The sequence below is a fragment of the Bradyrhizobium sp. CB2312 genome, from assembly GCF_029714425.1.
Taxonomy (GTDB): Bacteria; Pseudomonadota; Alphaproteobacteria; order Rhizobiales; family Xanthobacteraceae; genus Bradyrhizobium.
The window spans coordinates 7413117-7524732 of sequence record NZ_CP121668.1; the positions used below are offsets into that span (position 1 = coordinate 7413117).

The window sequence follows — 111616 nt, forward strand, 5'->3', positions numbered from 1 at the left end:
AGATCGCGCTCGGACTGACGATCCTCGCCATTGTCGGAATGCTCGGCATGATGCATCCCGCCGTCCATCTGGTCTCGACCTAACCATTTCTATAGAACATGTCGGGTTTTGGCCCATCAGCGAAGTTGCGCCTCATCTGGCGGAGGCCCGCTGCTTGCGGCTAAACCAACCTTTACGGGATCAAAGTCGCCGCCGAGCCAGAATTTTTTTGTTCGTTCTGCAGCCGGCATCAGCATCTCGTACAGGTTGGGCACCGAGCCGTTGTGCATGAAGGGCGGCGTCTCCCACACGCCATCACGGGGCGCTTTGCTCTTGATCGGGTCGAATTGTTGGTCGCCCAGTTCGTTCAAGCCGAAGCACACTCCGCGCGAGCGATGGTGATCCGGGCGCGGGTCGCATCGATGGCGCGCCGCGGACATCCGTGCTGGCAGATCAGGTCACTGGCCTAGTTCGCTTGCCATATCGCCAGCGACCCGGCGCCAGATGCATGGTGAGCTTGGGCTGGCGGATCCTTCGGCCTCAACTCAGCCCGCCAGCGAGTTGGGGCCCCTTTTTGCGACGACGGTGCTTCGTTCATCGTGGTTCAACTCGCGAAGAAGCAAAGATCCATCGGGATTGGGGAACGGTGCAATGTGCGTTGTCATTTCAGGCGCCAACGATCTTTCTCTCTGGCACGTGCCGCAGGACCAAGTAGGGAGCTCTATGGCTCCACGCCGCGGCGCTTCAATTCAGTCTTTAACGCGTCAAAGAGGATCTCGGTTGGCACCATTGCAAGGCTCGTCCAGAAGATGATCGCGGCGCGTGAGGCGATTAGGTAATAGGTCATGCGGAGGCTCCTCCTAATGCGAGATGCGGGTTAGTCGAGAGATTGGAACGTGACACCGAGCAGTCAGCAGAACGTTGCTTCCTCTTGATGCTGCTTAGAATGCCAGAGGCAGCTTTGACTATCTTGTCCATTGCTGATCCATTTAGACGGGTTAGTTCAGATTGGTCGAGAGCAGTAGTCGTGGCCGGTAACTTTGAGTTATTCGCGCGGGTTGTGACTGGACTGACTTGCGCCAGCAGCCGCTTCCAGAGGCGCGTCAGGCGTCAGCGATCAATGAGGCGATGTCCTCGAGCGGCCGCCGGCTGAAGTCCTTCGCGAACTCGCCCATGATCTTGCCTCTCAGGTCGCGGTGGAAGTGCTTGCGCATCTCCCCCAGGGTCCTGGGGTCGGAGATGACGACTAGGTGTTTTATGGTCCCGTCCAGGCTGAGCTTGTTAAGGTACGCGGCCGTAGCTGCCGCGAAGTCGTCCTCGTCAAGCCGCCTGCCATCGGGGTTGGCGGAGCCGGCGTGATGGCGCGCACCCGAGCCTGAGCGGGCGGGTGCAGGCGGAGCCGCAATGGCCGCAGAACTGGCACTGACCTAGCTGCAGTTTATCATCGCTCCGTTTGCCTTCAAATTCGTTGGGCTCGACGCCTGGTACTACTGGGTCCTCGCCGCCGCCGTCCTGCTCACGACGTCAGTCCTTAACGCGCCGGATAAGCCCGTCGCGGCGCGTTCGCGATTGGACACGCGCACGGCGGGTTGAACGGCTGTGCCGGCGTCGAGCTCGTCGGCTTCGAGCTCGCGCCGCGCAGCGCTCGACCCAACCTGAGGATTAGGTCGTGAGCAGCACGTCCCTGATCGTGACCGACCGCAGCCTGGCGCTCACCGAGCCTAAGGCTGTTGGCGCACAGGGCAGCACGAAGGTGCTCGCCGCGTCGAGCCTGGGTAGCGGCCTCGTGTTCGTCAGCAGCGCCGTCGTCACCGTCGCGCTCGCGGCGATTGGCCGAGACATGCGCCTGTCGCCACTCGACTTGCAGTGGGTGTTGAACGCCGAGCTCCTGCCGCTCGCAGCCTTGACCTTGGTCGCCGGCGCCCTGGGTGACCGGTTCGGACAGAAGCGGATCTTCCTCGCCGGGATCGCTCTCTATGGCCTGGGCGCTACCGCGATCGGGTTCGCGCCGAGTTTCGCCCCACTCATCGTCGGCCGCTTCCTGCAAGGCTTGGGCGAAGCCTTGATTTTGCCCAACGGCCTGTCCGTGCTTGGGCAGGCCTTTCCCGCCGACAAAAAAGCACGTGCGGTCGGCATCTGGTCCGCCGCCGCGGCTGTCGCCAGCGGCATCGCGCCCGCAATCGCCGGCGCGATCCTCGATCACGGCTCCTGGCGGACGACCTTTTTGATGCTCCTGCCCGTCGTCGCCGGCGCGCTGGCTATCGGTACCGCGTGGATACCCAAGGACTCCCCGACCAGCCACGCCCGGATCGACATCGGTGGCGCGGTCTTTTCGACAGTCGGGCTCGGCGGGCTGGGCGCGGGGCTGACCAGCCTGACCAACGGTTCCGGTGTGAATTTTTGGGTGCTCGTCACCCTAATCGTCGGTCTGGGCGGCTTAGCCTGCCTCATCGTGACCGAACGGCGATTAGGCGACAACGCCATGCTGCCCCCGTCCCTCTTCGCCTCGCGGTCGGTCATCGGCGCAAACCTGTTCACCGCGCTCCTCTACGGAGCGTTCACGGTCGTGCTAACCTTGATCCCGTTCGTGATGATCCGGGGCGCGCACCTGCCGACGCTGGTGGCGGGCCTGGCCTTCATTCCCCTGCAAGTGCTGATCACGGTCATCTCACCGCTTGCCGGCATGCTCTGCCGCGGATTCGGCCGGCGCTTGCCATTGTTCGCCGGCGGCGCCGTCGTCGCCTTGGGATGCGCCATGGCGCTCCGTGTCAGTTCAAACGCGACCTATTGGGCGGATATCTTCCCCCCCATCCTGTTGCTGGCGCTGGGCATGAGCCTGACGATCGCGCCGTTGACGACCCTCGTCCTCACCTCCGTCGAGTCCGATCGCGCCGGAACCGCATCTGGCGTCAACAGCGCAGTTTCGCGCGCCGGGTCCCTCTTCGCCATCGCCCTGCTCGGCGGCGTCCTGCAGCAAGGCGGTCCTCGGCTGTTCTCAGGATTCCACATGGCGATGGCTGTCGCCGCGGTCGCGTGCGTTCTTGCCACGCTCGCGGTGTTCATTATCGAGCCGGGGCGCCACGTCGACTTCATCCCGCGAGACTGACCCGTTCGGTGTTCGTAATCAGCAGGCCGGCAAGGCCGGGATGAGAAAAAATGAAGAACGAAGACCAACCTATAGGCAGAAGGAGAAAGCCCATGAAGATCCGAATCATCATCGCCGCCACCTGCACCGCCCTCGCTTTCTCGATGGCCGGCCCCACCAACGCCCATGATAGCGAAGCGCAAACCGTCACGAAGAACTTCGAGGCGGCTATTCCCAATGTCCCTGGCAAGTCGCTGATCGCCGTGGAAGTCGATTACGCGCCCGGCGCGGCCTCCCTGCCCCACACCCACGCGAAGTCGGCTTTCATCTACGCCTATGTGATTTCGGGCGCGATCGAGTCGAAGGTGAATGACGGCGAGACGCGAATCTATCGGGCAGGCGAGAGCTGGTCCGAACCGCCGGGCGCTATCCATTCAACCAGCCGCAACGCGAGCAACACCGAGTCAGCAAAGCTGCTCGCTGTCTTCGTCCTCGATACCTACGACGGCCCTCTGACCACGCCCATCAAATGAACCTTTAGGCGCATTGAGATGAACAAGGGCCGTCTTCGCATGCGGCTGGCCTGCGACCTTCCCATCAGTCGCAGGACCCTCGTGCGCAGGGCCTAAGCCTTGGTGTGCTCTTCTCAGCCAAAGGTCAGGGGAGGATCAACCTCTGTGCAATGGCTTGGCCCATCTCTCGGAGCCTACGCTTGGGCCTAACGGCCGATGTGTTTAGCTGCGAGAGAAATAGGAGAGGTTCATCGATGATAACAATGGGTGCAACCGCATTTTCATGTTTTGCTCGTAGGATGACTGAGTTTGCTTCCGACTTCGCCAGTGTCATTCACAACCTGATTATGGACGTGCGCGACAGCTACCGACCCGAGCTGCACTACATGCGTGGCCCCGGCCCGAAATGGCGCGCCAAACATCAGTCCCGGCTAAGATTCGATTCTGGATCTGTACCGACCAACCCGGCGGCACCAGGTGTCGCCGCTGTACCCAAGCCGTTGTGACGCGGCTCATTCCACCCGATAGCTAGCCCAGGAAAGAGATTCATGCTCGCTCGCCGAGCGACTACCCGAGCTTGGACGTTGCTCAGCGTCGCCACCTGTTGCATCGCATTGCTCGGCCTTGTGGCCATTCCGGGCCGCTCGGCGTACGCCGGCGCCGCCCTCGAGGAACGCCAATTGCCCATGAAGTTCAGCTGGGTTGCTTGCCAGCCGAATTGCCGAGGCTGGATCAGCGCAGTCGGCATCGTCACCGCCGAGACCCCAGGCGATTTCGATGCATTCGCACGCGATTATCGGCTCAAGGGCGAAACCGTCGTGCTGGATTCCGGCGGCGGCTCGGTCAACGACGCGATTGCGCTCGGACGGCGGTTCCGGGCGCTCGAAATGTTCACGACCGTCGGAGTAAGCGTGCTTACCCCCAGCGCACGTGACGAGCGCGCCCACGTGTCGCCGGAGGCCTACTGCGAATCAATGTGCGTTTTTCTGCTGCTGTCGGGCAAGTCGCGTTCCGTGCCTGAACAAGCGCATGTCCGCGTGCATCAGATCTGGATGGGCGACCGCGCCGACAATGCTCGAGCCGCGAGCTACAGCGCATATGATCTCATGACCGTTGAGCGCGATATCGGACGTCTCGCCAAATATACCTTCGACATGGGAGGCGCGGGTGATTTGTTGTCACTGTCGCTCAACGTTCCGCCGTGGGAAGATTTACATGAACTCTCTCGGGAGGAATTGCGAGCGACTAATCTTATCACTACCGACAAAGTTGCTCGGCTGGGCAGCACCAACGCAGCGGTGGTCGAGCTGGCGCCCAAATCGCTACAGAGAATCTTCGTGAGCACGGCGGCGGCCTCTGCTGGGCAAGAGTAGCGAGTAGCCTCCAGAAATGTTGAGGGCTATCGCAAAGGGCACCACCTTTCCTGACATCCGCCGCCTCCGCAACGACCGAATGTCCGTCCTCATCGATGATCTCGACCAGCATCATTCGAATTGACGCGACCGCATTCGAAGAGCTTGCGGTCAATGACGATGACGCGCCGTTTGAGGCTCCCACGATTCGGAGGCGCAAGCTATGCAGTCAATTTCGACAATCGGTCTGGATATCGCGAATTCCGATATACTACGCGATCCGGCCAAGGTAGCGAGATCTTATGTCCCAAATCGATTGGCTTAGCCATCTCCTGCAACTGATCACCGTCACCGGCCAGCTCGAGGTCCGCTGCGCGTACGGTGCGCCGTGGCGTCTTACCTGGGGCCGGGCAGCGGCGAACGAGATCCCTTACCACGTCATAGTGAAGGGCCGGGCCATTTTAGAGAATCCGGAGACGAGAACGGCGCGGGAGCTGGTGAGCGGGGATATCGTGCTACTTCCTCATGGTGCGGCGCATGTGCTGCACGACGGGAGTGGGCAGACGCCAATCCGTACACACGAAAGCGTAGGCTCCGCCGGATGGATGTTGAGCGAGAACGACGGGCAGGGCGAGCAACTGGATCTGATGTGTGGGCGATTTTTCATTGCGCCACCCCATGATCGGCTGATCCGCAACTACATGCCCGCCGAACTGGTCGCGCGGGCCATGAACAGCAATGGAGAAGACGAAACCGGTCCCGCATCCAGCCAACTGGCCAGCTTGGTGAGGCTGATGCGAATGGAGTCCGCCGGTGACAGAGCGGGAGGACGCGCTATTCTCGACGCACTTTCTTCAGCCCTGTTCACCCTGGTATTGCGCTCGGCGAGCGAAGCCGAGAAAGCACCCGAAGGCCTCTTGGCCCTCGCCGGTCATCCGCGACTGGCTCCAGCCATTGCGGCGATGTTTGCCGATCCAGCGCGGTCCTGGAAACTGCCTGATCTGGCGGAGATGTGCGGCATGTCGCGCGCTACGTTCATGAGGCACTTTCAAGACAGGCTAGGTTGCTCCGCCCTCGACCTGTTGACCGATCTCCGCATGAGCCTGGCCGCCAACGAGTTGAAAAAACCTGCCATCAGCACCGAGGCTGTGGCCGAGACAGTTGGGTATCAATCCGTTTCGGCATTCCGGCGTGTATTTGCCGAGAGAATGGGGATGACACCGGGGGAGTGGCGCCGAGTGGCGCACAAGGATGAATAGACCTGCGACTTGGGTCGGACGCGCGCCAGTTTGATCCTTTCGCGCATCGAATCGAGCTGATTCAGTCTCGAAGTTTCCACGACCAACCGTAAATTGGGCTCCGTCATCACTTGATGAAGGAGCCACCTAATGAACTGCACCACCACAGTCGCCGCCGATCCCGCAACCAGCGCAACCACTGAGATCTTCCCGCAGGCCAAGACGAGCGGAAATACTCCCGCATCCCGACCTTCCCATTCGCTCGCCCAGCCGATGCCGACGAACGTCGTCATTGAAACCATTCTGAGCCGCAGTGCCGCCAAGTACTACGACCCTACCGCCATTCTGCGCGACGATCAGATCCGCGAGTTGGTGCGGATCGGCACGTCCGCGCCGACATCCTTCCACCTGCAGAACTGGCGGTTCATCGCCGTCCGTACGCCCGAGGCCAAGGCTCGGCTCCATCCGATTGCCTGGAAGCAGCCCGCGATCCTCGACGCTGCCGTTACCTTTATCATCATCGGGCAACTGGCCGATGCCAGCACCGTTCCCGATCGTCTGGCGCCTGTCGTGGAAGCCGGAATCATGCCGGCGCACCTAGTGCCGGATTGGGAAATCCCTGCGCGCGGACTGTATGACGATCAGCCCCAGCGGCAGCGCGATGAGGCGGTACGCTCCGCGACCTTCGGCGCCGCGGCGATCATCTATGCGGCTCGCTCTTTGGATTTGGGTTCGACGCCGATGATCGGCTTCGACGCCGAAGCCGTGCACCGCGAGTTCGGTCTGGCCGAAGACGAAGTGCCGGTCATGCTGCTGACCGTCGGGCCGGAGCGAGCAGGCAACTGGCCGCAGAAGCCCCGCATGCCGGTGGCTGACGTGCTCGACTTCGCATAGTTCCAAATCAACTCGAGAACCTATGGAGACTACGATGGCAAGGACTGTTGCCCTGAAGCAAGAACAGGTGCCGGTTGAATCGAAATCGACCCTTGATGCGTTCACCAAGAACATCGGGTTCACCCCAAATATGATGGCGGCCTTCGCGCAGAGCCCAATCGCATTCAACTCCTGGGCCACTCTGCTCGGCTCCCTGAGCAAAGCGCTCGACGTGAAGACACGCGACAGTATCGGACTCGCGGTCTCCGAGGTGAATGGTTGCAACTATTGCCTGACGGTTCACAGCTTCACAGCCGAACGCATGGCGAAGCTATCGGCCGATGACATCATTCTTGCCCGAAAGGGCCATGCCAACGACCCGAAGCGGGACGCCGCCGTCCAGTTCGCACGCAAAGTCATCGGGACGCGCGGGCACGTCAGCGATGCCGATCTGAAAGCGGTCCGCGAGGTCGGCTACACCGATGCGAACATCATCGAGATCGTAGCATTGGTGGCCATGTACTCGCTGACGAACTTCTTCAACAACGTTTTCGATCACGAGAAGGACTTTCCGGCCGTCGCCCCGGCCGGCTCGATCTGAACTTGGTCGCGTCGCAATCTCACGAAGCAATTGGAATCGATCGCATGAACATCCTCCATATTGATTGCAGTCCGCGTCAGGATTCGCATAGCCGCCAGCTTTCGGCGGCGATCGTCGAAGAGCTTCTCGAGGTTGCGCCCGGGGCGAGCATCACTCGGCGTGATTTGGGGACTGAACCCTTGCCTCACGCCGTGGCGGATTACGCGGTCACGCTGTCTTCGCTGGCCACGTTGGCGGCTCCGCTGAAGGGTGCTCTGGACGTTTCCGAAGCGCTTATTCAGGAAGTCGAGGCGGCCGATGTGATCGTCATGGGAACGCCGATGCACAACTTCACCATTCCCTCGGTCCTCAAGGCCTGGATCGATCAAATTCTGCGCGTCGGTCGCACGATGAAGTCGACGCCGTCCGGAAAGGTGGGAATGCTCCGGGATCGTCCGGTTTTCATCGGCGTCGCTTCCGGTGCCGTCTTTTCTGGCGAGCGAGCCAATCAGCCGGATTTCCTCACGCCGTACCTGACGCTGGCGCTGAACTCCATTGGGCTGAAAACCCTGCAATTCCTCCCGGTACAGGCCACTGCGTTTCTTGACGGGGACAAGGCCACCTCAGCGAGGGACAACGCTCTTGCCGCCATCGACCTTACGCTCATGGGAGAGCTTCGAGGCGTCCTCGAGCGGCCTGCAGTGCTCTCGTGATGCCCTCCTGCTCTGGGGACGGTCGCACCAGCAGCATTCAAGAGCGCGCCTCTTGGTACGCTCGCATCATAACCCGCCGGCCTCCGCCGGACTATGAACACGAGGTCTTTCGATGATTTTACCTGCCGGTACGCTTCCCCAGGTCGGCGACAGGATCACCGACAAATCAGCACCGCCCGATGACAGCGCCGTACGCAAATGGCTCGGACCAGATGCGTTCGCGCATTGGGCTGAGCTGCGGAACTGGATCGACGAATTCTACCCTGGAATTTTCGCGCCGGACTGGCTCTACGGTGGCAAGAACCGCGGTTGGTCTCTGCGCTACAAGAAAACCAAGGCGTTCTGCACCTTGGCGCCGGAATACCGAAGGTTTTCGGCTGTGGTGGTGATGGGTGGCGCGGAACGAGAGAAGTTTGAGGAGCGGCGCTATGTCTGGCGGCCGCAATTGGTCAAGCTCTACGATGAAGCCAAAACATACATCGACGGGAAATGGCTGACGGTTGCTATCTCATCGGCAGATGATCTGCATGATGTGACGAAGCTTCTGACTATGAAGCGCCCGCCAGATGTATCGTCGGCATCACACAGCAATTCAACATCACGGTCGTCGCGGAAGGCGTCGAACCGATAGCTAACTGCGTGAAAGATCTAAAAGACTTGATCAGCTTCTTCTTGCCGTCAATCGATGTCCCGACCGAGGTAACATCTGCAACGAAGACGGCGGAACGGTCGATCTTGTCGAAGATGGTACGGGCGAGATCGGGGCTGCCCGAGACACCTTGCCGATCATGGTCCAGGTGAATGCCTTCGCACGTCTCGGCGGCCGTGGGCTCCTCAACATCGCGCGCCTGCTTTAGCTCCTCAATGACGAGCTTTAGCGCGTCGCGCACGAAGTGGCGGCCAATCCTACCCGGCGTATCGGACTGCCAAGACCAGAAGATTTTCATTTGGCAGCTCTCTTAGCCCATTTGGAGCTGAAATTTGGGCTGAATTTACACACTCTCTGACACACTCACCTGCAGCGCTGAGTTTCATGGCGTAATATCAGATAGTTACCTTAGCCATACGGGACACAGGGCGCTCTCATTAATCGCCTAGTCGGACGAGGGCTATGGCGCGGGGGATAGCACGCCAACACAATTGTAAGCACGCCGCGCTGTCTTTTTCTACGATTTGCCTGCTGGGGCCGTTTCAAGCGTGGCTGGTGATTGGCATCATCGGCCGTCGCCAGACGAGCAAAATGCTCGATCCGATTCCTATAGCTCCCGTTGACCCTTTGCGATGGTACGTTCTGCCATAATTCCAGCAGGTTCTTGGCCGCGTCGTATGCCAGCCGCAATCGCAGCCGGGTATTGCGGCGAACAACTGTAGAGGCCTTTCTCAAACGAGTCGGTAAGGAGTATCCTCGACCACGTGTGAAAGAAGGGAGGCGTCAGCTGTGGTTGAGAGACGATCTGGACCGAGCTATCGCCCCGGACATAGTGCCGGGCGACCTCGCCGAGGATTTGTGACGTTGGAGCGGCCGCTTCCACGCTTTGTGGAGGTGCGTCGGCTTGCCCGCGGTTCGGTCGCATTCTATTTCCGGACCGCAAACTCGGCTGCGAGATGGCAAATGAGCCACTTGGGACGAGCTACGAAACTGCATGCGGCGACGACGGAAAAGGCGGACGCGCCGCCACACTCAATGCCTTGTTCGATGAATGGAACAACTAGCGCAGAGGCCAGCCGGGTGAGCAGGGAAAGATCGCGCGCTATGGCACGATCGATTGGCTGTTCCGACAATACAAGACGGAGAAGGCGTATACTGAGAAGGTCTCAGCTCGGTCGCGCCCCGACTACGAACGGATCATGCAAATGATCTGCGACACCGTCGGTAAGAGCGGACGGCGGATCGGCGAACGGCAGATCATGGAAGTTACGCCACGAGCCGCCGATAAGATCTACGACAAAATCATCAACGGCCCGAACGGCATCAGACTGCGGCAGGGAGAAAAGGTGGTTGGGCTCTGCCGAAAGGTATGGCGGATCATGCGTCGGCTACACCCGGAGCTGTTCGATAAGAAGCACCCGAACCCATGGGACGATTTCACCCTCAAGAGCCGCACCAAGACCAAGAAGCACGCGGTCACTCGAGAAGAGGTCTATAAATTTGCATGGGGCTGCATCAAAGAAGGGCGGCCTGAACCAGCGGCCGTCGCGGTGATCTGCTTTGAATGGCTACAACGACCGGAGAACGTGGTGGCCAGGTTTTTGACTTGGCCCGACTATCGCAGCAAGAACTGGCCACACGCCGTGCGCATCGAGCACCACAAGAACAAGGCGTTGGTCTGGCATCCGCTCGAAGAGACTCTCGACGGAGAGACCATCAAGTTTTACGCCGAAGCGGAGGACGTCTTGAGCCATCTGCCCAAGCTCGGCGTCCCGATGATCATGCGTCGGATCCAAAAGGGTGAACGCAAGGGCGATGCCAAGGTGTGGTCCTACCCTGGCATGGAAAAAGTGGTGCAGCAGATGCGCAAGAAGATCGACGGCGTGTCAAAGCTGTTCACGCTTGATGCCTGTCGACACGGCGGCATGACCGAACTCGAGGAAGCCGAACTGACGGACGGCCAGGGTCGTGCACTCTCGGGCCACAAGACCGCACAGGCCTATCGCGGCTATGCTAAGGAAACGATGATGCGAGCGTTGGCTGCGACCCGTAAGCGGCATGCACATCTCTCGGCGCAGAAGGAGCTCGATCAGCAGAATGCTGATGGAGCAGCATCACCGCGAGACGAAATGCAGACCTCCCCAACTTCGAAGACTAGCGTCCGATCCCAAGGATAGACTTGGCGCTTCGTTGAACGCTGCAAAAGGCGGCGGGCTTCTGCAACTGTCGATCCCGCACGCGACGTCAACGGCAGCGGTCGGAAGCTTGCAACGCGTAGACAGCGTTCATCCGCTCAATTCGTATTTTGATAAGTTGAGCGGCGTTCAACCCCCGACGACTTCGCATCGGTCGTCGACCAAAAACGAAACCAGCACAGAATTTCCAAATGCGAGGCAAACGGAATTTCCAAATGCGCTGGAAATTCTGCTTTGAGCAGGACCGTTTTCATAACAAGATCAGCGCGTTGGCTTTGGCTGGGGCGGGAGGGATCGAACCTCCGAATGGCGGAATCAAAATCCGCTGCCTTACCGCTTGGCTACGCCCCAACTGGCGACCGGAACTGGTGGAAGCGCGGGCTACCGCAGATTCCCTTCGGTCGCAGCCGGTCTATAGGGAGCGGCGCGGCATTTCAACCGCCTGGAGGGGCAAAATACCACCGGGCCGGGGGCGGCCGCGCCCCACTCTATTATAGGACCGGGCGGCGCCCGTTCCGCCCCCGCCTGCCGCCCATTGAGACCTCCGCCGTTTCATGGGAATACGGCGCCAATGATGTCCACGGGGAGTGAGCCATGACCTACCGCGCGCCGATTTCCGACATGCTGCTGTCGCTCAACCATGGCGCCGGCCTGAAGGCTGCCGTGGAAGCCGGCCATTACGGCGATTTCGACGCCGACATCGCCGCGGCCGTGCTGGAGGAAGCCGGCAAGTTCGCAACCGACGTGCTGGCGCCGCTCAACAAGGTCGGCGACGAGCACGGCATCAAGCTCGATGACGGCAAGGTCACGACCGCGCCGGGCTGGCCGGACGCCTACAAGCGCTGGACCGATGGCGGCTGGAACGCGGTCTCGGGCCCGGAAGGTTTCGGCGGCCAGGGCCTGCCGCTCGCGATCAACGCGGCCTGCACCGAGATCTGGAGCGCCTCCAACGTCGCCTTCGGCCTCTGCCCGCTGCTGACGGCCTCCGCGATCGAGGCGCTGGAAGCGCATGGCAGCGACGAGCTGAAGACAATCTATCTCGAGAAGCTCGTCACCGGCGAATGGACCGGCACGATGCAGCTCACCGAGCCGCAGGCCGGCTCCGATGTCGGCGCGCTGCGCACCCGCGCGGAGAAGCAGGCCGACGGCACCTATCGCATCAAGGGGACGAAGATCTTCATCACCTATGGTGAGCACGACATGACCGACAACATCGTGCATTTCGTGCTGGCGCGCCTGCCCGATGCGCCCGCCGGCACCAAGGGGATCTCGCTGTTCCTGGTGCCGAAGTTCATGGTCAATTCCGACGGCTCGCTGGGGCAGCGCAACGACATCTTCGCCTCTGGCGTCGAGCACAAGCTCGGCATGCATGCCTCGCCGACCTGCACCATGACCATGGGCGATCATGGCGGCGCCATCGGCTTTTTGATCGGCGAAGAGAACCAAGGCATGCGCTGCATGTTCACGATGATGAACCAGGCCCGCCTCGGCGTTGGCCTCGAGGGCGTCGGCGTTGCCGACCGCGCCTATCAGCAGGCCCTCGCCTATGCCCAGGAGCGCAAGCAGGGCCGCGCCGTCGGCAAGAAGGGCGACGGCTCGGACCCGATCTTCGTGCATCCCGACGTCAAGCGCATGCTGATGCGGATGCGGGCGCAGACGGCGGCCGCGCGCACCATCTGCTATGCCACCGCCGTGGCACTGGACGTCTCCATCCGCGCCAGGGATCCCAAGGTTCGTGCCGATGCTGCCGCGCGCGCGGCGCTGCTGACGCCGATGGCAAAGGGCTATTCCACCGACATCGGCAACGAGGTCGCCTATCTCGGCGTGCAGGTGCATGGCGGCATGGGCTTCATCGAGGAAACTGGCGCTGCGCAGCACTATCGCGATGCGCGCATCACCGCGATCTACGAGGGCACCAACGGCATCCAGGCGATCGATCTCGTGACGCGCAAGCTCGCGGCCAATGGCGGCGCTGCGGTGTGGGCGCTGCTCGACGAACTCGCAGCGACCGTCAAGCAGGTGGAGACGTCCAACGATCCCGCTTTCGGCACCACGGGCGTAAAATTGCGCGAGGCGCTGGAGGCCTTGACGCGCACCAGCAAATGGCTGCTCGAGCGCGTGACCTCCGCGCCGAACGAGGCGCTCGCCGGCGCAACCCCGTATCTGCAGCAGTTCGGCGCGACGCTCGGCGGCTGTATGCTGGCCTCCGAAGCGCTCGCCGCGAAGGCCGACGGCCTTGGCGATGCGCCACGCTACGTCTCGCTCGCACGCTTCTTCGCCGAGAACATCGCCGTGCAGGCCGGCGCGCTCGAGCGCACCGTGACGGAGAGCGCGGACTCGGTCGCGGCGGCGGATGCGGTGTTGTTGTAGGCGACGTTCCGCTTTGACTGCGATGTAATGGGAGGCATCTCCACTCCCCGCTGTCATTCCCCGCCACCGGGTCTCGCCTTCGGCGAGCCCGATGACAGGCTCCGGCGGGGAATCCAGTACGCCGTGGCTTCTCGGTCAATCACCGATGTCTCGGAGTACTGGATCGCCCGATCAAGTCGGGCGACGACATCGCGTGTGTGCTAAGCGCCTACCACAAGCGAAGCTTTCCCGGATCGCGCTTCGCTCCATCCGGGCTACGAAGCCACGACCTTCACGCGTCTCCCCGGCCGCCACAGCACGATGCCCGCGGCCACCAGATCCAGCATCACGCACATCGAAAACGCCGTCGTGTAATTGCCGGTAAAACTGTGCACGAGGCCGACGATGCCGGGGCCGAAGGCGCTGACGATACCGCTGATCGAGGTGCCCAATCCCATCGCCGCCGCGAAGGCGGTGGAGCCGATCTCGCGCTGGATGATCAGCGGTGGGAACGTGATCATGTTGCCGATCGAGAAGCCATAGACGGCGCAGCACAGCAGCAGCACCGTCGGGCTGGTGGTCTGCAGGAGCACGAACAGCGCCGCCGCCTGGCTCGTCATCGACGCCGCGCAAGCGAGCCGGGGATCGAGCCGGTCCACGAACAGGCCGAGCGATAGGCGGCCGACCACCGCCATCGCCGCCATGATGGTGACCGCAAGGCCGGCGGCGTGACGGCCGATCAGCGGCTCGAGGAACGCCACCTGGTGGATGATGAATCCCATCTGCGCCAGCAGCGCGATGGCGATCGGCAGCACCATGGTCCAGAACGCCGCGTTGGCGAGCAGGGTCCTGCGTGAATGCGCCGGCGCGGCCACACCGCCCGCGGCCGCACGCCCACCGGGGGCCGGCGACATCCCTGCGGGCCAGCCGATGAAGCCCACGACCACCGGCAGCACCAGCCCCACCATCACGATCGTCGCCGCGAGCATCGCCGAGCGGAAGCCGATGCTGCTCGTCAGCGACAGCAGCAGTGGCACGAGGATGATGCCGCCGCAAGTTGCGCCGTTGAACGCGAGGCTGAGCGCGAGCCCGCGGCGCCGCTCGAACCAGGCGTTCAGCACCGTCGCGATCACCACGGTGCCCATGCCGGCCCAGCCGACCGCCATCAGCGCATAGGCGAGATAGAGCTGCCACGGCGTCTGCATCAGCGCCAGCAGCGCGGTTGAAGCGCCGAGCGCCGACAGGCCGCACAGGATCAGCGCGCGCAGCCCGATGCGGGCGAGCAGATCGTCGGTGAAGATGACGAGGACGGAGGTCAGCAGGAACGAGAAGGTGCTGGCGGCGGAGACCAGCGTGCCCGGCCAGCCATGAGCGCGCTGCAGCTCGGCAAGATAGACGCCCTGGCCGTAAAGGCCGAAGCCGAACGTGAAGAAGGCCATCAGGAAGCAGGCCAGCACCACGCGCCAGCCGCGATAACGCAGCGAGGATTCGTCAACTCCCGTTGCGGCAATCATCGGTCGAGCGATCGGCCAAGATGAACGACATGCGCAACCCTCCCCCACAACCAACGGTTTTTCAAATGAAACATTGTAGCCAATTGTTGCAATGCGCAACGGCTCGTGAGACACCATGCGGCGAGCGCCATACGCCCGCCTCACGGGGTCGTTCCCGAAAAGGTCGAGCTGCCGCATTGGCACGCCTGCAAGATCATGTAGGCTGAGGCTTGAGAGACTCGCCAGCAGCGGCGCGGCGGGTGCAGGGGGTTGTTATGGCGAATGGCAATATCATCGTCACCGAAGAGCGCGGAACCCGCGTGATCACCCTGCGCCGCCCCGGCAAGAAGAACGCGATCACGCAGGACATGTACCGCGAGATGAGCCGCGCGATCGACACCGCGCAGAACAATCCCGACATCCGCTGCATGATCATCACCGGCGGCTCGGGCGTGTTCACCGCGGGCGACGACATCGACGACTTCCTGAAAGCCGACGCGGCGCGCCCGGAGACGCTGTCGAACGGCGCAAAATTTCTCTATTCGCTCGCGCTCAACGTCAAGCCGATCATCGCGGCGGTCGACGGCGCCTCGATCGGCATGGGCACCGTGATGCTGTTCCATTGCGATTACGTGCTGGCCTCCACTGCAGCGACCTTTTCGGCGCCCTACATCAATCTCGGGCTTGTGCCGGTCGGCGCAGCCAGCCTGTTGATGCCGAACACGATGGGCTACCAGCGCGCCTTCGCCATGCTGATCATGGGCCGGACCTTCACCGCCGAGCAGGCCGAAGCCGCAGGCTTCGTCAACACCGTGGTCTCGCCGGGACATACCGAGGTCGAGGCCCGCAAGGTGGCGCGCGAGATCTGCAGGCTGCCGGCCGAGGCGGTCGCGACCTCGCGCAAATTGCTGCGCGCGGCCCCGGAAGCGCTCACCCGCCGCATCGACCAGGAAGCCCATCTGTTCGGCGAGCGGCTCAAGTCGGACGAAGCCGTCGCCGCGTTCAACGCGTTCGCGAACAGGAAGAAGCGCTGAGGAGCTTGTCCCCTCTCCCCTTGTGGGAGAGGGTGGATCGCCGCGGAGCGGCGAGACGGGTGAGGGGTTGTCTCCGCAGGCTCCTCTCTCAACGTAATTCGCGGAGACAACCCCTCATCCGACGCTTCGCGCCACCTTCTCCCACAAGGGGAGAAGGAAGAAAGCAGAGCGCGTTCACGACAATGCTTCGTGAAATCTTCGCGCGGACCGACTAGTCTGGTTCCATGCGATACCGATCCATCCTTGCCGCGCTCGCGCTCATCTCCGCCCTGCCCTCCGCGGCCCAAACCACAGCGCCGGTCGAGCTGCGCATTCTCGCGATCAACGATTTTCACGGCAATCTGCGGCCGCCGCCGGGCGGCATCCGCATCGGCGATCCCGAGGACAAGAGCAAGAAGGTCATGGTCGCCGCCGGCGGGGCCGAGTACATGGCAACGCTGGTCAAGCAGCTGCGCGAGGGACACAAGAACACGATCTTCGTCGCTGCCGGCGATCTGATCGGCGCGAGCCCGTTCCTGTCGGCGATGTTTCACGACGAGCCCACGGTCGAGGCGCTGTCGATGATGGGGCTCGCGATCACCTCCGTCGGCAATCACGAGTTCGACGAGGGCAAGACCGAGCTCTTGCGGATGCAGAACGGCGGCTGCCATCCGCTCGACGGTTGCCAGGGGCCGCATCCGTTCACCGGCGCCAAATTCCACTATCTCGCGGCCTCCACCGTGGAGACCGCGACCGGCAAGAGCGTGCTGCCGCCTTACGAGATCCGGGAATTCGACGGCATTCCCGTCGCCTTCATCGGCCTCACCTTGAGAGAGACCGCGGGCATCGTCTCGCCGTCAGGCATTGCCGGGCTCGAATTCCGCGACGAGGCCGAGACGGTGAACGCGCTGGTGCCGCAGCTGAAGGCGCGCGGCGTCGAGGCGATCGTGGTGCTGATCCACCAGGGCGGCGAGCCCTCGGGCGACTACAATGAATGCCCGGCGATCACGGGCCCGATCGTCGACATCGTCAGGAAATTCGACCGCGCCGTCGACATCGTCGTCAGCGGCCACACCCACCGCGCCTATGTCTGCGACATCGACGGACGGCTCGTCACCAGCGGCGACAAATACGGCACGCTGGTCACCGCGATCGATCTCAAGCTCGATCCTGTTACCCGCGACATCGTCGGCGCGAAAGCCGAGAACGTCATCGTCGCCAACGCCTCGCTGGCGAAAGACCCCGAGCAGACCGCGCTGATCGAGTCCTACGACAAGCTCGCAGCGCCGATCGCCAATCGCCCGGCCGGCTCGGTCACGCAGACGCTGTCGCGCGTGCCGAACGAGGCCGGCGAGAGCGCGCTCGGCGACGTCATCGCCGATGCGCAGCTCGCCGCAACCAAGGACACCAAGGACGGCAGCGCAGTCATCGCGCTCACCAATCCCGGCGGCATCCGCACCGATATCGTGCCAAAGGAGAACGGCGCGATCACCTTCGGCGACGTGTTCTCCAGCCAGCCGTTCCGCAACCGTCTCGTCACCATGACGCTGACCGGGAGCCAGCTCAAGGACATGCTCGAGCAGCAATGGCTCGATCCGAAGCGGCCGCGGATCCTCCAGGTCTCGAACGGGTTCAGTTACGCCTGGGACGCATCGAAGCCGTTCGGCGAGCGCGTCAGCCTCGACAAGATGACACTCAACGGCACGCCCATCGAAGCCGGCAGCGGTTACCGCGTCACCCTCAACGATTACCTCGCCGTCGGCGGCGACGGTTTCACCGTCGCCAAGCAAGGCACCTCGCCGCAATATGGCGGCTATGACGCGGACGCGCTGTTCGCCTTCTTCCGGGCGCACGGGCCGATTGGGCCGTTGCCACCGACCCGCATCCTGCGGGTGAATTGATCCGGATCAAACGGACTGGCCCGCCGTTTGCCATTCTGCAGGGAACACCTAGTCATCTGGAACGCAAGTTCGTCACATTAGTTGATAGCTCGAATCTCTACAGAGGAGAGAGCTTGTGGCGAATGCAGGTGAGCGAGGCCGGCCGATCGCGCCGTTGGTGCTTAGTCCGCCGGAGCGGGCGTACTTGGAGAGACAAGTTCGTCGTCATCGCGTTGCCCGATCGCTATCTGAGCGCTGCCGCGCGATCCTGCGGTGTGCGGATGGCTTGCCAAGCAAGTCTGTGGCTGTCGAACTCGGCCTCCACGAACACACCGTCGGCAAGTGGCGCCGCCGATTTTTGAAGGATCGCTGTGATGGCCTGCTTGACGAGGCCCGCCCGGGCCGCCCTCGAACCATCAACGACGATCAGGTTGCTGAGGTAATTGAGCGGACATTGCGTACAACGCCACCCGACGCGACGCACTGGTCGATCCGCTCAATGGCTGCGGAAACTGGCTTTTCCCACACCACGATCCGCCGAATGTGGACGGCGTTCGGCCTGCAGCCGCACCGCAGCCAGACATTCAAGCTGTCGAGCGACCCGCTGTTCGTCGACAAGGTCCGCGATATCGTCGGCCTTTACCTTTCCCCACCGAACCGAGCCCTTGTCCTCAGTGTCGATGAGAAAAGCCAGATCCAGGCCCTGGATCGCGAGCAGCCGGTCCTGCCGATGATGCCGGGCGTACCGGAACGGCGCACGCACAGCTATGTGCGGCATGGTACGACCTCGCTGTTTGCCGCGCTCGATGTCGCCTCTGGATTCGTCATCGGCAAATGCTACAAGCGCCACCGGGCAGTCGAGTTCTTGAAGTTCCTCAAAGAGATCGACGCTCAAGTCCCTGAAGGGATCGATGTCCATATCGTCATGGACAACTACGCCACTCACAAAACACCCAAGATCAAAGCGTGGCTCGCCCGTCGGCCGCATTATCATGTCCACTTCACGCCGACTTCCGCGTCATGGATCAATCAGGTCGAACGCTGGTTCGCTGAGCTCACCCGAAAGCAGATCCAGCGAGGTGTTCACACCTCCGTCAGGCAGCTCGAGGCCGACATCCGTACCTTCATCGACCTGCACAACAAAAATCCCAAGCCCTTCAAATGGACCAAGTCCGCAGACCAGATTTTGGCTTCCGTCAAACGCTTCTGCCACAAAGCCCAGCAGACTTTATGTGGCGAACTTTAGATTCACGTGACTAGATTGGGATTTGCATTGCGTTTTGGCGCCGGATGCGTCAACGACGTCGAGAGCCCGTATTCTGTGAGGCCGACCTGATGAGCACGCTTCTCCTCTCCCACAAGGCCTGCCTCGACCACGTCACGCCGCCGGGACATCCTGAACGGCCCGACCGCCTGCGCGCGGTGGAGGAAGCGCTGTCGCATGAGCGCTTCCAGTTCCTGGTGCGCGACCAGGCGCCGGAGGGCGATCTCGATCTCGTGACGCTGTGCCACAACGAGCATTACGTCACCGAGCTGCGCCACATCGCGCCGACCAGCGGCCAGGTCTATATCGACGGCGACACCTCGATGTCACCCGGCACGTGGGAAGCGGTGATGCGCGGCGTCGGCGGCGCGGTGGCGGCGACCGAAGCGGTGATGAACGGCGAGCACCGCAACGCCTTCGTCGCGGTGCGCCCGCCCGGCCATCACGCCGAGATCGGCAAGCCGATGGGCTTCTGCTTCTTCGACAATGTCGCGATCGCCGCGCGCCATGCGCAGCGCAAATATGGCATCAAGCGCGCGGCGATCGTCGATTTCGACGTGCATCACGGCAACGGCACGCAGGACATCTTCTGGTCGGACCCGACCGTGATGTACTGCTCGACGCACCAGATGCCGCTGTTCCCGGGCACCGGCGCGAAGGGCGAACGCGGCGATCACGACACCATCGTCAATGCACCGCTCGCTTCCGAGGACGGCGGCCCTGAATTCCGCTCCGCGTTCGAGAGTCTGATCCTGCCGCGGCTGGAAAAGTTCAGCCCCGAGCTGCTGATCATCTCCGCCGGCTTCGATGCGCATTACCGCGATCCGCTGGCGTCCCTGAATTTGCGCGCCGAGGACTACACCTGGGTCACGCGCAAGCTGATGGACCTTGCCGACAAGTCCGCAGGCGGGCGCGTTGTCTCCGTGCTCGAAGGCGGCTATGACCTGCAAGGATTGAAAGAATCTGTTACGGCGCATGTCGGCGCCCTCATGGGCGCCTGACGACAATCGCCACATTGAGCCCGCAAAACCTGCCTTCACTCCAAGGAAAGCGAATAGGGCAATCGGAAACGGATATGGCCGAAAACACCCAAGTCGACGTCTCCAGGCTCACCTTCGAGCGCGCGATCGAGGAACTCGAAACGATCGTCAAGCGGCTCGAGGACGGCAAGGTGCCGCTCGAGGAATCCGTGACGATCTACGAGCGTGGCGAAGCCTTGAAGCGTCGCTGCGAGGACCTGCTGCGCCAGGCCGAGGCCCGCGTCGACAAGATCACCACCGATGCCAGCGGCCAGGCCACAGGCACCGCGCCGCTCGACGTGCAGTAAGGCCGACACGCCCAATTCCATTCTGCCCGGCGCCGCCTGCATGAAGGGCTTCATGCGGGAGTTCCGTCCGTATTTTCCGTGGCGGGGTAGTTCCGCGGGCGTTCCGGCTGCGGAACCGGTCAAATCCAACGCCTCCGCAGGCCGGAACCAGGCCACAAGCGGGCAAAAAGTACATATTTTCACCGAAAAGCGCTGCCAACGAAGCAGTTGGGGAGGAACCGCCGGTCCCTGCCCAAGGTTAACCAATCTGGCCCGCCGGTTGCAGCTGCATGGCCGTAATCGGCGGGGCGGGTTGGCTTTGGCCCAAGCTTTGGTGTAAAGCTGCGCGGAGTGTGGCTTTTTGCAAGCCTTGCGTGGGCACTGATTACCGACGACAAGCGCTTCAAACTGCTGGTGAATTGGCTGGGACGGACGAAGCCGATCTAAGTGACAGGGATCACAGAGACTGAACCGGAGCGCACCTAAGCTCACCTAAGCTTGAAGACGGGGCCGTGCCCCAGGCAGGTGGCTCCGACGGTTTTAGGATTCGCGCTGCGCCGATATTGTGCAAACCCATCGCGCACCGGAACGACCTTCCGGCGCTGACAAATTGGAAATCGCCGTGAACGCATACAGTAAGACGCCGCTTCTCGACACCATCCGGACCCCGGACGACCTGCGCAAGCTCAAGATCGAGCAGGTTCGCCAGGTCGCCGACGAGCTGCGGCAGGAGACCATCGATGCCGTCTCGGTGACCGGCGGTCACTTCGGCGCGGGCCTCGGCGTGGTCGAGCTCACCACCGCGATCCACTACGTCTTCGACACGCCGCGCGACCGGCTGATCTGGGACGTCGGCCATCAGGCCTATCCGCACAAGATCCTCACCGGCCGCCGCGACCGCATCCGCACGCTGCGCACCGGCGGCGGCCTCTCCGGCTTCACCAAGCGCAGCGAGAGCGATTACGATCCGTTCGGCGCCGCGCATTCCTCGACCTCGATCTCGGCCGGTCTCGGCATGGCCGTCGCGCGCGACCTCTCCGGCGGCAAGAACAACGTTATCGCAGTGATCGGTGACGGTGCGATGTCGGCGGGCATGGCTTATGAGGCCATGAACAACGCCGGCGCCATGAACTCGCGCCTGATCGTCATCCTCAACGACAACGACATGTCGATCGCGCCGCCGGTCGGCGCCATGAGCGCCTATCTGTCGCGCCTCTACTCCGGCAAGACCTATCGCACGCTGCGCGACGCGGCCAAGCAGATCAACAAGCGCCTGCCCAAGATCATCGCCAACCGCGCCAACCGCGTCGAGGAATATTCCCGCGGCTTCATGATGGACGGCGGCACGCTGTTCGAGGAGCTCGGCTTCTATTACGTCGGCCCGATCGACGGCCATAACCTCGACCATCTGCTGCCCGTGCTGAAGAACGTGCGCGACATGGAGGAAGGCCCGATCCTGGTCCACGTCGTGACGCAGAAGGGCAAGGGCTACGGCCCGGCGGAAGCCTCCGCCGACAAGTACCACGCCGTCGTCAAGTTCGACGTCGCGACGGGCACGCAAGCCAAGGCCAAGCCGAACGCGCCGGCCTACCAGAACGTGTTCGGCCAGAGCCTCGTCAAGGAAGCCCAGAAAGACGACAAGATCGTCGCCATCACCGCGGCGATGCCGTCCGGCACCGGTGTCGACATCTTCAACAAGGCGTTCCCGGACCGCACCTTCGACGTCGGCATCGCCGAGCAGCACGCGGTGACCTTTGCCGCCGGTCTTGCCAGCGAAGGCTACAAGCCGTTCTGTGCGATCTACTCGACCTTCCTGCAGCGCGGCTACGACCAGATCGTGCATGACGTGGCGATCCAGAACCTGCCCGTGCGCTTCGCCATCGACCGCGCCGGCCTCGTCGGCGCTGACGGTGCGACCCATGCCGGGTCGTTCGACAACGCCTATCTCGGCTGTCTGCCCAACATGGTGATCATGGCGGCGGCGGACGAGGCCGAGCTGGTGCACATGGTGGCGACGCAGGTCGCGATCGACGACCGTCCGAGCTCGCTGCGCTATCCGCGCGGCGAAGGCCGCGGCATCGAGATGCCCGACGTCGGCGTTCCGCTCGAGGTCGGCAAGGGCCGCATGATCCGCCAGGGCAGCAAGATCGCCCTGCTCTCCTTCGGCACCCGCCTCGCCGAATGCGAGAAGGCCGCCGACGAGCTCGCCGCCCTCGGCCTCTCCACCTCGATCGCGGACGCGCGCTTCATGAAGCCGCTCGACACCGAGCTGGTGCTCAAGCTCGCCCGCGACCACGAGATCCTGATCACGATCGAGGAAGGCTCGGTCGGCGGCTTCGGCTCGCATGTCGCGCAGTTCCTGACCGACCAGGGCGTGCTCGACAGCGGAATGGTCAAGTTCCGCTCGATGGTGCTGCCTGACGTGTTCCAGGACCACGACACGCCGGCGGCGATGTACGGCCGCGCCGGTCTCGACGCCAAGGGCATCGTCGCCAAGGTGTTCGAGGCGCTCGGCAAGGACGTGAAGACCGAGACGGTCAAGCTGGCCTAAGCCATCGCGACAGACGCTGGACCCACCTCTCCCATCGGGAGAGGTCGGATTGCGCAAGTAATCCGGGTGAGGCGTTCAGGTCCCACGTGAGAGCGTAACCCCTCACCCGGCGCTTCGCGCCGACCTCTCCCGATGGGAGAGGTGTGGCACCGCGCTTCGCATCGGCAGACCTCACCCATGAAAATCTATCTGGCAGGCCCCGACGTGTTCCTGCCGGATGCGGTTGGGATCGGCCGGCGCAAGGTCGAGATCTGCGCGGCGCACGGGCTCACCGGCCTCTATCCGCTCGACAATGCCGTCGACCTCGACGCACCCGACGCCGCGCGGCAGATTTTCTGCGGCAACGAGGCGATGATGGACGAGGCCGACGCCATCATTGCCAATCTCATCCCGTTCCGCGGCGCCGGCGCCGATCCCGGCACCGTCTACGAGCTCGGCTACATGGCCGGCCGCCGCAAGTTCTGTCTCGCCTATTCCAACGATCCCGCCACCTATGCCGACCGTCTCGGCCGCCTCGCGCACGTCACCTCCGAGGACGGGCGGCTGGTCGATGCGCAGGGGCTGACGGTCGAGGACTTCGGCCTCGTCGACAACCTCATGATGATCCATGCGCTGGAGCTGCACGGCTGCCCCTTGGTAACGCCGGTGCAGATGCCTAACGACGTCTGGCACGACCTCGCCGCGTTCGAGACTTGCGTCCGGATGGCGGCCGCGCAATTGATCGCTACATAAGCGCTCAGTCGCTTCCGGAGAGAACGATGTCCCCTGCCCGCAAGCGTGCGGATGTTCTGCTGGTCGAGCGCGGCCTGTTCGAGAGCCGGGCGCGGGCGCGCGCGGCGATCGAGGCCGGCCTCGTCACGGCCGACGACAAGCAGGTTTCAAAACCGTCGGAGACGATCGCCGAGGATGCCGTGATCCAGGCCGAACCCGCGCACCCCTACGTCTCGCGCGGCGGCGTCAAGCTCGCCGGCGCGCTGGAGCGCTACCCGATCGAGATCGAGGACCATGTCTGCCTCGACGTCGGCGCTTCCACCGGTGGTTTTACAGAAGTGCTGCTGGCGAACGGCGCGGGCCTCGTCTTTGCCGTCGATGTCGGCACCAGCCAGCTGCATCCCTCGCTGCGCGGTCATCCCAAGATCGTGTCGATGGAGGAAACGGACATTCGCAGCTACGACGGCAAGCGCCTGCCGGCGCGGCCCGATGTCGTCGTCATCGACGTCAGCTTCATCTCGCTGAAAACCGTGCTGCCGGTGGCGCTGTCGCTGGCGGCAGCGCCGATGAGCCTGCTCGCGCTGATCAAGCCGCAATTCGAGGCGGAGCGGAAGCACAACAAGAAAGGCATCATCCGCGACACCGCCGTGCATCAGGAGATCTGCGACGACATCGCCGCCTTCGCCGCTTCGCTCGGCTGCACCGACATCGAAATCTTCCCCTCGCCGATTACGGGCGGCGACGGCAACATCGAATTCTTCCTGGGCGCGCGCCGTGGTTGAACGCTTGAGGATCGATCACGTCGGCCATCGCGGCGACGGCGTCTGCCTCGACGCCGGCGAAGCGATCTATGTGCCTTACACGCTTGGCGGCGAGACCGTCGAGGTCGATCACGTCGCGGGCAACCATCCTGATCGCCGCAAGCTTCTGGCGGTCGATGTCGCCAGCCCCGAGCGCATCGAACCGTTCTGCCCGCATTTCGGCATCTGCGGCGGCTGCGCGATCCAGCACTGGGCAGCCGAGCCGTACCGCGCCTGGAAGCGCAGCATCGTGGTCGAGACGCTGGCGCAGGCCGGCATCGATTGCGAGGTGGCGCCGCTGGTCGATGCCCACGGCGCCGGCCGCCGTCGCGTCACGCTGCATGGAAGATTTGGCACACATGACGTGCTCAAGGTCGGCTTCTCGGCGGCGAGCTCGCACGACGTCATCCCGATCCATCGCTGCCCGATCCTCGATCCCGGCCTCGAAGGTGCACTCGACGCCGCCTGGGCGCTGGCTGAGCCGTTGACATCGAAAATGCCGGTGACGAAACCGCTCGACATCCAGGTCACCGCGACCGTCAACGGCCTCGATGTCGACGTGCGCGGCTCCGGCCCGCTGCCGACACCGATCGTCACCGCGCTGTCGCGCGTCGCCGAGCAGCACCGCCTGGCGCGGCTGACGCGGCATGGCGAGCTGGTGCTGCAACGTCTGCTACCGATCGTGAAGATGGGTCGCGCTGACGTGACGTTGCCGCCCGGCTCGTTCTTGCAGGCGACGGTTGCGGGCGAAGAGACGCTGGCCGCGCTCGTCGCCGAGCGCGTCGGCAAGGCCAAGGAGGTTCTCGACCTCTTCTGCGGCGTCGGCCCGTTCGCGCTTAGGCTTGCTGAGAAGGCGCGCCTCACCGCCTATGACAACGATGCCGGCGCGATCGCCGCACTCGCGAAAGCCGCGCGCACGCCCGGCCTGAAGCCGATCAGGTGCGAGCCGCGCGATTTGTTCCGCCGCCCGCTGGTGCCGCAGGAGCTGCGCGATTTCGACGCGGTCGTGTTCGATCCGCCGCGCCAGGGCGCGCAGGCGCAGGCGCTGAAGCTTGCCGCGAGCAAGGTGCCTGTGGTGATTGCAGTGTCCTGCAACAGCGCGACCTTCGCCCGCGATGCGCGGCTCTTGATCGATGGTGGTTACAAGATCGAGAACGTGGTGCCGGTGGACCAGTTCCGCCATACGCCGCATGTGGAGCTGGTGGCGCGATTTACGCGGTAGTCTTTTTGTTTGAGCATGACCTTTCGGGAAACCGCTGCACACTTTCCCGGGTCATGCTCTAGCGCCGCAACCCGCTCAACGCCGGCGACTCGCCGGGCAGCATGTTCGATCGGATATCGCTGTCCATGCGGCCCGAATCCTGCTGGACGACACCGGCGCCGAACGACAGGCTGAGATTGGAGGTCGGCTTGAACTCGACCCCCGCGAACGCGCTATAGCCGGGAGAGGCACCAGAGGTGAGCGGCGCAAGCGAGCTGCCGATGCCGTCGCCATATTTCAGCGAGTTGAAACCGGCAAAGAACGTGACCGGCATGCCGCCCGCAGTCTTGGTGTTGTAACCGAACTGCGTGCTGTCATAGGACAGCGCGCTGAAATTGCCGGCCGGGACGGACTGGCTGAGGCCGCTCAAACCAAGATTGCCGCGCGCGCCGCCGACAAAGAAACCGGGACGAAAATCATAGCCGCCATTGGCATCGGCCGCATTGAAGCTCGGAAAATTGCCGTAAGCGTCGGCGCTCTGGACAGCGCTGCCGCCGAAGCCGAAAGGCCCGCCCGGAATCCAATATTGCAGCGGGGCCGCCTGCGCATGGGCCGGCGCATCGCCGAGGCAGAGCACCGCGAACAGAGTTGCAAGAGCGCAGGACCGAGTGAAGCTGGACATTCAGGTGACCGTCAGAAACCTCGCAGATTATATGCCCATGATCGTGCAAATGCCAGCGACGCAATGCCTGGGCTCACGCGATCCGGTTCCGGCCATCACCTTTTCCTGACGCCATGAACCTCCCCTCCGACGCGCGGACCCATTTACAGGGCATGCAGCGCGCTCCCGACAGTGGATGTGCGCGGACCCTCGAAATGTCCGCCATCGCATGGAGGCTATCATGGACGTCGATACCGACAGGTTGAATGCCTTTATGGGCAAGATGATCACCGAGGTCGGGGCGGCGATGAACGCATCGCTGGTCCTGCTGGGCGACAAGCTCGGCCTTTACCGCACCCTCGCCGCCAAGGGACCGATGAACTCCGCCGAGCTGGCGAGCGCCACCGGAACGACTGAGCGTTATGTCCGCGAATGGCTCTCGAGCCAGGCGGCGTCCGGCTACGTCGAATTTGACTCAGCATCCGGAAAATTCTCGATGCTGCCAGAGCAGGCGATGGCGCTTGCCGACCCGGACAGCCCGGTGTTCCTCGGCGCCGTCGGCAACGTCATTGCCGCAGCGTTTCTCGACGAGCCGAAGATCACGGACGCGTTCAAGACCGGCAAGGGTGTCGGCTGGAATCGGCGCAGCGAGTGCCTGTTCTGCGGCACCGCCCGCTTCTTCCGCACCGGTTACATGCATCATCTGGTGCAGGAGTGGCTGCCGGCGCTGGACGGCGTCGTGGACAAGCTCAAGCGCGGTGCCAAGGTCGCCGACGTCGGCTGCGGTCACGGCGTCTCGACGCGGCTGATGGCGGAGGCCTTCCCCAATTCGCGCTTCTACGGCTTCGACTATCACGAGGGCTCGATCGAGGCGGCGCGAAAGGCTGCAGCCGAAGCAAAGCTCGGCGATCGCGTCAGCTTCGCGGTGCACTCGGCCAAGTCCTATCCGGCCGAGGGCTACGATCTCGTCTGCTTCTTCGATTGCCTGCACGACATGGGCGATCCGGTCGGCGCCATCCGCCACGTGCGCGAAAGCATGGCCAAGGACGGCACCTGCATGCTGGTCGAGCCGTTCGCGGGCGACCGCCTCGAGGACAACCTCAACCCGGTCGGGCGCGTCTATTACGCGGCGTCGACCATGATCTGCACGCCGGCCTCGCTCGATCAGGAGGTGGGCCTGGCGCTCGGCGCCCAAGCCGGCGAGGCGAGGCTGCGCAAGGTCGCGGGCGAAGGCGGCCTGTCGCGCTTCCGCCGCGCCGCCGAGACCCCGTTCAACCTGATCCTGGAGGCACGGATCTGAACGCGCGCAAGCGCCGCGGCCGACGATGTCAGGCCGCGTCGCCCACGCCCATTCCGAACGTGATCTGGTTGCCGTCGGCATCGACGACGTCGAAATCTCGCATGCCGTAATCGCGGTCCTCCGGCCGGTTGAGCAGCCTGGCACCGCGCCGCGAGACTTCGGCATAAATCTCGTCGACGTCGCGGACGAAAACGCAGAGACCGCCATGTCCGGGCAGCCGTTTCGTTGCGGCCGCCGCGAGCAGATGCAGGCCGACCTCGTCCCGGCAGAGGCAGGCATAGGACGGAGGCTGGCCATATTCGAAGGTGACCTCGAAGCCGAGCACGTCGCGGTAATAGGCAAGGCTCGCGGCGATGTCGGAGACGACGAAAACGGTGGCTGAGCCCGCCATCATCACGGGTTCGTCGGTCATCGGTCCCTCTCCATCGCAAGCAATCTCCAGCGCGCAGTGTAGCATGCGCGCCCGAGGTCTTGCATGGGCCAGGCTGCAACGTAAGCTGGCGATCGAACAAGGCGGCATGAGTCCGCCAACATGGGAGGATGACCATGAAATATTCCGGCCTGGCGCTGGTTGTGCTGCTTGCCGTGACGATCTCCCGCGCGGGCCACGCGGCCGAGCCGACGCGCTTCACACCGCTCAAGCCGGACGAACTCACGCCGCCGCAGAAGGAATGGGCCGATGCGATCGCGGTGCCGCCGCGCAACGCCAAGTTCACCAACCCGCCCTATCGCGCCTATATCCGCAACCCCGAGCTGGCGCCAAAGCTCTCGGCGATGTCTGACTATCTGCGCTGGAATTCGTCGCTGCCGGCGCGCCTCAGCGAATTCGCGATCCTGATCACGGCACGGCAATGGACGGCGCAGTACGAATGGTTCGCGCATTATCCGCTGGCGATGAAAGCCGGCCTCGATCCGCAGGTCGCCAAGGACGTCGCGAACGGCGTGCGGCCGCAGACGATGAAGGATGATGAAGCCGCGCTCTATGATCTCGCGATGGCGCTCTACCGCGACAAGAAGGTGTCCGATGAGGTCTATCGCGCCGCCCAGCAGAAATTCGGCGAGCGCGGCATCATGGATATCATCGGCCTGATCGGCTATTACGACCTGGTCTCGATGACGCTGATCACGATGCAGGCGGAAGCGCCGAACGACAGCGTCCCGCCCTTGCCGCCGCTGGCTGCGAAGTAGCATCAGCAAAATTGCCCTCCATGCCGCACGATCCCCTGCTCACGCGCCTGACATCCGCTCTCGCCGAAGTGCCGGGCATCGCGGCCATCGTGCTCGGCGGCTCGCGTGCGCGGGGCAGTGCACATCCGGGGTCGGACTACGACATCGGGCTCTACTTCACGGCGGCGAGCCCGCTGGACACGGAACGGCTCCTGGCGGCGGCGAAGACGATCGCTGACGACCCGGCCACTACGTCGGTGACGCCGATCGGAGAATGGGGACCGTGGATCGTCGGCGGCGCCTGGCTGTCGGTCGAAGGAAACAAGGTCGATCTGCTCTACCGCAACATCGATGCGGTCGAGGCCGTGATGGCATCCTGCCAAGCAGGCGTCGTCACCATGGATTACCAGCCCGGCCATCCACATGGCTTCTGCTCGGCGATCTGGATGGGCGAGATCGCCTGTTGCCAGCCGCTGCACGATCCAGAGGCCCTGATCGCCCGGCTGAAGTCTGCCGCGCTGCCCTACCCGCAGCCGTTGCGGTGCGCTCTGATCCGGCGCTTCCAGTGGGAAGTGCTGTTCGCCATCGAGAACGCAGAGCTGGCCATCGCGCGCGACGAATGGACCCATGTCGCCGGATGCGCCTACCAGTCGCTGGCTTGCGTCGCACAGGTTCTGTTTGCGTTGAACGATCGCTATCTCATCAACGAAAAAGGCGCACTGGGGGAAGCCGCACGCCTGCCGCTGACGATTTCGCATCTGAACGAGCAGACGAAAGAGGTCTGGCGATTGATCGGCGATGGTGCCTTTGCGTCCGCCTGCGATGTCTTGCGTGAAATCGACCGGCAATTGAAAGCGCTGACGCAGTCCGCGACAACGAGCCGTAGCGGCTAGGCCGTCTTGTCCACCGAGGACGAACCGTTCGTCGGCGGGTACTTCGTCACCGGCACCATGAAGGACTTGGTGCCGACCTGGTAGATGATCTTGCCGTTCTTGCCGTCGTCGGTCGCGATCTGCGACTGGCCGAACGTGATCACGTTCTTGTAGACGTAGCCGGTGCCCTGGCGGGTGATGCCGTCGGTGGTGACGCTGACCGTGGCTTCCTTGCCGTTGATGGCAAGGACGCGAAAGCTTGCGCTCTTGCCATTGTCGGCCGAATAGCCGCCCCAGGTTCCCATGAGGTTGCTGTCGGAGCCGGGAGGCGCCTGCTTTGCGAGAGTGGCGGTCGCCTGGCCGCCGCCGGCGGAGAACACCAGCGCGAGATTCTTGCCATCCTTGGTGCCGACAGTGACGTTGCCGTAGGTGATGGTCGCACCATTGACCTGGCCGAAACCGCGCTCGGTATGCCCATTATGGGTATACTCGATCTGGGCCCGGGCTCCCCGGATGTTCACAACCTTGAAGCCGACTTGCTGGTTGTTGCCCGCCCAATTCCCTTTCCAGTCACCGACCAGGTTGCTCTGGTGATACATCCGCTCGTTGGCGGGCGAGATCTGGTTGGTGCTAGACGAGATGACGGCCATTGGATTGCTCGGCGGACGATCCTGACAAGGACGCTTTCGTTCGCATGTCGGCACACAGTATCAGGACATGATCCTGAAACAGCTGGAAACAATTGGATTAGGACCACGCGCTGGTTAACGAGCCGTTAAATTCAACCGCTGCGCGAGTGAGGCAAACGGTCCCATTCGACAGGTCGCGCGGCTCAGCGGCCCCAGCGGTCCGACCAGATCTTCTCGCCGATCATGCAATTGACCCGCGGCTCCTTGTCCTTGTCGGCAACGGGCACCACGGGTCGCTCCGGCGTGCGGCCCGCCACCTCCATCAGGAGTTTCGTGCGGATCGCTTCCTTGAACTTCTCGCGATCCTTGATCGAGATCACGAAGGCGCCAGGACCGCCGATGACGCAGTCTTCGTAATAGTAGTCGAGATTGTCGATATCCATGGTCGAGTAGGACGGCTCCTTGACCATGATCGGCAGGCCGTTGATGACGATGCCCTTCTCGAGCGCGGCGTCGCGCGCCACCGTCACGGGGCCGCCATTGTTGTTGGGCCCGTCGCCCGAGATGTCGATCACGCGGCGCAGGCCGCGATAGGGATCCTCCTCGAACAGCGGCATCGCGAAATTGATCGCGCCGGAGATCGACGTGCGCGAGGCGCGCCGGATCGGCGTCTTCATGATTTCGGCCGCGACCGGATCGGCAGTCTCCGGTCCGTCGATCAGCCGCCAGGGGATGATGACCTTCTGGTCGCTGGAGGCCGCCCATTCGAAATAGGTCACCGCGATCCGGCCGTTCGGACCGAGCTTCAGCGCCTGGAGGAATTCCTTCGACTGGATCGCCTGCGCATAACCTTCGCGCTGCACCGCGAGTTCGTCCATGTCCATGGAGTAGGAGACGTCGACCGCGAGGATCAGCTCGACGTCGACGGTCTGCGCATCCTTGTCGGCTGCAAGGCGTTGCGGCTGATGTCTGGACGGCTCAAATTTGGGTCCTGGTGCCGCGATTCCCGCGACCTCCCCTCCGGCCAACATGCCGGCCACCAGCACAGCCCCGATCGAGAACAGCAAGCGCATCGCAGTCTCCCGTCGTATGACGCGATGGTGACATGCAATCGCCTTGCCGCAAAGCGCGAAGATCGCTTCCGCTTCACATTCGAGTTAGGAATTTCGCGCTTTACGCAAAGCCGCCGCGGTGTTGCCGCGCTTGCGTCATCGGAACGCGTGCGACCACGGGCTCCGTCATTCCGGGGCGGCTCGAAGAGCCGAACCCGGAATCTCGAGATTCTCTGGCGCGCAAGGGCGCGCCAGAGTTCTCGCTTCGCGAGGCCCGGAATGACGGCGTTAGTGGAGCTACTCCCCCGCCCACTTGTCCGGCGCGATTTCCATGCTAGGCTGGACGCACAGATGGGGATGGAGTCCCCCGACAACCGCCCGGCGGCTCAGATTGTACCTGGACCGTAATGGGCTGATGACTCCTGCTTGAGGTGGGGCAATCATTGAGCCTCCGCCTTTGGCGGGAGCATGGACAGACCCGCCGATGGCGGGTTTTTTGTTGCCTGAAGCCCGACGAAGGAGAAGGCGTGACGACGACACCGAATGCTGCGCGCAGCGCGTTGCCCAGGGGGATCTGGGTGCTCGGCTTCGTCTCGATGCTGATGGACGTCTCCTCCGAGATGATCCACGCACTGCTGCCGGTCTATCTCGTCACCGTGCTCGGCGCCTCCACGCTCACCGTCGGCTTCATCGAGGGCGTCGCGGAGGCGACCGCCTCGATCACCAAGATCTTTTCGGGCGCACTGTCCGACTGGCTCGGCCGCCGCAAGCTGCTCGCCGCCCTCGGCTATGGGCTGGCCGCGATGACGAAGCCGCTCTTCCCGCTCGCCCCCAGCGTCGGATGGCTGGTCGCAGCGCGCTTCATCGACCGGGTCGGCAAGGGCATTCGCGGTGCACCGCGGGATGCGCTGATCGCCGACATAGCGCCTGCAGGCCTGCGCGGCGCGAGCTTCGGCCTGCGGCAGTCGCTCGACACCATCGGCGCCTTCGTCGGGCCGCTCGCGGCGATCGGCTTGATGTGGTGGACGGCGGATAATTTCACCCTCGTGTTCTGGATGGCCGTGCTGCCGGCCTTCCTGTCCTTCGCCCTGATCGCGCTCGCGGTCCACGAGCCGGAGCCGGACCCGAGCCGGGAGCCCGCGACCAATCCGCTGAATCTGACGGCGATGCGGCAGCTCGGATCGGTGTACTGGCGCGTCGTCGCGGTCGGCGTCGTCTTCACGCTGGCCCGCTTCAGCGAGGCCTTCCTGATCCTCCGCGCGCAGAACATTGGGCTCAATGCGATGTGGGTGCCGGCGGTGCTGGTGCTGATGAACATCACCTACGCGCTGTCGGCCTATCCGGCCGGCGTGCTCTCCGACCGGATCAACCGGACCGCCCTGCTCGCGCTCGGCCTCCTCTTTCTTGCCGGCGCCGACCTCGCGCTCGCCTTGCTGCCGAGTCTTGGGGGCCTCGCGCTCGGCGTCGTGCTGTGGGGGCTGCACATGGGATTGACGCAAGGCCTGCTCTCGGCCCAGGTCGCCGACGCTGCGCCTCCGAGCCTGCGCGGCACCGCCTTCGGCTATTTCAACCTGTTCACGGGGATTGCCTTGCTCGCCGCAAGCGTGATCGCCGGCGCGCTGTGGGATGCCTATGGTCCTGCGGGCACGTTCCTCGCCGGGCTCGGCTTCGCGCTGGTGGCGCTCGTGGGGCTGCTCACTGTGGGCAACGGCCTCGTCGCGGAGGACAAGTGATGCTGAGCGGAGTGATCGCGATCGTGATCGGCAGCGTGCTCGGCGGCTGCGCACGCTATTTCGTCTCCGGCGCGATCGCCCGGCGGATGGGCGAGACGTTTCCGTGGGGCACCATGACCATCAACGTCACCGGCGCCTTCCTGATCGGCATCTTCGGCGCGCTGGCAACGCATCCCGGCTCGGTGTTCGCCGCGCCCAATCCCTGGCTATTCGCGGTGACCGGCTTCCTCGGCTGCTACACCACGGTGTCCTCGTTCAGCCTGCAAACGCTGACGCTCGCCCGCAACGGCGAGCCGATGCACGCGCTCGGCAATGTCGTGTTCTCGGTCGGGCTCTGCCTCGCCGCCGTCAGTTGCGGCTTCCTGCTCGCGGACAGTTTTGGAGGCTAACGGCAGATGAAGTCCCCCTCCTCCGCCGAGCGCTGGCGCACCGCGACGCTCTATGCCTGGGTGGCCGCCGGCAGCATCATTGGCGGGCTGACGCGCTACCTGGTCGGGCTCGCGCTCGACACCGGGCCCGGCTTCCCCATCGCGACGCTGTTCATCAACGCCACGGGCTCGCTGATCATCGGCTTCTACGCGGCGCTGACCGGCCCCGACGGCCGCGTGCTGGCGCGGCCCGAGCACCGGCAATTCGTGATGACCGGGTTCTGCGGCGGCTACACCACCTTCTCCACTTTCAGCCTGGAAACCTTCCGCCTGTTCCACGGCGGCATGAAATATACGGCGCTGGCCTATATCGCCGCGTCGGTCGTCTGCTGGCTGGTGTCGGTTTGGCTCGGCCATATGCTGGCGAGCCGCTATAATCGCCTGAAAAGGAGCTGACTATGCAGATTCCCAATCAGGCGGTTTCGCTCCGGATCTTCATCGGCGAGAGCGACCATTATGACGGCAAGCCGCTTTATGAAGCGATCGTGACGACGGCGCGCGAGCGGCACCTCGCCGGCGCGACCGTGCTGCGTGGCCCCATGGGGTTCGGCAAATCGAGCCGACTGCACACTTCCAAAATCCTGCGGCTGTCCGAGGACCTGCCGCTCCTGATCGAGATCGTCGACAGCGAGGACAACATCAACGCATTCCTGCCCATCCTGGATGGCATGATGTCGAGCGGCCTGATCACCTTGGAGAAGGTGCAGGTCCTGCAATATGGTGCGAAGGCCGCGAGCTGATCGCTCCGGCAGGAACCCGAGCCCGCCCTGTCCGGGGAGGCGGAATGAACGACACCGTCACGACGCCGAAAACCAAAACCAAGACCAAGACCAAGGTCGAGCGGCCGCGGCTGCACAAGGTCATCCTGATCAACGACGACTACACGCCGCGCGAATTCGTGACCATGGTCCTGAAGGCCGAATTCCGCATGACCGAGGATCAGGCCTACAAGGTGATGATCACCGCGCACAAGCTCGGCGCCTGCGTGGTCGCCGTGTTCACCAAGGACGTCGCCGAGACCAAGGCGACGCGCGCCACCGACGCCGGCCGCGCCAAGGGCTATCCGCTGCTGTTCACCACGGAGCCGGAGGAATAGGCCATCCGCGCTTTCCGACTTTGCATTCCCGCCAGAGATCGCCGACAATGCCGCAAAACCGGCGCAGGCCGGTCAATAAGCAGGGCGGGAAACGACGGAAGTGGGCATATCAAGAAGAAGCTTCGTGACAAGAGGCCGACTGGTTCTGACGCTGACGGCGATCACCGTCCTCGCTAGCAGTATGGCGCAAGCGGCCGAACGGGTCCGCATCGGGCTGCTGAAACTCTCCTCGGCCGCCCCGTTGTTCCTCGCCAAGGAGCGCGGCTATTTCGAGCAAGAAGGGATCGAGGCCGATCTAAAGTTCTTCGACGCTGCCGTGCCGATCGCGGTGGCCAGCGTCTCCGGCGATATCGACATCGGTTTCACCGGCTTCACGGCCGCTTTCTACAACCTCGCGGGCAAGGGCGGACTGAAGGTGATTGCCGGCACGGCGCGCGAGGCACCCGGCTTCCAGAATACCGCTTACGTCGCCTCCAAGCGCGCGTATGATTCGGGCCTGAAGGCGCTGAAGGATTTGCCGGGCCATTCCGTCGGCATCACGCAAATCGGCTCGACTTTCCATTATTCGCTCGGCCTGATCTCCGACAAGCTGAAATTCGACGTGACCTCCGTCCGGGTCGTTCCGCTCCAATCGTTGCCGAATGTCGCCGCTGCCATCAAGGGCGGCCAGCTCGACGCGGCGCTTACCGCCACGACCACGATCAGCCCGGTGGTCGCCTCTGGCGACGCGATCATTCTCGGCTTCGTCGGCGACGAGACGCCCTGGATGCTCGGCTGCGTCGTGGCTTCGAACGCGACGATCGAGAAGAACCGCAAGCTGGTCGAGAAGGTGCTGGCCGCCTATCGCCGCGGCGCCGACGACTATGCGCGCGTGCTGTTGAAACGCGATGCGGACGGCAAGTTCGTCCGCAGCGAGGAAGGCGACGCGATGCTTGCGATCATCTCCAAATACACAGAGCAGAAGGTCGAGCAGCTCCGCATCGGGCTCTCGGTCGTCGATCCCGCGCTCGACAGCGCCGACATCGCCCGTCAGATCGCCTGGTTCAAGCGCCAGAAGATGATCGAACCCGACATCGATGCCGAGAAGATCATCGACAAATCCTTCGTCCCGGACCGGCCGACGACGCCGAGATGACTGACGACAACGACAACAAGAACACGGAGCGAGCCATGAGCACGAGCGAAGTCACCGCGGGCACCAAAATTGTCCGGCGTGCCGCAAACCAGAAGCCGTCGCGCGTCGTCGCCGACATCTGCGTGGTCGGTTCGGGTGCAGCCGGCATGTCGGCGGCAATCGAGGGCGCGCGCGCCGGACGCAAGGTGGTGCTGGTCGATAGCCTGCCAGCGCTCGGCGGCCAGGCGGTCAACTCCATCATCGGCACCTTCTGCGGCCTGTTCTCGAACGGCAGCGACGGCTACCAGTTCACCCACGGTATCGCCGACGATCTGCTGGGCGACCTCGGTGCGCAGGAGAACGCGCTGTTCTACCGCCGTGGGCCGCACACCACCGTCGTCTATTACGACGAGGTCGCACTCGGACGCTGGGTCGAGAAGGCGATGCTTGCGGCCGGCGTCACCGTGATCGTCGGCGCCGTCATGCGCAACGTCCGCGTCGCCGGCCGGCGCGTGACCGGGATCGATCTCTCCACCCGCTACGGCGACGTCGAGGTCGAGGCAAACGGCTTCGTCGACGCCTCCGGCGACGCCGCGCTGGTGTGGCAGGCGGGTTTTGCCTGCCGCGAGCCGGACGACGGCCCGATCTACGGCACGCAAATGCTGATCGTGGAGAATATCGACGAGAGCAAGGTGCCGAGCCGAGAGGAATTGCCGGCGCGCATGCGAGAGAAGGCCGGCGACTACGGCCTGTTGCGGCGCGAGGGCCTGTCCTTCGTCATTCCCGGGCGCGGCGTTGCCGCCATGAACATGACCCATGTCGAAACGCCGCTGGAGCCACTGGAGGCGAGCCGCAAGGGCATCGAGGGCAAGGACCAGGCCGACCGCGCCTTCGCTTTCCTCAGGAACGAATTCCCCGCCTGCTTCGGCAAAGCGCGCATCCGCGCCTATGGCTTTCCGGGGATCCGCCAGACGCGCTGGATCGTCGGCCGCCAGCAATTGTCGGTCGATGACGTCCGCGCCGGCACCAAATTCGAAGACGCGATCGGCCGTACGGCGTGGCCGATCGAACTGCACGACCACGGCTCCGGCCATCACTGGCACGTCTTCGACAAGGACCACGTCCACTATGTGCCGTTCGGCAGCCTGGCGCCGCAGGAGGCCGACAACATCGTCGCGGCCGGCCGCTGCATCGATGCCGACAAGGCCGCACTCTCCAGCGTTCGGGTGATGGGACCCTGCATGGCGATGGGCGCCGCCGCAGCGCACGCGCTCGACCTCGCCGGCAGCGGCAGCGTGCATCAGATCGACATCGACGCACTGAAGTGGCGCGTGCGCGACAATCTGGAGCGGACGGACTGAGGCGCGCGGCAGCCGAGAGCGGCGGCCGCAGTGCTCTGCTCAGCCGATCCGCGCGATCGTCGGCCTGAACGCGCTCACGCCATCACCACCGGCGTCTCCTCGCCAAGCCCGTAGACGCGCTGGGCTTTCGAAAATCCCGCGATCGGAAAATCGCCGAGCGCGCGCCAGTCGTGGCGGCAGACATTGGCAAAGCCTTCCGAGGCGACGACGGTGCGGCCGAGCCGGCCGGCGATCTTCTCCAGCCGCGCGGCGAGATTGACGGCGGGGCCGATGCAGGTGAAGTCGAGGCGGTTGCCGCCGCCGATATTGCCGTAGAGGATGTTGCCGACGTGAAGCGCGACGCCGAAGCGGAAGCGCTCGACGACGCCGCCGACCGGAAAGGCGAGCGCCTCGACGCTGGCGCGGGATTCGCGCGCGGCCTCCAGCACGCGGCCGCAGACATGCTGGGCATCGCCGACATATTCGTCGATCGGGAATACCGCGAGCAGGCCGTCGCCCATGAATTTCAGCACCTCGCCGCCATGGCCGCGGATTGCGGTGACCTGGCAGTCGAAATACTGGTTGAGGATCTCGACCACGGTCTCGGCCGGCAACCGGTCCGACAGCGCGGTGAAGCCGCGCAGATCGGACAGCCAGATCGCGGCCTGCATGGTGTCGTTGTGGCCGCGGCGGATCTGGCCGCCGAGGATTCGCGCGCCGGCGCGGTTGCCGACATAGGTGTCGAGCAGCATCTCGGCGGTGCGGCGCAGGCTGATGATCTCGGCGACGCGCGCAAGCGGCGTCACGATGGAGCGGATGGCCGCGACGTGGTCGTCGCTGAAGCCGCCGGGATGTCGTGTCACCCAGCTCGTCGCATGCACCGAGCCGTCGAGGAACGGTAGCGGCACCGCGATATAGTCGGTCGCCCCTTCGGCCCGCATGTCGTCGAGAAACGGAAACCGCTTGCTGTCCGGATCGTCCATCCGTCCGCGGACCTGCAGGCCCTGCTCGAACACGATCCGGAGCGGGCTCTTGGCGAATTCGGGCGTCTCCAGGATCTCGAAATCGACGGTGCCGATCTCGACCTCCTCGCCCTGCCGCCAGATGAAGTTGCGGCCGAAGATCTCCGGATGCAGCGTGCGGATGAAGACGCCGAACCGCCACAATGGCAGCCCGGCCTCGACCAGATGTTCGCAGACGTCGGCGATCATCTCGGCCGGGGTCCTGGACGACCGCGCGCCGTCGATCAGCCAGTTGGTGATGCGCTGGAGCTCGGAGGTTTCCATGCGCGCATTTGCGGACGAAGTTGTGCTGACGTCAAGCTGCGCGGTGGGCTGGTACCGCGAGATGAGAGTTCCAAGCACCGTGCCTTCACCTCTCGCCGGCGGGGAGAGGTGAAGAACTAGCGCCCCACCTGCCCGCGATCGCGCAAAAAGTGGTCGGCCAGCACGCAGGCCATCATGGCCTCGCCGACGGGGACGGCGCGGATGCCGACGCAGGGATCGTGGCGGCCCTTCGTAAAAATCTCGGTGTCGGCGCCCTTGCGGTCGACGGTGAGGCGCGGCTGCAGGATCGACGAGGTCGGCTTCACCGCAAAACGCACCACCACCGGCTGTCCCGTCGAGATGCCGCCCAGAATGCCGCCGGCATGATTGGAGAGGAAGCGCGTGCCGTCATTGCCGGTGCGCATCTCGTCGGCATTCTCCTCGCCAGTGAGCTCGGCGGCGCCAAAGCCGGCGCCGATCTCGACGCCCTTCACGGCGTTGATGGTCATCATCGCGCCCGCGAGATCGGAATCGAGTTTTGCGTAGATCGGCGCACCTAAGCCCGCCGGCACGCCCTCGGCGACGATCTCCAGCACCGCGCCGATCGAGGAGCCGCTCTTGCGGATGCCGTCGAGATAGGTCTCGAAGAAGGCGGCCTTGTCCTTGTCCGGACAGAAGAACGGATTTTTGGCGATCTCGTCCCAGTCCCATTTCGCGCGGTCGATCTTGTGCGGGCCGATCTGCACCAGCGCGCCGCGCACCTTCACGTCGGGCAGCACTTTTCGCGCGATGGCGCCGGCAGCGACCCGCATCGCGGTCTCGCGCGCCGAGGAGCGGCCGCCGCCGCGATAGTCGCGCAGGCCGTACTTGGCCTCATAGGTGAAGTCGGCATGACCCGGGCGAAACTTGTCCTTGATCTCCGAATAGTCCTTCGAGCGCTGGTCGGTGTTCTCGATCAGCAGGCCGATCGGCGTGCCGGTCGTCACCTGCACGCCGGTCTCCGGATGCGCCATTACGCCGGACAGGATTTTGACCTGGTCCGGCTCCTGGCGCTGGGTGGTGAAGCGCGACTGGCCGGGCCGGCGGCGGTCAAGATCCTTTTGGATATCGGCTTCGGTCAGCGGGATCATCGGCGGGCAGCCGTCGACCACGCAGCCGATCGCCACCCCATGGCTCTCGCCAAAGGTGGTGACGCGGAACATGTGGCCGAAGGTGTTGAAGGACATACCGAACTGCTGCCTAACGTTGGATGACAACGCTTTTGCTGAACGTGACGTAACGCGATCTGGATGGGGGGTCAAATGGTCGCCAAGCTCGTCATGGCCGGGCTTGTCCCGGCCATCCACGTTCTTGGTCACGGCAAGCAAGAAAACACGTGGATGCCCGGGACAAGCCCGGGCATGACGGCGGGGGGCGGGGCGGCGAGCCGGGCTTAACTAAACTTTTCCAGCCGGCCGTCGCGGAACACGTAGACGGCGCCCTGCTCGATATAGAGCTCAGCGGCGCTGGCGGGGGTCTCGAGCCCCAAGGCCACCATCAGGGCCCGGCAGGTGCCGCCATGGGCGACCGCGACAGTGTCGGTCCGGAGCTCGTCGTACCAGGCGCGAACGCGGACCTGCACGTCGGCATAGGTCTCCCCGCCCGCGGGGCCGACGGTCCATTTGTCGGCAAGGCGCCTCGCATAGATGTCTGGATCCTTCGCCTCGCTCTCGGCCAGCGTCAGCCCCTCCCAGCTGCCGTAGCCGATCTCGCGCAGACGGTCATCGAGCGCATAGTCGGCAGGCGGCAATTCGAGCTTGCCGCGCGCGAGCTCCATGGTCTGGCGCGCGCGGCCGAGCGGGCTGGATACATAGGGCAGCGCGGCCTTGTCACGGCCGTCACGCCTGAACAGATCGGCCAGCACGCTGCCGGCCTGCACGGCCTGAGCGCGGCCGCGCGCGTTCAGCGGAACGTCCTTGGTGCCCTGAAGCCTGCCGAGCGCATTCCACTCGGTCTCGCCGTGGCGAAGGTAGTAGATCGTAGGCACGGGCATTCCAGCTGAAAATCAGTCCTTGCCACCGAGCGAAATGTCCGGCGCGTCCGGCCGCTTCATGCCGAGCACGTGATAGCCGGAATCGACGTGATGCACCTCGCCGGTGACGCCGCGCGAGAGATCGGAGAGGAAATACAGCGCGCTGCCGCCGACGTCCTCGGTCGACACGTTGCGCCGCATCGGCGCGTTGTACTCGTTCCATTTCAGGATATAGCGGAAGTCGCCGATGCCGGACGCGGCGAGCGTCTTGATCGGCCCTGCCGAGATCGCGTTGACGCGGATGTTCTTCTCGCCGAGATCGGCAGCGAGATAGCGCACGCTGGCTTCCAGCGCCGCCTTGGCGACGCCCATCACGTTGTAATGCGGCATCCACTTCTCGGCGCCGTAATAAGAGAGCGTGATCAGCGAGCCGCCGTCCGTCATCAGCTTCTCGGCGCGCTGCGCCACCGCCGTGAACGAATAGCAGGAGATCAGCATCGACTTCGAAAAATTCTCCTGCGTGGTGTCGACATAGCGGCCGTCGAGCTGCTCGCCATAGGCGATCGCGTGCACCAGGAAGTCGATCTTGCCCCACTTCTCCTTCAGCACCGCGAACGCCGCGTCGATGGTCGCAGCGTCGGTGACATCGCAATGGCCGAGCACGAGGCCGCCGATCTCGGCGGCGAGCGGCTCGACGCGCTTCTTCAGCGCATCGCCCTGATAGGTGAAGGCGAGCTCGGCGCCGGCGGCGTGGCATGCCTTGGCAATGCCCCAGGCGATCGAGCGGTTGTTGGCGACGCCGAGGATCACTCCGCGCTTGCCTTGCATCAGACCTGAATTCTGCGCCATTTCTTCACGTCCCATCGAGCGGGTTGAGGTTTGGAGGTACACCAGCCCTCCCCTGCGGTACAGCCCTAATACGCGGCGTTAACGCTGTTTCGAGCGCCGGAATAGCCGTTCCATTCGGGTGTTATGATGATCGAGGCGTTCGCGCCTGATGTGAGGGACGTCAAGACGGCAATGAGTGCGTTTCGCCAGAGTGTGGAGGCCATGATTCCGGCGCTGCGCCGCTACGCCCGCGCGTTGACGCGCGATGCGGATGCGGCCGACGATCTTGTGCAGGACACCTTGGTGCGGGCGCTGCGTTCGGAGCGCCTGTTCCTCGGAGGCGACGTCAGGAGCTGGCTCTACACGATCCTGACCAACCTCAACAAGAACCGGCGGCGCTCGCTGGCAAGGCGGCCGCAATTCATGCAACTGACGGAGAACAACCCGGATGCCAGCGGGACCGAAGCCGAAGGGCGCGACATCGAGAAGGCGCTGGCGACGCTGGTCGAGGAGCAACGCTCGGTGCTGCTGCTGGTGATGCTGGAAGGCATGAGCTACCGCGAAGTCGCCGACATCCAGGGCGTGCCGATCGGCACCGTGATGTCGCGCCTCGCACGTGCCCGCGCCCACGTCAAAGCCTCACTGGAGGGCGAGCGCCCGGCGCTCAGGCGGGTGAAATGATGGCAGAGTTGATGCATCGCGTTTTGTCCCGCCTGCCGATGAGGCGAGCAAAGTTGAGTCACGAAGAACATTTTGGGCCGCAGAGCCAGAGACGAACGATATGAACGACCGCAATATCCCAGTGACCGAGGACGAACTGCACGCCTATGTCGACGGCGAACTGCCGGCCGAGCGCCGCGCCGATGTCGAGGCCTGGCTCGCCGCCCACCCTGAAGATGCCGAGCGCGTGCAATCCTGGCGCGCCATGGCCGAGATGCTGCACGCCCGCTACGACGCCGTCGCCCTGGAGTCGGTGCCGGCGCGGCTGGAGCTCGAGCGCCTGGAGCGCCGCCCCCGGCAATGGCTCTATGGCGCCGCAGCGGCTGTGCTGGTGGCTTTCGTCGCCGGCGGCTCCGCCGGCTGGCTCGCGCACGGCGCCGCCAACGCCCCCTCGACCTTCCAAAGCCTCACCGCGGACGCGCTCGACGCCCACCGCCTCTATGTCGTCGAGGTCCGGCATCCGGTCGAGGTCGGGGGCAACGAGCGCGACCACCTCCAGGCCTGGCTGACCAGGCGCTGCGGCTGGACGGTGTTCGCGCCGAACCTGGAGGCGAGCGGGCTGAAGCTCGTCGGCGGCCGGCTCCTGCCGGGGCCGAACGGGCCGGCCTCGTTCCTGATGTATGAGGGCGCCTCGGGCGAACGCTACACGATCTACAGCGCCAAGACCGAAAATGGTGCAACGCAGATGCGCTACGCCAGGACGGACAAGGACGGGGCGCTGTTCTGGGCCGAGCGCGGCGTCGGCTACGTCGTCAGCGGCGTCGGCGGCGACCGCGACAGGCTGAACAAGGTGGCGCAAGCCGTTTACGACCAGGCAGAGAAAAACGGCGGCTGAACAACTGCACGAGCGCGGTGCCTAGATTCCGTCATCGAAAATTTCGAATCAAGACATGTGTGCGTCTCATTATCGCACCGGGTGATCACGCGATTATGAGTGGCGTTCGATCCGCCGATCGACGCGGGCGGCCTCGATTGGGGTTTTTGGTACCGCGCTGGTCCCCCTCTCGAGGCCGCACCTTTTTATCGGCTGCCCCGCCGGACAGCCGACACGTCTTAGACGTCAGCGTCGAAGCGCGGCCCGCGCTTCAGGCGTGTGTTGAGCATCATCCTTGTGGGGAAGAGAATGCTCCGATCGTCGACGCGGTCTCGGACAGCGCCCTAGTTCTTGGGCATGATTTTTTCGGAAAACCGCTACGCACTTTTCCGAATCATGCCTTAGCCGAGCCCGCTACGCGGATTGTACGGATGTTGGTCCCGCCACTTCTCCATCAATGCTTCAAGCTCGGCGTCGTTCCCGTCTGGTAGCATAATCCTGATGGTGACAAAGAGGTCGCCGGTTCCGCCGGCCTTCGGCAGGCCTTTGCCCTTGAGGCGGAAGGTCCGGCCGCTGGAGGTGTTTTTCGGGACCGACAGCTCAACGGCATTGCCGAGGGTGGGCACGCGGACCTTGCCGCCGAGCACCGCCTCATAGAGCGTGACCGGCAGATCGATCCGCAGGTCCGCGCCCTCGACCTTGAAGTAGGGATGCGGCGCGATGTTGATGGTGAGCAGGAGGTCGCCGGGCGGATGGCCCTGCGCGCTCTCGCCCTGCCCACGGAGCCGGATCTGCTGGCCCTCGGTGACGCCGGCCGGAATCTTGACGTTGAGCTCCTTGCCATTCGGCAGCCGGACCCGCTTCTCGCCGCCCTTGACCGCCTCTTCCAGCGAGACGGACATGGCGACATTGACGTCGAGATCGAGCCCGATCCCGCCGGTGTCGAACTCGAACTGGGCACCGCCGCCTGCGCCGGGCCGCGCGCCCCGCACCCCGCCGCCGAACATGCTGTTGAGAATGTCCTCGAACGCGCCGCCGCCCGGACCGCCACCCGCACCACCACCGCTGCGGAACGTGTAGCTTTCAAAGCCGCCGGGGCCGGCGCGGCCGCGCGGACCGCCGCCGCCGGGAAAGCCCTGGAAGCGCGGCTTGCCGTCGGCGTCGATCTCGCCACGGTCGAACTGCTTGCGCTTGTCCTCGTCGCCGAGGATCTCGTTGGCCGAGTTGATCTCGGCGAAGCGCTCGGCGGCCTTGGGATCGCCTTTGTTGCTGTCGGGATGGTGCTTCTTGGCAAGCTTGCGATAGGCGCTCTTGATCGCGGCAGCATTGGCGCCCCGCGGCACCCCCAAGACCTCATAGGGGTCGCGCATCCGTCACGTCTCCTTCAAGAATTCGAATTTGTTCAAAGGGCTCCCCACCCCAGCTGTGATCCATGTGGGGGCGGAGTGGCATTTTTGCAACTAGTCGGGTGAAGCGGACCGCTTCGATTCGAGCACGATCTTATCGGAAAACCGGTTCACACTCTTTGCGAACCGTCCTTCCGGGTCAGGATCCTGCTCAGCTCCGCCATGGCTTTAGCGTATGAATCTCCCAACGGCCATGGCTGCTTTGGCAGCCGGCGCCCTGGAGCCAGCTTTCGGTGCTGCCGTTGACGTAGCTCGCCAGGAAATCGCGGCACTTGCGGCCGCCCTCGGCGGCATAGGACTGCGCGATCGGCGTCACCGAGCCGCGCGCCCCGGTCTCCGGGTTCTCCCAGTGCTGGCTCGAATCCTTGTCGCCCTTGCTGAGGACATCGGAGGCGGCGTTGCGCGCGAAAGCGAGATCGGTCTCGGTCGGCGGGGCATCCTTCCGCGCGATCGAACCGGTGAGGTCGCTATCGTCGGCCTTGGCATAGGCAGTCTTGTCATTGCGGGAAAAGCTGCAGCCGCCCGCGCCGAGCCCGATCAGAATGATCGTCAAGACAAGGCCCGACGGACGGATCGCCGATAGGCCAACGCGTCCCCATGCCCTATATAGGGTGGGAGCGGACAACAGCGCGTTTTGGGCCGCGGGACGCAACTCGGACTCCGGACATGACCGACACGACCTCGATGAAACACCAGACACCCTTAACATCCGGTGATTTCACCGCCGCCGACGAGCCCTTTGCGCTGTTCGAGGCTTGGCTCAACGAGGCGATCAAGAGCGAGCCGAACGATCCGAACGCGATGGCGCTCGCAACCGTCGATCCCGACGGGCTGCCTGATGTGCGCATGGTGCTGATGAAGGGCTTCGACACCGAGGGTTTTGTCTTCTACAGCCACATCGCAAGCCAGAAGGGCCGCGAACTCGCCGCAAATCCTAAGGCCGCTTTACTTTTTCACTGGAAGTCGCTGCGCCGCCAGGTCCGCATCCGCGGCAACGTGACGCCGGTGACCGACGCCGAAGCCGACGCCTATTTCGCGACACGGCCGAAGCAGGCGCAGATCGGCGCCTGGGCCAGCAAGCAGTCCGAGGCGCTGGAGAGCCGCTTCGCCTTCGAGCAGGCGATCGCGAAAGTCGCGGCCCGATACGTCATCGGCGAAGTCCCCCGGCCGCCAGGCTGGAGCGGCTGGCGCATCACGCCGGTGCGCATCGAGTTCTGGCACGACCGCCCATTCCGCCTGCACGACCGCATCGAATTTCGCCGTGACGCGGCCGGCCAGCCGTGGTCCAAGACGCGGATGTACCCCTGAGCTCGGGCCGACCTGAAAGATGTCCATGCCGCATTCGTCGAACGCGCCGCGCCGCACGCTGCTCCTGACCGGAGCGAGCCGCGGCATCGGCCACGCCACCGTGATCCGCTTCTCGTCGGCGGGCTGGCGCGTCATCACCTGCTCGCGGCATCCCTTCCCCGAGGACTGCCCGTGGGACGCCGGCCCCGAGGATCACATCCAGGTCGACCTCGGCAACCCTGAAGACACAGCGCGCGCCATCACCGAGATCCGAAACCGTCTCGAGGGCGGCACGCTGCACGCGCTGGTCAACAACGCCGCGATCTCGCCGAAGGGCCCCGGCGGCGGACGGCTCGGCTCGGTCGACACCGATCTCGACACCTGGACCCACGTCTTCCACGTCAATTTCTTCGCGCCGATCATGATGGCGCGCGGGCTGATCGCGGAGTTGAAGGCGGCCAAGGGCTCGGTGGTGAACGTCACCTCGATCGCGGGCTCGCGCGTGCATCCCTTCGCGGGCGCCGCCTACGCCACCTCGAAGGCCGCGCTCGCCGCGCTGACGCGCGAGATGGCCTCCGATTTCGGCCGCGTCGGCGTGCGCGTCAACGCCATCGCGCCGGGCGAGATCGACACCTCGATCCTGTCGCCGGGCACCGAGAAGATCGTCGACCAGCAGATCCCGATGCACCGTCTCGGCACGCCCGACGAGGTCGCCAAGATCATCTACGTGCTGTGCACGGACACCTCGTCCTACGTCAACGGCGCCGAGATCCACATCAACGGCGGCCAGCACGTCTAGGCCGAAGATGTAAGGTGAAGGATGGGCCGGTTCGCGAGCACGGCCTCGCTCTACGAGCATTTGCGGCCGCCCTACCCGCGCGAGTTCTTTCGCGCCGTCGCGCACAAGCTCGGCGTCACCGAGCAGAGCAGCCTGATCGACCTCGGCACCGGACCCGGCCTCCTGGCGCTCGGCTTTGCGCCCTATGTCGGCCGGCTCGTCGGCGTCGACCCCGAGCCTGCCATGCTCGATGCGGCGCGCCGCGCGGCTGCGAGCGCGGGTCACACGGTTGCGCTGATCGAGGGCAAGGCCGAGACGCTTGCTGACGACATCGCCAGCTTCGACGTCGTGACGATCGGCCGCGCGCTGCACTGGATGGATCGCGAGGCAACGCTTGCGCGGCTCGACCGGCTGGTCGCGCCCGACGGTGCGATTGCGATCTGCGCCTCGTTCCCGGCCGCCGACGGCCGCAACCCATGGCTCGACGGTTACAACGAGATCCGCCGCCGCTGGTCGCCGGCCAAGCTCTGGGAAGAGGCCGGCCGTGGCTCGCGGACCCATCGCGACCTGCCTGCGTTCTTTCGCGGCAGTGCGTTTCGGCCGGCCGAGCTCGTCGCGGTCGAGACCAGCCACAACGTGAGCGTGGAGGACCTGACACACCGCACCCTCACCTACTCGTCGTCCTCGCCGGACGCCTTGGGCGACAATGTCGAAGCGATGCTACGCGATATCGGACAATTCCTGGCATCGTTCAGCCGCGACGGCGTGATCGCCGAGAGTCTTGTCTCGACGGCAGAAATTGTGAAGCGCTAGGTGATTTGCCGAAAGACGGAAGCAGGCGATCCAGACAACGCCGCCGCAAGACCTGGATCGCCCTTGCCTTCCGTTCCTCAATCGAGTCGAATCCGACGTGACCTCTCGCGCGGCCGCGGAGCCGCCGTGCTGAACGCAGTCGAGCAGTCGTCGTCGTTCTCGCCGTCGAGCAGCGGAGCACCACAGTGCCGGCACATGCGTGCCGACATCGACGACGCCTTGCCGCTCGCCACGGCCTGACGATAGTTCGCCAGATCGATGACGTTGCGGGGCGACGTTATGTGTTTTTCAACCATGGCTGTTCCTCGCGGCTACGCACTGCTTATCGCAGACAAGTTTCGCGCAAACGTTCAGCCCACCGCTCAAATTTTACCGGAGGAATTGGGGCGGCGCGCAGACATCACCGCGCAGCCGCAATCCCGCTCTATTCTGCGACACGATACACCGTCTCTCGGCGAACGGCGTAAGGTATCGGTAGGTATCTTTGCCTGACGATCCTGTATCGCTACGAACGTCAGGCTGACGTTTCCAGCATGATCTCAGCGCAAGCGAGTTCCGGCTTTACAGCCACTTCTTCAACTTGAAGATCCAGTACGGAACAATCGCGGCGATCAGCATCATCACCAGCGCCATCGGATAGCCATGGACCCATTCGAGCTCCGGCATCACCTTGAAGTTCATGCCGTAGATCGAGGCGATCAGCGTCGGCGGCATCAGGACAACGGCCATGACCGAAAACAGCTTGATGATGTTGTTCTGCTCGAGATTGACGACGCCGAGCATGGCGTCGAGCACGAAGGTGATCTTGTTGGAGAGATAGGAGGCGTGGTCGGTCAGTGACGCCACGTCGCGCTGCATGGTCTTGAGCTGCTCGCGCATGTCCTTGGACCATTTCACGCCCTCAACCACCGCAGAGAGGAAGGTAACGACGCGGCCGATCGAGACCAGGCTCTCGCGAACCTTCGAGGTCAGGTCGCCCTTGCGGCCGATCGAGATCAGGATCTGGGAATATTGCTTGGCGTGGCCGTGGCGCTCGCTCTCCGGCTCGAAGATGTCGTGCGAGACCTGGTCGATGTCGGAACCGCAGCGCTCAAGGATGTCGGCGCAGCGGTCGATCACGGCGTCCAGCAGCTCCATCAGCACCATCTCGCCGGTGATGGAAGGGGTACAGGAGCGGGCGAGCTTGGCCTCGACCAGGGCGAAGGGCTTCGGCAGGTCGTAACGCACCGTCACCAGGCGGTGATCGCCGAGGATGAAGGTCACCGCCGTGGTCCGGGGCATGTCGGTATCGGAGTGGCACATCAGCGTCGCCGTCATGTAGCGCGCGCTGTTCTCTATATAGAGACGGCTGGAGATCTCGATCTCCTGCATGTCTTCCCGGGTCGGGATGGCGATGCCCAGGAGCCGCTCCACGGCCTTGTCCTCGGCCGCGGTCGGGCTGACCAGGTCGACCCACACCGCATTCTCCGGCACGGCCGCCAGATCCTCGACCACGGCCCTTTTGAGGGTGCCCTCGGAGGGAACGAAAACAGAAAACATGCACCAACTCCAGCAGGGGCCTGCGACAGAATGGCAGCCCTTAGCGCGATTCTGACAAGTTCATGATGACAAGCACATTAATGGAGCGTTTGCATTTGTGGCGGCGCCGTGACCCAACCGTGGCACGGAATCGACAGTTCGGCATTCCTCGCCCAAAAACCAACCCAAGACCGCAAAAATTGCGGCAAAAAAGCCACAGCTTGGGTCTTGCAGCGCGGGAAAAGGTCCGAAACGCTGGAATTGTGGCAGATTTCAACCATAATGGGCCCAACGGAGTCGTGGTTTGAGCTTGGCTCAAGCCCCGGGAAAGCTTGTTGTTGTCGATTGGAACCAAATCATGTCGTCGCTGAAAGTTACGTTGGGTATTTTGGCCGCGGGCCTGATGCTGTCGGGCTGCATGCAGGCCACACATTTTGAGGCGACCGATACCAAGGCCTTCAAGCCGAAGGACAAGGAACTTCTCGCCAAGGTCCGGTACGAGAACACCCCCGTCGCCGAGCCGTTCCGCCGCGCCATCGTCGATTACCACCGCAAGGAATCGCCGGGCTCGATCGTGGTCGATTCCGACAACCATTATCTCTACTGGGTCATGGATGGCGGCAAGGCGATCCGCTACGGCATCACCGTCGGCGAAGAGGCCATGGCCTGGTCGGGCATCGCCAAGGTCGGCAGCATGACCGAGTGGCCGGCCTGGCATCCGACCCCGGGTGAGATTTCGCGCCTGGGCGTTCCGACCTATGTCGCTCCGGGTCCGGACAATCCGATGGGCTCCCGCGCGATGTATCTCTACTCGGGCGGCAAGGACACGCTGTTCCGCATCCACGGCACCAACCAGCCGGAATATATCGGCGCCTCGATCTCGTCGGGCTGCATCCGCCTGACCAACGAGGACGCGATCGACCTCTACAACCGCGTCAAGGTCGGCACCATCGTCGTGGTGCTCGAGCCGAAGCACGGCGACTCGCCGTACAACTCGCGCCTCGCGCTCGGCAGCAGCCAGACCGGTCAGGCCGGCAGCTACTGATCCTGGCTGTGTGAAAAGTCACGAGTCGGCTAGGATTCTTCCGTTTCCTGATGGGGGATACGGATGGGACGCTTCGTTGAAGGCGCGGACAGATCCCAGCTGACGCTCTTGCCGGAATGTCTGGAGGATTGGGTAGGCGAGGACAACGCGGTCCACGTGATCGATGTGTTCGTCGAGGCGCTCGACCTGCATGGAATGGGGTTTGAGCGTGTGATCGCCAAGGAGACGGGCCGGCCCTCCTATCATCCGGCAGTCCTTCTGAAGCTTTACATCTACGGTTATCTCAATCGGCTGCAATCCAGTCGCCGCCTGGAACGTGAGACGTGCCGCAATGTCGAGGTAATGTGGCTGATTGGGCGCCTGGCTCCCGATCACAAGACGATCGCCGATTTCCGGAAGGATAACGGCGCGGCGATCCGGAAGGTTTGCGCGAAGTTCGTTGCACTATGCCGGCAAATGGGCCTGTTGCAGACCGCAAGCGTCGCAATCGACGGCAGCAAGTTCAAGGCGGTGAACAACCGCGACCGCAACTTCACGCATGCCAAGATGGCAAGGCGGATGGCGCAGATCGAGGAAAGCGTCGGTCGATATCTGCGTCAACTCGATAGCGCCGATCGGCAGGAGCCATCGGAAGCGATCAGCATCAAGACGACGAGGATCAAGGAAAAGATCGCTCGGCTGAAGCAGGAGATGAGCCGCCTGGAAGTGCTTGATGCGCAGATGCGCAACACGCCGGATCAACAGATATCGCTGACCGATCCGGATGCCCGTTCGATGGCCACCAGCGGACGCGGATCGGGTGTCGTCGGCTACAACGTCCAGGTCGCGGTGGACACCGAACACCATCTGATTGTGACGCACGAGGTCATAAACGTCGGCAACGACCGTGGGCAGCTTGCTCGGATGTCGAAGCAGGCCAAAGAAGTGCTCGCAGTGGACAAACTCGATGCGGTCGCCGATCGTGGCTACTTCGACGGAGAGGAGATATTGGCCTGCGAAGAGGCTGGCGTTGCAGTCACCTTGCCCAAGCCCATGACGTCGAACGCCAAGGCGGAGGGCCGGTTCGGCAAACAGGACTTCGCCTACCTGCCTGATGAGGATGTCTACCGCTGCCCATCGGGCCAGCTGCTGCCCTATCACTTCACCAACATCGAGCATGGAATGACGCTGCGCCGTTACTGGTCGACGGCGGCATGCCAAGGCTGCGCGATCAAGAGCCAATGTACGCCGTCCAAGGAGCGCCGGATCACGCGCTGGGAGCATGAGCATGTGGTCGAGGAGGTCCAGCGACGGCTCGATTCCAATCCTGACGCCATGCGGACGCGACGTGAGACAGTCGAGCATCCCTTCGGCACGATCAAAGCCCGTATGGGTGCGACCCACTTCCTGATGAAGCGCCTACGGAATGTCGCCGCTGAGATGGCGCTGCATGTTCTCGCCTATAACCTCACACGGGTGATGAACATCGTCGGCAAACCGCGCCTGATTGCAGCCATCCGCGCCGCCTGAAGGCCGGAAAGCGCGTCCAAAACCGCAATACCCCGTCGCGATACCCACTTTGGCCGGTCATTGGACGATCCGATGCGCCAGCACCGGCCGCCTGCAATGATTGGCGACCACGCCGCGTCCGACCTATCCGTTTGCACACAACCAAGATCGCTTCCTGATCTGACGAATCCAAAAGCGCCGGTTTCACCAGCGCTTTTTTGTTGCCGGCTTGTGCCGCCGAGCTTTGTCGCCATCGGCCGCCGGCTTGTCCGCCGGCGCCGGAGATTTCTCCGCCGCCTCGTCATCAGCCGCACCCTTATCCTCCGGCTTGGCCGCGACCTCGCGCGGCGGCGCGTCCTCGGGCCGTTCCGCCGGCAGAAGCGGAGCGACCTGCGGCATGGGATCCCAGACGTTCCACTGGCAGATCCGGTAGTCGTTGCGCCGCTGCGCCAGATCGAGATGGATGTGGTCCTCGTGGTACCAGTCCGAACCCGGACCGAGCACTGTGGAGAACCGCGAACAGACCGAATGCAGCACGCGCTCGCGCACGTCGCGCGACATGGTGCGGTCGGTGAGGCCGATCGACTGCCCGCTGGCGAGCTTGATGGCGCGGACGTCGAGCGCATTGGCCTTGCCGTGCTCGGACAGCATTGCGCCGACCACGCGGTTACGACCGCGGCACTCAAAACTGTCGAAATTGTCGAGATCGCTGATGGTCGAGCCGAGGCTCGCCGCCAGCGGCACCATGTCCTTGCGTACCCAGTCGGCGATCGCGGAGGCCATGGTGCAGCGGAGGATCGCCGCCGGCTTGACCGAAACCTTGCGCTTGTCCGGCAGCACGATGGCCTCGAGCCGCACCAGATCCTCGCCGCCGCAGGCGCCGGGACCGCGGATGTCGGGAATGGAGGGCGCGATAGCGATCTCCTCGGTCAGCGCCAGCCGGCACGCCGAGAGCTGCTTCTCGGGCGGCGCGGCCTCGGCGGGCTTGTTGGCGCCGGGCTTGTCGGGAGAAGCCTTGTCCGGGGAAGGCCTGCCATCGGGCTCCGGCGCGGCCTCGTCCGTCGCCTTGGGGGCTTCGTCAGGGCGAGGTTTGGGTAGCGGTATCTTCACCGAATGAACCGCCGCGCGCGGCCGTGGTGTACCAAGACCAAAGATATCGAGCGGCGCAGCATATTTGCGCGCCTCTGCCCGCTCAGTCAGCACGAGCGACAATCCGACTACAGCGGTAACCATTGCCGCGCGGGCGGACATATAGCCGCGACAAGACCATTTGCGGCGAAAGTCCGGCAGGCTAAAACTCATGACAATTCTTTGGCCCAACGCTGAGAGCTATAATCCGCCCAGCGAATTCTCGGAGGAACTTCGGAATGCTCGGTTTGATGCAAGATTGGCCCCTGCTTTGCCACCGGATCATCGAACACGCCGCCAGGATTCATGGCAAGCAGGAGGTGGTTACCCGATCGGTCGAGGGACCGATCCATCGCACCAACTATGGCGAAATCCACAAGCGCGCGCTGAAGGTCTCGCAGATGCTGGAGCGCGACGGCATCAAGCTCGGCGACCGCGTCGCAACGATCGCCTGGAACACCTGGCGCCATCTCGAAGTCTGGTACGGCATCATGGGGATCGGCGCCATCTGCCATACCGTCAATCCCCGTCTTTTCCCCGAGCAGATTGCCTGGATCATCAACCATGCGCAGGACCGCATCGTGATGACCGACATCACCTTCGTTCCAATCCTGGAGAAGATCGCCGACAAGCTCCCGAGCGTCGAGCGCTACATCGTGCTCACCGACAAGGCGCACATGCCGCAGACCACGCTGAAGAACGCGATGGCCTACGAGGACTGGATCGCGCAGGCCGACGGCAAATTCAAATGGAAGGACTTTGACGAGAACACGGCCGCGGCGATGTGCTACACCTCTGGCACCACGGGCGACCCGAAGGGCGTGCTGTACTCGCACCGCTCGAACGTGCTGCACGCGCTGATGGCCAACAATGTTGACGCGCTCGGCACCAGCGCCTCCGAGACGATGCTGCCGGTGGTGCCGCTGTTCCACGCCAACAGCTGGGGGATCGCCTTCTCCGCGCCCTCGCAGGGCACCAAGCTGGTGATGCCCGGCGCCAAGCTCGACGGCGCCTCGGTCTACGAGCTGCTCTCCACCGAGAAGGTCACGCACACCGCCGGCGTCCCCACGGTGTGGCTGATGCTGCTCCAGCACATGGCCGCCAACAATCTGAAGCTGCCGGAACTGAAGATGGTGATCTGCGGCGGCTCGGCGATGCCGCGCTCGATGATCAAGGCCTTCCTCGACATGGGCTCGAACGTCCGCCACGCCTGGGGCATGACCGAGATGAGCCCGATCGGCAGCGTCGCGGCGCTGAAGCCACCGTTCCAGAACGCGACCGGCGATGCCAAGCTCGACGTGCTCCAGATGCAGGGCTATGCCCCCTTCGCCGTGCAGATGAAGATCACCGACGATGCCGGCAAGGAGCTGCCCTGGGACGGCAAGACCTTCGGCCGCCTCAAGGTCTCCGGGCCCGCCGTCGCCAAGGCCTATTACCGGGTCGACGCCAACATCCTCGACGAGGAAGGCTTCTTCGACACCGGCGACGTCTCGACCATCGACGAGGCCGGCTACATGCGGATCACCGACCGCTCCAAGGACGTGATCAAGTCCGGCGGCGAGTGGATCTCCTCGATCGACCTGGAAAACCTCGCAATCGGCCATCCGGCCGTGGCGGAGGCCGCGGTGATCGGCGTGTTCCACCCGAAATGGGACGAGCGGCCGCTCCTGATCGTGCAGCTCAAGCAGGGCCAGCAGGCTACGCGCGAGGACATCCTGAAATACATGGACGGCAAGATCGCCAAATGGTGGATGCCCGATGACGTCGCCTTCGTCGACGGCATCCCGCATACGGCGACGGGCAAGATCCTGAAGACGGCGCTCCGCGACCAGTTCAAGGACTACCGCTTCCCGAATGCGGCGGCGTGAGCGGACCGGAATAGCTTGCCCCAAGACCTTCTTGCCCCAAGACCTGGTCGGTCCTGCGGTTGCGAATTCGCTTCATCTCCCCCGCTTGCGGGGGAGCTCGGTTTCATCACGAACGCAAATCGATCCAATCTCGTGAGGGCCTCTGGCCCTCCGGGAAGTATCAAGGTCGGGCAGAGTGATCATGATCTGATGCGACCTTCGGCAGATCATGCTCTAAAGCGCGATGAGATTAGGATTGACGTCATCGCGCTTTAGGTTGTTGTTTGAGCATGATCTTTTCGGAAAACCGCTGCGCACTTTTCCGGATCATGCTCTAACGCTTTGCCTCCGCCTGGCCGGTGCCCTTCTGCCATTTCAGGAATTGTTGATAGAGCGCTTCGTCCTGTTCCGGCGTTCGCGCGCCCTGCTGGCCGGTTTCGCGGGTCTGTGCGGCAAGGAATTGGTCGAATCTCGCGCGTGTGTCGGAGGCTGGACCGGAATGCTGGTCGAGCCACTCCTGCGCCGGCGGGAAGCGATTCCATCCCTTCAGTGGCGCGCTCAACACCACCTCCTTCCACTTCGGATGGAAGGGCGACCGCTGCAGGTCTTTCAGACGGTCGAAAAAGACCTGAACGAAATGCTCCACCTTACCGTATCGCTCGGTCTTTGCGGGCCAGTTGTAAGCCGCAAGGATGGCGGGCACAGCGATCGTGTCAACGCGGCCGCCAGGTGGGATCAGTGAAGGATAGTCCTCCGCCTTGAGGACGGATGGAAGATAGTCGCTCTGCAAGGGCCCGCTATATGGGATCGGCACGAAATGCAGGTCTTCTCCCTTCACCTGGCTCACGGCCTTGGAGGGACTTCCCTGCACCGCGATCACCGCGTCGAGTTCGCCGTTCTTCAGTTTTTCATAGGCGATGCGCTGCTCGATATAGGCGTAGACCGGCTTGACGCCGAGCCTCTCGAAGATCGTGATTGCGGTGACGAAAGTGCCTCCGTTCGGCAAGTCGACGGCAACACGCCGGCCGTTCAGATCGGCAAGGCTGCGGATCGACGACCGCGCGACGACGTGCATCTCCTCATTGTAGAGCTTCGTGATATAGACGAACTGGTTGCGGATGTTGCCGGTGTAGCCCTTCCTTTCCAGGTAATCGAGCGTGTCGGCGCGCACGATGCCTAGATCGACCCCCTTGAGGAAAAGGATGTCCGCGATGCTCTGGACAGAGCCCCTCCCGATGATCGGCAGCACCCGCATCCGGTCGCCGTCATCCAGCGCGGAGGCAAGATCGGCGCCGAACTGGACATAGGTTCCGCCGATTGTGCCTGACATCAGCGTCACGGTGTTGGCGTTGAGCCGCTCGCGCGTGCTCTTGCTGGTGCTGGAATAGCTGAAAATCGCCTTCAGGCCCTCGCTTACTGCGGCCGGGTCGATCTCGCCTCCCCTGTCTTGGGAAAAGGCCGGCGTCGCCAGCAGCACCGCGACCCCGGCCGCGCAGCCGAATGCCAGATCGGTCAAACGTCGGATGATCATGTCGTGAAACTCCGAATGGTCGAGATTGACAGGCGCGCGCGACGCACGCGGCCGGGATCAGCGGGCGGGCGTGAGCGTATCAAGCTGTCGCTGCGCCTCGGGGTCGCCCCATTCTTTTGCCCTCTGGTACCAGTTGCGGGCCTGCGCGAGGTCCGCGAGCGGTCCGCTGGCGCCCAACTGCTTGAGCACGTTCGGATCGTAGGTCCTGGCCACCAGCAGCGCGGCGCGCGCGTCTCCTGCTTCGGCCGCACGCAGCAGCAGGAGCCTCGCCGCCGAGACGTCGCCGCTGGTGAGCAAATCCTGTCCACGTTTGACGAGGCCAGAAATTTCCCTCGGATCCAGGCTACGCACGGCGTCCGTCTGCGGCGGTGGGGTGGCCACCAAGGAGCGCGCGGGCGGTACGGCCGTGACGGCTGTCGACGGCTGCGGAGCGTCTCTGGCGGCGGGTTTCCAGGAAAGTCGGCTCGAGCCAACCACGAGCACGGCGCCGTTGCTGTCGCGCAATTCTGCCATCGCGACCATCTGGCCGACGAAACCGTCTGGCGGAATGACCGACACGGCGGAAACTTCCGACGCCGGCACGCGCCACTCGTTGGCGACGCGCTTGCCAGACGTCAACCGTGCGTCGGCTGGCAGTCCGTTGATGGCAACGATAGCGCCGGAAGGGGGAGCACCCACGCGCATCCCGAGCGGCAAGGGGGCGTTGGCAAGCCCGCTGCTGTCCTCCACCGCAAGGGTCGCGACCTGCTTGCGTTGCGGTGCCGGACCGATCGCGGCTTTCACTGATTGCCAAAGCGACGAGATCGATGTGGCGTCGTTCGATTGAACTCCAGGCCTTTGCGATGCCGGAATGACGATGACGAGAATCAGCGCGATGCCTCCCGCAACTGCTGCCGCGATCGCGAACCTGACCACTACGCTGAGCAGCGCGCTCCTTCCCGAGTTACGAAGGGCGGCCGGCACCTCCATGGGCTCCATCGCCTCGTGCATGGCTTGGGCGACGGCTTTGGAGAACACATCCGAATGGTCACGACGTCGCGGGTTGCCGGGCGATTGCAGGGGCGGGCCACCGGCAGTCGACTCCGTGGATCGTCTTGGCGCCGCCGTCGGCTGCACCGTCCGCTCGCGCAAGTCGCGCGGCGCGTAGTACATCGGATCTTGCGGATCGATATCGCCTTCGTGCCGTCCACCACTAATACTGAACACTCGCCCTGATGGGGCGGCCCACCAGCCGCGCTGGTCGGCACCGGCTACGCTGTTTGCGATCCTTGCAGCTCATGAGGCGCAACCGCGCACATCCGGTCAGCCTTTGCGGCACGACCGGGAGCTGAGGTCACTCTTGCAACGTGTCCGGCTGACGCCCGCCGTTGTTCCTTGCCGTTGTTCTTTTTTTGACCTTTCGCCGGACGGTCCCTCGCCTCGGCGGTTCCGACAACCTGCAGTAGAGCCTTGGGGCGAAACTGCGACCAAGTCAATCTACAACTAAAGATCATTTAGATTGAATGGTTAATCAATGAAGTTGCAAAATCCCATCTGTTCTCTGTGCCGTATCGTCCGCAAACCTTGAAATTGCCGGGCCGCCGTGGTCTCAAGCAGCCAGTTTTCAATCGGCCCCCCTGGCGGCGGGCCAAGCCCCAACCCGGCAGTTTTCATCAATGGCCCGCAGGTTTTCCGCTCCCTATCAGTCGGAGCCCGTGTCCAGCCTCGCGAGCTGGGCGCGCAATCTGGCTGTGTTCGCGGTGGTGGCGGTGCTGGTGTCGATCCTCATCGTCCGCTTCGGCTTCCTGGAGCCGAAGCCGGCGCTCGTCACCTTCTTGGGGGGCCTTGCGATCGCCGGGCTCTCCATCCTGTTCGGTCTCGCCGGCTTTGCCGCGATCTGGCAGAACGGCTCGCGCGGCATGGCGCGCATCCTGCTCGCCTTCCTGATCGACGGCGCGATCCTCGCCTACCCCGCCTATCTCGGCCTGCAATACCGCAAGCTGCCAGCGATCCACGACATCACCACCGACCCGATCGACCCGCCGCGCTTCGAGGCGCTGGCGCCCCTGCGCGCCGTCGAAGGCGCCAACACCGCGGTTTATGCCGGTCTCTACTCGGCCGAACAGCAGCGCCAGTTCTATCCCGATATCGAGCCGATCGAGCTCGAGATCCCCGTCGACCGCGCCTATGCGATCGCGCGCCAGCTCGTCCTCAAGCGCAAATGGCTCGTCATCGACGAACGTGAGCCGAGGCCGCCGCGCCGCATCGGCCGCATCGAGGCGGTGGCGCGCACGCCGATCATGGGGTTGCGCGAGGACATTTCCATCAGGGTCGTGCCCGATGGCGACGATTCCCGCGTCGACATCCGCTCCGCCTCGCGCCATTTCGACAGCGACCTCGGCAGCAACGCCGCGCGCGTGACCAAGTTCATCGAGGACCTCAACACGGCCGCCGATGCCGACGCGCTGAAGCCGGTGAAGAAGACGCCGGTGACGCCGCCGAAGGCGCCGGCGAAGACGGTGAAGAAGTGAGATGGGCGAATGGAGAGTAGCGAATAGCGAGTGGAAGACCGCCTATTCGCTACTCCCCATTCGCTATTCGCCCTCAGGCCATCCGGTACGATCCCGTGATCACGGGATCGCCATCCGTGGCCACCACGCCGCGGGCGACGAGATCCTCCAGATGCGCCAGCACGGAATAGCCGGCGGCCGTCGTCAGGCGCGGGTCGATGCCGATATAGATCGCGCGCACCATGGTCGGGATGTCGGTCTCGCCCTTGGCGAGGCGATGCAGGATCGAGGCCTCGCGCGCCTTGCGGTGCCTGATCAGGAAACGCACGAAGCGCTGTCCGTCCGGGATCTCAGGGCCATGGCCGGAGAAATACAAATCCTCATCGCGCGCGGCGAGACGGTCGAGCGATTCCATGTAGTCGATCATCGAACCGTCGGGCGGCGCCACGATCGAGGTCGACCAGCCCATGACGTGATCGCCGACGAAGTTGAACTTCCGCTCGGGCCAGGCGAACGCCAGATGGTTGGCGGTGTGGCCGGGCGTTGCCACCGCCTCGAGCCGCCAGCCGTCGCCCTCGACGACGTCGCCATGGGCGATCCTGATATCGGGCGCGAAATCGCGGTCGGCACCGGATTCCGGATTGTGCTTCTCGCTCTCGAAACGCGGACGCGAGGCGCGGTGCGGGCCCTCGGCATAGACCGGCGCGCCGGTCGCCTGCTTGATCCGCGCCGTGTTCGGCGAATGGTCGCGGTGGGTGTGGGTGACGAAGATGTGGCTCACGGTCTCGCCGCGCACGGCATCGAGCAGCGCGGCCGCATGCGCCGCATCGTCAGGACCGGGATCGATGATCGCGACGTTGCCCTTGCCGACGATGTAGCTGACGGTGCCCGTGAAGGTAAACGGGCTCGGATTGTTACAAAGCACGCGCCGCACGCCGGGGCGGACTTCCTCGACGATTCCGGGCTTCAGCGGAAAGTTGCGGTTGAACGGGACGTCGTCGTTGTCGGACATGAGACTTCCTGTGCACTGCTGCCCCACCCCCGCCGTCATACCCCGCGAAGGCGGGGTATCCAGTACGCCGTGGCGTCAGTGGCGAAGGCGAGGTCTCTGGGATACTGGATCGTCCGCTTTCGCGGACGATGACAGCTGAGCAAAAACAACGACCACGGAATTCGTGGCGCTCAGAAAAACGCCTGAATGCCCGTGATGGCGCGGCCCAGGATCAGGGCGTGGACGTCGTGGGTGCCCTCGTAGGTGTTCACCGTCTCGAGGTTATGGACGTGGCGCATCACGTGGTATTCGATCGAGATGCCGTTGCCGCCGTGCATGTCGCGGGCAGTGCGGGCGATGTCGAGCGCCTTGCCGCAATTGTTGCGCTTCATGATCGAGATCATCTCGGGCGCGAACTTGCCCTCGTCCATCAGGCGGCCGACGCGAAGCGAGCCCTGGAGGCCGAGCGCGATCTCGGTCTCCATGTCGGCGAGCTTCTTCTGCACCAGCTGCGTTGCGGCGAGCGGCTTGCCGAACTGCTTGCGGTCGAGCGTGTACTGACGCGCGCGGTGCATGCAGTCCTCGGCGGCGCCGAGCGCGCCCCAGGAGATGCCGTAGCGGGCGCGGTTGAGGCAGCCGAACGGGCCCTTCAGACCGGAGACGTTCGGCAGCAGCGCGTCCTCGGGAACCACGACGCCGTCCATCACGACCTCGCCGGTAATCGAAGCGCGAAGCGACAGCTTGCCGCCGATCTTCGGCGCGGACAGGCCCTTCATGCCCTTCTCCAGCACGAAGCCGCGGATCTGGTTGTCATGCTCGGCCGACTTGGCCCAGACCACGAACACGTCGGCGATCGGCGCGTTCGAGATCCACATCTTGCTGCCGGTCAGGCGATAACCGTCCGAGACCTTCTCGGCGCGGGTCTTCATGCCGGCCGGGTCGGAGCCGGCGTCGGGCTCGGTCAGGCCGAAGCAGCCGACCCACTCGCCGCTGGCGAGCTTCGGCAGATACTTCTTACGCTGGTTCTCATCGCCATAGGCGTAGATCGGATACATCACCAGCGAGGACTGCACCGAGTTCATCGAGCGATAACCGGAATCGACCCGCTCGATCTCGCGCGCGACGAGGCCGTAGGCCACGTAGCTTGCGTTGGCGCAGCCATATTCCTCGGGCAGCGTGATGCCGATCAGGCCGAGCTCGCCCATCTCGTTGAAGATCTCGCGGTCGGTCTTCTCTTCGAGATAGGCCTTGGAAACGCGCGGCAGCAGCTTGTCCTGGGCGTAGGCGCGGGCGGTGTCGCGCACCATGCGCTCGTCTTCGGTGAGTTGCTCGTCGAGCAGGAACGGATCGTCCCACTGGAAGGAAGCCGCAGCCGGCTTGTCCTTGGTTTGAGGGCGCACGCTCATGAAACGTCCTTTCGCGTCTGGTTCCGTCAAATAATTGCCCGACAAATTAAAGCGCCGCGGCAACAAGTGCAATTGCATCCTGGTTTCGGTCATTCCGGGCCGTTACGAAGCGTCGGACCCGGAATCCCTTTGCTCGCCGCTTCGAGATTCCGGGTCTGGCGCTTTCAGCGCCATCCCGGAACGACACTGCGTGTCAACTCTCGAGCTGCTCGTTGGCGACGATCTCGATGCCAAAGCCCGACAGGCCCTTGTAGTCGTGCACCGAGGAAGTGAGATGGCGGATCGAGGTGACGCCGAGATCGCGCAGGATCTGCGCGCCGACGCCGACTTCGCGCCACTGGCGGTTGCGGTCGGCCTCCGTCGAAGACTCGTCCGGCAGCGGCGACACGGGAACACCGGCCGCACCGTCGCGCAGATAGACCAGCACGCCGCGGCCGGATTTCTTGAAATGCTCGAGCACCGCCGCCATGCGCTTGTGGCCGGTAAAGGTGTCCTTGACGATGTTCGGCTTGTGGAAGCGCGTCAGCACGTTCTTGCCGTCGCCGACGCCGTTGTAGACGAAGGCGACATGGGCGATGGAGTCGAACGGCGAGCGGTAGGCGTAGCCCTGCAAGGGGCCGATCGGGCTCTCGGTGACGAAGGTCGAGACCCGCTCGATCAGCTTCTCGCGCGCCTGGCGGTAGGCGATCATGTCGGCGATGGTGACGTGCTTGAGCTTGTGCCTGGCCGCGAACTGCGCGACCTGCTCGCCCTTCATCACGCTGCCGTCGTCGTTCATCAGTTCGCTGATGACGCCGACCGGCGGCAGGCCGGAGAGCTTGCAGAGATCGACGGCGGCCTCGGTATGGCCGGACCGCAGCAGCACGCCACCATCCTTGGCGATCAGCGGGAAGATATGACCCGGACGGGCGAAGTCGTGGGCGCCGACATTGGGATTGGACAGCGCACGGCAGCACGAGGCGCGCTCCTCGGCCGAGATGCCGGTGCCGCCGTCGGGCTTGTAGTCGATCGAAACCGTGAAGGCGGTGGTGTGCGCGGAATCGTTGTGGGCGACCATCGGATCGAGCCGCAGGCGACGGGCGTCCTCGGTGGTCACGGGGGCGCAGACGATGCCGGAGGTGTGGCGGATGATGAACGCCATCTTCTCGGCGGTGCAGAGCGAAGCGGCGACGATCAGATCGCCCTCGCCCTCGCGGTCTTCGTCATCGGTGACGACCACGAGCTCGCCCCGGGCAAAGGCTTGCAATACTTCCTGAACGCTATCGGGCATGTCCCAATCTCTATCGGTTATCAGCGGGAGGCTTAGCCGGACTTCGGCCGGGGCGCTAGTGTCCTGGACGCAACCGCATATTCCGGCTCGCGGGCCTGCCCGCGGCTTTCAGGCTTGCACCGCAGATACCAGCGATATAGGCGCGGATGGCCCAGGGGGAAGACCGCCGTCAGGGCAGCACTTCGCGCCGCTCGCCGAGCCGCAGGTCAAGCTCGGCGCGCTTGTCGGCCAGAAGCCCGGCCTGGGCGGCTTCGATCACGGTAAACAGCTCATGAGCGTCGCTGAGGCGGGTCACGGTGACGTAGCTGGCACCGGCCTCGTAGAGCTCGCCGACATCGGCCAGGAGGTCGGCGGTGGCCACGATCAGGGCGGTCGGGTTGAGGGCGCGGACGTGGCGGACCAGTTTTTCGTTGGTGGCGCCCTTGAGCAGCGAGTCCGGCACGCTGAGGATGATCATCTCGGACTTGGCGATGCCGGCATGAAGCAGCGTGTCGACATTGCTGATGTCGCCATAGATCACGTGCAGGCGGCGCGACAGCAGCGTCTGGTACACATTGGGGTTGAAATCAACCACCGTGATCTGCTCGAGCAGCACTGGTGTCTGCCGTTCGATCTCGGCCAGCAGCGCGCTCGCCGCGCGGAAAAAGCCGAGGATGACGATGCGGCGGGCCTCGCCATGGCCGCCCTCGTGGCCCTCCTCGCCGCGCGCCTGGCCGTCGTCTAGGTCCTTCAGGCCGATCCGCTTCAGGGGGCCGATCGCCCAGCGGGTGATCTCGTCGCTGCGGCTCATCGCGAAGGTCGAGAGCACCGCCAGCACCACGAAGGCGAACGAGGCCGCATTCGCCGTCTCGGGCGCGATGTGGTGGTCGGTGACGCCGGTCTGGATCACCACCAGCGAGAACTCGGAGATCTGCGCGAGGTTGAGTGCCGGCAGCAGGCTGGCGCGCAGGCCCTGCTTCATCAGATAGAGCGGGGTGAAGGTGGTGACGAGCCGGCTCACCACCGTGAACGCCGCGATCATCAGCGCGAGCCCAATCACGGAGAGACCGGGCACGGGAATGGTCATGCCGAGCGCGACGAAGAACAGCGTGATGAAGAAGTCCCGGAGCGTCGTGACCTTGGCGGTGACGTCGAGTGCGTAGGGAAAGGTCGAGAGCGAGACGCCGGCGATCAGCGCGCCCATCTCGCGCGACAGCGACAGCCGCTCGGCGGTCTCGGCGACGAGAAAGCACCAGGCCAGCGCGCCGAGCAGGATCAGCTCGGGCCGGCGGGCGATCTGGTGGAACAGACGCGGCAGCACGTAGCGGCTGACCAGGAGCGCAGCCGCAACCAGCACCGCGACGCGGCCGATCGAGAGCAGGATGACGGTGAATTCCAGGTTTGCGAGGCTCGGCTGCACCGCCAGGAACAGGATGGCGAAGATGTCCTGGAGCACCAACACGCCGAGGGTGATGCGGCCCGGCAGCGTGTCGAGCTCGCGCTTCTCGTAGAGCACCTTGACGATGATGACCGTGCTCGACAGCGCGCAGGCGACGCAGAGATAGAGCGCATCGAAATGGCCGCCGCCGAGCGACAGGCCGATGCCGACGAAGAACAGCATCCCGAGCAGGCAGCCGCCCAGCAGCTGGCCCCCCGCCGCGAACAGGATCACCTTGCCCGCCCGCACGATCTTCTTCAGGTCGATCTCGAGGCCGATCATGAACAGCATGAAGATCAGGCCGAGCTCGGAGATGACGCTGATCGATTCCTGCGACTTGACCCAGCCGGCGCCGAATGGACCTATGCAGAAGCCGGCGATAAGGTAGGCCAGGATCAGCGGTTGCCGGGAGAAATGGGCCAAAAGGCCCAGCATCCAGGCAAACAGGATACAAAGAGTGATGTCGCGAATGAGCTCGTGCATGCCAAATCGGTCCGTTTTGCCGCACCCTAGTGACCGAGTGCAGCGCGGCAAGCGAGCAATTCGTCACATGCGGATCGTGCTCTGGCTGATAGCCTTACTAGGTTCGTTCGCGCCTGCAATCGCTCAGCCCAAGGTCAATATCGAGCAGGCCTTTGCCGATTCGCTCACCGCATTGCCGAAGGAGGACCTGGCCGTCTCCGGCGGGTTCTACGTGCCGGCCTATTCCAGCATTGCGATGAGCCAGGGCAAGCTGCGTGTCGACTTCTCGGTGACCCTGAGCGTACACAACGCCTCCGAGACGCAAGCACTCGTGGTCAAACGCATCGCCTATTTCGACACCGCGGGCAAGCAGGTCGAGACCTATCTGAAGGCGCCAGTCGCGCTCAAGCCCCTCGCCACCGTCTCGATCTTCATTGCGACCGACGACGTGCGCGGCGGGACCGGGGCCAATTTCCTCGTCGACTGGGCCGCAACGGGCGAGATCGCCGAGCCGGTGGTCGAGGCCTTGATGGTTGGCGGCGTCGCCAATGCGCATTACGCTTTCATCAGCCAAGGCCGTCCGACCAGGACGGTCGGCAAGAAGTAAGGCCGCCTCTCCCGGGCGACCGGCAAGAAGAAACAAGGCTGGCCGGCGCAATGCCGGCTGCTCAACAAGAACAGAAACGAGGAACGCCCCATGACGTCCAGCTTCGATTTCGCCCCCCTGTTTCCCGCAGGGCTGCCGGCCCCTTCTGCGCGCTGGACGGGCCTTGCCAAATACAGTTTTGTCGGCGGCAATAACGATTCCGAGCAACTGCCACTCGATGGCCTGATCGAGGCGACGAACTCGGCCCTGCAACGCGAGGGCCGCTCGCTCGCCACCTACGGACTGGCGCATGGCCCGCAAGGCTATTTGCCCCTGCGCGAGTTCCTCGTGACGAAACTCAAGCGCGATGCCGGCATCAACTGCACCGTCGACGATCTCCTGATCGTGTCCGGCTCGCTGCAGGCGCTCGACCTCGTCAACAACACGCTCCTGGCGCGCGGCGACACCGTCATCTTCGAGCAGGATAGCTACCAGGGCTCGTTGACCCGCCTGGCGCGGCTCGGTGTCAACGTGGTCGGCATCCCGCTCGACAAGGACGGCATGCGCATGGACGTGCTGGCCTCGACGCTGGCCGATCTGAAAAGCCGCGGCATTCGTCCCAAATACATCTACACCATCCCCACCGTGCAGAACCCGACCGGCACCATCATGCCGGAGAGCCGCCGCGCCGAGCTGGTACGGCTCGCGACCGAGTACGGCGTGCCGATCTTCGAGGACGATTGCTATGCCGACCTCGTCTGGTCGGGACAGCGGCCGCCCGCGATCCACGCGATGAGCCCGAACGGCGGCGTGATCCATATCGGCTCGTTCTCGAAGTCGATCGCGCCGGCGCTGCGCGTCGGCTTCATCGTGGCGCCCTGGGATGTGATGTCACGGATGCTGGCGCTGAAGACGGATGCCGGCTCCGGCGCGCTGGAGCAGATGGTGCTCGCGGCCTATTGCAAGCCGCATTTTGCGAGCCACGTGCCGGCGCTGACGAAGGCGCTGCGCACCAAGCTCGATACGCTGATGGAGGCGCTGAACGAGCAGTTCGGCACCGCCGCCGAGTTCGAGGAGCCGAAGGGCGGCATCTTCCTCTGGGTCAAGCTGCCCGACCAGGTCGATACGCTAAAACTGTATCAGGCCGCGCTCGCCGCCGGCGTCTCGATCAATCCGGGGCCGGAATGGTCGACCAACAAGAGCCATTCCAGCTCGCGGTTGCGACTGTGCTTTGCAAGCCCCTCGCATCAGCAGATCCGCGAGGGCGTCGCCGTGCTGGCCGAGGTCTGCCGCAAGGAGTTCGGCGTGCCGGCCCGCAGCGCCAATGTGGAGAAGCGGGCCTAAGCTGGAGCGTTAGGCCGCCTGGGGCTGGCTGCCGTGGATCGCGGCGGCCAGCCGCAGCAGCAGCACGATCGAGACGTTGCCCTTGCCGGCCTCGATCTGGGCGATGTAGCGCTCGGAAATGCCGGAGCGGCGGGCCAGCTCCCGGCGCGACAGCTCGCAACGCGTGCGCGAGGTTCTCAAGCGCTCGCCGAGCTCGGCCAGAAACGCGGCCTCGGAATAAGGCGGCACGGCGCAGCTGCCCGGCAGCACCTCGCCCGCGAAATCCATGACTTGATTCAGCATCGCTCTCACCACGCATCGCCTTCGGGAGCGCCATCCTACGCCCGACGCGACCGGCCTCATTGACGCGGATCAAATTCGCGCGCGATCGGCAGCCGGCGTGGACGATCGCGCCCGGGATGCTACACTTTGGAACTATTCGAGGCGGGGTTTTCCAGGATATGACGCGTTGTCTCAGCCGCTGGACCACGGCGGCGGTGCTATGGATTGCGTTCGCGTCCACGGCCGGCGCAGAGACGCTGGCGGTAACGGTCGAGCAATGGGGCCTGCTCGGCTCATGGGCTGTCGATTGCGCAGCAAGGCCCGACCGAGAGAAGGGCGCGCGACTCACTTACGAAATCCGGAAGGACGGCCGGGTGATGTACCGGCGCAATTTTGGCGAAGCCAAGGACGAGAACGAGGTCGTGTCGGCGACGATCAACGCCGAAGGCCTGCTCAATGTGATGGTGTACTTCCCTTCGATGCAGCAGACGCGCGAGTTCGGCCTGCTGCTGTTGAAGGACGGCGGCTTGCGCGCGATCTACAATCGCAGCGAGCGAGGGGTGTACACGATCAGGGACGGCAAATACGTCGGCACGGGCGAGCCGACGCCGGCGCAGCAGCTCTGCGATTAACCATTGCGTCCGAACATGATCTTCTCGAATCACTCTGTCTGAATATCCATTCAGAAATCTCTTCCCGTTCCTCCGGAACGTTCATGCGAATGCGCGGTTTAGATTTGCATTCGATTGGAGGAGGACATCATGAAGAAGCTTGGTTATGTGGTTGCGGCCCTCGGTGCGCTCGTGATCGCGGCGCCGACGCTGGCCAGCGCCGAGACGGTGGTGGTCAAGCGCGGTCATCATAACGGCCTGTACGGCGCGCGCGCCGAATACGGCATGCATCGCGACCACGGCTGGCATCGCGGCTGGCACCATCGCGACCGGGTCGTCGTGATCAAGCGCGGCCATCGTCATCACTGGGACTAATGCGCAACGCAACGAGGAAATGGCCCCTCACGGGGCCATTTCTTTGTGTGCTTTCTTCCTTCTCCCCTTGCGGGAGGAGGTGGCGCAAAGCGCCGGATGAGGGGTTGCCTCAGCGAAACTCCAACGCAAGAGATTCATGCGCGGAGAGATACCCCTCACCCGTCTCGCCGCTTCGCGGCGAGCCACCCTCTCCCGCAAGGGGAGAGGGTAAACAGTGGCTGCCTCGGCCTACTAATCCCAGGCAGGCGCAAAGCCCGGATTGACGCAGCGCCTGTCCTTCGGCAGCGCGGCGATCTTCTTGCGGTCGGCATCGTCGAGCGTGATCTTCAGCGCGTCGAGATTGGCCTGCTGGCTCTCGCGGCGCGAGGCTTTCGGAATTGCGGCGACGCCGTTCTGGTCGAGCAGCCATTTCAGCGCGACCTGGGCTGCGGTCGCATCGTGCTTGGCGCCGATCTCTGCCAGCACCGGATCCGAGGCGATGCGCCCCTGCGCGAGCGGGCAATAGGCGACCAGCGGGATCGACTTGCCGTTGAGATAGGCCAGCACCTTCGATTGATCGAGCATCGCGTGATATTCGATCTGGTTGCAGGCGATCGGCGCCTTGATGTCCTCGACCGCGATCTTGAGCAGCGCCGTGGTGAAATTGGCAACGCCAATCGCCCGCGTGCGCCCCTCCTCTTTCAGCTTCATCAGGGTCTCGAACACCGCGCCCCAGTTCGCGGACTTCGATGGCCAGTGCACGAGGTAGAGGTCGACGTGATCGAGCCGAAGCTTGGTCAGGCTGGCGTCGAAAGCCCGGCGGATGGCGTCGGGGCTGAGATTTTCGTGCCAGACCTTGGTGGTGACGTGCAGCTCGCCACGCGGCAGCCGGGCCGCGGCAAGCGCGGCACCGATGGCTTCCTCGTTGGCATACATCTCGGCGGTGTCGATGTGGCGATAGCCGATCGCAACCGCGCTCTCGACCGCGGCGCGGCAGACGTCGCCTTGCATGCGGAAGGTGCCGAGGCCGAGCTTGGGCATGCTGATGCCCTGTGTCTTCAGATGATCCATGAGCTAACTCCTGACGTCTTTCATGCCGCCAGACACGCGGTGGGACCGCGGGGGACAGACTCTTCGGTGATGGAAAAGAGGTGGCGGGAGCGGGTAGTGTAGCGCGTGAGGCGCGCGCCAGCCAATCAAGATCGGGTTAGGTCCCACCGTCATGCCCGGGCTTGTCCCGGGCATCCACGTCCTTCGTGCCCGGCAACAGGGCGTGGATGGCCGGGTCAAGCCCGGCCATGACGACCGGGGGCGCAGAGCCGCCCCTCACGAATGCTGCGCCACCACGGCAGGGCGCGCCTGCGGCTGCGGCACGATGTCGACCGACCAGAGGTCGCGATTGTCAACGTCCTTCAAGGTCACGGTCATGACGCCGCTGGTGCCGTCGATGTCGACACGGCCGAAGAACTGGAGGCCGAAGCACGGCGCGAGATTCTCGCCCTGCGCCGCGCTGCATCCGTTCTGGTACATCGCGACCGGGCCAAAGGTGTTGTCGAGCTCGCCCGGGCCCCAGCTGCCGGCGTGCAGCGGGCCGGAGACAAACTCCCAGAACGGCTCGAATTCCCTAAACTGGGCTTTGTTCGGATCGTAGTAGTGCGCCGCCGTGTAGTGCATGTCGGTGGTGAGCCAGACGATGTTGCGCACGCCTGCGCACTTGATCGCACTGAGCAGATCGGCAATCTCGTGCTCGCGCCGGTCGGGCGCGCCGTCGCCAAGCGCGACGGCATCGAGACTGACGAGGCCGATGGGCAGGTCGGCCGCGATCACCTTCCAGGTCGCACGCGAGGCGGCAAGCTCCCGCTTCAGCCAGGCGAGCTGCTCGGCGCCGAGAATCCAGCCGCGATGATCGTCGCCCTTGTTCCAGCTCTCGTCGCGATAGCTGCGCATGTCGATCATGAAGACGTCGAGCAGCGGGCCGTAGCCGATCTTGCGATAGACCCGGCGCTTGCGCGCGCCGATGTCGCGGATCGGCATGAAATCGAAGAACGCGCGCCGGGCACGCGCAACGAGGCGCGGGGTGCCGTCGCCCTCGAAGCCGGCTTCATCGTAGCTGCCGATGGGCGACCAGTCGTTGGTGACTTCGTGATCGTCCCACTGCGCGAACATCGGCACCTCCGCGTGGAAGGCGCGAAAGTGCTCGTCGAGATGGTTGTATTTGTAGTTGCCGCGGAACTGCGCCAGCGTGTGTGCGACCTCGGCTTTCTCCTCCGTCACCACATTGCGCCAGATCTCGCCGTTCGGCAGCTTCTGCTCGGACGGGATCGTGCAATCGGCGTAGATGTGATCGCCGGAATGGATGAAGAAATCCGGGCGGTTGTCGAGCATGGTACGATAGCTGCGATAGCCGCCGCGCGAGACGTCGATGCCCCAGCCCTGCCCGGCGACGTCACCGGACCACACGAACGAGATCGACTGGCCGGCCGCCGGCGCGGTGCGGAAATGCCCGGTGCGGCTTTCGCTGGCGATGCCTGTCGCGATGTCGTCGAAGCGCACGCGATAGAAGATGTCCTGCCCCGCCGGCAGATCGTCGAGCTGCAGCTTTGCTGTGAAGTCGGCATCGGGCAGCGCGTCGCGCGAGGCGGATGCAATGATTGTCCTGAAGCTTTCGACAGTGGAGCACTCCACCTGCATGCGCGCAGGCCGATCCGCGCGCGCCCAGATCACGGCGGAGCCATCGCAGACATCGCCCGACTGGATGCCGCCCGCGATCTGCGGGCGATCGGCGGCGCGACTGATCGAGGGCTTCGCAAGCGCGGCGATGGCGAGGCTGGAGGCGGAGCGGACCAGGAATTGCCGCCGGGTCCATGCGCGCGAGGCGCGGAGCGATGCCATTCAGGAGACCTTCGTCGAATCGCGACGGAAGGTGCCTGCGCTCCTTGACTCCAAGCTTACGGTTTCTTGACTCCACGCCTACGGTTTTGCGACGCGGAGATGACGCATTGAACGGGAGCCGCAGCGGCGGTCCACTCCTCGCCCCGTTCTTACGGGGAGAGGGTTGGGGTGAGGGGCTCCATCCACACGTGCGATCGTCGCGGGACCTGTCCCCCCTCACCCGGAATCCGCGCTACGCGCGAACTCCGACCTCTCCCCGCAAGCGGGGCGAGGTAAAGACACAGCGACAGCGCGCCTAATGCTTCCAGTTGCAGATGCCGCCGGAGCGGCACGGCCAGGTCTGGATGCGGGTGTCCATCGCCTGCGCGTCGAGCGGATTGCCGCGCCGATGCGCTAGCTTGGTGCGCGCTGCACCGCGCGGCTGGGCGCTCCTGGCATGCGCGACCTTCGGCTCGGGTACGTGCACACGCTCGGCGGCGACCTTCTTCGGCACATCCATCGGCTCGACACGGGCCTGCGCCTCGTTGCCGCCCTTGGCCTGGAGCGCCACTGGCGCGAACTGCGTCTCGGGTCCGAGCCGCTTCGGCGACAGCACGGCTTTGGAGAGGTCGAGGCTGAGATATTCGTCGGGCTTGTAGTCGTCAGCGCGTGCGAGACCGCCCCATGCGAGCACGAGGGCAATGACTGCAAAAGGCACGCTTTTCAGGACCACGGACGCCTCCTGAAATTGAATGATTAAAGGGGTAATTTACCCCTATTTAGGAGGCGTCTCGCGCAATTCCAGCGGCCAATTGCCGCCGTGGTTAAGAAGTTTGACGGTCTCAAGCGACCTTTCGCGTCGCACCTGTCCCGTCCAGGAACCTCATCAGGCGGCTGCGGATGATGGTTTCCGCCTCGCTCATGATGCGATCGACAAGTTCCTTGCAGGTGGGAATGTCGCGGATGAGCCCTGCGACCATGCCGCAGCTCCAGGCGCCCGCGTCCATCTGCCCGTCCAGCATGATTCTTGGGTAGACGCCCGCGACCTGGTCGTGGATGTCATCGATGGTGAGCTTGGCGCCCTTCTCGCGCTCGATCTCGAGCAGGCGGTCGACATTGGCGTTCTTGAGGACGCGCTCGGTGTTGCGCAGCGCGCGCATGATCAGGCGGGTGTCGAGTTCGGTGGCGGCGACCAGCGCGTTCTTCACGTTCTGATGCACCGGCGCTTCCTTGGTGGCGATGAAGCGCGTGCCCATGTTCATGCCGGCCGCACCGAGCGAGAGCGCCGCGACGAGGCTGCGCCCATCGGCCATGCCGCCGGAGGCGACGAACGGGATCTTCAATTCCTCGGCCGCGCGCGGCAGCAGAATCATGTTCGGAATGTCGTCCTCGCCGGGATGGCCACCGCACTCGAAACCATCGACGCTGACGGCGTCGCAGCCGATCTTCTCGGCCTTCAGCGAATGCCGCACCGAGGTGCATTTGTGGATGACCTTGATGCCGGCGGCTTTCAGCGCGGGCATGTATTGTTCGGGGCTGCGGCCCGCGGTCTCCACGGCCTTGATGCCGCCTTCGACGATGGCTGCGATGTATTCCGGATAGGGCGGCGCTGAGAAGGTCGGCAGGAAGGTGAGGTTCACACCGAACGGCTTGTCGGTCATGTCGCGGCAGCGCGCGATCTCCTTCGCAAGCAGCTCCGGCGTCTTTTGCGTGAGACCGGTGATGATGCCGAGCCCGCCGGCATTGGAGACGGCGGCAGCCAGCTCGGCAAAGCCGACGAAATGCATGCCGCCCTGGATGATCGGGTGCTCGATGCCGAACAGTTCGGTAATCGCGGTCTTCACGTAAGTCCTCCTCCCGGAATTTGATCAGGTTGATTTCAGTCTAGCCGGACTTTTGCGCCGCGGTCACCATTTCTCTCCGAACGGGCGGATCTCCATCTCGAAGGTCCAGGCGCTCTTCGGCTGCTGGTAGAGCTGCCAATAGGAGTCGGCCACAGCCGACGGCGGCATCAGCAGATCGGGATTGTCGAGCGCATTGGGGCCAAGCGCTTCGAGCCGGCGCTGCCGCACCCATTCGGTGTCGACACCGGAATCGATGATGAGATGGGCGACGTGAATGTTCTTCGGGCCAAGCTCGCGCGCCATCGCCTGCGCCACGGCGCGCAGACCGAACTTCGCGCTGGCGAAGGCGGCAAAGCCGCTGCCGCCGCGCAAGCTCGCGGTCGCCCCTGTGAAGAAGATGTTGCCGCCGCCGCGCGGCAGCATCAGCCGCGCCGCTTCACGGCCGGCGAGGAAACCGGAATAGCAGGCCATCTCCCAGACCTTGCGGAAGACGCGTTCGGTGGTGTCGAGGATCGGGAAATTGACGTTGGCACCGACGTTGAAGATGCAGACTTCGAGCGGCGCGTGCTTGTCGGCATCGTCGAGGAAGGAAATGACCTCCTCCTCCTTGCGCGCATCGAGCGAGCGCGCGTGAATTTCGCCGCCGGCAGCTTCGATGTCCTGCACCAGTGGCGCCAGCTTGTCGCCGTTGCGGCGGCCAGCGAAGATTGAAAAGCCTTCCGCGGCAAATTTCTTGGCGATCTCCGAACCGATGAAATCGCCGGCGCCGATCACGGCCGCTGTCGCGTTTCGCTTGGGCAAGGTCGCCTCCTCCTCCGAAGATACGTGATCGGGCCGGAGGCTATAATCCCAGCATAGAGCCGTCAAACAGCCACGAGCTCAATGCCCCCGCGCCGGCGCATGCAGATCGATCGGCCGCAGCACCGCCGCGGTGGGGATCATCAGCACCGCGACGATCGCAAGCGTCCAGAACACGTCGATATAGGCGAGGAAATCGACCTGCTGCTGCAAGGTCTTCCCCACCCAGGCCACCGCCTGTGACGCCGCATCGCTCGCATTCGAGCCCTGCGCCTGGAAGTAGCGTGTCATGGCGTCGATGGTCTGCTGGTAACCGAGGTCGGACGGTGCGGCGTGCTCGATCAGACGGCTCTGATGGAATTGCTGGCGCTGCGCCAGAATGGACTGCGCCAGCGCAACGCCCATGGATCCCCCGATGTTGCGCGCGACGTTGATCAAGGCGGAAGCCTGGTTGGTCTTGTCAGGCGGCACGCCATCATAGGACGCGGTCGTCACCGGCAGGAACAGGAACGGCAGGCCCAGCGCGAGGAAGATGCGCGACAATGCGGCATAGCCATAGGTGATGTCGCCGCTGAGCCCGGTGAGATGCCACATCGAGAACGCGACAATCGCGGCGCCGAACATGATGAGGTATTTCGGCTGCACGGTGCTGACGAGACGGCCGACCACGGGCATCAGCACCAGCGTCGCCATGCCGCCGGGGGACAGCGCGAGACCGGCCAGCGTGGCCGTGTAGTTCAGCTCGGTCTGGAGCAGTTGCGGCAAAAGCTGCGTGGTCGAGATCAGCACCGCGCCGGTGCCGAGCATGACCAGGAAGCAGGCGCCGAACTGGCGGCGGCCGAGCAACCGGAGGTCGACAATGGGATCCTCGCGCGTCAGCTCCCACGGGATCAGCGCAAGCAGAGAGACCGCCGCGAGAACCGCGAAGACGATAATCATGTTCGAGCCGAACCAATCGTTGCGCTGGCCTTCGTCGAGCACGAATTCGAGCGAGCCGAGCCCGATCGCGACCAGCAGGAAGCCGACATAGTCGACCCGCAGCCCGCTGCTCAGCAGCTTCTGCCTCTCCTCCTCCGCGCCCGAGGGCTCCTTGACCAGCGTGCCCACCAGGAACAGCGAGAGCAAGCCCATCGGCACGTTGATCAGGAACACCCAGTGCCAGCTGTAGGTGTCGGTGATCCAGCCGCCGAGCGTCGGACCGATCACCGGCGCGACCACGACGGCAACGCCGTAGATCGCAAAAGCCTGGCCGCGCTTGTGCGGCGGGAAGGAGTCAGCGAGGATCGCCTGCTCGCTGGTCGCCATGCCGCCACCACCGAGGCCCTGGAGAATCCGGAACAGCACCAGCGCCTCCAGATTCCAGGCAAAGCCGCACAGCAGCGATGCCACCGTGAACGTTGCCACGCACATCATGTAGAAGCGCTTGCGGCCGATCACGGTCGAGAGCCAGCCCGAGATCGACAGCACGATGGCATTCGCAACGAGATAGCTGGTGATGACGTAGGTGCTCTCGTCGAGGCCCACCGCGAGCCCGCCGGCGATGTGACGCAGCGCGACATTGGCGATGGTGGTGTCGAGCACCTCCATGAAGGTCGCGATCGAGACCACGAAGGCGATCAGATAGGGATTGTGCCCGCCGGCCGCCGAGCGCTCCGGCGACCAGCCTCCGGCGCCCGCTTGCGTGGCGTCGGTCATCGCACCCTGGTCCAGGGCACGACCGACATGCCGGGACCGACAGGCAGATCGGCCGGCCATTTGTCGACCACGATCTTCACCGGCACGCGCTGCACCACCTTGACGTAATTGCCGGTGGCGTTCTCCGCCGGCAGCAGGCTGAACGCGGTGCCGGAGCCTGGCTGCACGGAATCGACATGGCCAGTCAGCTTGCGCCCGGGATAGGCGTCGATGCGGACCTCGACCGGCTGGCCCGGACGCATGTCGTTGAGCTGCGTCTCCTTGTAGTTGGCGACGATCCAGACCTCGTCCGGCACGAACATCATCAGGCTCTGGCCTGCGGTGACGAAGGTGCCTTTGGCGCCTGACAGCTTCACCACGCGGCCGGACTGCGCAGCGACGACATTGGTGTACTGCAAATTCAATTTGGCCTGATCGAGCTGCGCCTGCGACTGCTCCAGCTGTGCCTTGGCGCCTGCGAGCTGGGCTTGCAGCGTCTTGATGCCGACCTGTGCGGTCGTGACCGCTGTCTTGGCGCGCTCGGTGTTGGCCTGCTGCGCCTGAAGGTCGGAGCGTGTCTGCTGCTGGCGCTGCACGGTGCCGGCGCCCTTCTCGACGAGATCTTCTGCGCGCTTGAACTCCTCCTGCGCGAACTGGAGCTGGGCCTGCGCCTGATCGAGCTGCGCCTGGGCCTGCTTGATCTGCTCCTCCTGGGAGACGATCTGCGCCTCGACGTTGCCGATGTTGGCCTTGGAGACTTCAACCTGAGCCGTGGCCTGATCGACTGCGATCCGGTAGTCGCGCTCGTCGATCTTCGCCAGCAGATCGCCGGCACTGACATGCTGGTTGTCGCTGACCGGCACGTCGGTCACGTAGCCGCCGACCTTCGAGGCCACGGAAAAGCTGCGCGCCGCGACGAAGGCGTCGTCGGTGGACTCGTAGTGGCGGACCTCGAGCCAATAGAGCACGCCGCCGATGAGGGCCGCGATCAGCACGACGGTGCCGACGGTTGCCAGCAGCCAATGCTCACGCAGCCGGTCGCGCAACGACGGTGTCTTCGCCGACTTCTGGCCGTCGGCGTCGCGAGTCTGATCAGGAGGGGATTTCGGAGCCTCCTTTGCCCTCTGCGGCTGCTCCGCGGACGGATCGCGCTGCCGTGTCTGAGCATCCACGGTGAACACCTTTCTTGCGAATCTTGCGACTAAACCGGCGGGAGAGCAGAGAAGAGCAACTCGCGCGCTGCGAGCCTAACCGCAGCACTGAGGCATGGTTCCGGCTTGAAGAAGCTCACTATCATTCGTGATTGCACGGCTCAAAGAACAAGCGCGGCACTCTCGGTGCCGCGCTTGCCTGCAGTGCCGATGTGGCGCACTTGGTTCAGTGCGTCTTGGTTCAGAGAGTTTTGGTTCAGTGAGTCTCGGCTCAGTGCGTCTTGGTCTCGTGCCATTTCTCGAGATCGGGCTTCACCTTGCCCGACCCCTGCTCCTTCTCCGGAGTGCCCTTCCAGGGCGTGTCCGTCTGACTGTGCGAACCCCAATCGTTCTGCTGCCGGGGATCGTCGTTGGGTCGTTCCTTGCTCATCGCAGGCTCCTTCGCTGGCTCCTACGCGAAGGGAACGCCGTAATAGGAGTTGATGCCGCGAACCGCGGCGTCATCACCCCAGTTCCAGTCGCTCCGATCGCCGTATTTCGGCGCGCCTTCCAGTTCCTTGGTGGTGATGCCGGTGACATAGCCGCCGAGCTCCCTGTCGTATTTGAGCGACTGCCAGGGCAACGGATAGTGATCATTGCCGAGCCCCAGGAAGCCGCCGAAGCCGAGCACGGCGTAGGACACCTTGCCGCTGATCTTGTCGATCATCACGCGCTCGATCGAGCCGATCCGGTTGCGATCCGCGCCATAGACCGATGTTCCCTCGACCTTGTCGCTGCCGATCAACCGGCCCATCTCGCTGCGGTCCAGTTCGCCTTGATTCAGCATATCAATTCTCCACTCAGCCAATGTGTGAATCAACCGCACAGGTGAGCGATCGTTCCGGCGCGCAACCTGCGCAACATCAGGAACATCGCCGGAAACGCGCGGTTCTCTAACGTCACCGAAAAGGAAACCGGGAGCCGCCTCGATGTCCCAGACCGTCTCCGACTTCATCGTCCAGCGCCTGCATCAATGGGGCGTGCGGCACTTGTTCGGTTATCCCGGCGACGGCATCAACGGCGTGTTCGGCGCGCTGAACCGGGCGGACGGCAAGATCGGCTTTGTGCAGGCGCGGCACGAGGAGATGGCCGCGTTCATGGCAACCGCCTATGCGAAGTTCTCGGGCGAGCTCGGCGTCTGCATCGCGACCTCCGGCCCCGGCGCCTCGCATCTCATTACCGGCCTCTACGATGCGCTGCTCGATCATCAGCCGGTGCTGGCGATCGTCGGCCAGCAGGCGCGCGATGCGCTCGGCGGGAACTACCAGCAGGAACTCGACTTGGTCTCGATGTTCAAGGATGTCGCCGGCGCCTATGTCATGCAGGCGTCCTCGCCCGCGCAGGTGCGGCATCTGATCGATCGCGCGGTGCGGACCGCACTGGCTCGGCGCGCCCCCACAGCGATCATCCTGCCCAACGATCTCCAGGAGGAACCCTACGAAACGCCGCCCCGTGCGCACGGCACACTGCATTCCGGCATCGGCTACAATTCGCCCAGCATCATGCCGCGCGACGCCGACCTCGACCGCGCCGCGGAGGTGCTCAACGCCGGCAAGAAGGTCGCGATGCTGATCGGCGCCGGCGCGCTCCATGCGACCGACGAGGTCATCGCGGTCGCAGACCGCTTGTCGGCCGGCTGCGCCAAGGCGCTGCTCGGCAAGGCAGCGCTGCCGGACGATCTGCCATGGGTGACCGGCTCGATCGGCCTGCTCGGCACCGAGCCCAGCTACAACATGATGATGGGCTGCGACACGCTGCTGATGGTCGGCTCCGCCTTTCCCTATGCCGAATTCTTGCCGAAAGAAGGCGCCGCGCGCGGCGTGCAGATCGACATCGACGCCAGCATGATGTCGATCCGCTTTCCCATGGAAGTCGGCCTCGTCGGCGACGCCGCCGAGACGTTGCGCGCATTGCTGCCGCGGCTCGCTCCCAAGGCCGATGCCGCCTGGCGCAAGGGCATCGAGGACGACGTCGCGAAATGGTGGAAGACGCTGGACGACCGCGCGCATCAGCCGGCCGCGCCAGTCAATCCGCAACTGGTCGCCTGGGAATTGTCCCCACGCCTGCCCGAGCGCGCCATCATCACCAGCGATTCCGGATCCTGCGCCAACTGGTTCGCGCGCGATCTGAAGATGCGCCGCGGCATGATCGCCTCGCTCTCCGGCGGCCTCGCCTCGATGGGCGCCGCAGTGCCTTATGCGCTCGCCGCGAAATATGCTCATCCGGACCGGCCGGTGATCGCGCTGGTCGGCGACGGCGCGATGCAGATGAACAACATGGCCGAGCTGATCACGGCCGCCAAATACTGGCGCTCCTGGCGCGACCCGCGCTTCATCGTCTGCGTCTTCAACAACGAGGATCTCAACCAGGTCACCTGGGAGCAGCGCATCATCAACGGTGATCCCAAGTTCGAGGCCTCGCAGCGCATTCCCGACGTGTCCTATTCACGCTTCGCCGAGATGATCGGCCTCACCGGCATCTTCGTGGATAGTCCGCAGCTGATCGGCTCGGCCTGGGATCAGGCGCTGGCGAGCGAGAGGCCCGTCGTGCTGGAGGTGAAGACCGATCCCGAGGTGCCGCCGCTGCCGCCGCACATCACGCTGCAGCAGGCCAAGAACTTCTCGCTCGCGCTGATGAAGGGCGATCCGAACGAGAGCAGCGTCATCAAGGGCGCGGCACGGCAGGTGCTCGAAACCATCCTGCCCGGAAAGGAGTGAACCATGAGCGACTTCCGCGATATCCAGCATGGCGTCAACGACCCCGTCGATGGCGTCGACGTGAAGCAGCACTTCAACGACAACAAGACGCCCCACGAGCGCGCACAACACCATGCCGACGTGCGTGCAGAGCCTTCGGCCTCGCCAAGCGAGCCGTTTCTGCCCGAGCGACTACGGCGCAAGCCGACCGATCCGATCAATCCGCGCACCGGCCGCAACCCCACCGATTAGCCGTTAGGAACCTCGGTCCCTGCGGTGTGTTGGTCGACGCAACGTCGCGCGGCGGGAGGCTGCGCGCCCACATTGGAGGGATCGGACCATGAAACGGACCATCATCGCGATTGCCTGCGTGCTTGCAGGCCCCGCGCTCGCCCAGTCGCTGGGCGAGAAGACCGGGGTCAATTCGGCACTCGGCGTCGCGCCCACCACAGCCGACTTTGCCAAGGAGGTCGCGATCAGCGACATGTTCGAGATCGAATCGAGCAAGCTCGCCGAGCAGAAGGGCAACGCACAGGAGAAGGCCTTCGCCCAGCAGATGGTGACCGACCACACCAAGACCAGCGGCGAGCTGAAGGGCTTGGTCAGCGACGGCAAAGTGCAGGCGACGCTGCCGACGGCGCTCGACAGCCCGCATCAGAGCAAGCTCGACAAGCTCAAGAGCGCGACAGGCAAGGATTTCAGCTCTGACTACAATTCGTACCAGGTCAGTGCCCACGAGGACGCCGTGTCGCTGTTCGAACGCTACGCCAAGGGCGGCGACAATTCCGCGCTGAAGGACTGGGCCGGCAAGACGCTGCTGGCGCTCAAGCACCATCGCGACATGGCCAAGGAGCTCGGCAAGGCGCCGAGCGTCGGTCAGTCGAAGTAACCATCTTCTGATGGACGCCGGCCCTTCCGGCGTCCTCCCGGTTAGCAACGATGCCCGTCTCCGCGGATTGATCTCAAAATCGCGGAGATCATCGTGACACAGCAAGACAAGACCTCATTCACCCGCCGGCACGTCGTCCACGCCGCGAGCGCAACGCTCGCGGCGGCTTCGCTGGCGTCTTCGTCAGCGAAAGGAGATACATCCATGTCCGAGCAGAAGCTGATTGACCCCGTCGGCCGCTATCCGAAGCCGCCGTTCAAGAAGCAGTCACAGCCCTGGCCGGGTCTTGCCGGCAAGATGGAGCCGCGCCCCGATCATGGCGAGACCAGCTACAAGGGCTCCGGCCGCCTCGGCGGCCGCAAGGCGCTGATCACCGGCGGCGATTCCGGCATGGGCCGCGCCGCCGCAATTGCCTATGCGCGCGAGGGCGCCGACATCGCCATCAACTACTTCCCGACTGAGGAGGCGGACGCGCAGGACGTGATCGCGCTGATCAGGAAAGAAGAGCGCAGCGGCGTCGCCATCCCCGGCGATCTCCGCGACGAGGCATTCTGCAAGACGCTGGTCGAGCAGGCCGTGCAGCAGCTGGGCGGGCTCGATATCGTCGTCTGCAACGCCGCGCGCCAGCAGAGCCGCGAGTCCATCCTCGACGTTTCGTCGGAGGATTTCGACGCGACCATGAAGACGAACATCTACGCGCCGTTCTGGATCATCAAGGCGGCGCTGCCGCATCTCAAGCCGGGCTCGTGCATTATCGGCACGACATCCGAGCAGGCTTACGATCCGTCTCCGGAGCTCTATGATTACGCGCAGACCAAGGCGGCGACGATGAACTACGTGAAGTCGCTGGCCAAGCAACTCGCCTCGAAGGGCATCCGCGTCAACGGCGTCGCGCCGGGCCCGATCTGGACGCCGCTCCAGGTCTCCGGCGGCGCATCGATGGAGAAGCTCGAGAAGTTCGGCGGCATGACACCGCTCGGGCGCCCCGGCCAACCTGCCGAGCTCGCCTCCATCTACGTGCAACTGGCCGCGGCGGATGCGAGCTACGCGACCGGGCAGGTGTATGGATCCGCCGGCGGATCGGGGCAACCATAGTCTCGGCGCCGCGGGCCGACGACAGGGTAAAGTCCAGGAACCATCGCCGTCTTCCGGCTTTACACAACTGACACAAAGGAACCACCGCCTGCGGACCGATGGCGCTCGTAACAGTCAAACCCACCCGGATCGATACGGCGATCGCGAACGAGATCGCGGACCACACCAACCCAGGGCTTGAGCACACTGCCGAGACATTGACGTGGGGAGCCGACGAGCACGTGTTGCTCGCGCTCGCCGCGGCAGGATGGCTCTACACAAGGCTGCGGCAGCCGCAGACGCGCCAACTTGCCGATCACGTGCTGATCGTGTCGATGGCGACAGCTGTGCTGCCGCACGTCCTGAAGTCGGTGTTCAATCAGACAAGGCCGGACCGGCTGACGGTGCGCGGCCATTGGCGCGGCATTCCCTTCTCCGGACGATCCCGGGACGCATTTCCCTCAGGTCACGCCGTGCATATGGGCGCACTCGCCTCCGCCGCCGGCCTGCTGCCGCCGGCGCGACGCCAGGTGGCGCGCGCGCTCGCGGTGGCGCTGTCGTTGACGCGCGTGGCACTGCTTGCGCATTGGACCAGCGACGTGGTGGCAGGTTTCACGCTCGGCGTCCTCGTCGAGCGACTGCTCAGGCCATTCACACTTGGAAAGTCACGGCAGCCGCGGCCTTCAGGTTCACGAGTCCGACCATGACGGAATATCTCCTGCGTTTCATCGCCGGCGGTCTGATCGTCTCCGTGTTCGCGATCTGCGGCGACATGCTGCGGCCGAAAAGCTTTGCCGGGCTTCTCGGCGCGGCACCCTCGGTCGCGCTGGCGACCCTTGGCATCGCCGTGGTCCAGCATGGCCCGCAATATGCTGCGGCCGAGAGCTGGACGATGATCTACGGTGCGACTGCCCTCGCCTGCTACAGTCTCGCGGTCTGCCATTTGCTGATGAGGTTTGGTCTCGCCGCGCTGCCGGCCACCATTGCCGCCTTCGCGGTATGGCTCGTGGTCGCCTTCGGCCTGCTCGCGGGCTTCGGAGGTGCGGCCTGATGCTGGTCAAGCTGTCGTCATCGGCGCTGAAACAGGCGCGTTGGTACGAATACGCCGTTCGCTTCCTGCTCGGCGGCCTTGCGACGGTGCTTGCGGGATTCATCGGCTCGCGTTTCGGTGTCTCCGTCGGCGGGCTCTTCCTCGCGCTTCCCGCCATCTTCTGTGCCAGCGCGACCCTGATCGAAAGCCACGAGCGTCAGGCCAAGGAGAAAGCCGGGCTGAGCGGGGGGCGGCGCGGACAGAAGGCGGCGGCGCTCGATGCGGCAGGTGCGGCGCTGGGCAGTATCGGCCTTGCGGCATTCGCCCTGGTGTTCCATCTCGCGGTCGGGTCAAGCGCTGCGGCGGCTTTCATCGCCGCGCTGACGGTTTGGGCTATTGTTTCCGTGGCGGCCTGGTGGCTCAGGCGCAAGCTTCGCATCGTCTCCCGCCACCCTCGGCGATCAGCGCATCCGGCAAAGAGCCACGGCCTTTCCTCGTGAAGGCTTAACCCGCTTTCGCCCGCGACGGCTGCGATGTCGGCGGCTGAAGACCGGGGCTGTTGGCCCAGCGCTCCACTTGCTCGATGATCTTCTGGTGGCTTGGTCGCACCGGCTTGAAGGCATCGGTCTCTTCGGAAAGCTTGCGGGGCAGTCGGACTTCGTCCGTCATCACATCTCTCCCGTTTCTGCCCTTTGGCCGAAGATGCGCCTTCTCCGAGCGAGATGCAATAACCTATCTTATTGATTTTGCTTTATTTTTTTACTCATTTGGAGTCTTTATCGCCATCTGCGGAACTCTTGCCAAGTTGGTTTGTTGAGTAAACTACTCAAACTGCTCATTTGGTGTGGTTTGCTATGAATGATCTTCGCGCCGAGCGGCTTCAGGTAATGCTCTCGCCGGAGGAGCTGTCCGCTCTCGACGATTTCCGGTTCAAGCATCGAATGCCGACACGCGCGGCGGCCGTCCGCGAACTGCTTAAGCTCGGGCTCGCGGCTGCGGGCGTCGATGCCCGCGCCGGCATCAAGTCCAGCGATTACGGAGTGTTTGGCCGCGGGCCGGAGGGGCACACGCAGACCAACGGTGAGCACGACGCCGAGGATTGACCGGCCTTACTGGAGCTCGCAAGCAAAACGGCCCCGGCACAGGGGTGCCAGGGCCGTCCTTGGAGATTGCTTCCGGCGCACCGGGGGCATGACAGCCGAAAGCACTCCGTCGACTCTTCGCGCTGGGATTCGTTCCTCGCGCTATTCTGGGAGCATGATCCCTTCGGAAAACCGCTTCACACTTTTGCGGATCATGCCCTAGCCGCTCGGTGCGGAGCCGGAATCATCCGGCGTCATGCCCGAGCCCGGTGTCTTGCTGTTGTCGTTGAGCTTGGGATCGCGCGTCGCTTCACGCGACGGCGAGCCCTTCGGATTCGTTGTTTGGGGATCCGTCTTGTGCACGGTCTGTGCGCGCTGCTTGTCGCGGGGCTGCTCTTCAGCGCGCTTGTCCCTGACGATGCCGTGGTCGGAATGCGCCATGATGTCCTCTCGCTTCTCCGATGTCTCGAAGCGCTTACGCACCGCGGCGCCGAATGTTCCGGCGTGGCACTAACTATGCGCGGCGTGGACCGCGACCGATGCCTTCTCCAGATGCACCTGCCGGACGGTCGTCACGGCCGCGAACGCGACCGAGACGCCGAAGGCGAGAATGAGTGAAAGCAGAGCCAGACGTGGAGCCATCGCAAAACCTCCTTCCGGAATCGGAAAAATCAGCGCGATCGACTGTTGCCAATGATCCCAAATTGGTCGCTTGCATTCCGTGAGCGGTCTCACACGCGGGTTTACGAAGCGAGAGTTGCTTACGCACTCCGCGTTTGAGGGGTCCGGATCGTAACGGGCGGGATTTCGCCATCAAGCCAATCCTGCTCGTTGGCGAGCGCCGTCCAGGCGTCCGCCATGCGCGAGTAGCGCTTGTGGGCAGGTAGTCCTTCCGCCCGCTCGGCAAGCTGAAGACAGTTGTCGGCGTTATCCCTGAAAATGTCGGACTGTTTCATCACAAAGATCTGGGGATGGAACTCCCGGGTCGCAACCGCCCTTACTCGATCGTAACGTCCAGGGAACTTCGCACGCCACCAGTTATTGGAGCTGCATGAGGATTCTTGTCGCGATTGTCCTGACCTTCATCAGCACCGCGGCGCTCGCCGACAATACGGGTGAGCGAACCGCCGGCGACCGCACGCCGACCGCGACCGATGTCATCAGCGGCCTCTACAGCTTCAGCCGTTTCCAGCAGGGCCTTCTGGAGAGCACCGATCTGAAGGGCAACGCGGAGGTCAAGAACCTCGCCGCCTTGCGCGCCGAAGAGGCGGCCAAGCGCGACAAGGCGCTGAAGCAGATCCAGGAGGCGATCGGTACGGAGCCGCGCGCCGGCAAGACGACGTCGGTGAGCGCAGGTCTCGTCGAACCCGAGAATTCCGACGGTCCGACTTACGTCAGAAGCTTCTATGCCGCGCAGATTCCCGAGTATGAATCCGCCATCAGCCTGCTCGAGCACTATCTGAAGGGACCGGACAATGCGGGACTAGCCGCCTTCGCGCGCGAGCAGCTCCCGAGGCTGCGCGCGCAGCAGGTCAGGGACGCCGAGCGCACCATGGCGGACAAGTAGCCGCTCCTACTTGTCGTTCGGATGATGTTGCTGGCTTTCCGGCCGCACGGTGCGGTCGCTGTCCGGCATCCTGTCCCGGCCCGCATCGCCATTGTCATCCTTGCCGCCCGAGGTCGAGGTGCCGCTGCCGCTCGGGTTCGACCTGGTCGACAGACCTGTGGTTGACGTGTCCGCATGCGGGGTGGCGGAGCTGGCGGCAGGATCGCCGGTCTCGGCCCCCCGCCCGCTGGGCGTACCCTGGGCAAACGCCGATCCGGCGGCGAACGATAGAACGATGATCGCGGCAATTCCTGCTCTCATATGCTCTCTCCCTCTCTGTCGGGCTAACCGCAGGATCGACGCTCCGTTCCGAGGCATTGCCGGTGTTGGAGGCGCACCCGCCTATGGCAATTTATTCCGAAGCCGCGTGGAACCAATCCGATTCATCGCGGTTAAATCGGCCGGGCTGAGCAAAGCAGGTTCCATTTCCCGGCGTCGCAACCTTGGCGCTTGATTTCGAATTTGGCTGACGCTCTATTTTGACCAAACGCGTCGTGCCAGGATTCGGCCGATGCTTGCGGGGGAATCAGTATGAGCGACCTCGATCCCGGAACTGCATCACGCTCCGGTCGTCGCGTCCCAAAACCAAAAACCAACGGTATGTCAGAGCCGGATTCCCGCGCGGAACTGCTACTCGCCTTACAGGCCATGCGCAGCGGCGATTTCTCCGTGCGGATGAGCGGCGACTATCTCGGCATCGACGGCAAGATTGCCGACACTTTTAACGAAATCATCGCCGCCAACCAGCGCATGGCGCAGCAGCTCGAGCTGGTCGGCCAAGTGGTCGGCCGCGAGGGCAAGACCCGCCAGCGCGTGAAATTCGGCCTCGCCTCGGGCTCCTGGGCCGACATGGAAGGCTCGGTCAACACGCTGATCGACGATTTGCTCTGGCCGACGCGCGAGGTGACCCGCGCGGTCGCCGCCGTCGCCCAAGGCGACCTGCTCCAGACCGTCAAGCTCGACGTCGACGGCCGGCCGCTCCGCGGCGAATTCCTGCAGTCGGCAACCATCGTCAACACCATGATCAAGCAGCTCGGCGTGTTCACCTCCGAGGTGACGCGCGTCGCGCGCGAGGTCGGCACCGAGGGCAAGCTCGGCGGTCAGGCCCAGGTGCCCGAGGTGACCGGCGTCTGGAAGGACCTCACCGAGAGCGTCAACTCGATGGCGAACAACCTGACCAACCAGGTTCGCAACATCGCCGAGGTGACGATCGCGGTCGCCAACGGCGACTTGTCGAAGAAGATCACGGTCGACGTGCGCGGCGAGATCCTTCAGCTCAAGGAAGCCATCAACACGATGGTGGATCAGCTGCGCTCCTTCGCCTCCGAAGTGACGCGCGTCGCGCGCGAGGTCGGCACCGACGGCAAGCTCGGCGGCCAGGCGATCGTGCCCGGCGTCGCCGGCACCTGGAAGGACCTGACCGACTCCGTCAACGCGATGTGCGGCAACCTCACCGCACAGGTCCGCAACATCGCCAACGTCACCACGGCCGTGGCGCGCGGCGACCTCTCGCGCAAGATTACGGTCGACGTGCGCGGCGAGATCCTGGAGCTGAAGGACACCATCAACACCATGGTGGACCAGCTCAACTCCTTTGCCTCGGAGGTGACGCGCGTCGCGCGCGAGGTCGGCACCGAAGGCAAGCTCGGCGGCCAGGCCCAGGTGCCCGGTGTGGCCGGCACCTGGAAGGATCTCACCGACAACGTCAACTTCATGGCGTCGAACCTGACCGCGCAGGTCCGCAACATCGCCGACGTCGCCACAGCGATCGCGAGCGGCGACCTTTCGAAGAAGATCACGGTGAGCGTCTCGGGCGAGATCCTTCAGCTGAAGGAAACGCTCAACACCATGGTCGACCAGCTCAACGCCTTCGCCGGCGAAGTGACGCGTGTCGCGCGCGAGGTCGGCACCGAAGGCCGGCTCGGCGGCCAGGCCAACGTGCTCGGCGTCGCCGGCACCTGGAAGGATCTGACGGAAAGCGTCAACTCGATGGCGTCGAACCTGACCGCACAGGTCCGCAACATCGCCGAGGTGACGACGGCGGTCGCCGGCGGCGACCTGTCGAAGAAGATCACCGTGGACGTTCGCGGCGAGATCCTGGAGCTCAAGGACACCATTAACACCATGGTGGACCAGCTCAACGCCTTCGCCGGCGAAGTCACGCGCGTCGCGCGCGAGGTCGGCACCGAAGGCAAGCTCGGCGGCCAGGCCCAGGTGCGCGGCGTCGCCGGAACCTGGAAGGACTTGACGGATAGCGTCAACTCGATGGCCTCGAACCTGACCGGCCAGGTCCGCAACATCGCCGAAGTCGCGACCGCGGTCGCCAAGGGTGACCTTTCGAAGAAGATCACCGTGAACGTGTCGGGCGAAATCCTTCAGCTGAAGGAGACGCTCAACACCATGGTCGACCAGCTCAACGCCTTCGCCGGCGAAGTCACGCGCGTCGCGCGCGAAGTCGGCACCGAAGGCAAGCTCGGCGGCCAGGCCCAGGTGACCGGCGTCGCCGGAACCTGGAAAGACCTCACCGACAACGTCAACTCGATGGCGGGCAACCTGACCGCCCAGGTCCGTAACATCGCCGAGGTCGCGACCGCGATCGCCGGCGGCGACCTGTCGCGCAAGATCACGGTGGACGTGCGCGGCGAGATCCTTCAGCTCAAGGACACGCTGAATACGATGGTCGACCAGCTCAACCGCTTCGCGGGCGAGGTGACGCGCGTCGCGCGCGAGGTCGGCACCGAAGGCCGTCTCGGCGGCCAAGCCAATGTGCCCGGCGTCGCCGGCACCTGGAAGGATCTGACCGACTCCGTGAACTCGATGGCGGGCAACCTGACCGCCCAGGTCCGCAACATCGCCGAAGTCACCACCGCCGTGGCGCGCGGCGACTTGTCCCGCAAGATCACCGTGGACGTGAAGGGCGAAATCCTCGAGCTCAAGAACACCATCAACACCATGGTGGATCAGCTCAACGGCTTCGCCGGCGAAGTGACGCGCGTCGCGCGCGAGGTCGGCACCGAAGGCAAGCTCGGCGGTCAGGCCGAGGTGCCCGGCGTCGCCGGCACCTGGAAGGACCTCACCGACAACGTCAACTTCATGGCCTCGAACCTGACGGCCCAGGTCCGCAACATCGCCGAGGTCGCGACCGCGATCGCCGGCGGCGACCTGTCGAAGAAGATCACGGTGGACGTGCGCGGCGAGATCCTGCTGCTCAAGGACACCTTGAATACCATGGTCGAGCAGCTCCGCTCCTTCGCCGCCGAAGTGACGCGCGTGGCGCGCGAGGTCGGCACCGAAGGCCGGCTCGGCGGTCAGGCCGTCGTGCCCGGCGTCGGCGGCACCTGGAAGGACCTCACCGACAACGTCAACCTGCTCGCCGCGAACCTGACGACGCAAGTCCGCAACATCGCCGAAGTCACCACCGCCGTGGCGCGCGGCGACTTGTCCCGCAAGATCACCGTGGACGTGAAGGGCGAAATCCTCGAGCTGAAAAACACCATCAACACCATGGTGGACCAGCTCAATGCCTTCGCTGGCGAAGTGACGCGCGTTGCCCGAGAAGTCGGCACCGAAGGCGAGCTCGGCGGTCAGGCCCAGGTGCCTGGCGTCGCCGGCACTTGGAAGGATCTCACCGACACCGTCAACTTCATGGCGGCAAACCTGACCGAGCAGGTCCGCGGCATCGTCAAGGTGGTGACGGCGGTCGCCAACGGCGATCTCAAGCAAAATCTCACCGTGAAATCGAAGGGTGAGGTCGCAGCCCTCGCCGACACCATCAACAACATGACCGAGACGCTCGCGACCTTCGCCGACCAGGTGACGTCGGTGGCGCGCGAGGTCGGCGTCGAGGGCCGCCTCGGCGGTCAGGCCGACGTGCCCGGCGCCGCCGGCACCTGGAAGGACCTCACGGGTAACGTCAACCTTCTGGCGGCCAACCTCACCTCGCAGGTGCGCGCGATCGCGGAGGTGGCGACCGCCGTGACCAAGGGCGACCTGACGCGGTCGATCCAGGTCGACGCCCGCGGTGAAGTGGCCGAGCTGAAAGACAACATCAACACGATGATCACGAACCTCCGTCTGACGACGGACGTGAACACAGAGCAGGACTGGCTGAAGACCAACCTCGCCAAATTCACCAACATGCTGCAGGGCCAGCGCGACCTCGCCACCGTCGGCCGGCTTCTGCTCACCGAGCTGTCACCGCTGGTGAACGCCCATACCGGCGTGATCTACCAGGTCGAGAGCGAGGACAATCCGCAGCTCCTGCTGCTGGCCTCCTACGCCAGCGACGGAGTCTATCCCTATCAGCGCGTGCTCCAGTTCGGCGAAGGCCTGATCGGCCAGTGCGGCCTCGACAAGCGGCCGCGCGTGGTGGCCGACATTCCGTCCGACGTCGTGCCGATCAACTCCGCGCTGTTCCGTGTCGCACCGAAGAACCTCGTCGTGCTGCCGGTTCTGTTCGAGGGCCAGGTCAAGGCCGTGATCGAGCTCGCCTCGCTGGTCTCGTTCACGACCTCACAGATGACGTTCCTGGAGCAGCTCACTGACTCCATCGGCATCGTGCTCAACTCGATCGAAGCGACGATGCAGACCGAAGGCCTGCTCAAGCAGTCGCAGCAGCTGGCTGGCGAGCTCCAGACCCAGCAGCGCGAATTGCAGCAGACCAACGACCAGCTCGAGCAGAAGGCGCAGCAGCTCGCCGAGCGCAACGTCGAGGTCGAGCGCAAGAACCAGGAGATCGAGCAGGCCCGCCGCGCGCTGGAGGAAAAGGCGACCGAGCTCGCGCTGACCTCGAAGTACAAGTCCGAATTCCTCGCCAACATGAGCCACGAGCTGCGCACGCCGCTGAACTCGATCCTGATCCTGGGGCAGCAGCTCACCGACAACCCGGACGGCAACCTCACCCCCAAGCAGGTCGAATTCGCCCGCACCATTCATGGCGCCGGCACCGACCTGCTCAATCTCATCAGCGACATTCTCGATCTCTCCAAGATCGAGTCCGGCACGGTGACGGTCGACGCCGAGGAGATTCTGACTGCGAACCTTCTCGAGACCGTCGGCCGGCCGTTCCGGCACGAGGCGGAGAACCGCAATCTGTCGTTCAAGATCGACGTCGATCCGAACCTTGCGCGCAGCATCGTCACCGATTCCAAGCGGCTGCAACAGGTCCTGAAGAACCTGCTCTCCAACGCCTTCAAGTTCACCGCCGAAGGCGAGGTGCGTCTGACGGTCGCCGGCGCAGTCGGCGGCTGGGGCACGGATCACCCGGTGCTGAACTCCGCGCCGGCCGTGATCGCGTTCGAAGTGTCCGATACCGGCATCGGCATTCCCCTGGAGAAGCAGAAGCTGATCTTCGAGGCGTTCCAGCAGGCCGACGCCGGCACCAGCCGCAAATACGGCGGCACCGGCCTTGGTCTTGCCATCAGCCGCGAGCTCGCAAGCCTGCTCGGCGGCGAAATCCATCTGCGCAGCGCGCCGGGCAAGGGCTCGACCTTCACGCTCTATCTGCCGCTGAAATATTCCGGCCCGACGCTGGCGCCGCGCGCGCCCGCGCCGCAGGCCTACAGCCAGCCGCCCGCACTCCAGCCGTCCGCGCCCGAGCAGCAGCGCGTCATCGAGCAATTGCCCGACGACCGTCTCAACCTCGAACCCGGCGACACCATTCTGCTCATCGTCGAGGACGATCCGCACTACGCGCGCGTGCTGGTCGATCTCGCCCGCGACAAGGGCTTCAAGGTCCTGGTCGCCGCGCGTGGCGCGGAGGCGCTGGAGCTTGCCAAGCAGTATCAGCCACGGGCCGTCTCGCTCGACGTGTTCCTGCCCGACATGCTCGGATGGACGGTGCTGAGCCAGCTCAAGCACAATCCGCTGACCCGCCACATCCCCGTTCAGATCATCACGCTCGACGAGGACCGCCAGCACGCACTGGCTCGCGGCGCCTTCTCCTTCGTCAACAAGCCGACCACGACGGAAGGCGTGGCGGCCGCGCTGTCGCAGATCAAGGAATATGCGCGGCCGCGGCGCAAGCGGCTGCTGATCGTCGAAGACAACGAGGCCGAGCAGCTCTCGATCCGCGAGCTGCTGGATCATGACGACATCGAGATCGTGGCGACCGACACCGGAGCCGGCGCGCTCTCGACGCTGCGCGAGGCGCCCTGTGATTGTGTCGTGCTCGACCTCAGGCTGCCCGACATGAGCGGCTTCGAGGTGCTCGACCAGATCCGCAAGGACGAGGCGCTGTCGAACATTCCGGTCGTGGTCTTCACCGGCCGCGAGCTCTCCGCGGAGGAAGACGCGGAACTCCACACCATGGCGCGCAGCATCGTGGTCAAGGGCGTGGAATCGCCGGAGCGCCTGCTCGACGAGACCGCTTTGTTCCTGCACCGCGTGATCACGGAACTGCCGGTCGAGAAGCAGCGCATGCTGGAGAAGCTGAACAGTTCCGACGAGGATTTGATCGGCAAGACCGCCCTATTGGTCGACGACGACGCCCGCAACATCTTCGCGCTGTCGAGCGTGCTGGAACGGCGCGGCATGAAGGTGCTGACGGCGACGACCGGCAGCGAGGCGGTCACGCTGGTCGAATCCAACCCGGAAATCGCCATCGTGCTGATGGACATCATGATGCCGCAGATGGATGGCTATCAGACCATCGGCGTCATTCGCGAAAACCCGGCCTTCGCCCGGCTTCCGATCATCGCGCTGACCGCCAAGGCGATGAAGGGCGACCGTGAAAAATGCCTGGAAGCCGGCGCGTCCGACTACCTCGCCAAACCCGTCAACACCGATCAATTGCTGCTTGCGATCCGCATGTGGCTGCATCGTTGAGCTGGATCCGCGAATGGACCACGAAAAGGTCAACATCCTCCTCGTCGACGACCAGCCGGCCAAGCTGCTCGCCTACGAGGTGATCTTGAAGGATCTCGGCGAGAACCTCGTGATCGCTTCGTCCGGCCGCGAGGCGCTGGAGGTGCTGCTCAAGACCGAGATCGCGGTGATCCTGGTCGACGTCTGCATGCCCGAGCTCGACGGTTTCGAGCTCGCCGCGATGATCCGCGAGCATCCACGCTTCCAGAAGACCGCGATGATCTTCATCTCGGCGATCCAGGTCAGCGACATCGACCGGCTGCGTGGCTACGAGATGGGCGCGGTCGACTACGTCCCCGTGCCTGTCGTGCCCGAGGTGCTGCGCGCGAAGGTCAAGGTATTTGCAGAGCTCTATCGCAAGACGCGGGAGCTCGAGCGGCTGAACCAGGACCTCGAGGACCGCGTCCGCGCCCGTACCGCGGAACTGGAGAACTCCACCGCGAAGCTGCGCGAGAGCGAAGAGCGGCGCAGCATGGCGATTGCCGCCGGCAAGATGGGCTCCTGGGACTGGGACTGGGTCACCGGCGACTGGATGTGGGACGAGGGCCAGTACCGCATCTTCGGCGTGAGCCCCGAGAGTTTCGACGTCAACCCCGCCAACGTTCAGGCCCTGTTGCATCCCGACGACGTCGATCAGCTGCGCAATGCCGTCGCCGAATTCAACAAAGGCACGCGCGCTTACGAGACGGAGTTCCGGATCGTGCGGCCCGACGGCGAAGTGCGCTGGTGCGTCGGCACGGCCGCCGCGACGGCGGACAATAGCGGCCGCGTCGTGCGCGTGAGCGGTGTCACGGTTGATATCACCGAACGCAAGCGGGCCGAGGAGCGGCAGAATCTGCTGGCGCGGGAGGTCGATCATCGCGCCAAGAATGCGCTGGCGCTGGCGCAATCGATCGTGCGTCTGACCCGCGCCGATGAGGTCAAGGCCTATGTCAACGCCGTCGAGGGCCGCATCAACGCGCTGGCGCGCGTGCATACGATCCTGTCGCTGTCGAGCTGGCAGGGCGCCGAGCTCTCCAGGCTGATCGACGAAGAGCTAGCGCCCTACTCGCTCGGCGGCCAGATCAAGCTCGCAGGTCCCGAAGTTCAGTTGCTGCCGGCCACCGCCCAGACGCTCGCGCTGGCGCTGCACGAGCTTTTCACCAATTCGGCAAAGTATGGCGCGCTCTCGACGCGATCGGGGCGGCTCATGATCGGCTGGCAGGTCGACGACGACCTGCTCAAGCTGACCTGGGAGGAATCCGGCGGCCCGCTGGTCAGGACGCCGAAATCGCGCGGCTTCGGCACGCGGAGCCTGCTTGCCAGCGTCGAGTCCCAGCTCGGCGGACAGGCGCAATTCGATTGGCGGGCCGAGGGCCTGTTGTGCCGCCTGGACGTGCCGCTGACACGCAAGTCAGCAGCAACGACGACACCCGGCAAGTTCGAGGCGCCCAGCTCCGTCGAATTGCAGCGCGCATCCGGTTAGCCTGACGCCGCGCTGGTCCTGCGCTGCGCCGTCCGCGGTTCGCGCGCGACGCGCCCCTCGAGCCAGGCTTCCGTTCGGGCGAGATCGCGTAGCGCCTTCGCATAGCGGCGGGCCGCGCTTCGCTCCGCGCCGCGCGGCAGCTTGCGTGCTTTGCGCAGGATGTCCGCAGCGGCATTGCGATAAGCCAGCGAGCGGTAAAGAAAAACTACCTTACCCATATCGAATGTTCCCGTGTTGCTGGCCCATATCCTCGCAAGCCCGGCATGAACGTCGGATGAAGCGCGCGACGAAATTCCTTGATCCGGAGGGAACCAACGAACGTGTCGCGCATTTGTCTGCTGGATTCGGGACGCGGTTCCATGCGCACGAAAAAGTCGTCGGATCTGATTTCTCCTACTGGCCTCATCAAGCTGATGACGCATGCGATGATGGGCGCAGCCCTCGGCCTCGCCTTCAGCCTTGCGCTCATCCTGTCCAATCCAGCCGTCGCCAACCTCGTGAATGACGGCGGACGTCAGGCGGTTCTCGTCTTCACCCTCACGCTCGTGACGACCTTCGCGATCGGCGCGACGCTCACCGGCGTCGTGTTCATCCTCGCGGAGGACAAGCAATCTTGAAGTTTGCCTGACACCTGGGAAATCTTTGTTGGGAACTCCTGCGGCCAACGGCGGTTGGCAGCCTGCGTCATTTTAACCCAGGGAGTTCCCCCGCATGAAGACAACCAAGCTCGCTCTCGCCGTGATGCTGGCAACCGGCCTTGCAGCCGCCCCGTTCGCCGCGCAGGCCAAGTCGCACAAGGCCAAGCATGGATCCTCGATGTCATCGTCGCAGACCACCGGCGCGAACACCAAGCCCTCGAAAGGCCCCGACGCCTCCGGCCAGGGCGGTTCTGGCCCGGGCTCCGATCAGGGCGGCACGATGACGAACAGCAAGGGCGGCATGAGCAAGTAAGCTCACATAGCTTCGGCCGCATCTCAAACAAAAGCCCCGCGGCAATGCGGGGCTTTTCGTCGAAAAAGTGCAGCAAAAGTCACGCAGCGCTGCGCTGGACGTGACGGCCTTCCTTCACCTCTTCGATGATCTTGGCGCTGAAGGCGTCGAGGTCGCCGGGGTTGCGCGAGGTGATGACGCCCTGGTCGACGACGACTTGTGAGTCTTCCCATGTCGCGCCGGCGTTGATGACGTCGGTCTTGATCGACTTGTATGACGTCATCTTGCGACCCTTGGCGATGCCGGTCTCGATCAGGAGCCAGGGCGCGTGGCAAATGGCGGCGACGATCTTCTTGGCGTTGAAGATCTCCTTGATGAAGGACAGCGCCTTCGGCTCGACACGCAAGAGGTGTGCGGCTTCGCGCAGCGGCATGATGGCGGTCAAATCACCACGCCGAGCGCTAGCGCCACATCGTCGGTGCGCGGACCAGAGCATCTCGCGCAGCCTGTTTTAGATCCTCGATCGAGCGGCGACCTGTTTGCGCGGCCTCACGCAGCCGCGTGGCGACACGGTCGCGCGTCGCGAGTTCGGAGAGAGGAAGCCCGGCGCAGACGTCGTCCAGCACGGCCTGTATCAAAGCGGCCATTTCGGCATCGTGCATCGGCGAGCTCCAGCGTGTTCGCGTAGCGCGCTCGCTTTAGCTGCGTCGGATGTCAGGGATGTTAAAGGCGCCCCGGAGCGTTGGCTTTCACGAGCTGCTCGAGCTGCGCTCGCTTGCGTGCAATCAGGAGCTGGGCCGCAGCATCATCGAGCCCCTCGCGCTGCAATTGCCGGATCGCGGAGCCGAGCTCGAGGATTTCGGCGCGCAGTCTTAGAGTCCGGTACGTGTCCGGGTCTTCCTCCACCGCGCGCCTCCGGAACTATCAGCGGCGCGCGATGGCGCGCACCGGATTGACGGCTGTCTTCACGGGACGAAGGCGCACCCGGTCGCGGACATCAGGCAGGACGTCGCCACCGCCGGCGGCTTTCCATTCGCCGATCAGCAGATTGATCCTCCGGCGCAGATCCATCTGCGCCAGGGCCTTTTCGGTGCAGTCGCGATCGCGATTGACGAGGTCGCGGACCGACGCCTCGATATCGGCCATCTCTAGCCTCAAGGCACTGATTTTACGTCGAATTTCATTAATTCTGTTGTCCATGGCTTGTTAGAACAAAATAAGAACATATAGTCAAGTCACGATTTCAGGACGGAGCAGTGACATGCAGGTTCAGGGTAAATACGACGCCAAGGCTTTTCTCATGGAGCAGATGACCCGCGCGCAAGGTTTGAGGTTGAAGCGACTCAGCGAGGAGACCTACCAGCCGGCACAATACGATCGGGATCTGTCCTCCGCTGAAGCTGCGCGGCGCATCCGCGCGCTCGAAGCGGAGATCGAGCTCGCGAATTCTTTCTAGGCAGGCGGAACGCTCCGCACGGTCAGGGAACCTTGCTTGTGTCCAATGGTTTTTCCCCGGCCAAGGGAGAAAATGCATGGCACGCAAGGCAAAGAAACGCCGCTACTCGCGCAGCTCCGGCAGCGACGTCGAAAGCGAGATGCGGCGCTACAAGAAGGGCACCGCGAAGAGCGGACGTGGCGGACGTGGCGGACGCGTGAAGAGCCGCAAGCAGGCGATCGCGATCGGACTGTCGAAGGCGCGCAAGAAGGGCAAGAAAGTCCCGAAGAAGGCGTCGAAGCGCAAGACGTCCAAGAAAAAGACGTCCAAGAAGTCATCCAGGAAATCATCCAAGAGGTCGTCGAAGCGCAAATCCTCCTAGCGCTCGCGGCGGTGCGTGTCAGATCATGCTGCCCGGCATGAAGCAGCGGATCGAAATCCCGAACGCCGTCTTCACCGGCCACACCATGGTGCGGCCGGCCCGGTTCGGCTCGGTAATAACGGCTTCATCCGGCACCTCGACCCATTGCCCGTCGAGCCGCACCCGATAATGCCCGTTGTGCGACTCCCAGTCGGGATCGGCAACGGCAAAACCATCCGCATCCGAACAGCACGGGCCAAGATGGCTGCGCAGGCTGTCGAACCATGGCTTGAGCGGGGAGTCGGCGTAACGGCCGTCATCACGCCCGAGGGCGTTTCCGCTCCACAGCACCAATGGCGCCACAAGCAACGCACGCCTCAGCGAGAGCTTCAATCGATCCATGTTCGGCACCGATCAAATGCGAACCACCGACCGGTTCCAAAAAGCGGCGGCAGTTCGAAGGTCCACGCTTGCAACCGTCTCGGCGGCTCCGTTGCCGCCAGTCAGATATACGACTCGGAACAGTGATCAGCGAACACGGCTTTTTCGGACGAACCGCGTCATCGTCCCTGCCGTTAACGAGAATGTTATCGGATATCCCGGGTACTTCTCAAGGCGAACAGAAAAGGCGGCCCCAAGGGCCGCCTTTGGATTTGGTCCGGTCGACGTTCGCCTTACGCGAGCGGCACCGCGACGAACCGGGTCGCCTCCGCGCTCTTGACCTGCAACAGCACGCTGCGCTTGCCGGACGACTTGGCCTGCGCCAGCTCCGAGCGGACGTCGCCGACATTGGCAACGGCCTTGCCGCCGACATTGAGGATGACGTCGCCGGTCTGGATGCCGCGCTGTGCCGCCGGCCCTTGCGGATCGACCTCGGTGACGACGACGCCCTTCTGGCCGGCGCCCTGCACCTCGCCGGCCGGAGCCAGGCTCAGCCCGAGGCGCGGCGTGCCGGCATCCGGCTGCACCTTGCCCTCGCCGGTCTTGCCTTGGGCCTGCCGCTCGTTCGGCAGCTCGCCGAGCGCGAGCGTCACCGTCTTGGCTGCGCCCTTGTGCAAGACGTCGAGCTTCACCGAAGTCCCGGGCGCCAGCGTAGCGATGGTGCGGGCGAGATCGCGGGAGTCCTTGATTGCGGTGCCGTTGACGGCGGTGATGACGTCGCCGGCCTCGATGCCGGCCTTCGCCGCCGGGCTGCCGTCCTGCGGATTGTCGACGATCGCGCCGCGCGCTTCCTTGAGGCCGAGGCTGTCGGCGATCTCCGACGTCACCGGCTGCACCTGCACGCCGAGCCAGCCGCGCGTCACCGCACCCTTGTCCTTGAGCTGCGCGACGACGAGCTTCGCGGTCGAGGCCGGAATGTCGAAGCCGATGCCGACTGAGCCGCCGGAGGGCGAGAAGATGGCGGTGTTCACGCCGATCACGTTGCCGCTCATGTCGAAGGCCGGACCGCCGGAATTGCCCTTGTTGATGGGCGCGTCGATCTGGATGAAGTCGTCATAGGGTCCGTTGCCGATGTCGCGGCCGCTGGCCGAGACGATGCCGGCCGTGACGGTGCCGCCGAGGCCGAAGGGATTGCCGACAGCGACCACCCAGTCGCCGATACGCGGCTTCTGGTCGGAGAACTTGACGAACGGGAAGTCCTTCTTGCCGTCGACCTTGATCAGCGCAAGATCGGTCTTCGGATCGGTGCCGACCACCTTCGCGGTGTAGACCGTGCCGTCATCCATCGTCACCTGCACGGACTCGGCATGGTCGACGACGTGGTTGTTGGTCACGGCATAGCCGTCGGCGGAGATGAAGAAGCCGGAGCCTTCGCCGGTGATGACCTGATGGCGCTGGCGCGGCATGCCGTTCATGCCGGGGCCGCGGAAACCGAACTGCCGCGAGAACTGGTCGAACGGCGAATCCTCGTCCGAATCCATCCGGTTCTGCTGCATCATCGCGCTCTTGTCGTTGTCCTGGTCGATCTTGACCCGCACCGAGATGACGGCGGGTTTGACCTTGGCAACGAGATCACCGAAGCCCTGCGGCGTCGCGGCGCCTTCCGCGGCCTGGGCCGGCGCGACGAAGGAGGTGATGCCGAATTGCGAGGAAGCAGGAGAGGCTGCGAGCACGGCCACGCCGAGCGCGGCCACGGTGCCGAGCAGCGCGAGCCGGCGCGGCTTCAGGATCGTGCGGGGGGTGTCGGAATTGACGCGATCGTTCATGTCGAAATGTCCATGTTGGGTAAGTCGCCTTGAACCCAACATGGACATCGTCACCTTACGACGTCCCGTCCACGCGATTAAATCTTGGCAAAGAAAGGCGCAGCCGAAATCGACGACGGACGCCGGAATCGCTCGGCCTGCTGCCCGCCCCTTCTAACGAGGCGGTGCCAACAAGCTCTTCACGCGGCGACGTGAGTCTCCCACGCTGCGGCCGCGGCGGCGTCCTCGTCGCGTTGTGCGTTGCAGGCGTCGAAATGCGCCTTCAGCTCGGTCTCGGCGAGATGTTCGAAATGCTCGGCCTGGCCGAGGAGTTCCCAGTTCTGGAGCGGCCGATAGGCCGCCTGCTGACGACAGAGGGACGCCAGCGCCCGGTAGCGACGTACGTTCTCCATGAGACCCTCCCTCGCATTCACTGGGCTTATTGCCCTGATTTGCGTCAGGCCGATGGCGGCCGTGCAACAGATTTGCTGCACGCACGGCCGGCCGGATCAAAGTTAACTTTTCAGAAATGCGCAAGTGAAGATTGGTTCCTAGCGCAGAACCAGGGTGGAACTCGCAAGGCCTCAGGCGTAGCGGCGGCGCTCGACGGTAATGCCGATCAGATCGAGATACCGTTCGATCGGTTCGGGCCGGCCGATGAGGTAGCCCTGCATCTCGTCGCAAGCCTCCCCCGCCAGGAAGGCACGCTGGGCTTCCGTCTCCACCCCTTCGGCGACGACAGGAATGTTCAGGGCGCGCGCAAGGCTGAGGACCGCGCGGACGATCTCGGCCGATTGCGGACTCGCCTCGAGATTGGAGATGAAGCTGCGGTCGATCTTGATCTTGTCGAACGGAAACGACTGGAGATAGGACAACGACGAATAGCCGGTGCCGAAATCGTCCATGGCGATGCGGATGCCGAGCACCTTCAAACGCCGCAGCAGATTCAGCGCGCGCGTGAAATCGCCGATCAGCACGCCCTCGGTGATCTCGACCTCGAGCCGGCCTGGCGCGAGGCCCGTCTCCAGCAGGATCTGGTGGATCGAGCGCTCGAGGTCGCCGGCCTGGAACTGGACCGGCGACAAATTGACCGCGACCGGCACCGGCCGCGGCCAGGACGCCGCCTCGCGGCACGCTTCGCGCAGGACCCATTCGCCGATCTGGATGATCAGCCCGTTCTCCTCGGCGAGCGGAATGAACTGGTCCGGCGGCACGAAGCCGCGCGTCGGATGGTTCCAGCGCAGCAGCGCCTCGAAGCCGACGACCTCGCCATCCATCCGGGCCTGCGGCTGGAAGTAGACGAGGAGCTGGTTCTGCTCCAGCGCCTGACGCAGATCGTGCTGCAACAGCCTGCGGTCGCGCAGCTCCTGGTCCATCTCGGATTCGAAGAAGCGGACCCGGCCCCTGCCCTCGCGCTTGGCGCGATAGAGCGCGGAATCGGCGTTGGCGAGCAGTGTCTCCGCGTCCATTCCGTCATCGGGGTAGACCGCGATGCCGACGCTGAGGCCGACATGGGAGAGATAATCGTCGACCTCGAGCTCAGTGCCGATCGCCTCGACCAGACGCTCGCCGAGCGCCAGCACCGCGCCACGGCGGGCACCGTCCGGCATCAGGATCATGAATTCGTCGCCGCCGACGCGGGCGATGAAGGCGCCGTCGGCCTCCGCTGCAAGACGGTCCGCCGCCGCCCGCATCAGCATGTCGCCGACGGGGTGGCCGAATACGTCGTTGACTTCCTTGAAGCGATCGAGATCGAGGCTCAGCACCGCAAAACTGGTCGAGGCCTCCTGCGCCCGTTCCAGCCGCTCCGCCAGCGCGACATTGAATGCACTGCGGTTGGGCAGATCGGTCAGCACGTCGTGATGTGCGAGATGGCTGATGCGTTCCTGCGTGTTGACGCGCTCGGTGACGTCCTCGATCACGCCGACCAGATATTGCGGCTCACCCGCGCCGTCCGTGATCAGCATCTTGCGCGAATTGACGACGCGGTCGTGGCCCTTGACGCCGACTTCGAGCAGGTGCTCCTCCAGGAACATCGGCATCCCGCTGGCGACCACCCGGCGGTCCTGCTCGTTGACCATGCGGGCGACGTCGGCCGGGAAGATCTCCTCGGGAGTCCTGCCCAGCATCTGCTCACGCGGCACGCCGTAATAGTCTTCGCCGGCGCGGTTGAGCAGGATGTAGCGCGAATCCTTCGCGCACTTCGCGAACACGGCGATGGGAATGTTCTCGACGATGGTGTCGAGGAATTCCTGGGTCCGCAGCAGATCCTGCTCGACCTCGTCATGGGTGTGCCCGCGCACGTCCGTCAATCTCTGACGGCCGCGATCGCTAGCCTCATAGGCCGCGCTGACGAGCTCGCCCAATTTGACGAGATCGACCTGTCCGGCGGCATCGGTGGCGCAGCGGAGCTGCTCGGCGAACAAGCGGTGCATCATGCCATCGCTCCGCGCCGCGTGCAGGCCTCATGCCTGCAAATATCTGCGTTCCGCATCCCCGCGCTCTCATAGCGTTCCTGAACCGCAGATTGAGGCGCTCAGCATTGCGTGGGCGTTAATCGAACTCGCGTCCCGGCCGCGTTGGTTACCCCGGCCTGAAAAGAATCGGTCGGTTTGCGCGGCATCCTCCGTAGAACCCCGGAGAAAGATGGCGCGCTTGGGCACGATCGGAACCGCGACGACATCGCCGCGCGTCTGATCCGTCGTCTACCGGATGAGCGCGCCCTCTCCGGCCCGCATCGGCTGGGCGGAAATTTCCTGCAATTTCGGAACCCGCCCGACTTCCGCAGCAGCGCGAATGGCGGCAATGTTGGTGGCATAATCGGCGCGGCTCCTGCCGCGGAACACCGCCGATCCCGCGACCAGCGTATCGGCGCCCGCGGCGGCGACGGCACCAGCATTGTCGCGCGTGACGCCGCCATCGACCTCGAGCCGTATCGGCCGGTCGCCGATCATGCTGCGAACCCGCCTGATCTTCTCGATCTGGGAGCCGATGAAGGACTGGCCGCCGAAGCCGGGATTGACCGTCATCACCAGTACCAGGTCGAGCCGATCGAGCACATATTCGATCACGCTTTCTGGTGTCGCCGGACACAGGCTGACGCCGGCCTTCTTGCCGAGCGCGCGGATTGCCTGGAGCGAGCGGTCGAGATGCGGACCTGCCTCGGCGTGAACGGTGATGATATCGGCACCGGCCTTGGCGAACGCCTCGAGATACGGATCAGTCGGTGCGATCATCAGATGCACGTCGAAGATCTTCGACGTCACCGGACGGATCGCCTTGATGACATCGGCGCCAAAGCTGATGTTCGGCACGAAATGTCCGTCCATCACGTCGCAATGGATCCAGTCGGCACCGGCTGCGTCGATCGCTGCGATCTCCTCGCCGAGACGGGCGAAATCCGCAGCCAGGATCGAGGGGGCGATGATGATGTCCCTGCTCATGGCTTTGCACTCCGCGCATCTGCTCCACCGGTGAACACGCGGCTTGCAAGGACATCCATGGGATCGATGGTTTCGAGATCGGCGACATCGAGCATGCGGTCGAGATCGGACACCAGGCGATCGGCCTGGCGCAGGCGGATGCGGTCGACAGCGTTTCGGATCGAGCGCGCATTGGAGAAGAACGGCTGGGTCCGGCGCAGCGCGATGTATTTTTCGAACGCTTCCCGCGCTGCCGCCGAGAAGCGATAACCGCGCTCCTTCAGCATCAGCTCGGCGATGACGAGCAGCTCGGATTCGGCATAATCCGGGAATTCGATGTGGTGCGCGATGCGCGAACGGAAGCCTGGATTGGAGGCGAAGAAGCTCGTCATCCGCTCGCCATAGCCGGCGAGGATCACGACGAGATCCTCGCGCTGGTTCTCCATCACCTGGAGCAGGATCTCGATCGCCTCCTGGCCATAGTCGCGCTCGTTGTCTGGCCGGTGCAGATAATAGGCCTCGTCGATGAACAGCACGCCGCCCATCGCCTTCTTCAGGATCTCCTTGGTCTTCGGCGCGGTGTGGCCGATATATTGGCCGACGAGATCGTCGCGCGTCACCGAGATCACCTGCCCGCGCCGCACGAAGCCGAGCCCGTGCAGAATCTTCGCCATGCGCAGCGCCACGGTGGTCTTGCCGGTACCGGGATTGCCGGTAAACGACATGTGCAGCGTCGGCGGCGCGGCGGCAAGGCCCGCGCGCTGCCGGATGCGCTCGATCAGCAGCAGTGAAGCGATCTGGCGTACGCGGTTCTTCACCGGCTTGAGCCCGATCAACTCCTGCTCGAGCTGTTGCAGCGTGTCGGTGACTCCGGCGGCTTCAGCTTCCTTGCGTAGATCGAAACTGGTCTCGCCGGGTTCGGTTGTCGTGGCGTGGGGGACATCCAGCATGGCTACCCTCGAAGAAAAGAGCTTCGCCGCGGGGGGATGCGGCGAAGCAGTGGTCCGCCAAGGAAACGGAGCAGCGAGTGCTCCGCGCGGAGGGAGAATGGCTATTGAGAAGCGTGCGCGGCGAGCTTCCGCACGGTGGTGTAGCGGATGGCGCGTCCGCCCACCTCCTGCCGCACCAGCTCGAACTCCGCCTCTTTCGGAGGCCGGTTGACGATGAACGAGATCCGCACCGATTCCCAGCCATGACTGGAATCGAAGCCGCTGATGCGGATGTAGCGGTCACCATACACCCTGCGGCATTCGGCGAGCTCCATCATCACGCCGGCAGCGTCCTGGAGGTCGAACATCGGCAGGCCCCACATCTCCCAATAGGTGCTGCGGGGATGCGGGTCGTCGGTGAACTCGATGTTCACCGCCCAGCCGTTCGTGAGGCAATACTGCACCTGCTTGTAGATCTGGTCGTCGGTGAGATCAGGAAGGAACGAGAAGCAGCCCTGGGTCAGTTTCATCTCAAAACTCCTCAGACGGTTTCCAGCGCCGTCGGCACGAAGTCCGGCGTGTCGGTGGATTGATAGTTGAACGTGACGTCCTTCCAGACCTCGAGCGCGGACTTCAGCGGCGTGCAGGTCTGCGCAGCCTTCGCCAGGATCTCCGGGCCTTCATGGACGTAGTCGCGGCCCTCGTTGCGGGCGAGGATCATCGCCTCAAGCGCCACGCGGTTGGCGATCGCGCCCGCGGCGATGCCCATGGGATGGCCGATGGTGCCGCCGCCGAATTGCAGCACGACGTCCTCGCCGAGGAGATCGAGCAGCTGATGCATCTGGCCGGCATGGATGCCGCCGGAGGCCACCGGCATCATCTTGTTCAGGCTCGCCCACGACTGGTCGAAGAACAGCCCGTGTTCGAGCTTCATCGGGTTGAAGTCCTCGCGGCAGACGTCGTAATAACCGCGCGTGGTGTTGGGATCGCCTTCGAGCTTGCCGACCACGGTGCCGGCATGGATGTGGTCGACGCCGGCGAGCCGCATCCATTTGGCGATGACGCGGAACGACACGCCATGGCTCTTCTGCCGCGTATAGGTTGAGTGACCAGCGCGATGCAGATGCAGGATCATGTCGTTGCGGCGCGCCCATTTCGCCATCGACTGGATCGCGGTGTAGCCGATCACGAGGTCGATCATGACGATCACCGAGCCAAGCTCCTTGGCGAATTCCGCGCGCTCGTACATGTCCTCCATGGTCGCCGCGGTGACGTTCAGATACGTCCCCTTCACCTCGCCCGAGGCGGCCTGCGCGCGGTTCACCGCCTCCATGCAATAGAGGAAGCGGTCACGCCAATGCATGAAGGGCTGCGAGTTGATGTTCTCGTCGTCCTTGGTGAAGTCGAGTCCGCCCTTCAGCGCCTCGTAGACGACGCGGCCGTAGTTTCGCCCGGAGAGTCCGAGCTTCGGCTTCACTGTTGCACCGAGCAGCGGCCGGCCGAACTTGTCGAGCCGCTCGCGCTCGACCACGATGCCGGTCGCCGGCCCCTGGAACGTCTTCACATAGGCGACCGGAAAGCGAATGTCCTCCAGACGCAGCGCCTTGAGCGGCTTGAAGCCGAACACGTTGCCGATGATCGAGGCCGAGAGATTGGCGATCGAGCCGGGCTCGAACAGGTCGAGATCATAGGCGATGTAGGCGAAGTACGAGCCCGGCGAGCCCGGCACCGGATCGACGCGGTAGCACTTCGCGCGGTATTTCTCCGCAGCGGTCAGGCGATCCGTCCACACCACCGTCCAGGTCGCGGTCGAGGATTCGCCCGCGACTGCGGCGGATGCCTCGATCGGATCGACGCCCTCCTGCGGCGTGACGCGGAACAGAGCGATGACGTCGGTGTCCTTTGGCGTGTAGTCGGGCTCCCAGTAGCCCATGCGCTTGTATTCCATCACGCCCGAGCGATATCTCTCCTTGCCGCGGACGGTTCCTGCGTGTGCATTCATGGCTCTCTCCTGCTCTTCTCTCTCTCTGAATGATTAGGCTGCGACCGGCTCGCGGGCGCCAATGCGCGGATCGAGCTCGCCGGCGCGGTAGCGGCGCGCCATCTCGCTCAGGGGAATGACCTTGATCTTGCTGGCATGGCCCGCGGTTCCGAACTGCTCGAAGCGGTCGCGGCAGAGCTCACGCATCGCATCCATCGCGGGCTTGAGGAACTTGCGCGGATCGAACTCGGAGCGCGCCTCAGTCGCGACTTTGCGGAACACAGCGGTCATGGCCAGACGACAGTCGGTGTCGATATTGACCTTGCGCACGCCGCTCTTGATGCCGCGGACGATCTCCTCGACCGGCACGCCCCAGGTCTGCGGCATCTCGCCGCCGAACTGGTTGAACATGTCCTGGAGCGGCTGCGGCACCGAGGAGGAGCCGTGCATGACGAGATGCGTGTTCGGCAGCCGGCGATGAATCTCCTCGACCACCCGCATCGCCAGGATGTCGCCATCCGGCTTGCGGCTGAACTTGTAGGCGCCGTGCGAGGTGCCCATCGCGATGGCGAGCGCATCGACCTTGGTGGCGCGGACGAAGTCGACGGCCTGGTCGGGATCGGTCAACAGCTGATCGTGGCTGACCTTGCCTTCGACGCCGTGACCATCCTCCTGCTCGCCGCCGCCATGTTCGAGCGAGCCGAGCACGCCGAGCTCGCCTTCGACGGAGGCGCCGGTCCAATGGGCGAGATCGACGACGCGGCGGGTGATCGCGACGTTGTAGTCGTAATCCGCCGCGGTCTTGGCATCGGCCTTGAGCGAGCCGTCCATCATGACAGAGGTGAAGCCATGGGCGATTGCGGAGGCGCAGGTCGCCTCGTCATTGCCGTGGTCCTGGTGCATGCACAGCGGGATATCCGGATAGGTGCGCTCCAGCGCGTCGATCATGTGCGACAGCATGAGATCGCCGGCATAGCTGCGCGCACCGCGCGAGGCCTGGATGATCACGGGCGCATCGACCTCAGCCGCCGCCTGCACGATCGCGATGCCCTGCTCCATGTTGTTGATGTTGAACGCCGGCACGGCGTAGCCGTGATTGGCGGCATGATCGAGCAGTTGGCGAAGGGTGATACGGGCCACGGGCAGTCCTCCTTATTGTTTCTTGCGTGCGATCGCCCGGCGGGCGGCTTCGGCAACGCTTTGCGGCGTGATGCCGAATTCGCGGTAGAGCACCGGTGCCGGTGCCGAGGCGCCGAAGCCGCGCATGCCGACGAACTCGCCGCCAGCGCCGATCCAGCGATGCCAATCGCCGACGACTGCTGCCTCGACGCCGACGCGCGGCGCGATGCCGAGCACGGCAGCGCGGTAATCGTCCGGCTGCTCCTCGAACAACGCCAAGCACGGCGCGGAGACCACGGCGGCACGTACGTGCTCGGTCGCGAGCAGACGGGCTGCTTCCAACGCGATCGACACTTCCGAGCCGGTCGCCATCAGCGTGACGTCGCGGCCACCATCGGGCGAGACGATGAGATAGGCGCCGCGGGCGACGCGGTTCCGGCCGCGGACATCGCTGCGGAAGGTCGGCAACGCCTGCCGCGACAGGCAGAGCACGGAGGGACGGTCTTCCTCTTCGAGCGCGCAGTCCCAGGCCTCCAGCGTTTCGACCGCATCGGCCGGCCGGAACACCAGAAGATTCGGAATCACCCGCAGCGCGGCGAGATGCTCGACCGGCTGATGCGTCGGTCCGTCCTCGCCGAGGCCGATGGAGTCGTGCGTCATGACATGGATGACGCGCAGCCGCATCAGAGCCGCAAGGCGGATCGCGGGCCGGCTGTAATCGGAGAAGGCGAGGAAGGTGCCGCCATAGGGAATGAATCCACCATGCAGCGCGAGGCCGTTCATCGCAGCCGCCATGCCGTGCTCGCGGATGCCGTAATGGATGTAGTCGCCGGCGAATGCGCCACTCTTGACCGGGACTTGCGCCTTGGCGTGCGTCAGGTTCGAATGCGTCAGGTCGGCGGAGCCTCCGATCAGCCCGGGAATCGTTCCGGCGACGGCCTCGAGCACCTGTTGCGAGGCCTGCCGCGTCGCGAGCTTCGGCCGCTCGCTGGCAAAGCGTTCGCGCAATTTCGCCGAGGCCCGGGCATAGGCGTTCGGCAGGGCAACGGCCTTGCTCTCGACGAACAGATCGCGCTGCTCCGGCGTCGCGCCTTCGTAGCGATCGAGCCAGGCGAGACGCTCGACCTGCCCGCGCTGCCCGATCATCCGCCACGCCTTCGCGATGGGAATCGGCACCACGAAGGGCTGATAGTCCCAACCGAGAGTTCGGCGCGCTGCCGCGGTCTGTTCGGTGCCGAGCGGCGCGCCATGCGCTTTCTCGGTCCCCTGTCTATCAGGCGCGCCGTAGCCAATGATGGTGCGGCAGGCGATCAGCGACGGTTTTGCGGTTTCGCGCTCCTCCGCAATCGCCTGAGCGACGGCTTCAGAATCGTGCCCGTCGACGCGGCGCACCGACCAGCCGGAGGCGGCGAAGCGTGCAAGTTGATCGTCCGAGGTCGCAAGCGACGTTGGCCCATCGATGGAGATGCCGTTGTCGTCGAACAGCACGATCAGGCGGCCGAGCTGAAGGTGGCCGGCCAGCGAGATCGCCTCCTGGCTGATGCCCTCCATCAGACAGCCGTCGCCGGCGATGACATAGGTGAAGTGATCGACGAGGCCGTCGCCATGCCGCGCATTGGCCATGCGCTCGGCGAGCGCCATGCCGACCGCGGTCGCAATGCCCTGTCCCAGCGGACCCGTCGTGGTCTCGACGCCGGGCGTATGGCCATATTCGGGATGGCCCGGCGTCTTCGAGCCCCATTGCCGGAAGGCCTTGATATCGTCGAGGCTGACCGCGCCGCCGGTGAGATGCAGCAGCGCATAGAGTAGCATCGAGCCGTGCCCCGCCGACAGCACGAAGCGGTCGCGGTCCGGCCAGTTGGGATGGGCCGAGTCGAACTTCAGGAAGCGCGAGAATAGCACGGTCGCGACATCGGCCATGCCCATGGGCAGGCCGGGATGGCCGGACTGCGAGGTCTCGATGGCATCCACCGCGAGAAAACGGACGGCGTTGGCGAGATCGTTGTGCGTGACCGCGGTGAGGTCGGCTTCGGCGTAGACGGAGATGTTCATCGGATTCTCGCCTCGTTCACTTCAGGCTGCGCTTGCGCTCGATCAGCTGCATGATCAGCGGCGTCAGGATGAGCTGCATCGCGAGATCGAGCTTCGCGCCCGGACACACGATGGAATTCGCGCGGGACATCCAGCTGTGCGGCAGCATCGAGAGCAGATAGGGAAAGTCGATGCCGCGCGGATTCTTGAAGCGGATCACGACCATCGATTCGTCCGGCGTCGGGATCCAGCGCGCGATGAACGGATTGGAGGTGTCCACAGTCGGCACGCGCTGGAAATTGATGTCGGTCTCGGTGAATTGCGGGCAGATGTAGTGGATGTAGTCCGGCATCCGCCGCAGGATGGTGTCGGTGACGGCCTCGGTCGAATAGCCGCGCGCACTGCGGTCGCGATGCAGCTTCTGGATCCATTCGAGATTGATGACGGGCACGACGCCGATCTTGAGATCGGCATAGCGCGCAACATTGACCTTGTCGGTGACGACAGCGCCATGCAGGCCCTCGTAGAACAACAGGTCCGAACTCTCCGGCAGCCGTTCCCATTCGGTGAAGGTGCCGGGGGCGGCGCCATGCAGCGCGGACTCCTCTGCGTCGTGCACGTAATGCCGCGTCGTCGCTGTGCCGGTCTCGCCATAGTCGCGGAACGCCCGCTCCAGTTCCTCGAACAGATTGGTCTCGGGGCTGAAATGGCTGAAATGCTTGTTGCCGCGCTCGGCCTCCGTGGCCATCTTCGTGCGCATCTCGGCGCGGTCGTAACGATGGAAGGCGTCGCCCTCGATGTAGACGGCGTTGACCTTCTCGCGGAAGAAGATCTGCTCGAACGTCTTCTTGACTGAGGTGGTGCCGGCGCCGGAGGAGCCGGTGATGGAGATGATCGGATGCTTCCTGGACATGGGACGCCCTCCTACAGCCGGAAGAAACCGCGTCGCGCGAACAGCGGCGCGGCGACGCTGGCAACCAAAAGCGGATCGCAATGCAGCTCCTCGACACGCCGCACCTCGTTGCTCGAGCCCATGATCAGCGGCACGCGCTGATGCAGGCTTTGCGCCGACAGATCGAGGATGCGCTCGCGCCCGGTCGAGGCCGAGCCGCCGGCCTGCTCGATGATCATGGCCATCGGATGCGCCTCATAGGTGAGGCGCAGGCGGCCGTCGCCATAGCCGGGACGCGCGTCTGACGGATACAGGAACACGCCGCCGCGGGTGAGGATGCGATAGGCCTCCGCCACCAGCGAGCCGATCCAGCGCATGTTGAAATTGTGGTTCGCGGGCCCCTCGACGCCGGCAAGGCATTCGTCGATGAAGGCGCGCACCGGCGGATCCCAGTGCCGGCGGTTCGACGTGTTGATCGCGAACTCCTCGCAGGCCTCGGAGATCTGCACGGCGCTGCGTGCGAAGCGGAAGCAGCCAGCCTTGCGGTCGAGCGTGAAGATGTCGACGCCGTCGCCGAGCGTCAGCACCAGCGAGGTCTGCGGGCCGTAGGTGACAAACCCCGCGGCAAGCTGCGCCGAGCCACGCTGATGGAAGGCAAGGCTCAGATCGTCGGGCGCGGGCAGGATCGAGAAGATCGTGCCGACCGTCATGTTGATGTCGATGTTGGAGGAGCCGTCGAGCGGATCAATCGCGACACAGACGCGGCCTTCGCGATCACCGATCTGCGGCTCGCGCATTTCCTCCGACGCCAGCGCCGCGATCGGGAGCTTGCCGAGGCAGCGTCGCAGGATCGCATCGGCCTGGACGTCGAGATCGCGCTGGACGTCGCCATCGCTGTTGCGGCCGGTGGTCAGGCCGGAGGCGTCGGCGAGATCGCCTGTCGCGATGAGATCGGCGATCTCGATCGCCGCCGCCGCGATGGCGTCGACTGCGGCCGCAACCGCGAGCGCATGCGGCGCCGTCTCGGAATACCGTTGAAGGTGGTCGTCCAGCCTGAGTTGCCCGGTCATCTGCGTCCATCCCCTTGCTGGCGCCGCATCCAGTTCCCTCCCCGCTGGAGGTCGGTGCGGTCAGTCCCAGCACGATGAGATTGACAGGGCCGGCTTAATAAGGAAAATTTCTATTCATAATGAGCGCCAAAGAATTTTCTTATAATGGCCCTGGCCATCCGGCGGCCCAGCTCCGGCATCTGACGATCCGGCAGCTTCGCTCGCTCGCGGCGCTCTCGGCCAAGGGCAGCGTGACGGCGGCATCAAGCCAGCTCGGCCTGACCCAGCCGGCCGTGACCCAGCAGCTGCGGCAGCTTCAGGACCTTGCGGGGTTGCCGCTGGTGCAGCGGACTGGCGACGGCATGCTGCTGACGGAGGCCGGCCGGGAAGTGCTGGCGCTCGCCGAGCGCGTCGAGGCCGCGATCATGGACTGCCAGGGCGCGCTCGACCTGCTGGCCGGCCGCACCGGCGGCACCGTCCATCTCGGCGCCGTCTCGACGGCGAAATATTTCGTACCGCATGCGATCGCGGCGTTCTCCAAGCGCTATCCGAAGATCGAGATCAAGCTCACCATCGGCAATCGCGAGGATATCCGCGAGGCCATGCACGGCTACGACCTCGATTTCGCGGTGATGGGTCGGCCACCGGCCGACGTCAGCGTCGACGTGCGTCAGCTCGGGCGCAATCCGCACATCATCGTCGCGCGCAAGGGGCACTGGCTGGAGAAGGATTCCGGCCTCAGCCTGACCGACCTCGTGCACGAGACCTTCCTCACCCGCGAGCCGGGCTCCGGCACGCGCACGCTGATGGAGGGCATGTTTCAGAAGTCGGATCTCGAGCCGATCATCGGCATGGAGATGAGCAGCAACGAGACGATCAAGCAGGCCGTCATTGCCGGGCTCGGCATCGCCTTCATCTCGGCCCACACCGTGGCGCACGAGCTCGCCGAAGGCCGCCTCATCGTGCTCGACGTCGCTGGTCTTCCGATCGTCCGGCAATGGTACGTGATCCGCCGCAGCGACAAGGTGCTGCTGCCGCCGGCGCAGGCGATGTTCGATTTTCTCGGCTCGGAAGGTTCGAACTATCTGCCCGACGTGCCCGAATTCGGCGGACGATAATTCGCCGGCGCTCAGCTCATCAGCTTCATGGCGATGGTCGCCGCCAGCACGACGATGATCTGGAGCAGACGCTCCGTCGTGAAGATGCGGTTGAAGGTGGTCATCGCTTGCCCCCGGTCGATTTGAAGATGATCTCGGTCGGCCGTTGCTAGCACAGGCGGCCAGCGAGAGAACTCCGTAGTCGCCACGGGCCGCCCCCCTGACCGGACCGATCGCGCCGCGCCTGGCGCGGCTAACGATCAGGCCGCAAGCGGAGCGGCGTAATCCACGCGCGTGGCAAAATAGGCTTCCAGCTCCGACAGCGCCCGCGCTTCCCAGTCCCGCGCCTGCTCCAGCAGCGACCAGCTCTGGCCCGGGCGGAATGCAGCGGTCTGGCGATAGAGCGATGCGATGCCGCGATAGCGACGCACGTTCTCCAAAATGGCGTGACCGTTTATTTGGCCGTTCATCGAAAACTCCCTCGTCATTCCCGGGGGAGAAATTGCGGCCAAATCTTTTTCGAAAAGTTAGCGGCGCGCAGCAAGCTCGCGGATGGTTGCCGGACTGTTGCGGCCGCGCAACGCGCGCGATCCGGCACCGCTGATTTATTGCGAATTCGTTGCCGCGCTTTCGCCCGAGGGTTTTAGCCCGCCGCGGCTGATGATCGCCATCGTCTCGCGGCAGAGATCGGCAAGGCCAATCAGGAGCACCGCGAGCAGGCAAAACAGGTTGATGGAATCCGCATTCGCGCTGGTCAGCGGCATGAACTCGAAGAAGGGGGGTATGAACGCCCACCACACCAGCGGCACGGTGAGCAGCGCCGCGAACACCGCCGCCGGCGCGCCTGCGACGATGCCGAGCACGAACAGGCTGGGCAAGAATGCCGCGAAATAGAGCTTTGCGCCGAGCGCGACGCAGATGCCTTGAATCGCAGCCGACGCTGCGACGACGCCGAATCCAAGCAGGAACGCCTGCCACGACCACGGCCGTACTCGCGGTACGCCAAACAGTCCCGCACGCCTCATCAGCCTCCCCCTGCCGCCCGTTAACCAAGGCCGCTTGCGACCAAAGTACTACAGCGCTGCGGAAATCGCGAGATGGAAATTCGGGCGCCGGCCGCAGCTTGGTAAACGCCCGCATCGCACAATCGCGGCCCTACTCGGTGGCGGCATAGAGCAGGCCCGCGACTGGCAAAGCAAGGCCAATGGCCGATGCGACCGTCCAGCCTCCTTGCGCGAAGGCCCAGGCGCCGACCGCCGAGCCGGCAGCGCCGGCGGCGAAGAACGTCGCCATGTAGAGGCCGTTGAGGCGGCTGCGGTGCTCGTGCCCGAGTACGAAGATGGCGCGAAAGCCGAGCACGACGTTGCCCTGCACGCCGATATCGATGGCGATCGCGGCCACGACGAGACAGGCGAGGTTCAGCATCGAGCCGGGCGCACCGAGATAGGTCACGAGGAAGCCGGCGGCGGCGAGCAGCATGGCGACCCGCGTCGCGATGCGGCTGTGGCCGCGATCGGCGAGCCGGCCCGCGATCGGAGCTGCGAACACGCCGGCGACACCGGCGAGCGCGAACAGTGCGATGCCGCGCTGGGTGAAGCCGAATTCGCTCGCGAGCTGGAGCGGTGCCACGGTCCAGAACAGCGTGAAGCAGCCGAACAGGCTCGCCTGGTACAGGGCACGGCGCCGGAGCAGCGGCGTGGTCAGGGCCAGATGCGGCATCGACAGCAGCAGCGTGCCGTAATGCATGCGCACGACTGGCTTCCGCTTCGGCAGCGTCATCCACAGCACCGCCGCGAGCACGATCATCAGCGCGGCCGAGCAGAAGAACACCGCATGCCATGAGTCGGCCGCGGTGACAAAGCTCGACACCGGCCGCGCCAGCATGATGCCGAGCATCAGGCCGGTCGAGACGTTGCCGACGACGCGGCCGCGGATGGCCTCCGGCGCCATATGCGCGGCATAGGGAATGATGATCTGGACCGCGACCGAGCCGAGGCCGATGAACAGCGCCGCGATGAGGAACGGCAACGCGTGGGTGGCGAACGCGGCGGCGAGCAGCGCGGCGGCGCCGAGCGTGATGACGGAGCAGATCAGCGTGCGGTTCTCGACGAGGTCGCCGAGCGGCACGATGAACAGCAGGCCGATGCCGTAGCCGATCTGCGTCATGGTGACGATCAGCCCCGCCGCCTCGTGCGACAGGCCGAGCGCGGCGCTGATCGGGGCGATCAGCGGCTGGGCGTAGTAGATGTTGGCGGCGACCATGCCACAGGAAGCGGCCAGCACGAAGGTCAGTCG

Annotated in this window: 117 protein-coding genes, 1 tRNA gene, 1 pseudogene and 1 riboswitch (2 of these 120 only partly in view); of the genes and pseudogenes, 59 read left to right on the forward strand and 60 right to left on the reverse strand. The window is 64.4% G+C overall.

The genetic code is table 11. The annotated features are described in order from the left end of the window. On the forward strand, positions 1-83 hold the final stretch of the coding sequence (copD, locus tag QA642_RS35955; RefSeq protein WP_283081131.1) for a copper homeostasis membrane protein CopD. It extends 874 nt beyond the left edge of the window; only the last 83 of its 957 coding nucleotides appear in the window; its start codon lies beyond the left edge, outside the window; it ends in the stop codon at positions 81-83. A gap of 33 nt (positions 84-116) precedes the next feature. Here copD and QA642_RS35960 read toward each other — a convergent pair whose 3' ends face one another. From QA642_RS35960 to QA642_RS35970, 3 genes are all read right to left on the reverse strand, one after another. Next, positions 117-350 (reverse strand): hypothetical protein, encoded by a 234-nt coding sequence (locus QA642_RS35960; RefSeq protein ID WP_283081132.1) that lies wholly within the window; start codon positions 348-350, stop codon positions 117-119. 350 nt (positions 351-700) lie between these two features. After that, positions 701-826, reverse strand: coding sequence for a hypothetical protein (locus QA642_RS35965; RefSeq protein ID WP_283081133.1), 126 nt, complete (start codon positions 824-826; stop codon positions 701-703). A 256-nt stretch (positions 827-1082) separates the two neighbouring features. Further along, positions 1083-1385, reverse strand: coding sequence for a host attachment protein (locus QA642_RS35970; protein ID WP_283087050.1), 303 nt, complete (start codon positions 1383-1385; stop codon positions 1083-1085). Positions 1386-1648: 263 nt separating this feature from the next. Between QA642_RS35970 and QA642_RS35975 the strand changes: the two genes are divergently transcribed. The 8 genes from QA642_RS35975 to QA642_RS36010 all read left to right on the forward strand — a co-directional run bounded on the left by QA642_RS35975 (position 1649) and on the right by QA642_RS36010 (position 8963). Then, on the forward strand, positions 1649-3085 hold the full coding sequence (locus QA642_RS35975) for an MFS transporter (protein WP_283081134.1): 1437 nt from the start codon (positions 1649-1651) through the stop codon (positions 3083-3085). 92 nt (positions 3086-3177) lie between these two features. Then, positions 3178-3597 carry a cupin domain-containing protein gene (locus QA642_RS35980; protein ID WP_260384401.1) on the forward strand — a complete coding sequence of 140 codons (420 nt, stop codon included), beginning with the start codon at positions 3178-3180 and terminating at the stop codon, positions 3595-3597. Positions 3598-4124: 527 nt separating this feature from the next. After that, positions 4125-4949: a hypothetical protein gene (locus tag QA642_RS35985; protein ID WP_283081135.1), complete on the forward strand. Its 825-nt coding sequence runs from the start codon at positions 4125-4127 to the stop codon at positions 4947-4949. 281 nt (positions 4950-5230) lie between these two features. Beyond that, positions 5231-6187: an AraC family transcriptional regulator gene (locus tag QA642_RS35990; protein WP_283081136.1), complete on the forward strand. Its 957-nt coding sequence runs from the start codon at positions 5231-5233 to the stop codon at positions 6185-6187. A 252-nt stretch (positions 6188-6439) separates the two neighbouring features. Beyond that, on the forward strand, positions 6440-7060 hold the full coding sequence (locus QA642_RS35995; RefSeq protein ID WP_283087051.1) for a nitroreductase family protein: 621 nt from the start codon (positions 6440-6442) through the stop codon (positions 7058-7060). 34 nt (positions 7061-7094) lie between these two features. Further along, complete coding sequence (locus QA642_RS36000; RefSeq protein WP_283087052.1) at positions 7095-7640, forward strand: peroxidase-related enzyme; 546 nt, start codon at positions 7095-7097, stop codon at positions 7638-7640. 44 nt (positions 7641-7684) lie between these two features. Then, positions 7685-8332, forward strand: coding sequence for an NAD(P)H-dependent oxidoreductase (locus QA642_RS36005; RefSeq protein WP_283081137.1), 648 nt, complete (start codon positions 7685-7687; stop codon positions 8330-8332). A 112-nt stretch (positions 8333-8444) separates the two neighbouring features. Beyond that, positions 8445-8963: a DUF3788 domain-containing protein gene (locus tag QA642_RS36010; protein WP_283081138.1), complete on the forward strand. Its 519-nt coding sequence runs from the start codon at positions 8445-8447 to the stop codon at positions 8961-8963. On the opposite strand, the gene QA642_RS36015 is transcribed toward QA642_RS36010, so the two are convergent. Next, positions 8881-9279 carry a hypothetical protein gene (locus QA642_RS36015; RefSeq protein ID WP_283081139.1) on the reverse strand — a complete coding sequence of 133 codons (399 nt, stop codon included), beginning with the start codon at positions 9277-9279 and terminating at the stop codon, positions 8881-8883. The two genes, QA642_RS36010 and QA642_RS36015, sit on opposite strands and share 83 nt — an antisense overlap. Before the next feature lie 907 nt (positions 9280-10186). Between QA642_RS36015 and QA642_RS36020 the strand changes: the two genes are divergently transcribed. Then, positions 10187-11158, forward strand: a complete 972-nt coding sequence (locus tag QA642_RS36020) for a hypothetical protein (RefSeq protein WP_283081140.1) — start codon at positions 10187-10189, stop codon at positions 11156-11158. Positions 11159-11452: 294 nt separating this feature from the next. Here QA642_RS36020 and QA642_RS36025 read toward each other — a convergent pair. Continuing rightward, positions 11453-11527 (reverse strand) — tRNA-Gln (locus tag QA642_RS36025). Positions 11528-11770: 243 nt separating this feature from the next. Between QA642_RS36025 and QA642_RS36030 the strand changes: the two genes are divergently transcribed. Next, entirely contained in the window at positions 11771-13546 is a 1776-nt protein-coding gene (locus QA642_RS36030) for an acyl-CoA dehydrogenase (RefSeq protein WP_283081141.1), read from the forward strand. 254 nt (positions 13547-13800) lie between these two features. Here QA642_RS36030 and QA642_RS36035 read toward each other — a convergent pair whose 3' ends face one another. After that, entirely contained in the window at positions 13801-15039 is a 1239-nt protein-coding gene (locus tag QA642_RS36035) for an MFS transporter (RefSeq protein ID WP_283081142.1), read from the reverse strand. 254 nt (positions 15040-15293) lie between these two features. On the opposite strand from QA642_RS36035, the gene QA642_RS36040 reads away from it, so the two are divergent. The 9 genes from QA642_RS36040 to QA642_RS36080 all read left to right on the forward strand — a co-directional run bounded on the left by QA642_RS36040 (position 15294) and on the right by QA642_RS36080 (position 25765). Further along, complete coding sequence (locus tag QA642_RS36040) at positions 15294-16052, forward strand: enoyl-CoA hydratase-related protein (protein WP_283081143.1); 759 nt, start codon at positions 15294-15296, stop codon at positions 16050-16052. Between the two features lie 224 nt (positions 16053-16276). After that, positions 16277-17932, forward strand: a complete 1656-nt coding sequence (locus QA642_RS36045; RefSeq protein ID WP_283081144.1) for a bifunctional metallophosphatase/5'-nucleotidase — start codon at positions 16277-16279, stop codon at positions 17930-17932. A 115-nt stretch (positions 17933-18047) separates the two neighbouring features. After that, positions 18048-19157 carry an IS630 family transposase gene (locus QA642_RS36050; RefSeq protein ID WP_080137402.1) on the forward strand — a complete coding sequence of 370 codons (1110 nt, stop codon included), beginning with the start codon at positions 18048-18050 and terminating at the stop codon, positions 19155-19157. An 89-nt stretch (positions 19158-19246) separates the two neighbouring features. Next, positions 19247-20176: a histone deacetylase family protein gene (locus QA642_RS36055; RefSeq protein WP_027558318.1), complete on the forward strand. Its 930-nt coding sequence runs from the start codon at positions 19247-19249 to the stop codon at positions 20174-20176. 74 nt (positions 20177-20250) lie between these two features. Next, positions 20251-20502, forward strand: a complete 252-nt coding sequence (locus tag QA642_RS36060) for an exodeoxyribonuclease VII small subunit (RefSeq protein WP_027558317.1) — start codon at positions 20251-20253, stop codon at positions 20500-20502. 601 nt (positions 20503-21103) lie between these two features. Continuing rightward, entirely contained in the window at positions 21104-23032 is a 1929-nt protein-coding gene (gene dxs, locus QA642_RS36065) for a 1-deoxy-D-xylulose-5-phosphate synthase (RefSeq protein WP_283081145.1), read from the forward strand. Positions 23033-23209: 177 nt separating this feature from the next. Further along, positions 23210-23764: a nucleoside 2-deoxyribosyltransferase gene (locus QA642_RS36070; protein WP_283081146.1), complete on the forward strand. Its 555-nt coding sequence runs from the start codon at positions 23210-23212 to the stop codon at positions 23762-23764. Positions 23765-23790: 26 nt separating this feature from the next. After that, the gene (locus QA642_RS36075; protein WP_283081147.1) at positions 23791-24525 is read left to right on the forward strand and encodes a TlyA family RNA methyltransferase; all 735 of its coding nucleotides are present in this window, start codon (positions 23791-23793) and stop codon (positions 24523-24525) included. After that, positions 24518-25765 carry a methyltransferase gene (locus QA642_RS36080; RefSeq protein WP_283081148.1) on the forward strand — a complete coding sequence of 416 codons (1248 nt, stop codon included), beginning with the start codon at positions 24518-24520 and terminating at the stop codon, positions 25763-25765. The genes QA642_RS36075 and QA642_RS36080 overlap by 8 nt, the downstream gene beginning before the upstream one ends. A gap of 58 nt (positions 25766-25823) precedes the next feature. Here QA642_RS36080 and QA642_RS36085 read toward each other — a convergent pair whose 3' ends face one another. Continuing rightward, positions 25824-26426, reverse strand: a complete 603-nt coding sequence (locus QA642_RS36085; RefSeq protein WP_283081149.1) for a hypothetical protein — start codon at positions 26424-26426, stop codon at positions 25824-25826. A 220-nt stretch (positions 26427-26646) separates the two neighbouring features. Between QA642_RS36085 and QA642_RS36090 the strand changes: the two genes are divergently transcribed. Next, positions 26647-27705 carry a class I SAM-dependent methyltransferase gene (locus QA642_RS36090; protein WP_283081150.1) on the forward strand — a complete coding sequence of 353 codons (1059 nt, stop codon included), beginning with the start codon at positions 26647-26649 and terminating at the stop codon, positions 27703-27705. 28 nt (positions 27706-27733) lie between these two features. Here QA642_RS36090 and QA642_RS36095 read toward each other — a convergent pair whose 3' ends face one another. Next, on the reverse strand, positions 27734-28117 hold the full coding sequence (locus QA642_RS36095; RefSeq protein ID WP_283081151.1) for a VOC family protein: 384 nt from the start codon (positions 28115-28117) through the stop codon (positions 27734-27736). 134 nt (positions 28118-28251) lie between these two features. On the opposite strand from QA642_RS36095, the gene QA642_RS36100 reads away from it, so the two are divergent. After that, on the forward strand, positions 28252-28893 hold the full coding sequence (locus tag QA642_RS36100; protein ID WP_283081152.1) for a carboxymuconolactone decarboxylase: 642 nt from the start codon (positions 28252-28254) through the stop codon (positions 28891-28893). 89 nt (positions 28894-28982) lie between these two features. Beyond that, the gene (locus QA642_RS36105; protein WP_283081153.1) at positions 28983-29765 is read left to right on the forward strand and encodes a nucleotidyltransferase domain-containing protein; all 783 of its coding nucleotides are present in this window, start codon (positions 28983-28985) and stop codon (positions 29763-29765) included. Here the strand turns inward: QA642_RS36105 and QA642_RS36110 are convergent. Continuing rightward, complete coding sequence (locus QA642_RS36110) at positions 29762-30394, reverse strand: hypothetical protein (protein ID WP_283081154.1); 633 nt, start codon at positions 30392-30394, stop codon at positions 29762-29764. The two genes, QA642_RS36105 and QA642_RS36110, sit on opposite strands and share 4 nt — an antisense overlap. A 182-nt stretch (positions 30395-30576) precedes the next feature. Further along, positions 30577-31446 (reverse strand): DUF1194 domain-containing protein, encoded by an 870-nt coding sequence (locus QA642_RS36115; protein WP_283081155.1) that lies wholly within the window; start codon positions 31444-31446, stop codon positions 30577-30579. A 323-nt stretch (positions 31447-31769) separates the two neighbouring features. Then, a riboswitch (Fluoride riboswitch) is annotated at positions 31770-31857 on the forward strand. A gap of 95 nt (positions 31858-31952) precedes the next feature. Here QA642_RS36115 and QA642_RS36120 point away from each other — a divergent pair. The 7 genes from QA642_RS36120 (at position 31953) to QA642_RS36150 (ending at position 37157) form a co-directional block, all read left to right on the forward strand. Further along, the gene (locus QA642_RS36120) at positions 31953-33158 is read left to right on the forward strand and encodes an MFS transporter (protein ID WP_283081156.1); all 1206 of its coding nucleotides are present in this window, start codon (positions 31953-31955) and stop codon (positions 33156-33158) included. Further along, positions 33158-33547 (forward strand): fluoride efflux transporter CrcB, encoded by a 390-nt coding sequence (gene crcB, locus QA642_RS36125; protein ID WP_283081157.1) that lies wholly within the window; start codon positions 33158-33160, stop codon positions 33545-33547. Before QA642_RS36120 ends, crcB (QA642_RS36125) begins: the two co-directional genes overlap by 1 nt. A gap of 6 nt (positions 33548-33553) precedes the next feature. Continuing rightward, positions 33554-33982: a fluoride efflux transporter CrcB gene (gene crcB / locus QA642_RS36130; protein ID WP_283081158.1), complete on the forward strand. Its 429-nt coding sequence runs from the start codon at positions 33554-33556 to the stop codon at positions 33980-33982. Between the two features lie 2 nt (positions 33983-33984). Further along, positions 33985-34326 (forward strand): DUF190 domain-containing protein, encoded by a 342-nt coding sequence (locus QA642_RS36135; RefSeq protein WP_027558303.1) that lies wholly within the window; start codon positions 33985-33987, stop codon positions 34324-34326. 44 nt (positions 34327-34370) lie between these two features. Next, positions 34371-34682, forward strand: a complete 312-nt coding sequence (gene clpS, locus QA642_RS36140) for an ATP-dependent Clp protease adapter ClpS (RefSeq protein ID WP_283081159.1) — start codon at positions 34371-34373, stop codon at positions 34680-34682. A gap of 124 nt (positions 34683-34806) precedes the next feature. Further along, a complete protein-coding gene (locus QA642_RS36145) occupies positions 34807-35817 on the forward strand; it encodes an ABC transporter substrate-binding protein (protein ID WP_283081160.1) in 1011 nt (336 codons plus the stop codon). A gap of 35 nt (positions 35818-35852) precedes the next feature. Further along, positions 35853-37157 (forward strand): FAD-dependent oxidoreductase, encoded by a 1305-nt coding sequence (locus QA642_RS36150; protein WP_244553876.1) that lies wholly within the window; start codon positions 35853-35855, stop codon positions 37155-37157. 74 nt (positions 37158-37231) lie between these two features. Here QA642_RS36150 and QA642_RS36155 read toward each other — a convergent pair whose 3' ends face one another. The 4 genes from QA642_RS36155 to fabI form a co-directional block, all read right to left on the reverse strand. Further along, positions 37232-38422 carry an adenylate/guanylate cyclase domain-containing protein gene (locus QA642_RS36155; protein WP_283081161.1) on the reverse strand — a complete coding sequence of 397 codons (1191 nt, stop codon included), beginning with the start codon at positions 38420-38422 and terminating at the stop codon, positions 37232-37234. Between the two features lie 116 nt (positions 38423-38538). After that, positions 38539-39627, reverse strand: coding sequence for a chorismate synthase (gene aroC / locus QA642_RS36160; RefSeq protein WP_283081162.1), 1089 nt, complete (start codon positions 39625-39627; stop codon positions 38539-38541). Between the two features lie 206 nt (positions 39628-39833). Further along, entirely contained in the window at positions 39834-40433 is a 600-nt protein-coding gene (locus QA642_RS36165; protein ID WP_283081163.1) for a histidine phosphatase family protein, read from the reverse strand. A gap of 12 nt (positions 40434-40445) precedes the next feature. Continuing rightward, entirely contained in the window at positions 40446-41261 is an 816-nt protein-coding gene (gene fabI, locus QA642_RS36170; RefSeq protein WP_028180364.1) for an enoyl-ACP reductase FabI, read from the reverse strand. Positions 41262-41432: 171 nt separating this feature from the next. Here fabI and QA642_RS36175 point away from each other — a divergent pair, with 171 nt between their 5' ends. After that, entirely contained in the window at positions 41433-41921 is a 489-nt protein-coding gene (locus QA642_RS36175) for a sigma-70 family RNA polymerase sigma factor (RefSeq protein WP_011085414.1), read from the forward strand. 100 nt (positions 41922-42021) lie between these two features. Next, positions 42022-42795, forward strand: a complete 774-nt coding sequence (locus QA642_RS36180) for an anti-sigma factor (protein ID WP_283081164.1) — start codon at positions 42022-42024, stop codon at positions 42793-42795. 380 nt (positions 42796-43175) lie between these two features. Here QA642_RS36180 and QA642_RS36185 read toward each other — a convergent pair whose 3' ends face one another. Together QA642_RS36185 and QA642_RS36190 are read right to left on the reverse strand one after the other, a co-directional pair. Next, positions 43176-44144, reverse strand: a complete 969-nt coding sequence (locus tag QA642_RS36185) for a J domain-containing protein (RefSeq protein ID WP_283081165.1) — start codon at positions 44142-44144, stop codon at positions 43176-43178. A gap of 187 nt (positions 44145-44331) precedes the next feature. Next, positions 44332-44733 carry an RT0821/Lpp0805 family surface protein gene (locus QA642_RS36190; protein ID WP_342733008.1) on the reverse strand — a complete coding sequence of 134 codons (402 nt, stop codon included), beginning with the start codon at positions 44731-44733 and terminating at the stop codon, positions 44332-44334. Between the two features lie 113 nt (positions 44734-44846). Here QA642_RS36190 and pdxH point away from each other — a divergent pair, with 113 nt between their 5' ends. From pdxH to QA642_RS36205, 3 genes are read left to right on the forward strand one after another with little or no spacing between them, the layout of a single operon-like run. Continuing rightward, positions 44847-45488, forward strand: coding sequence for a pyridoxamine 5'-phosphate oxidase (gene pdxH, locus QA642_RS36195; protein ID WP_130370227.1), 642 nt, complete (start codon positions 44847-44849; stop codon positions 45486-45488). A 25-nt stretch (positions 45489-45513) separates the two neighbouring features. After that, the gene (locus QA642_RS36200; protein ID WP_283087053.1) at positions 45514-46266 is read left to right on the forward strand and encodes an SDR family oxidoreductase; all 753 of its coding nucleotides are present in this window, start codon (positions 45514-45516) and stop codon (positions 46264-46266) included. Positions 46267-46287: 21 nt separating this feature from the next. Next, entirely contained in the window at positions 46288-47058 is a 771-nt protein-coding gene (locus tag QA642_RS36205; protein WP_283081167.1) for a class I SAM-dependent methyltransferase, read from the forward strand. Between the two features lie 77 nt (positions 47059-47135). Here QA642_RS36205 and QA642_RS36210 read toward each other — a convergent pair whose 3' ends face one another. Beyond that, positions 47136-47354, reverse strand: coding sequence for a hypothetical protein (locus QA642_RS36210; RefSeq protein WP_283081168.1), 219 nt, complete (start codon positions 47352-47354; stop codon positions 47136-47138). A gap of 265 nt (positions 47355-47619) precedes the next feature. After that, positions 47620-48597: a magnesium transporter CorA family protein gene (locus QA642_RS36215; RefSeq protein WP_283081169.1), complete on the reverse strand. Its 978-nt coding sequence runs from the start codon at positions 48595-48597 to the stop codon at positions 47620-47622. 337 nt (positions 48598-48934) lie between these two features. Here QA642_RS36215 and QA642_RS36220 point away from each other — a divergent pair, with 337 nt between their 5' ends. Then, positions 48935-49621, forward strand: coding sequence for a L,D-transpeptidase (locus QA642_RS36220; RefSeq protein WP_283081170.1), 687 nt, complete (start codon positions 48935-48937; stop codon positions 49619-49621). A gap of 63 nt (positions 49622-49684) precedes the next feature. Beyond that, the gene (locus tag QA642_RS36225) at positions 49685-51130 is read left to right on the forward strand and encodes an IS1182 family transposase (protein ID WP_283079231.1); all 1446 of its coding nucleotides are present in this window, start codon (positions 49685-49687) and stop codon (positions 51128-51130) included. Positions 51131-51313: 183 nt separating this feature from the next. Here QA642_RS36225 and QA642_RS36230 read toward each other — a convergent pair whose 3' ends face one another. Beyond that, a complete protein-coding gene (locus QA642_RS36230; RefSeq protein ID WP_283081171.1) occupies positions 51314-52411 on the reverse strand; it encodes an extensin family protein in 1098 nt (365 codons plus the stop codon). Positions 52412-52476: 65 nt separating this feature from the next. Here QA642_RS36230 and QA642_RS36235 point away from each other — a divergent pair, with 65 nt between their 5' ends. After that, positions 52477-54105, forward strand: coding sequence for a fatty-acid--CoA ligase (locus QA642_RS36235; protein WP_283081172.1), 1629 nt, complete (start codon positions 52477-52479; stop codon positions 54103-54105). Between the two features lie 313 nt (positions 54106-54418). On the opposite strand, the gene QA642_RS36240 is transcribed toward QA642_RS36235, so the two are convergent. Both QA642_RS36240 and QA642_RS36245 read right to left on the reverse strand, forming a co-directional pair. Next, entirely contained in the window at positions 54419-55615 is a 1197-nt protein-coding gene (locus tag QA642_RS36240; protein WP_283081173.1) for a TAXI family TRAP transporter solute-binding subunit, read from the reverse strand. 57 nt (positions 55616-55672) lie between these two features. Continuing rightward, on the reverse strand, positions 55673-56821 hold the full coding sequence (locus QA642_RS36245) for a hypothetical protein (protein ID WP_283081174.1): 1149 nt from the start codon (positions 56819-56821) through the stop codon (positions 55673-55675). Between the two features lie 449 nt (positions 56822-57270). Here QA642_RS36245 and QA642_RS36250 point away from each other — a divergent pair, with 449 nt between their 5' ends. Continuing rightward, positions 57271-58125, forward strand: coding sequence for a DUF1499 domain-containing protein (locus QA642_RS36250; protein WP_283081175.1), 855 nt, complete (start codon positions 57271-57273; stop codon positions 58123-58125). Between the two features lie 73 nt (positions 58126-58198). Here QA642_RS36250 and QA642_RS36255 read toward each other — a convergent pair whose 3' ends face one another. The 4 genes from QA642_RS36255 to QA642_RS36270 form a co-directional block, all read right to left on the reverse strand. Beyond that, the gene (locus QA642_RS36255; RefSeq protein WP_283081176.1) at positions 58199-59116 is read right to left on the reverse strand and encodes an MBL fold metallo-hydrolase; all 918 of its coding nucleotides are present in this window, start codon (positions 59114-59116) and stop codon (positions 58199-58201) included. A 170-nt stretch (positions 59117-59286) separates the two neighbouring features. Continuing rightward, on the reverse strand, positions 59287-60501 hold the full coding sequence (locus QA642_RS36260; RefSeq protein ID WP_283081177.1) for an acyl-CoA dehydrogenase: 1215 nt from the start codon (positions 60499-60501) through the stop codon (positions 59287-59289). A 193-nt stretch (positions 60502-60694) separates the two neighbouring features. Then, positions 60695-61771, reverse strand: a complete 1077-nt coding sequence (gene ribB, locus QA642_RS36265) for a 3,4-dihydroxy-2-butanone-4-phosphate synthase (RefSeq protein WP_283081178.1) — start codon at positions 61769-61771, stop codon at positions 60695-60697. A gap of 169 nt (positions 61772-61940) precedes the next feature. Next, positions 61941-63671, reverse strand: a complete 1731-nt coding sequence (locus tag QA642_RS36270) for a cation:proton antiporter (protein WP_283081179.1) — start codon at positions 63669-63671, stop codon at positions 61941-61943. 67 nt (positions 63672-63738) lie between these two features. On the opposite strand from QA642_RS36270, the gene QA642_RS36275 reads away from it, so the two are divergent. Both QA642_RS36275 and QA642_RS36280 read left to right on the forward strand, forming a co-directional pair. Continuing rightward, entirely contained in the window at positions 63739-64257 is a 519-nt protein-coding gene (locus QA642_RS36275) for a DUF3124 domain-containing protein (RefSeq protein ID WP_283081180.1), read from the forward strand. 90 nt (positions 64258-64347) lie between these two features. Continuing rightward, positions 64348-65580 (forward strand): PLP-dependent aminotransferase family protein, encoded by a 1233-nt coding sequence (locus QA642_RS36280; protein WP_283081181.1) that lies wholly within the window; start codon positions 64348-64350, stop codon positions 65578-65580. 9 nt (positions 65581-65589) lie between these two features. Here QA642_RS36280 and QA642_RS36285 read toward each other — a convergent pair whose 3' ends face one another. After that, a complete protein-coding gene (locus QA642_RS36285) occupies positions 65590-65862 on the reverse strand; it encodes a helix-turn-helix domain-containing protein (RefSeq protein WP_283081182.1) in 273 nt (90 codons plus the stop codon). Between the two features lie 158 nt (positions 65863-66020). On the opposite strand from QA642_RS36285, the gene QA642_RS36290 reads away from it, so the two are divergent. Together QA642_RS36290 and QA642_RS36295 are read left to right on the forward strand one after the other, a co-directional pair. Then, positions 66021-66473, forward strand: coding sequence for a hypothetical protein (locus QA642_RS36290; RefSeq protein WP_283081183.1), 453 nt, complete (start codon positions 66021-66023; stop codon positions 66471-66473). A 129-nt stretch (positions 66474-66602) separates the two neighbouring features. Continuing rightward, positions 66603-66827 carry a hypothetical protein gene (locus QA642_RS36295; RefSeq protein WP_283081184.1) on the forward strand — a complete coding sequence of 75 codons (225 nt, stop codon included), beginning with the start codon at positions 66603-66605 and terminating at the stop codon, positions 66825-66827. A 231-nt stretch (positions 66828-67058) separates the two neighbouring features. On the opposite strand, the gene QA642_RS36300 is transcribed toward QA642_RS36295, so the two are convergent. From QA642_RS36300 to QA642_RS36340, 9 genes are all read right to left on the reverse strand, one after another. Then, the gene (locus QA642_RS36300; protein WP_283081185.1) at positions 67059-67877 is read right to left on the reverse strand and encodes an aldo/keto reductase; all 819 of its coding nucleotides are present in this window, start codon (positions 67875-67877) and stop codon (positions 67059-67061) included. A 255-nt stretch (positions 67878-68132) separates the two neighbouring features. Continuing rightward, the gene (locus QA642_RS36305; RefSeq protein WP_283081186.1) at positions 68133-69698 is read right to left on the reverse strand and encodes an alkaline phosphatase D family protein; all 1566 of its coding nucleotides are present in this window, start codon (positions 69696-69698) and stop codon (positions 68133-68135) included. A 295-nt stretch (positions 69699-69993) separates the two neighbouring features. Further along, positions 69994-70410, reverse strand: coding sequence for a hypothetical protein (locus QA642_RS36310; protein WP_283081187.1), 417 nt, complete (start codon positions 70408-70410; stop codon positions 69994-69996). Between the two features lie 109 nt (positions 70411-70519). After that, positions 70520-71521 (reverse strand): nitronate monooxygenase family protein, encoded by a 1002-nt coding sequence (locus tag QA642_RS36315; RefSeq protein WP_283081188.1) that lies wholly within the window; start codon positions 71519-71521, stop codon positions 70520-70522. 63 nt (positions 71522-71584) lie between these two features. Then, a complete protein-coding gene (locus QA642_RS36320) occupies positions 71585-72322 on the reverse strand; it encodes an SDR family oxidoreductase (protein ID WP_283081189.1) in 738 nt (245 codons plus the stop codon). 78 nt (positions 72323-72400) lie between these two features. Continuing rightward, positions 72401-74014 carry a DHA2 family efflux MFS transporter permease subunit gene (locus QA642_RS36325; protein ID WP_283081190.1) on the reverse strand — a complete coding sequence of 538 codons (1614 nt, stop codon included), beginning with the start codon at positions 74012-74014 and terminating at the stop codon, positions 72401-72403. Then, on the reverse strand, positions 74011-75165 hold the full coding sequence (locus tag QA642_RS36330; RefSeq protein WP_283081191.1) for an HlyD family secretion protein: 1155 nt from the start codon (positions 75163-75165) through the stop codon (positions 74011-74013). Before QA642_RS36330 ends, QA642_RS36325 begins: the two co-directional genes overlap by 4 nt. 250 nt (positions 75166-75415) lie before the next feature. Next, the gene (locus QA642_RS36335) at positions 75416-75574 is read right to left on the reverse strand and encodes a hypothetical protein (protein WP_167336523.1); all 159 of its coding nucleotides are present in this window, start codon (positions 75572-75574) and stop codon (positions 75416-75418) included. Positions 75575-75595: 21 nt separating this feature from the next. Then, the gene (locus tag QA642_RS36340) at positions 75596-75970 is read right to left on the reverse strand and encodes a PRC-barrel domain-containing protein (protein ID WP_283081192.1); all 375 of its coding nucleotides are present in this window, start codon (positions 75968-75970) and stop codon (positions 75596-75598) included. Between the two features lie 142 nt (positions 75971-76112). Here QA642_RS36340 and QA642_RS36345 point away from each other — a divergent pair, with 142 nt between their 5' ends. From QA642_RS36345 to QA642_RS36375, 7 genes are all read left to right on the forward strand, one after another. Beyond that, positions 76113-77900: a thiamine pyrophosphate-requiring protein gene (locus QA642_RS36345; RefSeq protein WP_283081193.1), complete on the forward strand. Its 1788-nt coding sequence runs from the start codon at positions 76113-76115 to the stop codon at positions 77898-77900. A 3-nt stretch (positions 77901-77903) separates the two neighbouring features. Next, positions 77904-78131: a hypothetical protein gene (locus tag QA642_RS36350; protein ID WP_027558261.1), complete on the forward strand. Its 228-nt coding sequence runs from the start codon at positions 77904-77906 to the stop codon at positions 78129-78131. Between the two features lie 88 nt (positions 78132-78219). Next, the gene (locus QA642_RS36355) at positions 78220-78768 is read left to right on the forward strand and encodes a DUF4142 domain-containing protein (RefSeq protein WP_283081194.1); all 549 of its coding nucleotides are present in this window, start codon (positions 78220-78222) and stop codon (positions 78766-78768) included. A 204-nt stretch (positions 78769-78972) separates the two neighbouring features. After that, positions 78973-79863 (forward strand): SDR family oxidoreductase, encoded by an 891-nt coding sequence (locus QA642_RS36360; RefSeq protein WP_283081195.1) that lies wholly within the window; start codon positions 78973-78975, stop codon positions 79861-79863. A gap of 98 nt (positions 79864-79961) precedes the next feature. After that, the gene (locus tag QA642_RS36365) at positions 79962-80549 is read left to right on the forward strand and encodes a phosphatase PAP2 family protein (protein ID WP_283081196.1); all 588 of its coding nucleotides are present in this window, start codon (positions 79962-79964) and stop codon (positions 80547-80549) included. After that, on the forward strand, positions 80546-80893 hold the full coding sequence (locus tag QA642_RS36370; protein ID WP_283081197.1) for a DUF3147 family protein: 348 nt from the start codon (positions 80546-80548) through the stop codon (positions 80891-80893). The genes QA642_RS36365 and QA642_RS36370 overlap by 4 nt, the downstream gene beginning before the upstream one ends. Beyond that, on the forward strand, positions 80893-81372 hold the full coding sequence (locus QA642_RS36375) for a DUF3147 family protein (protein WP_283081198.1): 480 nt from the start codon (positions 80893-80895) through the stop codon (positions 81370-81372). The genes QA642_RS36370 and QA642_RS36375 overlap by 1 nt, the downstream gene beginning before the upstream one ends. Positions 81373-81376: 4 nt before the next feature. On the opposite strand, the gene QA642_RS36380 is transcribed toward QA642_RS36375, so the two are convergent. Further along, the gene (locus tag QA642_RS36380) at positions 81377-81541 is read right to left on the reverse strand and encodes a hypothetical protein (RefSeq protein WP_283081199.1); all 165 of its coding nucleotides are present in this window, start codon (positions 81539-81541) and stop codon (positions 81377-81379) included. Positions 81542-81726: 185 nt separating this feature from the next. Here QA642_RS36380 and QA642_RS36385 point away from each other — a divergent pair, with 185 nt between their 5' ends. Then, positions 81727-81975, forward strand: coding sequence for a hypothetical protein (locus QA642_RS36385; protein WP_283081200.1), 249 nt, complete (start codon positions 81727-81729; stop codon positions 81973-81975). A 198-nt stretch (positions 81976-82173) separates the two neighbouring features. Here QA642_RS36385 and QA642_RS36390 read toward each other — a convergent pair whose 3' ends face one another. From QA642_RS36390 to QA642_RS36400, 3 genes are all read right to left on the reverse strand, one after another. Next, positions 82174-82395, reverse strand: coding sequence for a hypothetical protein (locus QA642_RS36390; protein ID WP_283081201.1), 222 nt, complete (start codon positions 82393-82395; stop codon positions 82174-82176). A gap of 69 nt (positions 82396-82464) precedes the next feature. After that, positions 82465-82596: a hypothetical protein gene (locus QA642_RS36395; RefSeq protein ID WP_283081202.1), complete on the reverse strand. Its 132-nt coding sequence runs from the start codon at positions 82594-82596 to the stop codon at positions 82465-82467. Between the two features lie 119 nt (positions 82597-82715). Continuing rightward, a complete protein-coding gene (locus QA642_RS36400; protein ID WP_283081203.1) occupies positions 82716-82910 on the reverse strand; it encodes a hypothetical protein in 195 nt (64 codons plus the stop codon). A gap of 95 nt (positions 82911-83005) precedes the next feature. Between QA642_RS36400 and QA642_RS36405 the strand changes: the two genes are divergently transcribed. Then, positions 83006-83521, forward strand: coding sequence for a DUF4142 domain-containing protein (locus QA642_RS36405; RefSeq protein WP_283081204.1), 516 nt, complete (start codon positions 83006-83008; stop codon positions 83519-83521). Positions 83522-83527: 6 nt separating this feature from the next. Here QA642_RS36405 and QA642_RS36410 read toward each other — a convergent pair whose 3' ends face one another. Beyond that, positions 83528-83821 (reverse strand): hypothetical protein, encoded by a 294-nt coding sequence (locus QA642_RS36410; RefSeq protein ID WP_283081205.1) that lies wholly within the window; start codon positions 83819-83821, stop codon positions 83528-83530. Positions 83822-84091: 270 nt separating this feature from the next. On the opposite strand from QA642_RS36410, the gene QA642_RS36415 reads away from it, so the two are divergent. Further along, positions 84092-90385: a HAMP domain-containing protein gene (locus tag QA642_RS36415; protein ID WP_283081206.1), complete on the forward strand. Its 6294-nt coding sequence runs from the start codon at positions 84092-84094 to the stop codon at positions 90383-90385. Between the two features lie 13 nt (positions 90386-90398). Then, entirely contained in the window at positions 90399-91889 is a 1491-nt protein-coding gene (locus tag QA642_RS36420; protein WP_283081207.1) for an HWE histidine kinase domain-containing protein, read from the forward strand. On the opposite strand, the gene QA642_RS36425 is transcribed toward QA642_RS36420, so the two are convergent. Continuing rightward, positions 91886-92107, reverse strand: coding sequence for a hypothetical protein (locus QA642_RS36425; RefSeq protein WP_283081208.1), 222 nt, complete (start codon positions 92105-92107; stop codon positions 91886-91888). The two genes, QA642_RS36420 and QA642_RS36425, sit on opposite strands and share 4 nt — an antisense overlap. Positions 92108-92248: 141 nt before the next feature. On the opposite strand from QA642_RS36425, the gene QA642_RS36430 reads away from it, so the two are divergent. Together QA642_RS36430 and QA642_RS36435 are read left to right on the forward strand one after the other, a co-directional pair. Next, positions 92249-92506 (forward strand): hypothetical protein, encoded by a 258-nt coding sequence (locus QA642_RS36430; RefSeq protein WP_283081209.1) that lies wholly within the window; start codon positions 92249-92251, stop codon positions 92504-92506. Between the two features lie 94 nt (positions 92507-92600). Next, positions 92601-92840 (forward strand): hypothetical protein, encoded by a 240-nt coding sequence (locus QA642_RS36435; RefSeq protein ID WP_283081210.1) that lies wholly within the window; start codon positions 92601-92603, stop codon positions 92838-92840. Between the two features lie 79 nt (positions 92841-92919). Here QA642_RS36435 and QA642_RS36440 read toward each other — a convergent pair. The 4 genes and pseudogenes from QA642_RS36440 to QA642_RS36455 form a co-directional block, all read right to left on the reverse strand. After that, positions 92920-93228: pseudogene (locus tag QA642_RS36440) on the reverse strand (DJ-1/PfpI family protein); the annotation flags it as partial. Positions 93229-93280: 52 nt separating this feature from the next. Continuing rightward, entirely contained in the window at positions 93281-93481 is a 201-nt protein-coding gene (locus QA642_RS36445; RefSeq protein ID WP_283081211.1) for a hypothetical protein, read from the reverse strand. A 61-nt stretch (positions 93482-93542) separates the two neighbouring features. Then, positions 93543-93725 (reverse strand): hypothetical protein, encoded by a 183-nt coding sequence (locus tag QA642_RS36450; RefSeq protein ID WP_283081212.1) that lies wholly within the window; start codon positions 93723-93725, stop codon positions 93543-93545. An 18-nt stretch (positions 93726-93743) separates the two neighbouring features. Beyond that, positions 93744-93965, reverse strand: coding sequence for a hypothetical protein (locus QA642_RS36455; protein WP_027558242.1), 222 nt, complete (start codon positions 93963-93965; stop codon positions 93744-93746). A 115-nt stretch (positions 93966-94080) separates the two neighbouring features. Here QA642_RS36455 and QA642_RS36460 point away from each other — a divergent pair, with 115 nt between their 5' ends. After that, positions 94081-94275: a DUF3072 domain-containing protein gene (locus QA642_RS36460; RefSeq protein ID WP_283081213.1), complete on the forward strand. Its 195-nt coding sequence runs from the start codon at positions 94081-94083 to the stop codon at positions 94273-94275. A 76-nt stretch (positions 94276-94351) separates the two neighbouring features. Further along, positions 94352-94636: a DUF6496 domain-containing protein gene (locus tag QA642_RS36465; protein ID WP_283081214.1), complete on the forward strand. Its 285-nt coding sequence runs from the start codon at positions 94352-94354 to the stop codon at positions 94634-94636. A gap of 18 nt (positions 94637-94654) precedes the next feature. Here QA642_RS36465 and QA642_RS36470 read toward each other — a convergent pair whose 3' ends face one another. From QA642_RS36470 to QA642_RS36525, 12 genes are all read right to left on the reverse strand, one after another. Continuing rightward, complete coding sequence (locus QA642_RS36470) at positions 94655-95017, reverse strand: hypothetical protein (RefSeq protein WP_027558239.1); 363 nt, start codon at positions 95015-95017, stop codon at positions 94655-94657. A 272-nt stretch (positions 95018-95289) separates the two neighbouring features. After that, entirely contained in the window at positions 95290-96822 is a 1533-nt protein-coding gene (locus QA642_RS36475; RefSeq protein ID WP_283081215.1) for a Do family serine endopeptidase, read from the reverse strand. Positions 96823-97001: 179 nt separating this feature from the next. Further along, on the reverse strand, positions 97002-97214 hold the full coding sequence (locus tag QA642_RS36480) for a hypothetical protein (RefSeq protein WP_283081216.1): 213 nt from the start codon (positions 97212-97214) through the stop codon (positions 97002-97004). A gap of 171 nt (positions 97215-97385) precedes the next feature. Beyond that, a complete protein-coding gene (locus QA642_RS36485; protein WP_283081217.1) occupies positions 97386-99239 on the reverse strand; it encodes an EAL domain-containing protein in 1854 nt (617 codons plus the stop codon). A 267-nt stretch (positions 99240-99506) separates the two neighbouring features. Next, positions 99507-100244 (reverse strand): ribulose-phosphate 3-epimerase, encoded by a 738-nt coding sequence (gene rpe, locus QA642_RS36490; protein ID WP_283081218.1) that lies wholly within the window; start codon positions 100242-100244, stop codon positions 99507-99509. Next, complete coding sequence (gene cbbX / locus QA642_RS36495; RefSeq protein ID WP_283081219.1) at positions 100241-101173, reverse strand: CbbX protein; 933 nt, start codon at positions 101171-101173, stop codon at positions 100241-100243. The genes rpe and cbbX overlap by 4 nt, the downstream gene beginning before the upstream one ends. A gap of 101 nt (positions 101174-101274) precedes the next feature. Further along, on the reverse strand, positions 101275-101682 hold the full coding sequence (locus tag QA642_RS36500) for a ribulose bisphosphate carboxylase small subunit (RefSeq protein WP_027558230.1): 408 nt from the start codon (positions 101680-101682) through the stop codon (positions 101275-101277). A gap of 11 nt (positions 101683-101693) precedes the next feature. Beyond that, a complete protein-coding gene (locus QA642_RS36505) occupies positions 101694-103154 on the reverse strand; it encodes a form I ribulose bisphosphate carboxylase large subunit (RefSeq protein WP_283081220.1) in 1461 nt (486 codons plus the stop codon). A 33-nt stretch (positions 103155-103187) separates the two neighbouring features. Then, the gene (gene fba / locus QA642_RS36510; RefSeq protein ID WP_283081221.1) at positions 103188-104273 is read right to left on the reverse strand and encodes a class II fructose-bisphosphate aldolase; all 1086 of its coding nucleotides are present in this window, start codon (positions 104271-104273) and stop codon (positions 103188-103190) included. A 12-nt stretch (positions 104274-104285) separates the two neighbouring features. Further along, a complete protein-coding gene (tkt, locus tag QA642_RS36515; RefSeq protein ID WP_283081222.1) occupies positions 104286-106304 on the reverse strand; it encodes a transketolase in 2019 nt (672 codons plus the stop codon). Positions 106305-106320: 16 nt separating this feature from the next. Further along, the gene (locus QA642_RS36520; RefSeq protein ID WP_283081223.1) at positions 106321-107196 is read right to left on the reverse strand and encodes a phosphoribulokinase; all 876 of its coding nucleotides are present in this window, start codon (positions 107194-107196) and stop codon (positions 106321-106323) included. Positions 107197-107207: 11 nt separating this feature from the next. After that, positions 107208-108245 (reverse strand): class 1 fructose-bisphosphatase, encoded by a 1038-nt coding sequence (locus QA642_RS36525; RefSeq protein WP_283081224.1) that lies wholly within the window; start codon positions 108243-108245, stop codon positions 107208-107210. A gap of 119 nt (positions 108246-108364) precedes the next feature. Between QA642_RS36525 and QA642_RS36530 the strand changes: the two genes are divergently transcribed. Then, positions 108365-109342, forward strand: a complete 978-nt coding sequence (locus QA642_RS36530; RefSeq protein WP_283081225.1) for a LysR family transcriptional regulator — start codon at positions 108365-108367, stop codon at positions 109340-109342. 239 nt (positions 109343-109581) lie between these two features. Here the strand turns inward: QA642_RS36530 and QA642_RS36535 are convergent, their stop codons facing one another. The 3 genes from QA642_RS36535 to QA642_RS36545 form a co-directional block, all read right to left on the reverse strand. After that, the gene (locus QA642_RS36535; RefSeq protein ID WP_283081226.1) at positions 109582-109791 is read right to left on the reverse strand and encodes a hypothetical protein; all 210 of its coding nucleotides are present in this window, start codon (positions 109789-109791) and stop codon (positions 109582-109584) included. Between the two features lie 135 nt (positions 109792-109926). Beyond that, positions 109927-110346, reverse strand: a complete 420-nt coding sequence (locus QA642_RS36540; RefSeq protein ID WP_283081227.1) for a DUF4118 domain-containing protein — start codon at positions 110344-110346, stop codon at positions 109927-109929. Between the two features lie 130 nt (positions 110347-110476). Then, positions 110477-111616, reverse strand: the 3' portion of a protein-coding gene (locus tag QA642_RS36545; RefSeq protein ID WP_283081228.1) for an MFS transporter. It continues 54 nt past the right edge of the window; only the last 1140 of its 1194 coding nucleotides appear in the window; the start codon falls outside the window, past its right edge — the gene reads right to left on this strand; its stop codon occupies positions 110477-110479.

Coding starts and splice junctions, on each gene's coding strand:
- QA642_RS35965 (WP_283081133.1), bottom strand. CDS start 826: ATGACCTATTACCTAATCGCCTCACGCGCCGCGATCATCTTCTGGACG.
- QA642_RS35980 (WP_260384401.1), top strand. CDS start 3,178: ATGAAGATCCGAATCATCATCGCCGCCACCTGCACCGCCCTCGCTTTC.
- QA642_RS35985 (WP_283081135.1), top strand. CDS start 4,125: ATGCTCGCTCGCCGAGCGACTACCCGAGCTTGGACGTTGCTCAGCGTC.
- QA642_RS35990 (WP_283081136.1), top strand. CDS start 5,231: ATGTCCCAAATCGATTGGCTTAGCCATCTCCTGCAACTGATCACCGTC.
- QA642_RS35995 (WP_283087051.1), top strand. CDS start 6,440: ATGCCGACGAACGTCGTCATTGAAACCATTCTGAGCCGCAGTGCCGCC.
- QA642_RS36000 (WP_283087052.1), top strand. CDS start 7,095: ATGGCAAGGACTGTTGCCCTGAAGCAAGAACAGGTGCCGGTTGAATCG.
- QA642_RS36005 (WP_283081137.1), top strand. CDS start 7,685: ATGAACATCCTCCATATTGATTGCAGTCCGCGTCAGGATTCGCATAGC.
- QA642_RS36010 (WP_283081138.1), top strand. CDS start 8,445: ATGATTTTACCTGCCGGTACGCTTCCCCAGGTCGGCGACAGGATCACC.
- QA642_RS36015 (WP_283081139.1), bottom strand. CDS start 9,279: ATGAAAATCTTCTGGTCTTGGCAGTCCGATACGCCGGGTAGGATTGGC.
- QA642_RS36020 (WP_283081140.1), top strand. CDS start 10,187: ATGATCTGCGACACCGTCGGTAAGAGCGGACGGCGGATCGGCGAACGG.
- QA642_RS36030 (WP_283081141.1), top strand. CDS start 11,771: ATGACCTACCGCGCGCCGATTTCCGACATGCTGCTGTCGCTCAACCAT.
- QA642_RS36035 (WP_283081142.1), bottom strand. CDS start 15,039: ATGATTGCCGCAACGGGAGTTGACGAATCCTCGCTGCGTTATCGCGGC.
- QA642_RS36040 (WP_283081143.1), top strand. CDS start 15,294: ATGGCGAATGGCAATATCATCGTCACCGAAGAGCGCGGAACCCGCGTG.
- QA642_RS36045 (WP_283081144.1), top strand. CDS start 16,277: ATGCGATACCGATCCATCCTTGCCGCGCTCGCGCTCATCTCCGCCCTG.
- QA642_RS36055 (WP_027558318.1), top strand. CDS start 19,247: ATGAGCACGCTTCTCCTCTCCCACAAGGCCTGCCTCGACCACGTCACG.
- QA642_RS36060 (WP_027558317.1), top strand. CDS start 20,251: ATGGCCGAAAACACCCAAGTCGACGTCTCCAGGCTCACCTTCGAGCGC.
- QA642_RS36070 (WP_283081146.1), top strand. CDS start 23,210: ATGAAAATCTATCTGGCAGGCCCCGACGTGTTCCTGCCGGATGCGGTT.
- QA642_RS36075 (WP_283081147.1), top strand. CDS start 23,791: ATGTCCCCTGCCCGCAAGCGTGCGGATGTTCTGCTGGTCGAGCGCGGC.
- QA642_RS36085 (WP_283081149.1), bottom strand. CDS start 26,426: ATGTCCAGCTTCACTCGGTCCTGCGCTCTTGCAACTCTGTTCGCGGTG.
- QA642_RS36090 (WP_283081150.1), top strand. CDS start 26,647: ATGGACGTCGATACCGACAGGTTGAATGCCTTTATGGGCAAGATGATC.
- QA642_RS36095 (WP_283081151.1), bottom strand. CDS start 28,117: ATGACCGACGAACCCGTGATGATGGCGGGCTCAGCCACCGTTTTCGTC.
- QA642_RS36100 (WP_283081152.1), top strand. CDS start 28,252: ATGAAATATTCCGGCCTGGCGCTGGTTGTGCTGCTTGCCGTGACGATC.
- QA642_RS36110 (WP_283081154.1), bottom strand. CDS start 30,394: ATGGCCGTCATCTCGTCTAGCACCAACCAGATCTCGCCCGCCAACGAG.
- QA642_RS36115 (WP_283081155.1), bottom strand. CDS start 31,446: ATGCGCTTGCTGTTCTCGATCGGGGCTGTGCTGGTGGCCGGCATGTTG.
- crcB (WP_283081157.1), top strand. CDS start 33,158: ATGCTGAGCGGAGTGATCGCGATCGTGATCGGCAGCGTGCTCGGCGGC.
- crcB (WP_283081158.1), top strand. CDS start 33,554: ATGAAGTCCCCCTCCTCCGCCGAGCGCTGGCGCACCGCGACGCTCTAT.
- QA642_RS36135 (WP_027558303.1), top strand. CDS start 33,985: ATGCAGATTCCCAATCAGGCGGTTTCGCTCCGGATCTTCATCGGCGAG.
- clpS (WP_283081159.1), top strand. CDS start 34,371: ATGAACGACACCGTCACGACGCCGAAAACCAAAACCAAGACCAAGACC.
- QA642_RS36150 (WP_244553876.1), top strand. CDS start 35,853: ATGAGCACGAGCGAAGTCACCGCGGGCACCAAAATTGTCCGGCGTGCC.
- QA642_RS36155 (WP_283081161.1), bottom strand. CDS start 38,422: ATGGAAACCTCCGAGCTCCAGCGCATCACCAACTGGCTGATCGACGGC.
- aroC (WP_283081162.1), bottom strand. CDS start 39,627: ATGTCCTTCAACACCTTCGGCCACATGTTCCGCGTCACCACCTTTGGC.
- QA642_RS36165 (WP_283081163.1), bottom strand. CDS start 40,433: ATGCCCGTGCCTACGATCTACTACCTTCGCCACGGCGAGACCGAGTGG.
- fabI (WP_028180364.1), bottom strand. CDS start 41,261: ATGGCGCAGAATTCAGGTCTGATGCAAGGCAAGCGCGGAGTGATCCTC.
- QA642_RS36175 (WP_011085414.1), top strand. CDS start 41,433: ATGAGTGCGTTTCGCCAGAGTGTGGAGGCCATGATTCCGGCGCTGCGC.
- QA642_RS36180 (WP_283081164.1), top strand. CDS start 42,022: ATGAACGACCGCAATATCCCAGTGACCGAGGACGAACTGCACGCCTAT.
- QA642_RS36185 (WP_283081165.1), bottom strand. CDS start 44,144: ATGCGCGACCCCTATGAGGTCTTGGGGGTGCCGCGGGGCGCCAATGCT.
- pdxH (WP_130370227.1), top strand. CDS start 44,847: ATGACCGACACGACCTCGATGAAACACCAGACACCCTTAACATCCGGT.
- QA642_RS36200 (WP_283087053.1), top strand. CDS start 45,514: ATGCCGCATTCGTCGAACGCGCCGCGCCGCACGCTGCTCCTGACCGGA.
- QA642_RS36205 (WP_283081167.1), top strand. CDS start 46,288: ATGGGCCGGTTCGCGAGCACGGCCTCGCTCTACGAGCATTTGCGGCCG.
- QA642_RS36210 (WP_283081168.1), bottom strand. CDS start 47,354: ATGGTTGAAAAACACATAACGTCGCCCCGCAACGTCATCGATCTGGCG.
- QA642_RS36215 (WP_283081169.1), bottom strand. CDS start 48,597: ATGTTTTCTGTTTTCGTTCCCTCCGAGGGCACCCTCAAAAGGGCCGTG.
- QA642_RS36220 (WP_283081170.1), top strand. CDS start 48,935: ATGTCGTCGCTGAAAGTTACGTTGGGTATTTTGGCCGCGGGCCTGATG.
- QA642_RS36225 (WP_283079231.1), top strand. CDS start 49,685: ATGGGACGCTTCGTTGAAGGCGCGGACAGATCCCAGCTGACGCTCTTG.
- QA642_RS36230 (WP_283081171.1), bottom strand. CDS start 52,411: ATGAGTTTTAGCCTGCCGGACTTTCGCCGCAAATGGTCTTGTCGCGGC.
- QA642_RS36235 (WP_283081172.1), top strand. CDS start 52,477: ATGCTCGGTTTGATGCAAGATTGGCCCCTGCTTTGCCACCGGATCATC.
- QA642_RS36240 (WP_283081173.1), bottom strand. CDS start 55,615: ATGATCATCCGACGTTTGACCGATCTGGCATTCGGCTGCGCGGCCGGG.
- QA642_RS36250 (WP_283081175.1), top strand. CDS start 57,271: ATGGCCCGCAGGTTTTCCGCTCCCTATCAGTCGGAGCCCGTGTCCAGC.
- QA642_RS36255 (WP_283081176.1), bottom strand. CDS start 59,116: ATGTCCGACAACGACGACGTCCCGTTCAACCGCAACTTTCCGCTGAAG.
- QA642_RS36260 (WP_283081177.1), bottom strand. CDS start 60,501: ATGAGCGTGCGCCCTCAAACCAAGGACAAGCCGGCTGCGGCTTCCTTC.
- ribB (WP_283081178.1), bottom strand. CDS start 61,771: ATGCCCGATAGCGTTCAGGAAGTATTGCAAGCCTTTGCCCGGGGCGAG.
- QA642_RS36270 (WP_283081179.1), bottom strand. CDS start 63,671: ATGCACGAGCTCATTCGCGACATCACTCTTTGTATCCTGTTTGCCTGG.
- QA642_RS36275 (WP_283081180.1), top strand. CDS start 63,739: ATGCGGATCGTGCTCTGGCTGATAGCCTTACTAGGTTCGTTCGCGCCT.
- QA642_RS36280 (WP_283081181.1), top strand. CDS start 64,348: ATGACGTCCAGCTTCGATTTCGCCCCCCTGTTTCCCGCAGGGCTGCCG.
- QA642_RS36285 (WP_283081182.1), bottom strand. CDS start 65,862: ATGCTGAATCAAGTCATGGATTTCGCGGGCGAGGTGCTGCCGGGCAGC.
- QA642_RS36290 (WP_283081183.1), top strand. CDS start 66,021: ATGACGCGTTGTCTCAGCCGCTGGACCACGGCGGCGGTGCTATGGATT.
- QA642_RS36295 (WP_283081184.1), top strand. CDS start 66,603: ATGAAGAAGCTTGGTTATGTGGTTGCGGCCCTCGGTGCGCTCGTGATC.
- QA642_RS36300 (WP_283081185.1), bottom strand. CDS start 67,877: ATGGATCATCTGAAGACACAGGGCATCAGCATGCCCAAGCTCGGCCTC.
- QA642_RS36305 (WP_283081186.1), bottom strand. CDS start 69,698: ATGGCATCGCTCCGCGCCTCGCGCGCATGGACCCGGCGGCAATTCCTG.
- QA642_RS36325 (WP_283081190.1), bottom strand. CDS start 74,014: ATGACCGACGCCACGCAAGCGGGCGCCGGAGGCTGGTCGCCGGAGCGC.
- QA642_RS36335 (WP_167336523.1), bottom strand. CDS start 75,574: ATGAGCAAGGAACGACCCAACGACGATCCCCGGCAGCAGAACGATTGG.
- QA642_RS36340 (WP_283081192.1), bottom strand. CDS start 75,970: ATGCTGAATCAAGGCGAACTGGACCGCAGCGAGATGGGCCGGTTGATC.
- QA642_RS36345 (WP_283081193.1), top strand. CDS start 76,113: ATGTCCCAGACCGTCTCCGACTTCATCGTCCAGCGCCTGCATCAATGG.
- QA642_RS36350 (WP_027558261.1), top strand. CDS start 77,904: ATGAGCGACTTCCGCGATATCCAGCATGGCGTCAACGACCCCGTCGAT.
- QA642_RS36355 (WP_283081194.1), top strand. CDS start 78,220: ATGAAACGGACCATCATCGCGATTGCCTGCGTGCTTGCAGGCCCCGCG.
- QA642_RS36360 (WP_283081195.1), top strand. CDS start 78,973: ATGTCCGAGCAGAAGCTGATTGACCCCGTCGGCCGCTATCCGAAGCCG.
- QA642_RS36365 (WP_283081196.1), top strand. CDS start 79,962: ATGGCGCTCGTAACAGTCAAACCCACCCGGATCGATACGGCGATCGCG.
- QA642_RS36370 (WP_283081197.1), top strand. CDS start 80,546: ATGACGGAATATCTCCTGCGTTTCATCGCCGGCGGTCTGATCGTCTCC.
- QA642_RS36375 (WP_283081198.1), top strand. CDS start 80,893: ATGCTGGTCAAGCTGTCGTCATCGGCGCTGAAACAGGCGCGTTGGTAC.
- QA642_RS36380 (WP_283081199.1), bottom strand. CDS start 81,541: ATGACGGACGAAGTCCGACTGCCCCGCAAGCTTTCCGAAGAGACCGAT.
- QA642_RS36385 (WP_283081200.1), top strand. CDS start 81,727: ATGAATGATCTTCGCGCCGAGCGGCTTCAGGTAATGCTCTCGCCGGAG.
- QA642_RS36390 (WP_283081201.1), bottom strand. CDS start 82,395: ATGGCGCATTCCGACCACGGCATCGTCAGGGACAAGCGCGCTGAAGAG.
- QA642_RS36395 (WP_283081202.1), bottom strand. CDS start 82,596: ATGGCTCCACGTCTGGCTCTGCTTTCACTCATTCTCGCCTTCGGCGTC.
- QA642_RS36400 (WP_283081203.1), bottom strand. CDS start 82,910: ATGAAACAGTCCGACATTTTCAGGGATAACGCCGACAACTGTCTTCAG.
- QA642_RS36405 (WP_283081204.1), top strand. CDS start 83,006: ATGAGGATTCTTGTCGCGATTGTCCTGACCTTCATCAGCACCGCGGCG.
- QA642_RS36410 (WP_283081205.1), bottom strand. CDS start 83,821: ATGAGAGCAGGAATTGCCGCGATCATCGTTCTATCGTTCGCCGCCGGA.
- QA642_RS36415 (WP_283081206.1), top strand. CDS start 84,092: ATGAGCGACCTCGATCCCGGAACTGCATCACGCTCCGGTCGTCGCGTC.
- QA642_RS36420 (WP_283081207.1), top strand. CDS start 90,399: ATGGACCACGAAAAGGTCAACATCCTCCTCGTCGACGACCAGCCGGCC.
- QA642_RS36425 (WP_283081208.1), bottom strand. CDS start 92,107: ATGGGTAAGGTAGTTTTTCTTTACCGCTCGCTGGCTTATCGCAATGCC.
- QA642_RS36430 (WP_283081209.1), top strand. CDS start 92,249: ATGCGCACGAAAAAGTCGTCGGATCTGATTTCTCCTACTGGCCTCATC.
- QA642_RS36435 (WP_283081210.1), top strand. CDS start 92,601: ATGAAGACAACCAAGCTCGCTCTCGCCGTGATGCTGGCAACCGGCCTT.
- QA642_RS36445 (WP_283081211.1), bottom strand. CDS start 93,481: ATGCACGATGCCGAAATGGCCGCTTTGATACAGGCCGTGCTGGACGAC.
- QA642_RS36455 (WP_027558242.1), bottom strand. CDS start 93,965: ATGGCCGATATCGAGGCGTCGGTCCGCGACCTCGTCAATCGCGATCGC.
- QA642_RS36460 (WP_283081213.1), top strand. CDS start 94,081: ATGCAGGTTCAGGGTAAATACGACGCCAAGGCTTTTCTCATGGAGCAG.
- QA642_RS36465 (WP_283081214.1), top strand. CDS start 94,352: ATGGCACGCAAGGCAAAGAAACGCCGCTACTCGCGCAGCTCCGGCAGC.
- QA642_RS36470 (WP_027558239.1), bottom strand. CDS start 95,017: ATGGATCGATTGAAGCTCTCGCTGAGGCGTGCGTTGCTTGTGGCGCCA.
- QA642_RS36475 (WP_283081215.1), bottom strand. CDS start 96,822: ATGAACGATCGCGTCAATTCCGACACCCCCCGCACGATCCTGAAGCCG.
- QA642_RS36480 (WP_283081216.1), bottom strand. CDS start 97,214: ATGGAGAACGTACGTCGCTACCGGGCGCTGGCGTCCCTCTGTCGTCAG.
- QA642_RS36485 (WP_283081217.1), bottom strand. CDS start 99,239: ATGATGCACCGCTTGTTCGCCGAGCAGCTCCGCTGCGCCACCGATGCC.
- rpe (WP_283081218.1), bottom strand. CDS start 100,244: ATGAGCAGGGACATCATCATCGCCCCCTCGATCCTGGCTGCGGATTTC.
- cbbX (WP_283081219.1), bottom strand. CDS start 101,173: ATGCTGGATGTCCCCCACGCCACGACAACCGAACCCGGCGAGACCAGT.
- QA642_RS36500 (WP_027558230.1), bottom strand. CDS start 101,682: ATGAAACTGACCCAGGGCTGCTTCTCGTTCCTTCCTGATCTCACCGAC.
- QA642_RS36505 (WP_283081220.1), bottom strand. CDS start 103,154: ATGAATGCACACGCAGGAACCGTCCGCGGCAAGGAGAGATATCGCTCG.
- tkt (WP_283081222.1), bottom strand. CDS start 106,304: ATGAACATCTCCGTCTACGCCGAAGCCGACCTCACCGCGGTCACGCAC.
- QA642_RS36520 (WP_283081223.1), bottom strand. CDS start 107,196: ATGTCCAGGAAGCATCCGATCATCTCCATCACCGGCTCCTCCGGCGCC.
- QA642_RS36525 (WP_283081224.1), bottom strand. CDS start 108,245: ATGACCGGGCAACTCAGGCTGGACGACCACCTTCAACGGTATTCCGAG.
- QA642_RS36530 (WP_283081225.1), top strand. CDS start 108,365: ATGAGCGCCAAAGAATTTTCTTATAATGGCCCTGGCCATCCGGCGGCC.
- QA642_RS36535 (WP_283081226.1), bottom strand. CDS start 109,791: ATGAACGGCCAAATAAACGGTCACGCCATTTTGGAGAACGTGCGTCGC.
- QA642_RS36540 (WP_283081227.1), bottom strand. CDS start 110,346: ATGAGGCGTGCGGGACTGTTTGGCGTACCGCGAGTACGGCCGTGGTCG.